The 115343-nt window shown below is 42.5% G+C and carries 83 protein-coding genes and 1 pseudogene (2 of these 84 cut by a window edge); 32 read left to right on the forward strand and 52 right to left on the reverse strand.

The window, feature by feature from the left end; translation table 11 throughout:
* Positions 1 to 207, forward strand: partial view of a right-handed parallel beta-helix repeat-containing protein gene (locus AAG747_RS16295; protein ID WP_346822264.1) — the 3' end only. It extends 1884 nt beyond the left edge of the window; the window shows 207 of its 2091 coding nt (coding positions 1885–2091); its start codon lies beyond the left edge, outside the window; the stop codon is at positions 205 to 207.
* Positions 208 to 526: 319 nt separating this feature from the next.
* On the opposite strand, the gene AAG747_RS16300 is transcribed toward AAG747_RS16295, so the two are convergent.
* From AAG747_RS16300 to AAG747_RS16325, 6 genes are all read right to left on the reverse strand, one after another.
* Complete coding sequence (locus tag AAG747_RS16300; RefSeq protein ID WP_346822265.1) at positions 527 to 871, reverse strand: hypothetical protein; 345 nt, start codon at positions 869 to 871, stop codon at positions 527 to 529.
* Positions 872 to 1082: 211 nt separating this feature from the next.
* The gene (locus AAG747_RS16305; RefSeq protein WP_346822266.1) at positions 1083 to 2357 is read right to left on the reverse strand and encodes an NAD(P)/FAD-dependent oxidoreductase; all 1275 of its coding nucleotides are present in this window, start codon (positions 2355 to 2357) and stop codon (positions 1083 to 1085) included.
* Between the two features lie 227 nt (positions 2358 to 2584).
* Positions 2585 to 3589 (reverse strand): 4-hydroxyproline epimerase, encoded by a 1005-nt coding sequence (locus tag AAG747_RS16310; protein WP_346822267.1) that lies wholly within the window; start codon positions 3587 to 3589, stop codon positions 2585 to 2587.
* 74 nt (positions 3590 to 3663) lie between these two features.
* A complete protein-coding gene (gene lhpI / locus AAG747_RS16315; protein ID WP_346822268.1) occupies positions 3664 to 4614 on the reverse strand; it encodes a bifunctional Delta(1)-pyrroline-2-carboxylate/Delta(1)-piperideine-2-carboxylate reductase in 951 nt (316 codons plus the stop codon).
* 149 nt (positions 4615 to 4763) lie between these two features.
* The gene (locus AAG747_RS16320; protein WP_346822269.1) at positions 4764 to 6362 is read right to left on the reverse strand and encodes an aldehyde dehydrogenase (NADP(+)); all 1599 of its coding nucleotides are present in this window, start codon (positions 6360 to 6362) and stop codon (positions 4764 to 4766) included.
* A gap of 52 nt (positions 6363 to 6414) precedes the next feature.
* Positions 6415 to 7320 (reverse strand): dihydrodipicolinate synthase family protein, encoded by a 906-nt coding sequence (locus AAG747_RS16325; protein ID WP_346822270.1) that lies wholly within the window; start codon positions 7318 to 7320, stop codon positions 6415 to 6417.
* A gap of 399 nt (positions 7321 to 7719) precedes the next feature.
* Here AAG747_RS16325 and AAG747_RS16330 point away from each other — a divergent pair, with 399 nt between their 5' ends.
* Positions 7720 to 8586 (forward strand): AraC family transcriptional regulator, encoded by an 867-nt coding sequence (locus tag AAG747_RS16330; protein WP_346822271.1) that lies wholly within the window; start codon positions 7720 to 7722, stop codon positions 8584 to 8586.
* Positions 8587 to 8619: 33 nt separating this feature from the next.
* Here AAG747_RS16330 and AAG747_RS16335 read toward each other — a convergent pair whose 3' ends face one another.
* The 3 genes from AAG747_RS16335 to AAG747_RS16345 form a co-directional block, all read right to left on the reverse strand.
* Positions 8620 to 9633 carry a hypothetical protein gene (locus AAG747_RS16335; RefSeq protein ID WP_346822272.1) on the reverse strand — a complete coding sequence of 338 codons (1014 nt, stop codon included), beginning with the start codon at positions 9631 to 9633 and terminating at the stop codon, positions 8620 to 8622.
* A gap of 133 nt (positions 9634 to 9766) precedes the next feature.
* Positions 9767 to 10534, reverse strand: coding sequence for a hypothetical protein (locus AAG747_RS16340; protein WP_346822273.1), 768 nt, complete (start codon positions 10532 to 10534; stop codon positions 9767 to 9769).
* Positions 10524 to 11108 (reverse strand): RNA polymerase sigma factor, encoded by a 585-nt coding sequence (locus AAG747_RS16345; protein ID WP_346822274.1) that lies wholly within the window; start codon positions 11106 to 11108, stop codon positions 10524 to 10526. Before AAG747_RS16345 ends, AAG747_RS16340 begins: the two co-directional genes overlap by 11 nt.
* A 467-nt stretch (positions 11109 to 11575) precedes the next feature.
* Between AAG747_RS16345 and AAG747_RS16350 the strand changes: the two genes are divergently transcribed.
* The 6 genes from AAG747_RS16350 (at position 11576) to AAG747_RS16375 (ending at position 19177) form a co-directional block, all read left to right on the forward strand.
* Complete coding sequence (locus tag AAG747_RS16350) at positions 11576 to 12358, forward strand: SDR family NAD(P)-dependent oxidoreductase (protein ID WP_346822275.1); 783 nt, start codon at positions 11576 to 11578, stop codon at positions 12356 to 12358.
* A gap of 86 nt (positions 12359 to 12444) precedes the next feature.
* Positions 12445 to 13305 carry a fumarylacetoacetate hydrolase family protein gene (locus AAG747_RS16355; RefSeq protein WP_346822276.1) on the forward strand — a complete coding sequence of 287 codons (861 nt, stop codon included), beginning with the start codon at positions 12445 to 12447 and terminating at the stop codon, positions 13303 to 13305.
* An 88-nt stretch (positions 13306 to 13393) separates the two neighbouring features.
* Entirely contained in the window at positions 13394 to 13735 is a 342-nt protein-coding gene (locus AAG747_RS16360) for an L-rhamnose mutarotase (RefSeq protein ID WP_346822277.1), read from the forward strand.
* 160 nt (positions 13736 to 13895) lie between these two features.
* Positions 13896 to 14678 carry an L-fucose dehydrogenase gene (locus AAG747_RS16365; protein WP_346822278.1) on the forward strand — a complete coding sequence of 261 codons (783 nt, stop codon included), beginning with the start codon at positions 13896 to 13898 and terminating at the stop codon, positions 14676 to 14678.
* Positions 14679 to 15387: 709 nt separating this feature from the next.
* Complete coding sequence (gene gyrA, locus AAG747_RS16370; RefSeq protein ID WP_346822279.1) at positions 15388 to 17886, forward strand: DNA gyrase subunit A; 2499 nt, start codon at positions 15388 to 15390, stop codon at positions 17884 to 17886.
* A 94-nt stretch (positions 17887 to 17980) separates the two neighbouring features.
* The gene (locus tag AAG747_RS16375) at positions 17981 to 19177 is read left to right on the forward strand and encodes a tetratricopeptide repeat protein (protein ID WP_346822280.1); all 1197 of its coding nucleotides are present in this window, start codon (positions 17981 to 17983) and stop codon (positions 19175 to 19177) included.
* 61 nt (positions 19178 to 19238) lie between these two features.
* Here the strand turns inward: AAG747_RS16375 and murI are convergent, their stop codons facing one another.
* Complete coding sequence (gene murI / locus AAG747_RS16380; protein ID WP_346822281.1) at positions 19239 to 20033, reverse strand: glutamate racemase; 795 nt, start codon at positions 20031 to 20033, stop codon at positions 19239 to 19241.
* A 340-nt stretch (positions 20034 to 20373) separates the two neighbouring features.
* Between murI and AAG747_RS16385 the strand changes: the two genes are divergently transcribed.
* Together AAG747_RS16385 and AAG747_RS16390 are read left to right on the forward strand one after the other, a co-directional pair.
* A complete protein-coding gene (locus AAG747_RS16385) occupies positions 20374 to 20820 on the forward strand; it encodes a heme-binding domain-containing protein (protein ID WP_346822282.1) in 447 nt (148 codons plus the stop codon).
* Between the two features lie 244 nt (positions 20821 to 21064).
* Positions 21065 to 21373 carry a hypothetical protein gene (locus tag AAG747_RS16390; RefSeq protein ID WP_346822283.1) on the forward strand — a complete coding sequence of 103 codons (309 nt, stop codon included), beginning with the start codon at positions 21065 to 21067 and terminating at the stop codon, positions 21371 to 21373.
* Between the two features lie 226 nt (positions 21374 to 21599).
* Here the strand turns inward: AAG747_RS16390 and AAG747_RS16395 are convergent, their stop codons facing one another.
* From AAG747_RS16395 to AAG747_RS16410, 4 genes are all read right to left on the reverse strand, one after another.
* Positions 21600 to 23453, reverse strand: coding sequence for a rhomboid family intramembrane serine protease (locus tag AAG747_RS16395; protein ID WP_346822284.1), 1854 nt, complete (start codon positions 23451 to 23453; stop codon positions 21600 to 21602).
* Between the two features lie 216 nt (positions 23454 to 23669).
* On the reverse strand, positions 23670 to 25058 hold the full coding sequence (locus AAG747_RS16400) for an NAD(P)(+) transhydrogenase (Re/Si-specific) subunit beta (protein ID WP_346822285.1): 1389 nt from the start codon (positions 25056 to 25058) through the stop codon (positions 23670 to 23672).
* A 170-nt stretch (positions 25059 to 25228) separates the two neighbouring features.
* Positions 25229 to 25534, reverse strand: a complete 306-nt coding sequence (locus tag AAG747_RS16405; protein ID WP_346822286.1) for an NAD(P) transhydrogenase subunit alpha part 2 — start codon at positions 25532 to 25534, stop codon at positions 25229 to 25231.
* Positions 25535 to 25601: 67 nt separating this feature from the next.
* Positions 25602 to 26744 (reverse strand): Re/Si-specific NAD(P)(+) transhydrogenase subunit alpha, encoded by a 1143-nt coding sequence (locus AAG747_RS16410; RefSeq protein ID WP_346822287.1) that lies wholly within the window; start codon positions 26742 to 26744, stop codon positions 25602 to 25604.
* 881 nt (positions 26745 to 27625) lie between these two features.
* On the opposite strand from AAG747_RS16410, the gene AAG747_RS16415 reads away from it, so the two are divergent.
* Positions 27626 to 29812: a bifunctional alpha,alpha-trehalose-phosphate synthase (UDP-forming)/trehalose-phosphatase gene (locus AAG747_RS16415; RefSeq protein WP_346822288.1), complete on the forward strand. Its 2187-nt coding sequence runs from the start codon at positions 27626 to 27628 to the stop codon at positions 29810 to 29812.
* Between the two features lie 94 nt (positions 29813 to 29906).
* Here AAG747_RS16415 and AAG747_RS16420 read toward each other — a convergent pair whose 3' ends face one another.
* Entirely contained in the window at positions 29907 to 30371 is a 465-nt protein-coding gene (locus tag AAG747_RS16420) for a DUF5606 family protein (RefSeq protein ID WP_346822289.1), read from the reverse strand.
* Positions 30372 to 30769: 398 nt separating this feature from the next.
* Between AAG747_RS16420 and AAG747_RS16425 the strand changes: the two genes are divergently transcribed.
* A complete protein-coding gene (locus tag AAG747_RS16425; RefSeq protein WP_346822290.1) occupies positions 30770 to 31903 on the forward strand; it encodes a BamA/TamA family outer membrane protein in 1134 nt (377 codons plus the stop codon).
* A 44-nt stretch (positions 31904 to 31947) separates the two neighbouring features.
* Here the strand turns inward: AAG747_RS16425 and AAG747_RS16430 are convergent, their stop codons facing one another.
* Positions 31948 to 34449: a bifunctional glycoside hydrolase family 9 protein/polysaccharide deacetylase gene (locus AAG747_RS16430; RefSeq protein WP_346822291.1), complete on the reverse strand. Its 2502-nt coding sequence runs from the start codon at positions 34447 to 34449 to the stop codon at positions 31948 to 31950.
* A gap of 295 nt (positions 34450 to 34744) precedes the next feature.
* Complete coding sequence (locus AAG747_RS16435; RefSeq protein ID WP_346822292.1) at positions 34745 to 36055, reverse strand: C69 family dipeptidase; 1311 nt, start codon at positions 36053 to 36055, stop codon at positions 34745 to 34747.
* Between the two features lie 345 nt (positions 36056 to 36400).
* Here AAG747_RS16435 and AAG747_RS16440 point away from each other — a divergent pair, with 345 nt between their 5' ends.
* The 10 genes and pseudogenes from AAG747_RS16440 to AAG747_RS16485 all read left to right on the forward strand — a co-directional run bounded on the left by AAG747_RS16440 (position 36401) and on the right by AAG747_RS16485 (position 54341).
* Positions 36401 to 37492 carry a DUF1573 domain-containing protein gene (locus AAG747_RS16440; RefSeq protein WP_346822293.1) on the forward strand — a complete coding sequence of 364 codons (1092 nt, stop codon included), beginning with the start codon at positions 36401 to 36403 and terminating at the stop codon, positions 37490 to 37492.
* 435 nt (positions 37493 to 37927) lie between these two features.
* The gene (locus AAG747_RS16445; protein WP_346822294.1) at positions 37928 to 39850 is read left to right on the forward strand and encodes a hypothetical protein; all 1923 of its coding nucleotides are present in this window, start codon (positions 37928 to 37930) and stop codon (positions 39848 to 39850) included.
* Between the two features lie 47 nt (positions 39851 to 39897).
* A complete protein-coding gene (locus AAG747_RS16450; protein ID WP_346822295.1) occupies positions 39898 to 41013 on the forward strand; it encodes a FliH/SctL family protein in 1116 nt (371 codons plus the stop codon).
* 302 nt (positions 41014 to 41315) lie between these two features.
* Positions 41316 to 44615 carry an RHS repeat domain-containing protein gene (locus AAG747_RS16455; RefSeq protein ID WP_346822296.1) on the forward strand — a complete coding sequence of 1100 codons (3300 nt, stop codon included), beginning with the start codon at positions 41316 to 41318 and terminating at the stop codon, positions 44613 to 44615.
* 69 nt (positions 44616 to 44684) lie between these two features.
* Positions 44685 to 50690 carry a DUF6443 domain-containing protein gene (locus AAG747_RS16460; RefSeq protein WP_346822297.1) on the forward strand — a complete coding sequence of 2002 codons (6006 nt, stop codon included), beginning with the start codon at positions 44685 to 44687 and terminating at the stop codon, positions 50688 to 50690.
* A gap of 2 nt (positions 50691 to 50692) precedes the next feature.
* The gene (locus tag AAG747_RS16465) at positions 50693 to 51196 is read left to right on the forward strand and encodes a hypothetical protein (protein ID WP_346822298.1); all 504 of its coding nucleotides are present in this window, start codon (positions 50693 to 50695) and stop codon (positions 51194 to 51196) included.
* A gap of 491 nt (positions 51197 to 51687) precedes the next feature.
* Positions 51688 to 52494 (forward strand): annotated as a pseudogene (locus AAG747_RS16470) (RHS repeat-associated core domain-containing protein); the annotation flags it as partial.
* Positions 52495 to 52501: 7 nt separating this feature from the next.
* Positions 52502 to 53314 carry a toxin-antitoxin system YwqK family antitoxin gene (locus tag AAG747_RS16475; protein WP_346822299.1) on the forward strand — a complete coding sequence of 271 codons (813 nt, stop codon included), beginning with the start codon at positions 52502 to 52504 and terminating at the stop codon, positions 53312 to 53314.
* Between the two features lie 317 nt (positions 53315 to 53631).
* A complete protein-coding gene (locus AAG747_RS16480) occupies positions 53632 to 54132 on the forward strand; it encodes a hypothetical protein (RefSeq protein WP_346822300.1) in 501 nt (166 codons plus the stop codon).
* Positions 54133 to 54137: 5 nt separating this feature from the next.
* A complete protein-coding gene (locus AAG747_RS16485; protein ID WP_346822301.1) occupies positions 54138 to 54341 on the forward strand; it encodes a hypothetical protein in 204 nt (67 codons plus the stop codon).
* 473 nt (positions 54342 to 54814) lie between these two features.
* On the opposite strand, the gene hemE is transcribed toward AAG747_RS16485, so the two are convergent.
* The 11 genes from hemE to AAG747_RS16540 form a co-directional block, all read right to left on the reverse strand.
* Positions 54815 to 55870, reverse strand: a complete 1056-nt coding sequence (hemE, locus tag AAG747_RS16490) for a uroporphyrinogen decarboxylase (RefSeq protein WP_346822302.1) — start codon at positions 55868 to 55870, stop codon at positions 54815 to 54817.
* Positions 55871 to 57147: 1277 nt separating this feature from the next.
* Complete coding sequence (locus AAG747_RS16495; protein ID WP_346822303.1) at positions 57148 to 58461, reverse strand: TRAP transporter large permease; 1314 nt, start codon at positions 58459 to 58461, stop codon at positions 57148 to 57150.
* Between the two features lie 59 nt (positions 58462 to 58520).
* The gene (locus tag AAG747_RS16500; RefSeq protein ID WP_346822304.1) at positions 58521 to 59039 is read right to left on the reverse strand and encodes a TRAP transporter small permease subunit; all 519 of its coding nucleotides are present in this window, start codon (positions 59037 to 59039) and stop codon (positions 58521 to 58523) included.
* A gap of 372 nt (positions 59040 to 59411) precedes the next feature.
* Complete coding sequence (locus AAG747_RS16505) at positions 59412 to 60809, reverse strand: GAF domain-containing protein (protein WP_346822305.1); 1398 nt, start codon at positions 60807 to 60809, stop codon at positions 59412 to 59414.
* A 112-nt stretch (positions 60810 to 60921) separates the two neighbouring features.
* Positions 60922 to 62037, reverse strand: a complete 1116-nt coding sequence (locus tag AAG747_RS16510; RefSeq protein WP_346822306.1) for an ABC transporter permease — start codon at positions 62035 to 62037, stop codon at positions 60922 to 60924.
* A gap of 40 nt (positions 62038 to 62077) precedes the next feature.
* The gene (locus AAG747_RS16515) at positions 62078 to 63193 is read right to left on the reverse strand and encodes an ABC transporter permease (protein ID WP_346822307.1); all 1116 of its coding nucleotides are present in this window, start codon (positions 63191 to 63193) and stop codon (positions 62078 to 62080) included.
* A 70-nt stretch (positions 63194 to 63263) separates the two neighbouring features.
* Positions 63264 to 63995, reverse strand: a complete 732-nt coding sequence (locus tag AAG747_RS16520; RefSeq protein ID WP_346822308.1) for an ABC transporter ATP-binding protein — start codon at positions 63993 to 63995, stop codon at positions 63264 to 63266.
* Between the two features lie 3 nt (positions 63996 to 63998).
* Positions 63999 to 64916: an ABC transporter ATP-binding protein gene (locus AAG747_RS16525; protein ID WP_346822309.1), complete on the reverse strand. Its 918-nt coding sequence runs from the start codon at positions 64914 to 64916 to the stop codon at positions 63999 to 64001.
* Positions 64917 to 64969: 53 nt separating this feature from the next.
* Positions 64970 to 65872: an HlyD family secretion protein gene (locus tag AAG747_RS16530; protein WP_346822310.1), complete on the reverse strand. Its 903-nt coding sequence runs from the start codon at positions 65870 to 65872 to the stop codon at positions 64970 to 64972.
* 80 nt (positions 65873 to 65952) lie between these two features.
* Entirely contained in the window at positions 65953 to 67230 is a 1278-nt protein-coding gene (locus tag AAG747_RS16535; protein WP_346822311.1) for a TolC family protein, read from the reverse strand.
* 55 nt (positions 67231 to 67285) lie between these two features.
* Complete coding sequence (locus AAG747_RS16540; protein WP_346822312.1) at positions 67286 to 67882, reverse strand: TetR/AcrR family transcriptional regulator; 597 nt, start codon at positions 67880 to 67882, stop codon at positions 67286 to 67288.
* 187 nt (positions 67883 to 68069) lie between these two features.
* Here AAG747_RS16540 and AAG747_RS16545 point away from each other — a divergent pair, with 187 nt between their 5' ends.
* Complete coding sequence (locus AAG747_RS16545) at positions 68070 to 69083, forward strand: PEP/pyruvate-binding domain-containing protein (RefSeq protein ID WP_346822313.1); 1014 nt, start codon at positions 68070 to 68072, stop codon at positions 69081 to 69083.
* Positions 69084 to 69238: 155 nt separating this feature from the next.
* Here the strand turns inward: AAG747_RS16545 and AAG747_RS16550 are convergent, their stop codons facing one another.
* The 4 genes from AAG747_RS16550 to dnaG form a co-directional block, all read right to left on the reverse strand.
* Positions 69239 to 72016 (reverse strand): phosphoenolpyruvate carboxylase, encoded by a 2778-nt coding sequence (locus AAG747_RS16550; RefSeq protein ID WP_346822314.1) that lies wholly within the window; start codon positions 72014 to 72016, stop codon positions 69239 to 69241.
* A gap of 579 nt (positions 72017 to 72595) precedes the next feature.
* A complete protein-coding gene (locus tag AAG747_RS16555) occupies positions 72596 to 72790 on the reverse strand; it encodes a hypothetical protein (protein ID WP_346822315.1) in 195 nt (64 codons plus the stop codon).
* A 334-nt stretch (positions 72791 to 73124) separates the two neighbouring features.
* Positions 73125 to 74168, reverse strand: coding sequence for a potassium channel family protein (locus tag AAG747_RS16560; RefSeq protein ID WP_346822316.1), 1044 nt, complete (start codon positions 74166 to 74168; stop codon positions 73125 to 73127).
* Positions 74165 to 76108, reverse strand: a complete 1944-nt coding sequence (gene dnaG / locus AAG747_RS16565; protein ID WP_346822317.1) for a DNA primase — start codon at positions 76106 to 76108, stop codon at positions 74165 to 74167. Before dnaG ends, AAG747_RS16560 begins: the two co-directional genes overlap by 4 nt.
* A 367-nt stretch (positions 76109 to 76475) precedes the next feature.
* On the opposite strand from dnaG, the gene AAG747_RS16570 reads away from it, so the two are divergent.
* Positions 76476 to 77558: an Mrp/NBP35 family ATP-binding protein gene (locus AAG747_RS16570; RefSeq protein WP_346822318.1), complete on the forward strand. Its 1083-nt coding sequence runs from the start codon at positions 76476 to 76478 to the stop codon at positions 77556 to 77558.
* A 123-nt stretch (positions 77559 to 77681) separates the two neighbouring features.
* Positions 77682 to 77981 (forward strand): NifU family protein, encoded by a 300-nt coding sequence (locus tag AAG747_RS16575; RefSeq protein WP_346822319.1) that lies wholly within the window; start codon positions 77682 to 77684, stop codon positions 77979 to 77981.
* Positions 77982 to 78140: 159 nt separating this feature from the next.
* Here the strand turns inward: AAG747_RS16575 and AAG747_RS16580 are convergent, their stop codons facing one another.
* The gene (locus tag AAG747_RS16580) at positions 78141 to 78833 is read right to left on the reverse strand and encodes a head GIN domain-containing protein (RefSeq protein ID WP_346822320.1); all 693 of its coding nucleotides are present in this window, start codon (positions 78831 to 78833) and stop codon (positions 78141 to 78143) included.
* Between the two features lie 394 nt (positions 78834 to 79227).
* Between AAG747_RS16580 and AAG747_RS16585 the strand changes: the two genes are divergently transcribed.
* The gene (locus AAG747_RS16585; RefSeq protein ID WP_346822321.1) at positions 79228 to 79854 is read left to right on the forward strand and encodes a DUF547 domain-containing protein; all 627 of its coding nucleotides are present in this window, start codon (positions 79228 to 79230) and stop codon (positions 79852 to 79854) included.
* Positions 79855 to 80018: 164 nt separating this feature from the next.
* Here the strand turns inward: AAG747_RS16585 and AAG747_RS16590 are convergent, their stop codons facing one another.
* The 3 genes from AAG747_RS16590 to AAG747_RS16600 are packed head-to-tail and all read right to left on the reverse strand — an operon-like array spanning position 80019 to position 83259.
* Positions 80019 to 80207 (reverse strand): hypothetical protein, encoded by a 189-nt coding sequence (locus AAG747_RS16590; protein WP_346822322.1) that lies wholly within the window; start codon positions 80205 to 80207, stop codon positions 80019 to 80021.
* A gap of 59 nt (positions 80208 to 80266) precedes the next feature.
* Positions 80267 to 80971 (reverse strand): hypothetical protein, encoded by a 705-nt coding sequence (locus tag AAG747_RS16595; RefSeq protein ID WP_346822323.1) that lies wholly within the window; start codon positions 80969 to 80971, stop codon positions 80267 to 80269.
* Between the two features lie 5 nt (positions 80972 to 80976).
* The gene (locus AAG747_RS16600) at positions 80977 to 83259 is read right to left on the reverse strand and encodes a molybdopterin oxidoreductase family protein (protein ID WP_346822324.1); all 2283 of its coding nucleotides are present in this window, start codon (positions 83257 to 83259) and stop codon (positions 80977 to 80979) included.
* A 375-nt stretch (positions 83260 to 83634) separates the two neighbouring features.
* Between AAG747_RS16600 and AAG747_RS16605 the strand changes: the two genes are divergently transcribed.
* The gene (locus tag AAG747_RS16605) at positions 83635 to 84936 is read left to right on the forward strand and encodes an alginate export family protein (RefSeq protein ID WP_346822325.1); all 1302 of its coding nucleotides are present in this window, start codon (positions 83635 to 83637) and stop codon (positions 84934 to 84936) included.
* An 86-nt stretch (positions 84937 to 85022) separates the two neighbouring features.
* Here AAG747_RS16605 and AAG747_RS16610 read toward each other — a convergent pair whose 3' ends face one another.
* Positions 85023 to 86057: an endonuclease/exonuclease/phosphatase family protein gene (locus AAG747_RS16610; RefSeq protein ID WP_346822326.1), complete on the reverse strand. Its 1035-nt coding sequence runs from the start codon at positions 86055 to 86057 to the stop codon at positions 85023 to 85025.
* A gap of 291 nt (positions 86058 to 86348) precedes the next feature.
* Here AAG747_RS16610 and AAG747_RS16615 point away from each other — a divergent pair, with 291 nt between their 5' ends.
* Positions 86349 to 87293 carry an ADP-ribosylglycohydrolase family protein gene (locus tag AAG747_RS16615; RefSeq protein WP_346822327.1) on the forward strand — a complete coding sequence of 315 codons (945 nt, stop codon included), beginning with the start codon at positions 86349 to 86351 and terminating at the stop codon, positions 87291 to 87293.
* 71 nt (positions 87294 to 87364) lie between these two features.
* On the opposite strand, the gene AAG747_RS16620 is transcribed toward AAG747_RS16615, so the two are convergent.
* From AAG747_RS16620 to AAG747_RS16645, 6 genes are all read right to left on the reverse strand, one after another.
* Positions 87365 to 88153, reverse strand: coding sequence for a DUF3050 domain-containing protein (locus AAG747_RS16620; RefSeq protein ID WP_346822328.1), 789 nt, complete (start codon positions 88151 to 88153; stop codon positions 87365 to 87367).
* A 135-nt stretch (positions 88154 to 88288) separates the two neighbouring features.
* Positions 88289 to 88717: an N-acetyltransferase gene (locus tag AAG747_RS16625; RefSeq protein ID WP_346822329.1), complete on the reverse strand. Its 429-nt coding sequence runs from the start codon at positions 88715 to 88717 to the stop codon at positions 88289 to 88291.
* A 172-nt stretch (positions 88718 to 88889) separates the two neighbouring features.
* Entirely contained in the window at positions 88890 to 89555 is a 666-nt protein-coding gene (locus AAG747_RS16630; protein WP_346822330.1) for a hypothetical protein, read from the reverse strand.
* A 104-nt stretch (positions 89556 to 89659) separates the two neighbouring features.
* The gene (locus tag AAG747_RS16635) at positions 89660 to 90877 is read right to left on the reverse strand and encodes a DUF1501 domain-containing protein (RefSeq protein ID WP_346822331.1); all 1218 of its coding nucleotides are present in this window, start codon (positions 90875 to 90877) and stop codon (positions 89660 to 89662) included.
* Positions 90878 to 90914: 37 nt separating this feature from the next.
* Positions 90915 to 92330, reverse strand: a complete 1416-nt coding sequence (locus AAG747_RS16640; RefSeq protein WP_346822332.1) for a DUF1800 domain-containing protein — start codon at positions 92328 to 92330, stop codon at positions 90915 to 90917.
* Positions 92331 to 92454: 124 nt separating this feature from the next.
* Positions 92455 to 92799, reverse strand: coding sequence for a DUF983 domain-containing protein (locus AAG747_RS16645; protein ID WP_346822333.1), 345 nt, complete (start codon positions 92797 to 92799; stop codon positions 92455 to 92457).
* A 131-nt stretch (positions 92800 to 92930) separates the two neighbouring features.
* On the opposite strand from AAG747_RS16645, the gene AAG747_RS16650 reads away from it, so the two are divergent.
* The 4 genes from AAG747_RS16650 (at position 92931) to AAG747_RS16665 (ending at position 98200) form a co-directional block, all read left to right on the forward strand.
* On the forward strand, positions 92931 to 93803 hold the full coding sequence (locus tag AAG747_RS16650) for a helix-turn-helix domain-containing protein (RefSeq protein ID WP_346822334.1): 873 nt from the start codon (positions 92931 to 92933) through the stop codon (positions 93801 to 93803).
* A gap of 46 nt (positions 93804 to 93849) precedes the next feature.
* Positions 93850 to 94239, forward strand: coding sequence for a hypothetical protein (locus AAG747_RS16655; RefSeq protein WP_346822335.1), 390 nt, complete (start codon positions 93850 to 93852; stop codon positions 94237 to 94239).
* A 90-nt stretch (positions 94240 to 94329) separates the two neighbouring features.
* Complete coding sequence (locus AAG747_RS16660) at positions 94330 to 95763, forward strand: CapA family protein (RefSeq protein ID WP_346822336.1); 1434 nt, start codon at positions 94330 to 94332, stop codon at positions 95761 to 95763.
* Positions 95753 to 98200, forward strand: a complete 2448-nt coding sequence (locus AAG747_RS16665; protein WP_346822337.1) for a DUF3160 domain-containing protein — start codon at positions 95753 to 95755, stop codon at positions 98198 to 98200. Before AAG747_RS16660 ends, AAG747_RS16665 begins: the two co-directional genes overlap by 11 nt.
* 51 nt (positions 98201 to 98251) lie before the next feature.
* Here the strand turns inward: AAG747_RS16665 and AAG747_RS16670 are convergent, their stop codons facing one another.
* The 9 genes from AAG747_RS16670 to AAG747_RS16710 form a co-directional block, all read right to left on the reverse strand.
* A complete protein-coding gene (locus tag AAG747_RS16670) occupies positions 98252 to 99685 on the reverse strand; it encodes an alpha-L-fucosidase (RefSeq protein WP_346822338.1) in 1434 nt (477 codons plus the stop codon).
* 98 nt (positions 99686 to 99783) lie between these two features.
* Positions 99784 to 101376: a RagB/SusD family nutrient uptake outer membrane protein gene (locus AAG747_RS16675; protein WP_346822339.1), complete on the reverse strand. Its 1593-nt coding sequence runs from the start codon at positions 101374 to 101376 to the stop codon at positions 99784 to 99786.
* A gap of 108 nt (positions 101377 to 101484) precedes the next feature.
* The gene (locus AAG747_RS16680) at positions 101485 to 104760 is read right to left on the reverse strand and encodes a SusC/RagA family TonB-linked outer membrane protein (protein ID WP_346822340.1); all 3276 of its coding nucleotides are present in this window, start codon (positions 104758 to 104760) and stop codon (positions 101485 to 101487) included.
* 274 nt (positions 104761 to 105034) lie between these two features.
* Entirely contained in the window at positions 105035 to 106075 is a 1041-nt protein-coding gene (locus AAG747_RS16685; RefSeq protein WP_346822341.1) for a FecR family protein, read from the reverse strand.
* A gap of 445 nt (positions 106076 to 106520) precedes the next feature.
* On the reverse strand, positions 106521 to 107108 hold the full coding sequence (locus AAG747_RS16690; protein WP_346822342.1) for an RNA polymerase sigma factor: 588 nt from the start codon (positions 107106 to 107108) through the stop codon (positions 106521 to 106523).
* A gap of 342 nt (positions 107109 to 107450) precedes the next feature.
* Positions 107451 to 109985: a glycoside hydrolase family 2 TIM barrel-domain containing protein gene (locus AAG747_RS16695; RefSeq protein WP_346822343.1), complete on the reverse strand. Its 2535-nt coding sequence runs from the start codon at positions 109983 to 109985 to the stop codon at positions 107451 to 107453.
* A gap of 84 nt (positions 109986 to 110069) precedes the next feature.
* Positions 110070 to 111644 (reverse strand): RagB/SusD family nutrient uptake outer membrane protein, encoded by a 1575-nt coding sequence (locus AAG747_RS16700; protein ID WP_346822344.1) that lies wholly within the window; start codon positions 111642 to 111644, stop codon positions 110070 to 110072.
* Between the two features lie 12 nt (positions 111645 to 111656).
* Positions 111657 to 114995, reverse strand: coding sequence for a SusC/RagA family TonB-linked outer membrane protein (locus tag AAG747_RS16705; protein ID WP_346822345.1), 3339 nt, complete (start codon positions 114993 to 114995; stop codon positions 111657 to 111659).
* A gap of 270 nt (positions 114996 to 115265) precedes the next feature.
* On the reverse strand, positions 115266 to 115343 hold the 3' portion of the coding sequence (locus AAG747_RS16710) for a FecR family protein (RefSeq protein ID WP_346822346.1). It continues 936 nt past the right edge of the window; the window shows 78 of its 1014 coding nt (coding positions 937–1014); its start codon lies off the right edge, out of view; it ends in the stop codon at positions 115266 to 115268.

Genomic DNA, 115343 nt, shown 5'->3' on the forward strand with positions numbered 1-115343 from the left:
GCCGATCCGGGCTTTGAGAATGCAGCAAGCCGGGACTTCCGTTTTGCTTCCGAACAAATGATTCGTCAAATTGGTTTTAAACCGTTCGACCTGGAAAAAGTGGGCGTTTTAGGGGATAATAATTGGAAAATGAAAGCCCGCTTGCCCGAAGAAAAACGGAAAGCCTTTCAAGAGTTAAGCAAGAAAAAGAAAAATCCGGGACACTGAGCCGGCCAGACCTTCCAGGTTTTCAAAACCTGGAAGGTCTCACTTCAAATGTAAAAGTCCCTTACTATAAATAAGTTTTTGTGGATGAGGGAGACATTGATATGCTGCGGATTTTGAAAATCCTGAAAAAGAAAAACTATCAGGGGTATTGATCCCCGGCCATACGCCTCAAATGGCTTATGCCCTGGGGTATATGAAAGCGGCTCTTTCCTTTATTGATAGGGGTAATTGCTAGAAAAAAAACAAGGCCTCAAAGGCCTTGTTTTTCATAAATGAGATTGAGTCGGAAGTTAGCAAGTTTTTAATGAAAATGTCCTCTTTAGGACCGGTGATGGCTGATCCTTGAAGGTTGGCTATTACCAGGGGAATCCAGAAATAAATAGGTGCCTTTTTGTTTGCCATTCTGTACTACTTTGCCAACAAAATTTGACCCGTGTAAGCGTCCGACCTGGGAGGAAACCAGTTCACCCAGATCTACCGTTTCTGTGTTGGTTTCTTTAGGTCTGAAGCTTAACAACCACTTAGCGGATAAGATGAAAAATAACAGGACGAATACAATGGAAACCGGGCCCTGCCATATATCTCCGTTCTCTACCGTGCGGAGTACTGTCAAACTTGTAAATGCAACTACTAAAAAACAAGCTAATCCGACTATCGTTTTCATGGGTTTTGAGTTTTACTTTGTCAATAAGTAATGTTTGATACTTCAAAGTAAAGCCGGCAGTCCGTAAGCTATGTATGGTGTGATTTTTTTTGTAAGAAAAAGATAATTTGGTTTAATAATCAGTCAGTTATGTATTTGAAATCATAGGTGGTTTGGCTCAATGTAAAAGGTAGGATCATTGACTCATTGGACAATGACCATAGACTAAATGTTACTTTCCAAACCGATCCACTTTCAACAAATCCAAAGGTAAGGAAGGTGTTTGGCGCAATGCGATTTCCGAAACCAACTTTCCGGTAACCGCTCCCAAGCTCATTCCCATCATAGCATGACCACTGGCTACAATCAGGTTGGAGATATGTTTACTCCTTCCGATATAAGGAAGCCCATCCGGTGAACATGGGCGAAGGCCACTCCACGGTTTTATGGAGTCCAATTTCTCAATCGTTACTTCCGGGTAATAGTGAGGGATACTTTGTTTTATGGTATTCAAGCGTTTGTGGTTGATGGTGGCGGTGAAGGTGCCTAATTCCATGGTACCGGCAAATCGTACTTCACCCTCCATGGGGGTAATGGCTATTTTGGCCTCTGTGAGGATAGAAGGAATGGTAAGAGGGAGTACTGAATTATCTGTTTCAAAACTATACCCTTTGCCCGCTTGTACAGGAATCGTTAACGAAAGTTTTTGGGCAAGCTTTCCGGTCCATGAGCCGGTGGCCAGAATCACTTCATCGGCTTGAATGTGTTCTTTCTTGTCCGTCAGAATGCTTTTTAATTGGTTGCCGGAACGTTGAAAATCCTGCACGGTGGTATGGTACAGGATATCGACCCCGTTTTCCAACAAGTAATTCCGGAGCGCTTTCATCATTCTTTGCGGGGTAAAATGTGCATCCCCCGGATAATAAGAGGCTCCCAGAGCATCGATAGCAAGTTGGGGTTCCAGCTCGTGTAGTTCCTCGACATTTAGCATCCGGGCTTCTATCCCTATGTTATTGGCTTGTTCGGCCGTTTTACGTTCTTCTTCCAGGTATTTTTCCGTTTTACACACCATTAGCAAACCCTTTTCACTCAGGCTTACATCCAGGTTTTCTTCGGCAATCATTTCCCTGTATAACGATTTACTCAGCTGGTTCAAGTCCCTGAGCAAAGGTGCGGACTGTTGTACATGTTGAGTTGTAGCGGACTTGTGAAAATTCCACATCCAGGCCAGCAGTTTTCTGTCTAACCGGGGGTGTACGTAAAGAGGGCTGCGAGCATTGAACATCCATTTAATTCCTTGAGCGATGACCCCTGGGGCTGCCAAGGGAATAAAATGGCTGGGCACAAGGAGCCCAGCATTTCCGTATGAACAGGCAGAAGTATTTTCTGCAGAGTTTTTTTCGATAATGATAACTTCCCTACCTTGTTTTTTCAAATAATAGGCACAACACAAACCGACGATGCCTCCGCCTATGATGATTGTTTTAGGATGGTTGCTTGCATTCATTGAAATGAAAATTTAGCAATAATGAGGAAAGGGGAGATGCAAGCAAAACTTACATACTCAATACATACATTTTGAAAACAACCGCACCTTCCCCTTGTGTACCTCACTATTTTAACTACTAGAAAAGAATGGTTAGTTAAGTGTTGAACTACTGATAATCCTATGACCCGGAATGACTTTTTGCCGCCAAGGTTTTTTGGCAGTTGCTAATCAATCGTTTCGGAATCTTAGATTACCTGGAATCCATGTGCATAAGGATCGTCTTCTTCGTCTACAATGATTTGATTATATCCTGTAATTTTGGCCCATCCTTCAATGCTGGGGATGATGCCTTGTTTTCCTCCGATTTCTACAATATCTTCTACCCGGCCGGTAAACTGACTTCCGATATAACTCTCATGAACAAAACAATCGCCTTTTTTCAGTTTCCCTTTTGCGGCCCATTGTGCCATACGGGCTGAGGTACCCGTGCCACAGGGAGAGCGGTCAATGGCTTTGTCGCCATAGAAAACCGCATTGCGGGCATCCGCTTCTTCCGAAAGTGTATCCCCTGTCCATAAAAGATGACTAAGGCCACGGATGGTATCATTTTCAGGATGGATAAAAGTATACTGTTGATTGATGCGTTCGCGAATGACAGGACTCCACCGGATGAGATCATGAGCTTTGTATGCTTGAATTCCCTGGAAGTTTTTCTGGGGGTCAACAATTGCATAAAAATTTCCGCCATAAGCCACGTCAACTTTGAGGACTCCTAACTCAGGGCACGCTACTTCAAGATTTTCCGCAGCCAAATAAGAAGCTACATTGGTGAGCTTTACCGAAATTACTTTTTTCCCTTCTTGACGATAGTTAACCAATACCAGACCTGCGGGTGTTTCCATGCGTACAATACCTGGTTTTTTAGGCTGGATCAGTCCCTCTTCAATGGCGATAGTAATGGTTCCGATAGAACCATGTCCACACATGGGCAGACAGCCACTGGTTTCGATAAACAACACCGCCACATCGTTTTCCGGGTCAGAAGGGGGGTATAAGATACTGCCGGACATCATATCGTGCCCCCGGGGTTCAAACATCAGTGCTTTACGTATCCAGTCATACTCATTGAGAAAATGCTGTCTTTTTTCACTCATGGAATTCCCGGATAAGGAAGGGCCGCCCCCTGCTACCAACCGTACCGGATTGCCACAGGTATGAGCGTCTATACAGAAGAATGACTTTCTTGCCATAGTTTATGTTATTTGTCTTTTTTCATTTTCTTTTTGATCTGGCCGCCCTGCATAGCGTCATTTCATTTCCCACATTACTGTTTTAATGATTGGATCAAAAGCTGGGCAGCCGTCAGGTCTTCTAATGCATGTCCCACCGATTTGAATACGGTGATGGCCTTGGCCTCTTTTCGTCCGTTGATTTTTCCACGGCACAAGTCAAACAAATCGCCTTGGATACCTTTCTTTTGAAGGATTCCGGTGCTGAGTGGAATGGCGATATCTCCTGTTTCTTTCATGGCCCCTTCCCAGTTATCGATATAGACAGTTCCCCGGAGCATTACCTGATCATCGGCTTCTCGCATATCCGGTTTATAAGAGCCTACCAGGTCGATATGTTGCCCTTCTTTTAGATGTATACCATGAATCAGTGGTGTTTTGCTCAATGTAGCCGTTGAAATGATATCCGCCTCAGGCAATACCTTTTCATATTTTTCAATAGGAAGTACCTCTGCGGCTACACCTTTGAGGGATTCAGCCATTGCTTGGGCTTTAGCCAAGGAACGACCGTAAACAAATACTTTGGAAATGGGCCGGACCGAGGCATGAGCTTTGACCAGTTCCGGAGCCAACGAACCTGTCCCCAACATTAACAAGGTTTGGCTGTCTTCCTTGGACAAAAAGCTCGATGCCAAAGCCGAAGCGGCAGCGGTGCGTTTATTGGTTAAGGCTTTTCCTTCAATGATCGCTTGAGGAGTGCCTTTATGTGCATCAAATAATAAATACAAACCATGGATGGAGGGCAGGTTGTATTTGCTATTATTCGGTGAGATTGTCACGATTTTTACCCCCAGTTCTTTTCCCTCTTGCCAGGCGGGCATCAGCAATAGTGAGGAGTCCAGCCCCTCTTGTGGATTATCAAAGTCATGATGATGCCGTAAGGGTACGGTGATCTCCGAAGCAAAGGCCGCTTTTAGCTTGGCAATCAGCTCCGGAAAAGATAAACTTTGATTGATTTGTTGTGCATCTATATATGGTATGGTCATTATTGAAGCTGGTTAATTAGGTGTAAAGACACCACTTCTCGAAGAAATAATGTCTTTTATATAATTGAATCGTCCATCGTGAAGAAATACCGGATGGCCTACTTGATATATGTTCATAAATTTCAGTCATCCGGTGAGCAGAAGCTCTTCTAAATATTCTCTTTACTCCATTCCCCGTTTACCAGGCGCCAGATATCTTGTGTATTCTGATTGCGCAAAGCTTCCGGTAAGATTGCTTCCGGAGTGTTTTGAAAACTCAATGGCCGGGCAAAACGCTTGATGGCAGAAGTTCCTACAGAGGTAAACCGGCTGTCAGTGGTGGCAGGGTACGGTCCTCCGTGATGCATGGAAGGACAAACTTCTACACCGGTAGGCACGCCATTAAAGATTAACCTTCCGGTTTTTTCTTCCAGTGTGGTTACCAATGTTTGTTGCGTTTCTCCCAACTCTTCTGCTTCCGCCATTACCGTTACGGTTAACTGTCCTTGCAAGGCATCGGCTACCTGTTGCATTTCTGTGGTATCGTTACATTGAATCAGTAAGGTATAAGGGCCGAATACTTCTTCGTGCAAGGTGGGATTATTTAAAAAGACCTTGGCTTCCGTAGACGCAATGACCGGCTGTGCTTCACTTTTTTGAGGGTTTGAAGTCCCCGATGCACTGGCTATTACGTCTATCCCGTTTTGATGTAATGCTTTTTCCAAGTGGGCCTGATAATTTTTCTGAATTTGAGGAGTCAGCATTGAACTGGGGGCAATATCATGCAAGGTCTGACTGAAAGAGGCAATAAAGGTGTTCAAATGAGCGCCTTTCACCCCTATAAGTAGACCTGGGTTGGTACAAAACTGTCCGGTTCCCAATGTGACGGATTGAGCATATTGTTGTCCCATCGTTTCAGCTCGTTTGGCTAAGGCCTCTTCCAATAAGAAGACCGGGTTAATGCTGCCCATTTCGGCAAAGACCGGAATGGGTTCGGGACGTTGGTTTGCCAAGTCAAATAAGGCTTTGCCTCCTGCCAAAGAACCGGTGAAGGCAACGGCCTTGGTAAGGGGGTGGGTGACTAATAATTTCCCAACCGTATAACCCGAATCATGAACCATGGAGAAGGTTCCTTCCGGCATTTCACAAATTTCTACGGCTTTGAGAATGGCTTTTGCCACTAATTCTGCCGTACCCGGATGGGCATTATGGGCTTTCACTACCACGGGATTTCCGGCAGCCAAAGCCGAAGCCGTGTCACCGCCTGCCGTGGAAAATGCCAAGGGAAAATTGCTGGCGCCAAATACCACTACCGGCCCTATGGGAACCAATATTTTACGGATATCCGGTTTGGGCAAAGGCTGTCGCTCCGGTTGGGCGGTGTCTATGTTGGCTTCTACCCAAGAGCCTTCTCTTACCAGGTTGGCAAACATACGAAGCTGATTGCAAGTACGGCCTCTTTCGCCAATGAGCCGGCCGGTTGGCAAGGCCGTTTCCTGATGGGCACGTTCGATCAGAGGTTCTCCCAAAGCTTCAATCTGATGAGCGATTTCCTCCAGGAAGCGAGCCTTTTGTGCCGGTAATATTTTTTTTAACTGTAAAAAGGCTTTTTGGGCCTTGGTCATGGCCAAGTCGGTTTCTTCTAGGGTTGCACTGAAGAATTCCGTTGGCAAAGCTTGCCCGGTTTGGGGATTCACAGCCTGAAAGCGGGCTTCCCCGCTTTTACAGACTACTGTCCCTATATAGTTAAAACCATCTATGTGAGTCATAGAAGTTGAGAATTTAAGGGTGAAAGGTTGAGATGATCGCTTTGTTTGAAAATTACACCGTGGGTAATTCGGGGCGTATGGCTAATGCATCCTGAATAATTTTCAAAATGCGCTCTTTTTCTTCTCCGATCAAAGGCAAACGGGGAGCCCGTACATGCTCGGTACCCATACCCACTTGAGCTTCGGCAAGTTTGATATATTGTATCAACTTGGGATGGATATCCAACTCTAATAAAGGCATAAACCAACGGTAGATTTTTAAGGCTTCTTCTGTACGTCCTGCTTTCATCAAGCGGTAAATGGCTACGGTCTCTCTCGGAAAAGCACAAACCAGGCCGGCTACCCATCCGTCTGCTCCGGCTGCCAAGCTCTCCAGGGCCAATGTATCCACCCCACATAAGATTTTCATGCGATCGCCAAAAGTGTTTTTATATCGGGTGATATTGGTTATGTCCCGGGTGGATTCTTTTACCGCCTGAACGTTATCCAATTTCAATAACTCATCGAACATGGCCAAAGTAACCTTGATTCCATAGTCTACCGGGTTATTATAGATCATGACGGGTAAAGAAGACGCTTGAGCGATAGTTTTAAAGTATTCCACTGTTTCCCGGTCATCGGCTTTGTAGCGCATAGGAGGTAAGAGCATCAAACCCTCGGCCCCGATTTCCTCTGCTCGTTGGGCAATGGCTACGGCTTCCCGGGTGGATTGCTCGGCAATATTCAACAATACGGGAATTTTCCCTTTGCACAGACGAATGGTTTCTTCCGTCACCAAAAAACGCTCTTCTTTGGTCAATGTACTGGTTTCTCCAAGCGAACCGGCCACGATGATTCCATCGATACCCGCTTCTATTTGCTGTTGAATATTAGCTGCATATGCCTGCATATCCAGTTGACCATCTTGCGTGAATTTAGTAGTAATGGCCGGATACACTCCATTCCAAGTAATCTTCATTGTGTTCTCATTTAAAATTTTATACTGAAAAAAAATTAGAGAAAGGCATAGGATGGCTAACATGCCATTACCGCTACGCAAACCCCAGGTAGGAGGTAAATGACAGGAAAAACGAGTGTTGCCTTTATGTCAAAGTATACAGGGAATAGTGTAGTACTTATCCATCAAAAGCCGCTTGCATTTATTCCTCCATCCCATGCCTGATGTCCTCCGTTGACATTTATTAGCCGGAGGGTAAATTGTAAAAGACTGGACCTTCTCAATCGTACTCCTTACGATTTCTTGAATGCAAGTTAGTGAGGATCATTAGGTTTTTCTGTCACTATTTTTTCGATTATTAGTACTATTTTGCTTAATTAGCAATAAAACCTGATTTTTACTAAGTTAAATAGTACTAAGTTGAAGCCTTTATACTTCAAAATCCCTAAAACGGACCAAGAGTCATTCCGGGTGCAGGTGGACCATTTGCCACATATGTACGATAAACTGCATTATCATGAAGAGCTACAGATTATCTACATCGTCAGAAGCCGGGGGACGCGCTTCATCGGAGGAGATATTTCCAAGTTTAAAGGGGGGGATATCTTTGTAGTGGGTTCCAATATGCCTCATCTTTTTAAAAATGATGAAAAGTATTATCAAGAGGACTCGCAATTTAAGGCAGTGTCCATTTCTATTTTTCTAAATAAAAAAGCTTTTGAGAGTGATTTTTTCAGCTTGCCGGAAATGCTGCCGATCAAGGAGTTTTTTAAAAATGCCGACCGTGGAATTGAAATCGTGGGCGAAACCCGGAAAGTTCTGCAAGTAAAAATGCGGGAGTTGACCAAAGCCGAGGGTTTTGAGAAATTTATTAGGGTCTTGATGATTTTGAATGTAATCAGTCAATCCAAAGAACAGGTATTTATTTCTTCTATGAAATACCTACGTACCTTGAAAGATAGCGATGGGGAAAAATTAAATGCCGTATTTGAATACATCATGAAAAACTTCACGGAATCGATCAACCTTCATGAAGTAGCAGAGGTGGCCAATATGAGTGTTTCGGCGTTTTGCCGGTATTTTAAATCGCGTACGCGTAAAACGGTGATTCAATTTATCAATGAAATCCGGATTGGTTATGCCTGTACCTTATTGACTGAAGAAGATATGTCTGTCAACGAGGCTTGTTTTTGTTGTGGTTTTAATAATGTATCCAATTTCAATCGCCAATTCAAAAGTATTACCAATCTTACACCTTCTCAATACCTGAAAAAATTCAAAAATTAAAAGAGGGGATTTCTCCCCTCCCTTTACGGTGTTTTATAAGGTAATGCCAAAACTAAAGGCATTTAATTCCGGACCGCGGCTCTCATTAAAGAGCTCATTCAGGTCATAATTGACAAAGAGGTCAAAGTCTTTGTAGCCTAGTTGAACGCGTACCCCATAGCGCCAGTTATTCAAATGGAAATTGGATTTGTCACGGTCTTTTTTCTTATCCCCATTTTCTTTATATACAAATTTGTTATGGCTGCCCAGGCGGTATCCGGCATACCCTCCCACTCCAATTCTAAACCCATAAGGGTGGTTTTTATCAAAAATTGAGATTTCCGATTTATTACAAACTCTTTTCGCTCCCTTTTTTCCGAATTCCATTAAAGGCACCAAGGAAAGGTTGAAATACGAAGCCGTCAATTTGCTCTTGATAGGGTCAATATCGGCATTGTCCACAGGAACAAACTCTACTTCCGTTGCCCCTTTTTGGATTTGAAACTGTGCATCTTCCAACTTGAAATTGTACCAACTGACACCCCCTCCCCACTCCAGGTATAATCTGCCAAATAAGGGAGTTTTGTTGACCGAGTTAATTCCTACATACCAAGAGCCCCAAGGTTTGACCGAATAAGGTTGATTATCGGCATCCGGAAACTTTCCGTTTTGGAGATAGTTGTTCATACCTATATCAAAATTAAGGGAATGCCGGGTGCCTCCGGATCGGCCTTCTTTCGAAGAACCTTCGGTCAGGGTAGAGTCCGTAATATCAACGGATTTCTCTTGTACAGTTAATAGAGAAGAATCTTTTAAGAATTTATTGCCGGATTCTACCTGCATGTTTTGGCTGTCGGTTTCGTGAAATTTTTGGTAGATATCTTCGGCAATTGCATTCAGATCATAGGCTTTTAGGGCATCCAGATCGGCCTTTTTGTAAATCAAAAAGATCATTTTACTGTCCAGCCCAAAATTGATGATCACCGTATCGGCAGGGTGGTTTTGGGCAAGTACCTTCAGGCTGTTTCCAAAAAAGAATAACAAAATGAAAGTGCTTACTATTTTCATAAAGAAAAGATTTTTCATGTTGTATAAAATTAATTTGACACTAGTAAGAAGTTAACAGCAATTACTGGCTGTCAACGCTATTTTTATGAAAGTATGCCAGGAGTTCACTGGCCAGTTGTAGTTCCGGAAACGTTTAAGGGGTCTCTTTTTTTTCCTTTTTCTGAGAGTTAAGCTTAAAAAGCTCATCCTTGGCATCTCTGATCGCTCCCAAGCCTCCCGATTCGGTGAGTTCTTTGGCAAATGCGATGATTTTGCCTAAAGAAGACTTACCGTCTGATTGCTGTGCAGCCATGGCATTGGGATTTTTTACCGGTGGCAATATATAGACAATCTTCACCGAGCCTTTTACGGGCTCTTTACTTTCCTGTTTGACCATGGCTTTTTCCAGGATTTCTTTCACTTGTATACTACCGGTATCAACAGCCAAAGTAGGCGTAGGTACCGTAAGAAGTCCTTCCTTTTGAACCGCGAGAGGAAAGGTTTCGGAAGTGTGTGTGTTAGTCTGTATTTCTTTTCTCTTCTCCTGTATGTTTGAACCGGCTACCTGTAGGTTTTTTGTATTTTCCTTTTTTACAAGCATTTTAGGGGCAAGTTCCTCAGAGATAGTTTGATAGCTTGTATCTTCCGCTAGGAGGGGTTGAGTCAAGAGAGCTTTGGAAGTGTCCGCCGGAATATGTTCATGTGTTGAAATCACCGTTGCTGTTTTTGAAGAAGACATCCACCACCCGGCCACCAAAAGTACAAGGAAACTGGCTGCCACACTCCACCAAAAAGCCCCTTTGCGTTTCTTCTTTCTGGCCTGGAGTTGTGCTTCAAGTATATGCCTGGCTCCTGCGCTGGGTGCAACCTGATGGTTGGCTAGCTTCTGTTGAAACAGCGCATCTAAACGTTTATCTTCCATGGTTGATTGATGTTCGGTGAATGCTCATTTCACTTTTGCGTAAAAATTTTTGTAATAAAGCCCTTGCCCGGCTCAACTGTGATTTGGAAGTGTTTTCACTTATCCCCAATTGTTCGGCAATTTCTTTGTGTGAATACCCCTCAATAGCATACAGGTTAAATACCGTACGGTAGCCCATGGGCAATTGCCCCACCATTTTCATTAAATCTTCGGCTTCCAAATGATCACTCAGTTGTTGGTAGTTCGGTGCATAATCGGCTTGCTCGATGTCTACCTCCAGGTACATATGCTTGTTTTTTCGCAAATACATAAGGGATTCATTGACCATGATTCTACGAAGCCATCCCTCAAAACTTCCTTCAAACTTAAACTGCCCCAATTTGTCAAAGGCTTTCATAAAGCCATTAATCATGACCTCCTCCGCTTCTCCCGGCTCTTTGATGTATCGGAGGCAAACGGCATACATCACAGGGCTGTATTTTTCATACAAGGCTGCCTGTGCGCTGGCATTTTGCTTCCGGCACTTTTTAATCAGGTCGGTTTCGGTGGTTGATTTTTGAATTTTCAGCTTCATGACTTTGGGCTACTCGACTTCAAGATGCACAGAAATACGGGTAGGTTGCATGGTGTGCTAATTTTTTTTTACTTGCTATTAAATAGAACAGAATCAGTTGTATTGTTCATCGGGAGGTGCTTATTCTCTTTGTACGGCTTTCCTTGAGGCAAAGGGAATTTCTATGAAAATTGGCAAACGTTTGCACCCAAAAAACTCTCTAGAATCCACTTTTAAAAAGCAAATTATTTGTAAACTGCATCCCATATACGGAAAAAGGTTATCTGTAAACGGGGATCGGGCAAGAGGAATCAGTGAGGCGAGAAAGGGGAAGGTAGGGGTACTTTGTTTATCATATAGCCAAAGGGTTGTTTGTAAGGAGAAGAAGAATTTTTTTAGTTGGTGCATCTGTCAGCATTCCTCTCAAACCTTCAACTCCCTCAATCCTTCAAGTTTGAAATTAACACCGACCACTAATTGCTAAAAATATGAACTTATTCAGTCTTGAAAACAAGGTGGCCGTAGTAACCGGAGGCGGTAGCGGCATCGGACAAAACATTTCACAAGTTTTTGCGCAACAAGGAGCGCATGTATTTGTGCTGGATGTAAATGATGAGGGTGGCAAACAAACCTGCGCCAACATTGAAGAAAAAGGAGGAAAAGCTACTTATGTACCTTGTAATGTGGCTTCTCAAGATCATGTAAAAGAGGTGTTTGACAAAATCTATTCGGAGGCTGGCAAACTGGATATTCTGGTGAATAATGCAGGGATTGCTCATGTGGGAAATCTGGAAAACACCAGTGAAGAAGATTTTGACCGGGTCTATAATGTGAATGTCAAGGGCGTGTATAATTGCCTGTATGCCGGAGTGGCTAAAATGAAGCAACAGGGAGGGGGAGTTATTTTGAACCTGGCTTCCATTGCTTCCTGTGTGGGTATCTCTGACCGTTTTGCTTACTCCATGAGTAAAGGAGCGGTACTGACCATGACATATTCTGTAGCCAAGGATTATATCTCAGAGAATATCCGTTGCAATTGCATTGCTCCGGGAAGGGTGCATACGCCTTTTGTGGATGGATTTATCTCTAAAAACTATCCGGGTAAGGAAGCGGAAATGTTTGAAAAGCTGTCCAAAACCCAACCCATTGGGCGGATGGGCAAACCCGATGAAATTGCCTATCTGGCACTTTTCCTGTGTTCGGAAGAATCCGGCTTCATTACAGGAACTAACTATCCGATAGACGGAGGGTTTATTACGCTTAACTCATAAGCTTTTAGCAGTCAGGATCTACCCGGTTTTTGCTGTAGCGAAAGTGTAAATGTTTTATAATTAGTAAAAAAACACTTGTAAATACAATGAAATTAATTCGATTTGGACAGGAAGGGCAAGAAAAGCCCGGTTTGATTTTGGAAAATGGAAAGCGCATCGATGCCAGTGCGTTTGGCGAAGATTACGGAGAAAGGTTTTTTGAAACGGACGGTTTGAACCGTTTGCAAAAGTGGGCGGAGGAGAATGCCGCTACGGCTCCGGAAATCCCGGAGGATGTGCGTTTGGGAGCGCCTTTGCAGCGGCCAAGTAAGATCATATGTATTGGTTTGAACTACTCGGATCATGCCAAAGAAAGCGGCATGGACTTGCCGAAAGAGCCTGTGGTTTTCTTTAAGGCAACTTCTTCTGTAGTAGGTCCTAACGATGATTTGATCATTCCGAAAGGAAGTGCCAAAACAGACTGGGAAGTAGAATTGGCAGTAGTGATTGGCAAAAAAGCCTCTTATGTGAGCAAAGAAGACGCAATGGACTACGTAGCAGGGTATGCTTTGCACAATGACTATAGCGAAAGAGCTTTCCAATTGGAGCGTTCCGGACAATGGGTGAAAGGGAAAAGCTGTGATACGTTTGCTCCTATTGGCCCGTTCATCGCTACCAAAGAGGAAATTGCCGATCCGCATAACCTGAACCTTTGGCTGAAAGTCAATGGAGAAACCATGCAGGATGGAAGTTCCAAAAACCTGATTTTTGATATCCCTCATGTAATCAGTTACTTGAGTCAATTCATGTCTTTACTGCCAGGTGATGTAATCTCTACCGGGACCCCGGCTGGTGTAGGGTTGGGATTTGATCCGCCGGTGTATTTGAAACCGGGCGATGTGGTAGAGTTAGGCATTGACGGACTTGGTTCTTCCAAACAAGAAGTAAAAGCGTATCCTGGAGAATAACCCGGGAGTTTGCGATCGGCAGGTTAACCTGCCGATCGCATATTACCTTCTTCCAGACGCTTGGAAAACCTTATATAATAAGCAAGACATGAAAGAATATGCCAAAAGCATCAATCTGAAAGACGATCCGGACTTGATTGCAAAGTATTTGGAATACCACGACAACATCTGGCCGGAAGTGGTGGAGTCGTTCAAAGCTGTGGGAGTCATCGATATCAAGATTTTTAAAATTGGGCGGCAGCTCTTTATGTATATGGTGACGGAAGATCATTTCGATCCGGAAAAAGATTTTGAACGCTACCTTCAAATGAACCCTAAAAACCCGGAATGGGAAGATTTGATGGCCACTTTTCAAGAGCCATTACCCGGAGCCAAAGAAGGGGAGCACTGGGCTGCATTGGAAAAGATTTTTGAATTAAATAAAGAATAAACCGGAAGGTAGGCTTCTTAGCAGAAGTAGCCTTTTGTAGTAAGATAGATTGGTAAAAAGGAAATCAGAGGAAAAAGGACTTGGGCAAATGCAATGACCTTCTTTTTTATCGCATTCCAAGAACGAACGCATCAAGGCATTTACCATAATTACTTTAATCATGGATTTACATATAAAAAATAAAGTATATATCATCACCGGAAGTACCCGGGGAATAGGGGAAGCCATTGCTTATACATTTGCCGAAGAGGGGGCCATCCCGGTACTAGTCGGCAGAAATGAAGCACGGGGACAACAGGTATTGGACAAGATCAAAGAAATCGGGGTAGATACCATCTTTGTCAAAGCGGACCTTTCAACGGTGGAGGGTTGTAAAGGTGTGATCGACCAAACATTGGAAAAATTGGGCAAAATTGACGGTTTGGTGAATAATGCAGGGTACAACGATGGGACAGGCCTGGATGCGGGGCCGGAAAAGTTTATGGCTTCTTTGCAACTGAATATCTTCCATTATTATACCTTGGCGCATTTTGCCAAAGCGGCATTGATCGAGACCAAAGGTACCATTATTAATGTAGGCTCGAAAGTAGCTGTGACCGGGCAAGGTGGAACTTCCGGGTATGCTGCGTCAAAAGGAGGTACTCAGGCATTGACCCGCGAATGGGCGGTAGAACTGCTGCCATACAATATCCGGGTAAATGAAGTAATTCCGGCTGAAACCTGGACCCCCCTGTACGAAGAGTATGTGAACCGCTTTGACGATCCGGAAGAAAAGAAACAAGCCATTGCGCAGCGTATCCCTCTGGGGCAACGTTTTACAACCAGTGAAGAAATTGCCGATATGGTGGTGTTTTTGGCCTCTGACCGGGCTTCGCATATCACCGGGCAACATCTCTATGTAGACGGAGGGTATACCCACCTCGACAGAGTAATTGGAACTTGATAGAAGGTAGTGAGTGTTCCAAGATTGATGTTATTCTATCCTAGCCGGGCATAATAATCTATTGCCAACATTCATAGACATAAAGATACGATTAACTAGCTATTTCAAACATTTAAAGCCTGGTTGACAAGCCGGGCTTTTTGTTTGCCTCCCGTGTAGCTTTTTTTCATAAGGCCATTTTCTAGAGATAGAAGCGTTTGGGAAAGGCGAATTTCCTTGGTGAATAAGTAGAACCGAAAAGGTAAATTGAAAAAAAGGCCGGTTGACCTACCGGTTTTTTATTCGTTTTTAGCCTTTTTACAGATCGTAGATCTATCAAACAGGAGGGAGGCTATCCTTCAGAAGGATATACGTGAAATAATCCCTCATACTCCCCTAAAAATGAACAATTTTATATAAATTGCACCCCAATTTGTAGTCCGCTTAAATACGCTGGAATTCTAGGTATGAGAAATAATTCTGGCAAAGTGGTACAAAGCAGTGCGCCACGCCAAATTAAGCGGATTAGAGAGTATTCCCCTAAAAGGCTGGCAACTATAGAAAATTAGGCATAACCTATATATATGAGCATGTTTAAACATAATCCTTTGCAAAGCAAAGGCGGAATACCGCCACAAAATTTAAACATACTCTAAACTACGGCTACTTGCCCCAGAAGAAGGCAAGGCAGTAGAGTCATAAAATTCCAGTACAATAAACAAACAATTGAATGGCAGAAGGAGAAAAGATTATCTCGATTAATATCGAAGATGAAATGCGGGGTGCGTACATCGACTATTCGATGTCCGTCATCATCTCTCGGGCCATACCCGATGTGAGAGATGGGTTAAAACCGGTTCACCGTAGAGTCCTTTACGGAATGAGTGAACTGGGTATGAGTTACAACCGCCCGTATAAAAAATCCGCCAGAATTGTCGGTGAAGTTTTAGGTAAGTATCACCCACATGGCGACTCATCCGTGTACGATTCGATGGTGCGGATGGCACAACCTTGGTCTTTGCGCTACATGTTGGTAGACGGCCAGGGAAACTTTGGATCGATTGACGGAGACTCTCCGGCAGCGATGCGTTATACCGAGGCCCGTCTCAAAGAGGTTGCGGGCGAAATGCTGGGGGACTTAAACAAAGACACGGTAGATTTCCAACCCAACTTTGACGACTCCTTAAAGGAGCCTACCGTACTGCCCAGTAAACTACCCAGCCTTTTGGTGAACGGTACTACGGGGATTGCGGTGGGGATGGCTACCAGCATGCCACCGCATAACCTGAGGGAAGTGATCAACGGAATCAATGCCTACATTGAGAACCGTGAGATTACCATCATGGAGTTGATGGAGCATGTGAAAGGTCCTGATTTCCCTACCGGGGGAATTATTTACGGGTATGAAGGGGTGAAAAAAGCCTTTGAAACCGGAAGGGGCAGAATTGTGATGCGTGCTGTCGCCCAGATTGAAACGACCAAAACCGGCCGGGAGCAAATCATCGTGACCGAAATTCCTTATATGGTCAACAAAGCGATGATGATCGAGAAGACGGCGGCCATGGTCAATGAAAAGAAAATTGAAGGCATCAGTGATATCCGGGATGAATCGGACCGTAGAGGTATCCGGATTGTATACGAACTGAAAAAAGATGCCGTAGGCGAGGTAGTACTGAACACTCTTTTTAAACATACCCAACTTCAAACGTCTTTCAATGTCAACAACATCGCGTTGGTGAAAGGCCGCCCAGCTTTGCTTAACTTGAAAGACTTGATCAAAGCGTATGTGGAGCATCGTCACGAAGTGGTGGTGAGACGCACCCGCTACGATTTGAAAGAAGCGGAAAAGCGCCTGCATATTTTGGAGGGGTACTTGATCGCGCTGGATAATCTGGATGATGTGATCGCTTTGATCCGGGGATCGAAAGACCCGGAGATTGCCCGGGAAGGCTTGATGACAAACTTTGGACTGACCGAAATCCAAGCCAAAGCCATTCTGGACATGCGTTTGCAGCGTTTGACAGGCCTGGAAATTGACAAGATCCAGGCAGAGCACAAAGAGGTGACGATCTTAGTTGAGAAATTAAAAGAAATATTGGGCAGTGAAGAACTCCGGATGAACATCATCAAAGAGGAATTGGCTGCACTGAAAGAAAAATACGGAGATGAAAGAAGGTCGGTAATCGAAATGAATGCCGATGAGTTGGACATCGAAGATATGATTCCTGACGAAGAGATGGTGATCACCATTTCTCACCAAGGATATATCAAACGGACCCCTCTTAAAGAATACCGTCAACAAGGGCGGGGTGGTGTAGGCTCCAAAGGGGTAGTTACCAAAGAAGATGATTTTACGGAGCACTTGTTTATTGCGACCAATCATAATTACTTGTTGATTTTTACCAAAACGGGTAAAGTATATTGGTTGAAAGTGTACCAAGTACCGGAAGGGAGCAAAACGTCCAAAGGAAGGCCTTTGCAAAACTTGATTCAGATAGACCGGGATGACCGGGTACAAGCAGTTATCAATACCAAAAACCTCAAAGACGAAGAGTATGTGAACAACAACTATCTGGTGTTCTGTACTCAGAAAGGTTTGATTAAGAAAACACCTCTGGAAGCATATTCCCGTCCTCGTCAGAATGGAATCAATGCTATCAATATCAACGAAGGAGACCGTCTGTTGAATGTGCAATTGACCAATGGAGAGAGCGAAATCATTGCTGCATTGTATTCCGGAAGGGCAATCCGTTTCCACGAAAGCAAAGTGCGTTCAATGGGTCGAGTATCTACCGGAGTGAGAGGTATTACCTTGGCCAACGAAGAAGACCGGGTAGTGGGAATGGTATGTGCCAATGATCCGAATGCCAGCTTGTTGGTGGTTTCTGAAAAAGGCTTTGGAAAACGTTCTTCTATCGATGGCTACCGGGTGACTAACCGGGGTGGTAAAGGGGTGAAAACCTTGAACATTACGGAAAAAACCGGTGGATTGGTAGGAATTAAAATCGTAGAAGACAACAGCGACCTGATGATTATTACCCGTTTGGGGATTATTATCCGTATGGCAGTCAATGGCCTGCGGGTGATGGGGCGTGCTACTCAAGGGGTGAAATTGATCCGCTTGAATGAAAATGATGAGATTTCTTCTGTAGAAACCGTAGAAATCGAAGAGAATGGGAATGAAGAAACCCAAGGTGAAAATGGACCGGTAGAAGAAAATGTGGAATAAGGATTGTAAAAAGGTAAAATTTGTCCTGGGGTTTTATTAAAATAATTCCATTTTTAAATTTGTTATATTCATTCAATTTTAAAATATTTTACTAATGAGAAAACTAATTCTGACATTCATCATATCGCTTGGAGTTTTGGGTGCAGCGATGGCTCAAGATGTGAAGGGATCTGTTGCTAAAGCAGAGGCTTATCTGGGCAAAGGTGAATTGAAACTGGCTAAGGCGGAGATTGACGCTGCTGTGAAAAAAGAGGTGGATAAACTGGAAAGTAAAGGGAAAGATCCTATTCCAAAGGCCAAAACTTTATTCATCAAAGGAAAAGTATATCAGGCAATTGCTCTCTCCAAAGAAGAGGCAGACAAAAGCTTGGCGGAAAAGCCTTTGAAAACAGCGATCGAAACGTATAACGTAATCCTGAAAAATGAAAAAGAAGGAAGCGTATACTATGGGTATGCTAACTTGCAAAAAGACCAAATGTATGGTGAAGTTTTCAACAAAGGTGTTGAATTTTACAACAATAATGACATGGAAGGTGCTTTGGAATTTTTCCAAAAAGCCAGTGTGATTAAGCCTCAGGATACTTCTGTAGCGAGTAACGTAGCCATGATTGCCTATGAGTTAGGTGATAGAAAAGTGGTGGAAGAATATGCCGACAAGTTGATCAAAATGGATTACAAAAAGCCTTACTTGTTCAACATCTTGGCCAACTATGCTTTGGAAGAAGAAGACTATGACAAAGCTCTGGAAGTGATCAAAGCCGGTAAAGCTGCCAACCCTGAAAACATGGATTTGTTGGTACAGGAAATTAACATTTATATCAAAACGGAAAAAACCGATGAGGCCATCGCAAACATCAAAGATGCCTTGGAGAAAGATCCGAAAAATAAGCCGTTGTTGTTCAACATGGGTATCTTATACGACCGGAAAGGAGAAGTAGCCAAAGCAGAGGAGTATTATAAAAAGACCTTGGAGATTGATCCTGAGTACTACGATGCTCACTATAGCTTAGGAGCGTTGTATTACAACGAAGCTGTACAGATCTACAAAAAGATCAACGAGCTGGAGTTGGATAGCCGTGGCCGCTACAAGGACAGAGAAACCGGAGATACTTTGGAAGCGAAAGTGAAAGAATGGTACACAAAGTCTATCCCTTATTTCGAAAAAGCGACTGAGTTGAACGCTAGCGAAAAGCAAATCTTCGAGCTTTTGTCCAGAATGTACAATGTGTTGGAAATGAAAGACAAGTACGATGCGGTTCAGAAGAAATTAGAAGCGATGCCCGAAAATTAATCGGTATATAGATATTCGATACTGTTACAAATCCCGGAGTGAAAGCTTCGGGATTTGTACTTTATACGCTTTTTACCAAAATTCCCTCCATGTCAAGAGACAAATGTTCTTGCATAAAAGCTTGGAGGTGTAGTACTTCTCCCGAAGTATAAAAGAGAAACTGCGGTTTGTGTGGCGATTGACACTGCATGTTTTCCGAGAGCAAAACTTTTTGTACCTGGCGCGCCACTGCCGGAGCCGGATTGACAATTTTTACCTCTTTTGAAATTACACCTTGTAAAGCGCCTTCCAAAAAAGGGTAGTGTGTACAGCCCAACACCAAGTGGTCAATCGGGTAGCCTAATAAAGGCTGTAAAAGTTGACTTAAGTGGGAAATAGCCTCAGGGGTATTGTGTTGTCCGGCTTCTACCAGTTCCACCAAGCCGTGTCCGATTTGGGTATGCACATGCGTTGCCGATGCATGTTTGGTTTTGGTAGTGTTGAAATGGTTGCCTTTAAAGGTGTTTTCCGTGGCTAAAACCCCAATATGCCCGGTTTGAGAGTGCAAAGCTGCCGGTTTGATAGCCGGTTCCATCCCGACAAAAGGCAAGGGAAACTCATTCCGTAAAGTGGTAATAGCTGCTGCGGTGGCTGTATTACAGGCTACCACTACCAGCTTGCAGTTTTCTTTGATTAAAAACTGGGTAATACTTCTGCTTAGCTCTATTAAGGAAGCTTGTGTTTTGGAACCATAAGGGCAATATTTACTGTCTGCATAATATACCAGACTTTCCTCAGGTAGCAATTGGGCGATTTCTTTCCAAACAGAAAGCCCTCCCAATCCTGAATCGAAAACTCCTATCGGCCGGTTGTCCATGTTGTATGAGGGTTATTTGTCTCAAAGTACCATTTCAGGAATGCCTCAAAATTAAAACAATTCCGGAGAAGGGCGGGTAAGAGTCTTTGCTATTTTTCATCAAAGTGCCGGAGACTTGACTCCGGTTGAATGGAAGCGGAGGAAAACCGTAAAACGTCTATATTGTCCCGGAGTAACGGATGATGAGAATTCTTAAAAATGCTTATATTTATTTTTTCTTTAAAAGAAACAGGTATACACAACAGGATACAAGTATTTTTTTAACGGAAGCTATTTACATTTTTACCTGATGCCACTTCTCTCTTTTCATTAACAATCACCCGTGAAAAATCAAACAACGATGAACAAAAAAGGAACTACTATATTGGCAATTGTCGCTATTCTGGCGGTGATGATGCAGTTTTTCCCCATTGACAAAACCAACCCGGTACTCGACCCCAGCAAGGACATTACTGCAATTCATCCGGTTCCCAACGATATTAAGTTGCTTTTGCAAGGCTCCTGTTATGATTGCCATTCTAACCAGACCGCATATCCTTGGTATACGAGTGTCGCTCCCGTTTCTTGGTGGATCAAACATCATATTAATGAAGGGCGGGAACACCTGAATTTCTCTACCTGGGCCGATTATTCCACCGAGAGGAAAGAACACAAACTGGAAGAATGTGTGGAAGAACTGAAAGAGGGTGAGATGCCTTTGGAAAGCTATACCTGGATGCATGGAAATGCCAAATTGAGTCCGGAAGACAGACAAAAGTTGGTGGACTGGTTTAGCAATTTGCAATAATCGCTATTCTGTAACATGGTAAGTTATCGTGCCAAGAGGTTGGCTTGAGTCAACCCATCTCTATCGTATAGCGGAGGTGTGTGAAATTCCTGCAATGGATGACTCACTTCCCTACCTGCTTTTTTCTATTTTTTTTAACATTTTTTTGCTCAAAATTTCAAACCGTAAATCCTTTACGGCCTCAGCGGCTTTATTTGTATTAATTAAAATGATGTACGGATGAATTCTTAAATCCCCTTATGCCATGAAAAACACTGAATTTGTTGATATCCAAGCTGTGACAACTGTGTTTTGGAACTTGGATGATTACTATAAAAAATTGATCACTAAATCTGAGATTATGTTTGTTTTGATGAAGCTGAAAGAATATTACAACAAAGCTTTTGAAAACGAAATTAATGAGACGGCATTTCTTGATGAGGTACAATATATTTTGAGGGAAGCAGGTATTTCCAAACTTTCCCTTAGCAAGTTAGCTATAGAGGAAATCTTGCGGGCCGATGCGCTCAGCCGGCCTTATTGGGATATTGATTCTATCGAATACTATCATTGATTGACCGGATTTTTTAAACGCTACTGTTTGACAGATGAAATGTAATGAGGAAAATTCCGATTTCATAGGCATGGTGACTTTACCCCCTTTAGTTTGATTGTTAGCATTTTTTTACCCCAAGAGATCATAACCGCTTGCAGTCATTACCAGTGTCTAGCGATTTCGTAGCTATATTTTCCAATTAATAAAAAGCCCACTGGTCGTTCCGGTGTGGCTTTTTTGTGTGTTAGGGTTGAAGTACCGGAAATGGAACGCTGATCATTGCCTGACTGTGAATGGCCTCCTGTCCGTACAACTTGGCCGGCCGCCAGGCCGGTCCTTCTAGTAGCAAGCGTTGAGCTTCTTGATCACAAGCTTCCCCCAAAGATTTGTAAAAGACGATGTTGGAAATAATACCTTGCTTGCTTACTTCAAAAATCATTGTGACCTCTCCTTGAATGTTTTCTTTTTGGGCTTCTGAAGGGTAGTATTGGTGAGTCCTTACAAACTGGAAAAAAACTTCTCTACCGCCTGTTGGATGAGGGTACTTGCTACTTTCATCGTATTGATACTGATGCCCGTCCGGGCTGTAAGAGATTCCTCTAATCAAATCACCTTGTTCATAATATTCCTTGAAATAAGGTTGTCCGTTTTCATAATACCCCAACCAAACCCCTTGAGGAAGTCCGTTTACATAATGCCCTTTTCGCTGAATGACCCCATTAGGATAGCGTTCTTCATACATTCCATTGCCTTGCCGGATCACAGGATTTCCGAGGCTGTCCCAGGTTTGTAATACATAGGTCTGTCCTTGGTAATTGTACTTGCTTTTCAGTTGGCCATTCGGGTGAAAGTATTCCCACTTTCCGGTTTTGATTTCCCTGTCGTACACTCCGGCCGCATCGTACCCTCCTTGTGGATTGTAATACAAAAAGACCCCGTCTTTAAGCCCATCAGTATAGTAGCCCTTCATTTGTACGGTGCCATCCAGGTAATAGTCCCTTACTTTTCCTTGCCACCTTCCCAAAGAATCTTGAGTGCCCACTCGGTAATACACCGCATCCCAGGCTTCGGTTTCCTGCCAGGCACTGTCATAGTATAGCTTTACAGGAAGAAGTAAAGGTGCTTGTGAAGTAGTGGGCTGTACCGGTGGTGAAGCCGGGGAAGGAGACTGTTCATAATTTAATACGAAGTGGAGCTTGGGAAGTGTGTCAAGTACTTGTTGTACAATTTCCATACTGTCCCAATAGATATACGATTCCTTTTCAATGCTATTCAAGCGGAATTCAATGTCCTTCTGTTTCAAACTACAATATTGAGAAAGGACATATTTGTCTTCTGCTAATTTGTCTGGTAAGTGATTTTGCTTTTGAAGCTCCTTTTGTGTGCCCGTCCACAGAGTTTGAATCTCTTTTAAGGATTCGATGTATGCTTTATCATTGGAATAATCTTGACGACTGATGCGGAGTGCTTCTTGTTCGTTTTTTAGAAATAATTGAAAAGCCTGATAATACCTGAATTGACTTCTGGGAAGGATCAGAAAAACAATTAACAACAGGATACTTAGAGCGGGTAAAAGTTGTAGCTTTTTTTTGAAGATTTTAAAAGGGCGGTATTGATACAAACCGATCAGCAATCCCATTAATAAACCTCCGGCATGGGATGCATGGTCGAGAGGCATGATTAAATCGATGGCGATGCTGATCGCCAGAATCATTAACAGGAAAAGCAATCCCTCCAGCCAGTCTCCCTTGATGGCTATGGCATAAGCAATGCTGATGCCCAACAGACCGTAAATAGCTCCGGATGCTCCGCAAGAGATGGTCATGGTATTCCACCCGGTACTGACAATTCCTCCGGCCAAACCACACAAGAGGTAGGCTGCCAGAAAAGGCCCGCTTCCCATAAGCTTCTCCACTTCCCTTCCCAATGCAAACAATGCCAGCATATTTGCCCCGAGGTGAACAACACCAAAGTGTACAAACAGGTGTGTGAACATTCTCCACCACTCAGTCCCCAAGGTATAAGGATTAAAATTGGCTCCCCAATGCAGTAACTCCAAGGCTTGAGGCATCAGGTAGTCCACGTCCGCGAACCACATGCCTAGAAACACCAGCAAATTGAGGACAATCAACAAATACGTAACCGGGTATCGCAATAGAGCTTTCAGGTGTGAGTCGTTTTAGGTTTTACCATCTTAATAAGGGGATGAGTATAGAAAAGAAATTGCTAAGCGCCAAGTTTTGAACACAAAAAACCCAGTATCCGGGTAGGATGCTGGGTTTTTTGGTGAAGTATAATTTTTCGCTTTCTTAATTTAAACTTGTGAAACTTCATCGATGAGCTTATTGATCGATGATTTGGCATCTCCAAAGAGCATTTTGGTTTTGTCTCCGAAAAACAATTGGTTCTGAATTCCCGCGTATCCGGCACTCATTCCACGTTTCAATACCGTTACGTTTTTGGCCGTTTCCACATCCAGAATAGGCATTCCGAATATCGGGCTGGCCGGATCTTCTTTTGCGGCAGGATTGACCACATCGTTTGCTCCGATAACCAAAACCATGTCTGTCGATTGCATTTCTTTATTGGCATCTTCCAGCTCCAACAGTTTGTCGTAGTGCACATCGGCTTCGGCCAGCAATACATTCATATGCCCGGGCATTCTCCCTGCCACCGGGTGAATGGCGTAACGAACATTCACACCCTCGTTTTCCAGCATTTGTTCTAACTCATGGATCGTGTGTTGTGCCTGGGCTACGGCTAGCCCGTATCCCGGAACAATCAATACTTTGGAGGCATATTTTAACTGAATAGCCAAATCGGAAGGAGTAGCCTCTTTTACGATTTCTTCCCTGCTGGAACCTACGGCTTTGGCACTACTACCAAATCCTCCGATCACTACATTAATCAAAGAGCGGTTCATAGCTTTACACATCAGTATGGTCAGGATGGTACCGGAAGCTCCTACCAGGATTCCTCCTACTACCATCACCTTGTTGTCGTAAATTAACCCGGCACCTGCGGCTCCCAAACCCGTAAAGGAGTTGAGCAAAGAGATTACCACCGGCATATCTCCGCCACCGATCGGTGTCACAAAAGTAACCCCATACACCAATGACAAGGCCAATAGAATTAGGGTAAGGTTAAAATCAACAACCGGCAAAGTCATTAAATAACCACTGTAGGCGATGATCACCAGAAGTAAGCCGGTGTTAATGAATTGAGGAGCGGGTAAAACCAAGGTATCCCGTAAGAAACCGTCCAGTTTACCATAGGCGATAATACTTCCCGTAAAGGAAATACTTCCGATGAACAAGGCAAAAATCGTAGTGAGTCCTTGTGCATTGCCCAGGCTGGCTTCGGGCCCCATATTGTTTAATTCTACAATCGCAATCAACATGGAACAGGCTCCTCCCAGTCCGTTGAAAAGGGATACCATTTCCGGCATTTTGGTCATCAGCACTTTTTTGGCAGCGACAAAACCGATGGCTGAACCGACCAACATCCCGGCTACCACCCATAGGTAATTGTTGGAGGCTCCTTCCAACGGGGTAAATAAGGTAACGATAATGGCCAAACCCATTCCGGCTGCGGCAATTAAATTTCCTTTGCGGGCAGTTTCCGGATGACCCAGTTTTTTCAAGCCTATAATGAACAGAATGATACTGATCAGATAGATATATTCAATGCTTAAATTCCACACGGTAATCTTGAATTTAAAGTGAAAAAATAATTAGAGGTGTTTCCCGGGATGTTATGCGGCACTTATAAAGAGTTGAAAACAAATTTTCAATGGAAGTAGAAGCGCCCGCTTACAACCCGGAGTTTTTACACAAAGGGTCAACTCGACCTCTTGGTGTCGTACTGCCGGATTTAAGATTTTTTCTTTTTCTTAAACATATCCAGCATCCGGTCGGTCACCGCATAACCACCGACAACATTGATCATGGCCAAAGAAATGCCCAAAAATCCCAGAATAAGTACCAGGTAATCGTCCGGTTGGGCTTGGCGAATCAATAAAATTGCTCCAATAATGACCACACCACTAATGGCATTGGCCCCGGACATCAGAGGGGTGTGGAGCACCGTGGGAACCTTTGAAATGACTTCCATTCCTGTGAATACCGCAAAGGTGAGAATGTAGATCATCAAGAGGTTATTTTGTAAAAATTCTAGCATGAGTATAGCAGATTTGAATTTTTTTTCGGAAAAAAAATTATGACATAGGTACCAACTATCGACAGGCTTAGTTGGAGTTTTCTACCTCTAAAGGTTTGTGATTAGCCGCAAAAGGGTTTTCATATCTCACAGTACCGTCATGGGCAATACAAGAGGATTTGATAATCTCGTTGTCAAAGTCCAATTCCAGTTTTCCTTCCTTCAAAAAGACCTTCAGGTAGTTATGAATATTTTTGGCATAAAGCTGACTGGCGTTCATAGGCAATTCGGCTGCCAAGTTAGAGTTCCCAATGATGGTAACACCTTTGTGTTCGATGACTGCTTCATTTTTAGTCAATTCACAGTTACCACCGGTAGAGGCCGCCAGATCCACAATAACCGACCCGGGATTCATGGCTTCCACCATATCCTTTTTGATCAGGATAGGAGCGCGTTTCCCCCGGAGTTGGGCGGTCGTAATGACTACATCGGATTTTTCAATCTTTTCTTTAATCAGGGCCTGTTGTTTCTTTTTATACTCCTCAGACTGCTCCACGGCATAGCCTCCGGCAGCTTTGTCATCGGTTGCTCCTTCTACTTCCACAAACTTTGCCCCTAAACTTTGGACTTCCTCTTTGGCTGCGGCCCGGGTGTCAAAGGCTTCGATGACGGCCCCTAAGCGCTTGGCAGTGGCAATGGCTTGCAGCCCGGCTACTCCCGCTCCCAATACCAATACTTTGGCGGGCGGAATGGTGCCGGCAGCCGTGGTGAGCATAGGGAAATAACGGGGAAGGTGTTTAGCAGCTTCAATGACGGATAGATACCCGGCAATGGAGGCCATGGAGGATAAAATATCCATGGATTGGGCAATAGTGGACCGTGGAATCATGTCCAGACTAAGTGCTGTGATCCCTGCTTCGGCAACGGGGCTAAGATCTACCCCTTCGGTAAACGGGGCAAAGGAACTGATGTATACTTTTCCCTGTAATTGGGAAAGCTCCTTTCCGTTGACCGGGTGGATGGAGATCACTAACTCCGTATCTTTCAGGATTTGCTCCCGTTCCACCAGTTTTGCTCCGGCAGTGGCATAGTCTTGATCACTAAAAAAGGCTTGTGCGCCTGCATTTTTTTCGACCCAAAGTTCATTACCCTCCGCAATCAGCTTTTGGGCTACCTCTGGATTAATCGCAACACGGTGATCATGCTGTTCATTCAGAATACCTATTCGCATAGCTATAATTGATTTAATAATTTCTCGCTTTTGTCCTGTTTTTTCCTCGATGAATGCTTCTCTTAATTTACAACATTAATCCTATATGAATCAATCATCAGGAACGCAATTGAGATGCTTTTTTGTCCAGTTGGTGTAAAGGAGTGTGTGTAGTGTTGTTATTTGAAGGTCGTGAAAGCCAGCTTGCACCGGTTTACTGCAAATCAACGAATCGTTGACAAATTTTCAAAATATTTATTTGTTTTTTAATAATCATTCAAAATAAATAGAGAAATTTATAAAATTAAAAAAATGCAATTTGAGCAATTACATAAAAAAGAAGTGCGTCCCAAATAATGATAGAAAAACTGGCCGGGGTGAGACAGCAAAAGAGTGTGAGGAGTGAGAGCTTTTTTCTTTCCTGAATGACGAAGGTGCTTAATTCTCAAAAGATTGTATACTTTGCATTTCTTGAATTTCCCTTCGGTTTACTTTCGATTCTCCTGAAATTTTTGTATTTATTTATAGCTCGTTTCACTTATATTCCTGGTGAAAGAAAGGGTATATGACCTCAGAAGGAGGTTCTGATCGACTTCTCCGTTTTTTTCAGACCATTCTCTCGCAAATTTGTTAAATTTATATGAATCCTTGAGTGACCGAACCGGTGAACAAACTGATGAAAAATAAGGAAGTGAGTATCAGGATCGTTTCCCGGAGGATGATATATGTCCCCTTCCACAGGTATCAGACCATTCTACTTTTTTAATAACAGGGGACTTGTTTTATTCAGGGGTTTTGAATGTGCCAGAATCCTAGTGGTATCCCCCGGTTCAAGTATTTGCTTCCTACCAACTTCATAAGTTGAAATGACTCCCAAAAAACACAATCAAATACATTTGAATATGCCTGAAAAGAAAATCATTATTGTTTCAAACAGACTTCCGGTTACTATTCAGCGGGAAGATGGAAATTTGACTTTCAAACCCAGTGCAGGAGGCCTGGCTACAGGACTAAGCTCGGTGTACCGGCAAGGCAATAACCTTTGGATCGGGTGGCCCGGCCTGTATAGCCAACAAGAAGCGGAAAAGGACCTGATTACTCAAAATTTGCGCAACGACCATATGGCCCCGGTGTTCCTTACGGAAGAGGATGTGCATGAATTTTATGAAGGCTTTAGTAATAAAACGCTCTGGCCTTTATTCCACTATTTTACCGAATATGCGCAATATCAACAAGTGTTGTGGGAAGCTTACGAAAGGGTTAATCGTAAGTTTTGTGCTCAAGTTTTGCAATATGCCGGTCCGGACGATGTGATTTGGGTACACGATTATCAATTGCTTTTGCTTCCGAGCATGATCCGGGAAAAACTTCCCAATGCAACCATTGGTTTCTTTCAGCATATTCCTTTTCCTTCATTTGAGATTTTCCGCTTGTTGCCTTGGAGGAAACAAATTTTGGAAGGCATGCTTGGCTCCGACCTTATTGGCTTCCACACCTATGACGATATGCGGCACTTTCTCAGTTCGGTCAGCCGGATATTGGGCCATAACAACACCATGGGGCTGGTCAAAAAAGAAAACCGCTTGATTCAGGTGGATTCATTTCCAATGGGGATTGATTATGAAAAATTTGCCAGGGGTACCAAAGATCCGCAAACCATTGAGAAATATAAGCGATATGAAAAGCTTCTGTCCGATCAAAAAGTAATCATTTCTATTGACCGACTGGATTATTCCAAAGGGATTAAACAGCGCTTGAAGGCGATGGATATCTTTTTTACCCGGTACCCCGAATATATCGGCAAAGTATCTCTGGTGCTGATTGTCGTGCCGTCCAGGGTAAAAGTAGACCAGTACCAAGCCTTGAAAGAAGAAATTGACACCATGGTGGGTTGGTTGAATGGGAAATATAGCCGGATGGACTGGACTCCGATTCACTACTTTTACCGGTCGTTTTCTTTTCATGGATTATCGGCTTTGTATTCTTCGGCAGAAGTCGCTTTGATTACCCCTTTGCGAGACGGGATGAATCTGGTATGTAAAGAGTTTATAGCCAGTAAATTGGATAAAAAAGGTGTTTTGATTTTAAGTGAGATGGCGGGTTCGGCCAAAGAGCTTTCCGAAGCCATCTTGGTCAACCCTAACGATATTCAGCAAATTGTAGATGCTATGTACCAGGCACTCACGATGCCGGAGGAAGAACAGATTGCACGCAATGAAGAAATGCAAAACAAACTGAAACGCTATAATATCCATCGTTGGGTGGAAATGTTTATGGAGCAATTGGAGATTGTAAAGCAGAAGCAAACGGAATTAGAATTGCGATTTATCCATAAAAATAATCATCAAAAATTGTTGGACCGTTACTCCGCAGGCAAAAAGAGAATATTGTTTCTCGATTACGATGGCACCTTGCGCTCCTTTGTGAAAAGGCCGGAAGATGCCAAGCCGGATGCGGAGTTGTATCAACTATTGGAACAACTTGCAAGCAATCCTAAAAACCGGGTGGTGATTATTTCCGGGCGGGATCGCCATACGCTGGAAAACTGGCTGGGGCATTTGCCTGTGGATCTGATTGCCGAACATGGCGTTTGGCTACGGGGACAAGGGCAAGAATGGCATTTGATTGAAAATTTACATCAGGAATGGAAAGAAAAAATCCGTCATATTCTGGAACAGTATGTAGACAGGACTCCCGGTTCGTTTATTGAAGATAAAGATTACTCCTTGGTTTGGCATTACCGGAAAGCGGATGTGGAGTTTGGAGCATTGCGTTCCAGGGAGTTGCTCAGTAATATGAATTACCTGATTGGTAATATGAACTTACAAACCATGGAGGGGAATAAAGTGATTGAAATTAAAAACCGGGATGTAAACAAGGGAAAAGCAGCCCGGAAGTGGTTGGGAGAAACCGCCTGGGATTTCGTCATGGCCATTGGCGATGATGTGACAGATGAAGATACATTTATTGAGATGCCGGAAGGTGCTTATACCATCAAAGTGGGCTTTACTTCATCCAATGCCAAGTACAACATAAAATCTACTCAGGAAGTCAGGCATTTGTTAAAAGCAATGGCAGAGCAATCCTAAAGTCAAGCAATCGAATAGTGGTTTGCATAAAAAAATACATCCCCCAATGTGTTCATAATACATTGGGGGATGCTATACACATTGGAAAAAAGAATTACTTTTTAGCAGCTTCTTCTTTTTCACTCACTTCTTCTTGTGTTTCTTCTTTCTCTTCTTCTTCCGGTTCAGGATCTAATACTTCGGGTACATACTCAACAAGGATGTTAAACCAGTTCACCAGTTTTTTCAAATCCGAAGTGTATACCCGTTCTTGATCGTACTCAGGCAGAATCTCTTCGATAAAAGCTCTCAATGCATCTGCATCGGTAGTACTTACCTCTACGTTGTCTCCATGCTTTTCACGGATGCTCAATAGAACCTGTTTTAAAGGTACCGACTCTTCCTCAGTGGTAGTGTATACAGAAATTTCCTGTAGAATAGATACTCGCTGACTAGCATTTACAACAGACTTCAGCTTTTTTTTATCCAATGACTCTACGATAACTCCTGACTTAGTAGGTTTTAAGATCTTAAAAAGTCCCGGTTTACCAGCTACTGCTGCAATATCTTTCAGTGTCATACAACTTTATTAGTTAGGTGTTAAAAGCAACTACAAAATTAAGAAAGTGAATAGGGATATAGAAAAGAGAAGCGGTTAAAATTTAAATTGCCTTGAAAAACCCTTATGACAGAATACAAAAACAATAGTTAACCCTTTCTCGGTTTTGCATATCCACAGCCCCTTCAAAAGGTCTGAACAACCCGATTTCTTTTAAAGAAGCCTCAAATTCGTAAATGGGGGCAATAATACTATTTTCTTCTTTACAAAACAGCTACTGAGCCGGAATAATATACATGTTAATTCTCTAAAAAGCTGAAGTATTGAAATCAATCGCTTTATTCACAGCTACTTATGATTTTTGTGAAAATTTAGATTATCTTCGGATTTTTTCTGCCCAATAACCAGATAATTCATATATGACAATACAGAAAAGTATCCTTTTTTTAAGCTTTTGCCTGCTTCCTTGGTATGGCTTTTCTCAAGGTACATCGGAAAATACTACCGATACACTTTCCTCGTCCCCAGTTTATAAGAAAGTCAATATGGCTTTTTATCCGGCCATAAGTTATACTCCCGAAACGAGCTTGCAACTTGGGGCGATTGGTTTTTTTGTGTTTAATAAACCTCCTACGGACTCCGGCTCACGGTTTAACCGGCCTTCTTCTTTTTCCCCGGTGGTGATTTATTCCCTTAAAAACCAATTTGAAATCTATACCGATTGGGATATTTGGAACCGGAAGGGCTGGAATTATACTATCAAAGCGGGTTTTCGCAATTTTCCCAATGTGTTTTATGGGCTTGGAAATCGTACCTTTTCCAAAGATAAAGAAGAGTATACGGAAGAGCGTTTGAAAATTGAAGCGGATTTGGTAAAACCGCTTACGGAGCAACTTTTTGTAGGCCTGAACCTCAATCTTGAACACAATCATTTGTATGGTTTTGCTCAGGATGGGCAGATTGAATCCACTTCGTTAATAGGCAAAGAAGGAGGGTTGATTTGGGGAATCGGACCGGTATTACGGCTGGACACCCGTGACGATGTGTTATATCCTACCAAAGGAAGTCGACTGGATGTTAAAATTCTGTATTATCCCAAAGAGTTGGGTAGTTCCTACCGTTTTGCAACGTATGTCGTGGATTTCCGGAAGTATTTGACCATCCAAAATGAGAAAAATGTATTGGCTTTTCAAGGGGTACTAAACGCCAGTAGTGGAAATGATATTCCTTTTTACAAATTATGGTGGATCGGAGGAGGGTATCGATTACGCGGTATTGAAAATGTAAACCGCTATTTGGATAAACAAGCAATGTATGTACAAGCCGAATACCGTAGAAAGTTGTTCTGGCGATTAGGTGGGGTTGTATTTACCGGAGCTGGAGAGGTGAGTGACCGCCTGAATGGTTTTCGGCTTTCGGAATGGAAATACGTATATGGGATGGGTTTGCGGTTTCAACCTATTAAGGGACAAAACATGAACATCCGCTTCGATTATGGCATGGGTAAAGGCGACCAGTCAGGGTTTTATGTTTTAGTAAGGGAAGCTTTTTAAACCTTCCAGGTTTTGAAAACCTGAAAGGTTTTTTCGGCTCCGGATTAGTTTTTTAAGAGTTCGTCCACTCGTTTAAAAGCATATCCCCTGGCTTTTAACTCTCCAATCAGTGCATTCAATTTGCGATGAAATTTATCAGTCCTTTCCGGGGCGGTTCCGATATGCAAAAGCATTTGAAAGCCATTCAGTCCCTTTTCATGTTGGACTTCATAGTCTAGAATACTTTGGTAAATCTGTTCGCCGGATACATAACGGTTGCCCATTTCCGGGACTGTGTAGTCGGCATTTGAACGGGTTCCAGGGGAAAAATTGATCACTTGAATACCCTCTTCTTTTGCCCAGTGACTGATTTGACGGTTGTACCATTCGTAAGGAGGTAAAAAGTACTTAGCTACTTGTGGCTTGATTCCAAAAGACTTCATGGCTTCATAATTATCGTTTAAATCCTGAAGAAACTCCTGTTTGTTTACCAACAGGCTGTCCCGGTTTTCCCAAGAGCAATAGAGCAAGTGTTTATCGGAATGAGCACCCAGGTAATGGCCATTTTGAACGAGTGTTTGAATGGTAGGGTGAAAGGCCGGCTTTCTATAAAAATCCCCGGTAAAAAAGAAGGAGGCTTTGACTTCTTGCTTTTCTAAAACGGAAATGATTTCTTGAGCCCCGTCAGCAAAGACATGTCCGGAAAATAACAAGGCAATAGAAGGTTCCTGGGTATCTCCACGTATAATTCCCCCATGGTCCAGTGTAAAGTTTTTTTGTGGTTTGGCGAGTGCCGACAGTAGATAAATTAGGCTAGCGGTTCCATCCATCGTAGGCTCATTGGTGGAATAGTCTCCAAAATCATCGTGATAGACGGATAAGTCAGATTGAAACGCAGCGTATTCATCCTCTTCCACAAGATGTATACCTTTGAGGCTTTGAAAAATCCGGGTATATACAGGTCCATCGACCAAACCACCGTCTAAGCGATATTGATGCAGAAAGGCAAGTGACGAGTGAGGCGTTTTCGGAGAAACACCCTTTTCCGGTAAGCCAATGATCATACTGGTCCCCCAAGGGTTACAGCCAAACAACCAATCGATACTGGCAGTTTCCAAGGGTAAATACGATTGGTCTCCACTCAGTTGCCTGTACAAGTAACATTGTGTGGCAAAAGCCGCCACCAGATTGTTGGAGCACCAAATAAACGGAGTTCCTTGCAAAAAAGCATTGTTTTTAGCCCTTTGCCAAACCGTTTCAATTCCTTTTTTGTAATAGGCAATGAGTTCCTTTTTGTATTGCCCTGTTGTTTGTTGAGCCAATCGGTAATGACCTACATTCAAAAAGGGGTACCATTGGTAATGGCGGGCCGTATCGTTTTCTATCCAAGGAGTAACAGGTTCTTGACGGGCAAAATCCAAGGCTTCTTTTTGATAATTTTTTTGCCGGGTCAAGGTATACAGTTCACTGGCTGCGAGCTCCATATCGTCTACCCAATTGTCCTCTTCATAAAAGTAGGGGGCTTTTCCCGGAGCTGTTTGACAAGGGCCCGGTTTGCCTTTTCCCAGTTGGTATGCGGATAACGCTCTTTCGTATAGCTTTCGGGCATATTCAGGATCTTTAAATTGAAAAATCTGATGTCCTAAAGCCAATGCAGAACTGAATTTTCCTGCTGTAGAAGCCACTCCGGTTGTACGGTTTTTATTTCCGAAAACACCTTGAACTTCTCCGGTACAAAAATAAACAGGCCTTCCTTCCGGGAAGTCATAGACCACCGAATCTTTATTGGGAAGGCGATAGCCTGCATGATCGCGGTCATCGGCAATTTGATTAAACATCCAATCTTCTTTAGGATGCATTTTTACAAGCCAATCCAATCCCCACTTGGCCTCATCCAAGACATCCGGCAAGCCGTTTTTACCCGGTAGCCCATTGGCCAAATACTCATCGGCAAATGCTTGTGGATTTTCCTGGTATGCTAAGAGCATTTGATACGTAGCGTTAGCGGAAGTAGCGACATATTGGAGGTAATCCGAAGCATCGTGCCAACCCCCGGTCACATCAATAGGAGTCCCGTCAGCCACCGGAGCATAGAGGGTATAGCCATCTCGGGTATGGCAGGAATCTTGTAAAAAGGGGTTGTATCCACAGCGTTGCTGACGCATATACCGGAGCATAAAATCTGCAGTACCCTGATACACTGTTTCATGTATGGTAAAAACCGGGGATTGGGTTTTTCCGATTTGCAACCGGTACTTTCCGGCTTGGTTAAACTCACTGAAATCGATCCGGTAGGTATGGCTGAAAGGGCCATATGCCCCTTTTTCCTCTCGTTTGTGGGTGGTAAACACTACTTTTCCACTCTCGACATCGATTAACTGAGCTTGTTGGAAAGCAACAGAGCTTTTGCCTGCCACTACTGCTACTTTCAATGCATCCGTCGGATAACCGATTTGATTCACTCTAATCCAGTATTCCGAAGGGTGAAAAGAGCAGGAGAAAAGAACGGGCAATACTAAGAGGTAGAATATACCTGTAAGTGTTTTCTTAAGGATGGTATGCATCATCGGAATAGGAGTTATATGAACCTGTAGGAAATTAAACCTTCCAGGTTTTTAAAACCTGGAAGGTTTAGGATTGACAAGAGTGAATTGTCTTGTGGTTGAAATTAAGAAAAAACAAAGGAATAAGTAGTTGATGCAGAGGGGTTTTTGTGATAACTATTGTGTTTATCATAGAATTCAGTGAGCAATTATCACAGTATTCAGTGAAGAGAAAAATCTAGCAGAAATCTTTTTAAATTGGAGATGCCTGAAAACCCTTCCGGGGTTATGAGAAGTCCGAAAGGGTTTTGAGGGGTCTTTAAATGAGGGATACTACTTTTTTGTTGAGCGAGTCCAAATAATAATTATACAAGGGGGAAAATTGCCCGTTTTTTAATTTACTCTTTCGGAAATGATATTGCCATTCCATCAGCTTCTTAGTGTGCTTATGCAAACAACTTTTGGATAACTCGGTGAACGCTTCTTCTTTCGTATTTTTATTTTGTAAAAGTATCTGGTCTTTTTCTAACCATTCTTTTTGGATTTGTTGGCGTTCTTTTTCAAAAAGCGCTTTGGCACTTTTATAATTTTTGGAAACCTCCCTGAAAAATATTTCTGCTTGCCACCATAGCGACTCGTCTTTGAAAGGTCCGGGTACTTGAGTTAGGCCTTCATATAGGTTGTTTCCTGGAATGTACACTGGTTTGTACAAAGAAAGGCAAGGGTTGGAAGTTCCGGTATACCAAGTGGTGGCAATTTGGGACGTTCTCAACTCTACTACCATACTGGCGTTGGTCTGATAAGGGTTCATGCGGCCCGTAGCATGGCGACAAGCACATTTATAATTGGCTTTTGAAGGGTTAAATTTCCCTTGGTCCAAATGGTGAGTGCTAAGCAAAGTGATGGCATTTCGTATATCGAACTGACCGTCAGCTTTTTGTGCTTGCTTTTGAAGTAGTTGTTCTCTGATAGTGTTTTTGGATTTAGGTCCGAAAGCTTTCGCAAAATTAAATGTATCTCCTTTCTTGATATACTTGTGTTTCTGGGCAAACTCTACCAGGTTTTTACTACTATAATCGAAGTTTTTTTCAATCGTAAAGGTATTACTTAAGGCATGGAAGCCATGGATGGTCAAGGCGGCCCATTCTTTCTCTACTGTTTCCAATAAAAAAGCATCTTTTCTATCGGCTATCAGAAATGTATTTTGTGCCTTGTTATTACTTCCTGTTTGCTTAAATTCGGCTATTAAACCTGTAATGACTTCCATCGCTGTCTGTGCGGTAGTACTGCGTTCCAAGGCTAAACGGACCAAATCCGGGCCGGTTAATCCCGTACTTTTGGAGCCTCGCTTTACTTTACTTTCCACTTCCTGGCAGGCGATAGCCACTTGATGCTCATTGATGCCCATTTCTCCACCCCAATGTTGAGAATTTCGACTCAGCAATATTTCGAAGGTTCGTTGAGCTTGTGGAATTTGGATATGGGTGCATGTGAGATAGTTTTCCGGAGCATGCAAGGCCGGAATACGTACCAATGCTTGACCTTCATTGGCCAAGCCGTCCATATTTTTTCCTAAAATTATGGTTTGGTGACGGGTATACGTAGGGGTTGCAATAAAAATGCTGCACATGATAGTAAAAAGTTGGATTATTCAGTAAAAAAATAGTAGTAATATGCCTTTTTTATGGAAGTATTTGCTGATTTCTATTAATCAAACCCAATGCCACAGAGCTTTTCCAATTTAGACTGTTGATCTACTTTTTTTCAGACGCCGAAGGTAGGATATTTTGTTAAAAAAATTAAAAATATGAGAGCAAATGGGGAGTATTGTTGAAAAAGGGGGACTTTTGTAGGTATTTTTGATAAATCGTTGGCTTCTTCTCAAGTATATGATCCAACTTTGTGTTGTTTGTAAAGACGTTGTTGAAGAAGTAAATCGGTTTTCGGATATATTTTACCAAAAAGAGCAATCATTATGATGAAGAATCTATTGCTAAGTTTAACAATAGTTGTTGCTACCATACTCAACCTGCAAGCTCAGGGAAAAATAGTGTTTGACAAAATGAGTCATGACTTTGGGGAGATGAAAGAGGTGGGAGGACCTGTGACAGTGAGGTTTAATTTTACCAATAAGGGAGGTGGGGCACTGAGTCTTACCGAAGTACGCCCTTCTTGCGGATGTACGACTCCTGCCTGGAGTAAAGCTCCGGTGTATTCGGGAAAGACCGGCTATGTGGAAGCGACTTACAATCCCAAAGGACGACCTGGAAAATTTAATAAATCCATTACGGTGAAGACTACGGGGGAACCACAAATAGTAGTATTAAAGATCTCAGGAAATGTCATTCCACGTGACAAAGGGCCACACGATTTTTATCCTATGCAGATAGGAAGTTTGCGGTTCAAAACCACCCATCTGGTGTATGGTGAAGTGATGCATAATGGCAGCGAAGAAGCTTCTACGGTTGTTTATAATGATGGAGACAAACCTGTTTCTATCAATTTGGAAGGTTCCGAAATTCCTTCACATTTGAAGGTGTCAACTTCCAAATCTACGTTAGCTCCAAAAGATACCTTGTTGCTTTCCGTTACATACGATGCTTCGAGAAGAGGGGAGTGGGGATATAACTTTGAACATTTTGTTTTAAAAACCAATGATTTGGTAAAACCCGGCAAACGGATCAATCTCAGCGCAACCATCAAAGAAAACTTTGACAACTTGCCTGCGGATGCCAAACGTCCTTCGCTCCGGGTTGACAAAAAGACTCATGACTTCGGTAATATTCAGCAAAATATGCAGGTAAGTACTCATTTTACCATTACCAATGACGGAGAAGCGCCATTGTTGATCCGAAAGGTCAAAGCTTCCTGTGGGTGTACAGTGCCTAAATTACAAAAGACCGAATTGGCTCCGGGAGAATCTACGGATATCCAAGTATCCTTTAGCAGTGCCAACCGGAATGGAAAGCAACGGAAAAGTATCACCTTGGTCTGCAATGATCCCCAACAAGATATAACTACCCTTTGGATCTATTCTAATGTGGTAAATACAGAAGTGAAAGAATAAAAACAGTATTACACGATAGATGGCCCTGAGGTTCTTTTAATCTCAGGGCTTTTTATATCGAAAATTTCAAGTGAATTAATAGATGAAGCTGGGTGGATAGATTAACAAGGTGCGAAGTGCCCAAAATAAATATTAGCTTTGTCGGAATGAAATTAGTTATTATTCGGCAAGTCAATCCTTACTCTTTCTCTTTCCTTTTCTATGTAGTTCTAATTCAATAAGTCACAATGAGGTGGAGCTCCAGAATACATAGGTAAAATAAAGTAGCTTTTTCAATATAGGTATTGTTATCTATAAAATTGTTTTGCTTCTTTGCGTTGTATTTCTACTAACTTATGGTTATTCGTTTTTTGAGTATTAACCAAAAATCCAACTAACTCATTGATTCCCAAAAAGTACATAGCATTTCTATCCCTTTGTTTTTGCGTATTCGCAATGACTCCCTCTTCTCTTGTCTGGGCACAACAGCAAGACAGTACCTCTTTTCAAAAACACTGGAGTCTTTCAGGTGGAGTTTCTTTTCTGAATGAACAACCCCAAGTGCGGGAAGGACACCTGGGACTGACCTATCGCCCCTGGGCCTTTATGGAAATGGGTGCAGCCGCTGTGCTGCGTTATCACCAAAAGCCCCGTTGGACAGGCTTGGGCAGCCGGGGTGTATTGCGTGTTCTACCCAATGAAAAATTGCCCTTTCTACAATTGGAAGCCAGTACCTTTTTCACTCTTCCGGATTCCTTCCCTCCAACCAATGCCGCTTACCTGGGCTTGGGTTATCGCATGCCGTTGGGCAAGCGTTTGGACTTGCAGGTATTAGCCTTGAAAAACCTGGGAGAGGTGAAAGCGGAAGTTCCTCAATTGTCTTCCTGGACCGTGCGCTCTTCCCTGCGGTTTCGTTTGGGAAAGTTGGACAGAAGTGGATCGCTTAACAAAGTCCAATCCAAAAGCCCATCCGGTGATAGCAAAGCGGATACAACCCGTTGGAGTTTTGGCGGCAGCGGCTCTGTTTCAGCTGAAGGACAGGCAGCCGTGGCCATCTCTCCGGTCATCGAATACCGTTTAAACAAACACAGCAGCCTGGGTTTGGGCCCCAGTTTCCAATACCACAAGGCCGACAAAGAAACGGAAGAAACGGTGAATTACGGATTGCGTTTTTACGGCAAGTACCGTTTCTCAGAAAATTCTCCTTTCTTACAAATAGAATACGAGGGCATAAGCCGGCAGGACAGCCTGCAACAACGAAGGTTCGTTTCGACGATGCTAGCAGGTGCCGGGTATCGCTTTGCCTTGGGCGAACTGGCCGGCTTGGAACTGAGCCTGTTGCGGGACACCCGTCCACAGGCCACCGGACGGAAGAGTCCTTGGGTGTTTCGTGTGGGGTACCATACCTCTTTGGGAGCGAGCAAAAACAAAAGCTGGATGGACAAGCTCAAAGAAAAACCGTTTGACATCGGTAAGATTCGCCCGCCCCGCTTTCTCAAGCAGTTGGGTTGGGAAGGAGGCTTGGGGGTGCAACTGGGCAAGCCACCCCGGATAGAAGCTTCTCCTATGCTCACCTGGTCACCCGACAGTACCTTGACCCTGGGGGTAGGGCCCAGTTTTCAGGCTTCTAAAGAGACGTTTCAAAGCGATAGTTTACAACTGGAATACGGCCTGAGGGCCTTTGCCCGCTTTTACCTTTTGGGCAAAGCGCCTTATGTACAGGTGGAATACGAAGCCTTGCGCAATGCCTCCAAACACTGGCAATCGGGTTTGTTGGCCGGGGGAGGCTACGAATTGAAACTCAGTAAAGCCTTTGCCTTGACGGCCACGGTTTTGTACCGGTTAAGCGGAGACCGGAGCGGTAGCCCCTGGGTGATTCGCACCGGGTACAAAGGCAAAATGCCTGTCAAAGACAAGTTGATTCCGGGCTTTCATCCGCCCGAGCCCCCTTCTCTTTTGAACCAGGCCTTGCAACGTCTGGAAGGAACCCTGGGCATGGTACTGGGCGAGCAGTTGAGTCTGAACCTATCCCCGGCCCTGGCATTTAAACTGGGCAAAGTGTGGACATTGGGAGCCGGTCCCTCTTTCCTGTATGCGAAAAATCACAAAAACGGCCGGGAACACAAAGTTTACGGAGGGCGCGCCTACCTACGGTACCGCCCGGAAAACCATCTGCCCTTTTTGCAAGTGGAAGGCGAAAGCCTGCGCACCCAAGAAGGCGGTTGGAACAATGCCTTGTTGGCCGGAGCAGGAGTGGCCTTTCCGGTCTTTTATAAAGGACGGTTCAGCTTCGGCTTGTTCCGCGACCTGACCTGGAGTGGCCCCACCGCCATCAGAGCAGAGCCCTGGATTGTAAGACTGGGATTGGTGGTGGAGTAAACAGATAATTTAAAAAAGAAATAAACACTAAATCAATAATTCCAACTATGAAAAAACAATTATGGGTTTTACTGCTTTTAGCAGCCGGTTACGCACAAGCGCAAGACAACACTCCTGATCCCTGGATCGAAGAAGGCAGTGGTAATACCACCACCAATGGTAAGGTAGGTATAGGTACCAATGTATTCGATAAAGAGGATTATAAGTTGTATATCGATGGAGGTCTGCATTTGAAAAGCCAACTGAGCATTGGAACGTTAGGAATCAGTATGCACACCCTCAAATACCCAATGGGAATCAGTATGGATATAGGCGTTACCGGAGGCTGGAGACGGGAATACAGCTTTAGCAAAGCCGGAGGAGGAAAGCTCTTTGCCTTTGGGGCCTATGGAAATGGTGAAAACTTGAGTTATGGCTATATCGGAAGCAATCCGGAGGGGAATTTGGCTGATCCCTGGATGAAATTTATTCCGAATGGTTGGGTAGGGATTGGGGTTGAATGGCCTAGGGCATTTTTAGATGTGAAACAAGATTTAGTCATTTCTTCCAATGTGGATGCCCAATATTGTAGGTTTCGAGCCAATGACGATGGTACTGTCTTTATTATGCCGAAAAAAGGTTGGACTTATATTAATGGCCAAGAGAAAAACAACCGTCTATTTGTTATGAATTATGAAGAAACGGGGAATAATTATGGAGAGTTAAGGGGAGATGGCCTTTACTTAGCGTATCAAGGAGCGCCAAAAGTGAGTATTACCTCTACGGGTGATTCTTATTTCAATGCGGGTAAAGTAGGGATAGGAACGAGTTTGCTATCAGGAGACTATAACCTTTTTGTAACCAAGGGTATCCGTACTGAAAAGGTAAAAGTAGATGTGGCAGAAGGTGCATGGAAAGATTATGTATTTGAAGCAGAATACCCCCTTCCCACCTTACAAGAAGTAGAAGAGCATATCCTTCAACACAAGCATTTGAAAGACATCCCTTCGGCCAAAGAAGTGGAACAAAACGGTATTGATGTAGCCGAGATGGATGCCAAGCTCCTCCAAAAAGTAGAAGAACTGACGTTGTATATGATCGAAATGAACAAACAATTGACAAAACTTCAGAAGGAGAATCAATCCTTAAAAGAACAAGTGGAAGAGTTGAAAGATAAAATTTAGATACTATTCTTGTCTGTTTTTATATACCAAGTCATTATCGTTACTTGGTAATGACTTGGTATATAAATTTTATTAGATATTAATTTATTGTACTGCTTTTCTTGAGTGCCTATTTATGGTTATCATATCTATAAAAGCAATTGTGTAATTATTTCAGAGACCCTTGAATCGTTTCAATTACAGGATATTAGGGTGGTGGCTTTTTAGGTAGGTGCCATTACTGTGTAACGTTATTATTTATAAAAATTAACGAAAGAAATTAAAGACCAACAAAAGAGAGAACTTTAATAATATATATAAATATGCAAATCAGACCTTTGTTCATTTTTTACCTGCTGTTACTTTACAGTTTAACAGTACCTTCAACCTTGATGAAGGCTCAGGGTACCGATTTTACGCCATATATTCCTTTGTCACCTAATGCTGCAGAGTTTAATAAATATGGCACTCACCCAGTCAGTTTGGTTTCTGGGACACCACAAATCAATATCCCAATATATGAATTGAAGGTAGGGAGTATAAATCTACCTATCAGTCTAAGTTATCATGCTTCAGGGGTAAAAGTTACGCAGTATGCAAGTTGGGTAGGCCTAGGGTGGTCTTTAAATGCTGGAGGGGTAATTTCCAGGACTGTGCGGGGAATGCCAGACGAAGAGCCTTTTGGTTGGATGAACTCATCGGTAACAATAAGTGAATTGGAACAACTGTATGATTGGGGGCAATTAAATAGTTATGTTAACAATTTAATGGATAGTCATCCAGACTTCTTTTCATACAATTTACCTACGAAATCAGGGAAGTTTATTTATGGAAAAGGATCTGGAGGTTTTATCACAGTTCCTTACGAAGCCATTGAAATTATAAGAAAAAGTGAGAACAATACCTATTTGATTACTGATGATGAGGGAACAAAATACCAATTTGAACAAAAGGGGGCATTTGCGAGCGACCCGGATAACTCATCTATGGATATTTATGTTCAGTCTTGGTACTTGACAAAAATGATTTCAGCAGATAACACCGACTCCATTCAATTTGTTTATGAAACTACCTCCCCCCCTTCTTCAGCAGAGCCCGGACAGTTATCAGACACTTTCTCTAGGGTGTATATGGACACTATAATTGATCGTGACTTTAGATTGTCTCCAGACCCTATAGAAAAAACTACCACTCCGATATATCATCAGTACGTGGAATTAAAAGAGATAATATTCAATCAGGGAAAAATAAGCTTCATGGCAAATACGTTGCGAAAAGATTATAAAGGGGCGGCATTGGACACTATCATCGTGTATAAGAAAGAGAATACCACTTATACCCCTGTAAAAAAGTTTTCATTTGAATATGGGTATTTTTCAACACCAAATCCACTTAACCAATTTGATTATCGGTTAAAATTACATTCTTGTAGTGAAGAAAGTTTAACAGAGGAAAGTGTCAAAAAAACGCATCGATTTGAATACAATTCTATGCCCTTGCCTTCTACAAACTCCTATGCTCAAGACTATTGGGGGTATTACAATGGCAAAGACAACGGTGATTTACTGCCTGATGTTTTTCCTAAAGTTGACGGTGTTGGTTTTTTCACTACTGAAAACGTAGGAAGTGGGGACCGGACATCATCGGACACCCATATAATGGTTGGTATGTTGGAAAAAATCATCTACCCTACAGGAGGAAGTAGCATATTTACTTTTGAACCCAATAAATATGAGTCGAGTATTACTGAGCCTCCCAGATCATTTCAAGTAGCATTTTTATCTGTATATGGAATAGGAAAAAAACAAGTAAGTGAGGAAACAAAACGCTTTACCTATCCAAGTAAGGCCAGTCCACTTAGCGGAACTTTACGAATTACTTTTTCTCCTCATACAAATCCAGGGGCCGTTATTATTGATGCACAAGAAGTACATTTAACGGATTTAACGACCGGAGAAAAAACTATCTGGACGCATACAGGTGATTTTACGAAAGAACTAAAACTGGAAGTTAGTTATAAATTTCAACCTGGGCGTACATATGAAATAACCGGAATGGTAGAGGATGACCCTGCGACTAAGATTTATATAGATATTATTGGGAAGATGAAGAACGCACAACAGTTTGTAACTAGAAGTGGGGGAGGTATTCGTGTTAAAGAAATAGCCAATTACAACTTTGATGGCAAATTGAGTAGTAAGGAAGTTTACCAATATAATCCTTTGAAAAATGGAGTTGGGAAGGTTGTTCAAAATGATAATGATTTTCATAACAATTTTATTAGGCGTACTTATTTTTTTAGACACATTGATTGTAAAAAAAATCCATTACCTGATGATTGTTCATGTCTAGCTCAGACTGATCAAATTGTTTATACTTCCAGTAGCGTTTATCCCCAGGTTTCTTTCAAAGGTGCAGATGTTTTGTACGATCTTGTTACTAAAATTGAATATGATGAAAATAATGTACCGAATGGAAAAACCATTTATTCTTTTGATACATATACGGGAGTAGAGAAATTTTATAACCCCGGTGTACCAGGAGGTTGGTCTATACTCCAAGATATGACGGGGAGAACGGGGCAGTTATCCAGTGAAAGGGCCTATAAATACAATTATAAGTTGGATAGGTTCACGTTGATAAAAGAAGCAAAGTATACATATAGCAAGTTCAATACTGGGTATGAAGAGGGGGTTAATTTTTGGAAAAAAGTCAAATACGCAGTAGATGCCCCTTGTGTATTTCATGACCCATATGGTGACTTCGGTCGCTTTACGTATCATATGAAATTAGGAGGTTGGCGGAACACTAAAACCACAGTGAAAAATTACGATGCAGACGGAACGGTAAATGTCACGAAAACTATAAATACTTTTCAAAACCACAAACACCTTCAACCTACTGAAATTCGCTTTACCAATAGCACCGGTGATGAAGTAGTTACTACCAATCAATATGCTGATGACTTGTCTGAAAATGAATTGGGGAGAGACTTGTTAAAAGCGAGAAATATGCAATCTCAAGTATTAAGACAAGTGAAATCAATTAATACTAAACCTATGTCCAAAACCGAAGTTTTCTATGGGGCTCCGTATGATAATACCAGTACTTCGGAGGTTGAGGGGGCTGTAGTACCACTTTCGGTACTTCAATACCCTGATGGTACTTCTGTTTCAAAACAAGTAGATTATCAATATAACCAACAAGGAAAGGTCGTTCAAGTTACGCAAGTATTGGAAAAGGACGCAGCTGGAAATATTGTGAAATCGGGACCGTATACCACCTATATTTGGGGGTATGGATATACATATCCGGTATTTAAAATTGAAAACGCCCGGTATGTTGACATTTTGAGTGAACTTACTGCCAATGAATTAAGTAATTTGGAAAATGCTCCCACTCAAACACAAGTTGAAATCATCCACCAAAAGTTAAAAGAGGTATTTCCAACAGCAATGGTATATGGGTATACTTATGAGCCATTGGTGGGGATAAGCTCTCAGATAGATCCCAATGGGAAAACTACTCATTATAAGTACGACGGGTTGGGTCGCTTAGAGCAAATAATTGATCATGAAAATAATGTACTTCAAAGAAATGAATACCATTATAAAGGGCAGTAACCACTATTGTACAACACCCAATAGTATTGATAAGATAATAAATGCTCCATTTTAAGTATCTCAAATAACATGTCGTTAAAAAAAAATTTCTTTGTATTTTTATTGACTACATTTTACACTCAAACTATTTACGGACAGTGTAATTATGTATATCTTGGTAGCTCTGGTAGTGAATTAATTACAGAGTATACGATAAATAGTACTAACTCTTTGGATGAGTTGGCATTTAATTGGTATCGTGACTCGATGCAGTCCAGCCCTTTTAAATCTGTTTCTACTCATCCTATGGATGGGATAGGGGTACCTATTACTAAAAATGGGGTGTCTATTCATTGGACAAGTATGGGCAATGGGTCGTATAGGTGTAAAACTTCTTTTCCTGTTAACTCAGGTACATATTATGCCAAAGTAACGGAAATGAAATTTACAGGCATTTGTTCTGCAAATTCAACAGCACATACGGTTGGTGGTGATTCCTCTCCTAACCCTCCAAGTACCCCATCAGTGGACTGGGCGTATTATTGTAGTGGATGTACTCCTACTGCTAAGGCTTATGTGCATTTAAGTGGTGCGAATACATCCAAAGGAGAGGTTTACAAAATTTACATAAGGAGTGGTAATACATTGGTCGCCAGTTCTACTTCCGGAGAGATAGTTATTGATGAGTTTTGTGGAACATATCAATACTATGTGATTATTCAAGGAAATAGCTCACAAAGTGCAGAAAAGGTTATAAGTTTTGAAAATAAAAAACCTCCTTTGCCTACCTTTGTACAGGAAGAATCTCATATAAACCTTTGCACAGGACCTATTGTACTTAAGGTTAAAGGCGCTCCTTCAGGAGGAAGTTATCAATGGTATGATGAAAATGACAATCCGATTGACGGAGCTGTAAATGCTGAATATCGGCCTAATGTAACAAGTGCTACGAAATTTTATGTCCGGACTTTTTATGGCGATTTTGAAAACAAATGTTCCAGTGATCCAATAGCTATTTCACTTACTGATTACCTCTCCCATCCTTCTTTATCTAAGGACCTTTGGGAAGTCTGTGAGGGAAAGGCATTAAGATTAACCGCTTCTGGAGCATCAGAAGGAAATAGGTATAGGTGGTATATTAATGACGTACTTGTAAGCGAAGAAGCTGAATGGGACTATATAGCACAAACTAATGACGCGGTAAATAACAAAATCACATTTGAGGCAGAAGTCGTTTCGGGTAATGGGTTGTGTAAAAGCACAAGGTCAAAATTGGAAGTGCAGTTGGTAGAAAATCCACCGATGCCTACTGTTTCTTCTAATCCAGTTTTGGCTTGCCCGGGCTCTTCGGTAAATTTATCTGTTTATTCTCCTTCTGCAGTAGAATATGCATGGTATAAAGGCAATACATTAATTCACAAAAGTGTTGATGGGAGTTACACTACAGATATTTTGAATGAAAATACAATAATTTCAGTGACAGCCATCGGAACAGGAGGATGTGAAAGTGCTGCCTCACAAATAGTTATTGAAGTTGAACCTTCAGGTGTTCAGAATATAGATAATCCTGAAATTACTTATAATGCTGATACACAGGAGTACTCCCTTCGACATACTAATTCTGATCCGGATTACGATTTCTTTTGGATCTATTATGACCCCCGTAGTGGGCTTGAACCTGATTTTGAAACTTCTTACTCTTCTGAATATGTTTTTACTACTAAGACTCCTGGGTATTATTACATACGGGCCAGATCTAAGTATGGAAAACAATGTTGGTGGGCTTTAAGTGATCCCGTTATTATTCATGATCATACAACTCTTCCGGGTTATACCGCCAAGAAAGAAGACTTCAATTATATTAGAACATATACTTTTAAAAAGCCCACTTCCAATCCCGAGAATTTCAAAAACGAAACAGGAGAACATATTATCAATGATGTTGATAAGCTTTACAAATTTCAACGCCCTGAAGACTTGCTAGTGAATACGCAGTATGCAGATGGGCTAGGAAGAACTATACAAACTGTACAACAATTAGGAGGAGTGGAAAAAGAGGGTAAAATTTTCGATGTCATACAGCCTATAGCATATGACCTGCTTGGAAGGCAGACTAAAGACTTTTTGCCATACTTGATTGATAATGGAGTGAATGCTGGGGATATAAGGCTTGACCCTTTCCGGGAACAAGCAGATTATTATCAAACTACCTCTGGGATTGCTCACTCACAGTTTCCATATACTTTCAAACATTTTGAAGCCTCTCCGCATAATACAGTATTATATACATCATCTCCCGGAGAAAGTTGGGTTCCGACATTAGGGATGACCTCAGAAGACCACTCTTTGAAATTTATTCAAAGAAATAATACCCCGGAAGATGCGGTACGGCTCTGGACGATCCATGCTACCAGGGGCTTGCCGGAGACCTTAGCGGAATACGCGAACACAGCTACCGATCGCAATGGAGACGGTCAACCGGATGGGGAAGGGGAACTTTTTGTCAATGAGGTGACCGATGAGCACGGAAACATAGTTTTGGAGTGCAAAGACAAACTGGGCCGGGTGGTGTTGAAAAAGATACAGGAAGGAAAAGATGCTCAAGGTCAGCCTGTTTTCCTGAGTACGTATTACATCTATGACGACTTTGGCAATCTGCGCTATGTCTTGCCTCCTTTGGCGGTGCAGCAAATGGAAACCGACAATTACCACCAACATCCGGATTTTTCTTCCATTTTAAAAAATCTCTGTTTTACTTATCGCTACGATCATCGACACCGGATGGTGGAAAAGCAGGTGCCGGGGGCTGAAAAAGTAGAGATGGTGTACGACCGGCTGGACCGTTTGGTGTTCACCCGAGACGGGCAACAGCGGGCTACCGGGCAATGGACCTTTACCCTGTACGATGTCTTTAGCCGTTTGGTGGCTACCGGGGTGATGAACACCGGTTTCAACCGGGAAGCTTTGCAGAACTGGTCGGATACGAACCTGCCAAAGAATCTGACACGCAACGGACAGCCAGTGGATCTGAACACTTCCGGAGCATCGGTGGAAAAGACCGTGGTGAAATATCAGTACGAAGGTACAGATATACAGGCCAGCGAATCTATCGAATTACTGCCTGACTTTACTTTTTATGCTGGGGTGGAGGCTCCTTCCTTTGAAGCAGAGATTGTGCAACCACAATTCAACTCCCTGGAGTCGGCCGGCTATGCCAGTACAGGTACCGCTTTGCCGACTACCGATTTTGATTTGTTGACCCTGAGCTATTACGATGATTATTCCTTTACCGGCAAAGCTTTTGATGCCCACAGCCAATCGGGCTTGACTGCGGCCAAAAACCAGGTGGGGGCCACCAGCCTGGCATTGCCCGCAGTGACTGATCGGGTCAGGGGCATGGCCACCGGCTCGCTGGTGCGGGTCTTGGGTTCGGATAACTGGCTGAGCACGGTGAGTTATTACGATGCCAAAGGCCGGGTGATCCAAACCCAAGGAGACAACCACCTGGGCGGTACCGATATTTTATCGACCCTTTACGATTTTACCGGGCAGGTGATCGCCACCCACCAGGCGCATCAGACGGCTTCCGGCACCCTGGCCATCTCCCAGGCCTTTCGCTACGACCATGCCGGAAGGATACTGGAAACCCATCACCAAGTGGGAGCCAATGCCTGGGAATTACTGGCGGAAAACTCTTACAACGAGCTGGGGCAAGTCGAGCAAAAGACCCTGGCCAAGGGGGAGCTGTTCCAGCAGCAGCTGGACTATGCCTACAACATCCGGGGCTGGCTCAAAAAAGTAAATAACCCCCAGGACTTGCAGGATATGAACAGCCCGGTCAAGGACTACTTCGGCTTTGAACTCTTCTACGAAGACCATGCAAGTAATCCGCAGTACAACGGTAACATCGCCCGGATGAGCTGGCAGAGCGACCGGGACCCGGTGCAGCGCCAGTACGACTACCGTTACGATGCCCTGAACCGTTTAAAGCAAGCGGACTTTAGCAGTGCCAAAACGGTAGAAAACGGGCGCTTTGATGTGGCCCTATCCTACGATGCCAACGGGAATATTTTAAGTCTTGACCGGCAGGGCTTAAAAAGCTTTAACACGGCCCAGGACAACCAAAAAGTCTTCGGGGCGATTGATGCCTTGAGCTATACCCATGAGCCCTTGAGCAACCGTCTGGCCAAAGTGGAGGATGCGGTAACGGAGAAAGATGCGGCCGGCAGTTTTTTCAACGGGGTTAGCACGGCTCAGGAATACCATTACGATGCCAACGGCAATTTGATCCAAGACGACAACAAAGGGATTACCGCCATTCAGTACAACCATTTGAACCTGCCGGAGCGAATTGCCTTCGGGGCGGACAAGTATTTAAAGTACACTTACGATGCGGCCGGGATCAAGCTGCGCAAAGAAGTTTACGAAGAAGGCACCTTGGTGAAAACCACGGATTACGTAGGGGAATTTGTCTATGAGCAGAATATTTTGCAATTTATCCATATGGCAGAAGGGCGGGTATTGACAAAAGCCGCTTTGAGCGAAACGGCCCCGGCCTATGTGTACGAGTACCACTACAAGGATCATTTGGGGAACCTGCGGGTGGCTTTCCGGGAAGGGACCCCGGTGGATTACGAAGCCACCCTGACCGATGCGGTGACCGTGCAACAAGAAGCCACGTTCTTTGACAATCTGGAGAGCACCTGGGAGGCGGGCAGCGGAAGAGGTACCAGTGGGGCGGCCAAGCTGAATGCAGCCACGGGTAAAACGGTTGGCCCGATGGTGCAGCAGCTGGAAGTGACGGCCGGTGACAAGCTCTCAGCTGAGGCCTGGTACCGCTACGAAAACGCTTCCCCTGTGAGCCAGACCCTGTACAACGGAGTGCCCTTGTTAGGCAACGGAAGGGACAACATCACCGCTCCCACGATGACCTTCGGAATCTCCCCGATCGGGACCGCGGCCAATGGCAGCTTGCCGGTAGCCTACCTACGGATGGTGGTATACGATGCAGAAGGCAACGAGCAACCCACTCAAAACCAAGTGCGCTATGTAACAGCCAGCACCAACGGCTGGTACAAACTGAGCCTACCGGAGATCACCCTGACCAAAAACGGTTTTGTGAAGATCTTCGTGGCCAATGAAAGTGATGTAAACGTCTGGTTCGACGATCTGAAAATTACCCACACTCCGGAAGTGATAGTGCAAGAAAACCACTACTATCCCTTCGGCCTCAACCTGGCTGGACTGGAAAAACAGGGGTCGCCTGACCATAAATTCCAGTACAACGGCAAAGAAAAACAGGAGGAGTTTGGGCTGAATTGGATGGATTATGAAGCAAGAACTATGGATGCTCAATTAGGTAGGTTTCATCAAATTGATCCCCATGCTGAAAATTACCACTCATGGACACCTTATAACTATGTAGCGAATAACCCTATATTAATGATTGATCCTGATGGAAAAGATTGGGTTATAACATTAGAAACACGTGATGAAGGTTCAGTACACATTAACCTAACTTTTACTGGAAAAGTAATTAATGAAACTGGTGATGATAATATAGACATGGAATCTGTTAAAAACAGAATTGTTCATGGAATGCAAGAAGCATTTACAGGTTCAGATGATAATGTTAGTTGGAGTATTAAAGTAGATTTAAAAGTAGCTAAATCTATGGATGAAGTATCCGAAACTGATCATTTATTCCATATAACTGGAGATAATGGTCCCGTTACGGAAAAAGCACCAGGTCTCAATGAGCATGGTACATTAGATATGTTTATACATAAAAGTGTAATTGAGCAACAACCTAATACAACTAATGAGTCACATCCTTCTTATAATACTGGTTTATCTGAGAAAGGAAAACCTACATTGGAAAGAACAGCTGCTCATGAAGCTGGTCATTCAGCTTGGTTACTACACCCCACTAAGCATGTAATTGAACAAGGAGATTTACATATAGAAAGAGCTTCATTTACTAAAAATTTGATGTTTCAAGCTCAAAGGAGAGGTAATGCAGGTATGGAATTAATTAAAGAACAATTAATGATTATGTATAAAAGACGTAGCATATTAAATCAAAACAGAAGGTAATAATGATAAGTAAACAATTCATTGTAATTCCTCTATTATTTTGTTTTTTAAATTTAAAAGCACAAAATTTTGTGAAAATTGATTTTCAAGATGAATTTCAAGGAGAGATAGTAACTTTATATGTAAATGGACTTAAAATATGTGATAAACAAAAAATATATACTAACTCTGTAACGGGTGAAACGGGATTTAGTATTTTATTTACCAAAGTCGATTCAAATACATATTACATTACTCAGTTTTATCCTTTTGATTCCAAAATGCCTTATTCTAAAAATAAAATTTATAAAGAAATCAATCATATCAGTACTCATGAAACACTTAGTGTAAAAGATTTAGAACAAAAAAAGTTATGGGAAATTAAAGTAGAAATAGAAGGTAGACTATTATTAAAAAAGCAGATTGATATTTCACAAGGTGGGTATTTAGGTATTACTACTTTCAATGATAAATTAGAAGAAGGGCTTTTTATAATTCAATCAACTACTGCTTTTTACTACTACTAATCTAGGAGTAGCATTGATTTCCTACACCCTTCTATTTTTCCTGTGCCACCACAAGGAGCTTTTGCAAAGCATAGGATTGAGGGGGGGACGTATTTCCAGTGGTTCTATTTTATCTTTTTCCCGAATAGATAGGGCGGTGGTATCTTGGTTATAAGGAGTTCGTGCGTTGCTCGTTTGGGCTTCATTCCCAAAAAAGCAAGGTAGTACAGTTTCACTGTCTCCACCTTGCTTTTTTATCCATTTGCCTCACTGTGCTGCTCTTCACGGCTGTTCTCTTTTCTTTTTTCGTGGACGGCTTAGTCAATTGAATAAAAAAGCAGTGGAGAAAAAAGAAAACCATAGCCCAGTATAGGCTTGCCTGCGGGTCGTCAACAGACCGATCTTCGTAGCTCAGCTACACACAACTAGTCGCCTTTCGGCCTCAACCTGGCGGGGATTGAGAAGAAAGGAGCTCCGGATCATAAGTTTCAGACTACGCGTCCCGGTACAACGGCAAAGAAAAACAGGAAGAGTTTGGACTGAATTGGATGGATTATGGGGCTAGGATGTATGATGCGGCTTTGGGGAGGTGGCATGTAATAGACCCTGCATCAGAATTAGGGAAGCGTTTTTCTCCCTATAACTATGCCTTCAATAATCCGGTTAAATTTATCGACCCAGATGGAAATTGGCCTTGGGAAAGTAAGGTGGTAAGAAATGCCCGGAAAGACGTAAGAGAGGCAAAAAGAGCTTTTAAAAAGAATAACAATGATGAAAACTTTGACCGTCTGAAGGAAGCTAAAGATGCTTTAGCTGTTGCGAAAAAGCCTGGAGAAGGACTGAGATCAACAGCATATGGATCAAAAGCCAGGGTTGTTCCAAAAGAATCTCCATCAACTGAACCATTTGAATTGAATAAGAGTGATAAGGTAACAAAAACTGATCGGACTTTTACAAAGACTTATCCTCTTCCTGAGGGGGCGACTGATATAAGTATAGAGATGACGTATTCCACGGGGTCTATTGATAAAATTATACAAATTTTTGGTGAAAACGGGGGAAATAGTACCCTAATTAGCACAACTGATGGAAAAATATCTACAGTTGGGAAAGATGAGGGAGGTTATGGGGCTACATTAAGTGGAACAACAAATAAAGCTGAGGCAATTACCATAATATTTGATGGAGATTCACAACAAAAGGATAGGCAAGGGGAATTTGGACAATATAGCATTACTATAAGAGGACAAAAAGCTGCCAGTCCAGGTCGTAAGGGAAAAAAATATCTACAGTTAGAGATTTACAGAAAAAAGAAATAAGTATACTATGAAATATTTTATTTGTTATTTGTTTTTTAGTGTAAGTGTAATATTTTCAAATGTATTGTTTGCTCAAAATCAGATAGTTGAAGGGTATGAGGAAGGGGGTGAAAGGAGCTTTGTTGCCCATTACAAAGATGGTTATTTAGATGGGCATTATGTTGAGTTTTACAAAAAGAAAAAAAACTTTGAAGGCTATTTTAAGCAGGGAAAGCAGGATGGTTTGTGGGTGTTTTACCATACCAATGGGAAAGTGCTTATGGAGGCAAATTACAAGGATGGGAAACTTGACGGGGTTTCAAAAGAATTTAGTAAAAAAGGAAACCTCATTGTCGAAATATCTTACAGAGATCACCTCAGGCATGGGACCTGTAAATATTATACTGATAAAAAAAGATCTCCTTGGTGTATCATTAATTATGAAAATGGCCTGTTGAGTGGGGAAGCGATTAGTATGTCTAGTCATTTGACATTCATTACTACCTATTCGGAAGATAAAAAAAATGGGGTCAGTGGTTTTATAGATCCGGAGGGTACTTTTAAAAAAGTAACGGAGTACAAAGATGGAAAAGCTATTGATAACTATAAGATATATAAATCTCTGAATTTAATCGAAGAGTATGTATTAAATCAAAATACGGGCAAGTATGAAACCAAACGCGTCTACAAGGAGGGTCAGGTAGTGGAAGAAATACAATTGGTAGATTTAGATACTTCATTTATGAATAAAGCCAGATTCCCGGAAAAGCAACCTGATCGGAATCTAAAAGTATACCTTGAAAATAACCTTCTAAATTTTTTGGCACCAGTTAAACGTTAAGGACTTTTTAAGGTGCTCGCGAGAGAGAGGAAAAATGCCTTTGGCCCAGTAAAGCGGTATAGAGTTTTTCTGTACCGCTTAGTTTTATGTTGGAAGAAGCTTCCATAGGTAGTAGGTTATACCTATCCCTTTGACCTCAATCTGGCCAGAATTGAAAAATTAGGAACTTCAGAGGACAAGTTTCAGACTACGCGTCCCGATACAACGGCAAGGAAAAACAGGAGGAATTTGGGCTGAATTGGTCTTCCTTTAAATGGAGGAATGCGGATGTACAAATTGGACGTTTTCATTCTGTTGATCCACTAGCAGAGGATTATGTGTATAATAGCCCTTATGCGTTTAGTGAGAATAGAGTAATCGATGGAGTTGAGTTAGAAGGATTGGAATATTTTAGTGTTCATTATAAAATTTATGTTGATCAAAAAGGTAAACCGCATAGATCTTTAGAGCGAGTAGTTTCTCATAGAAATACAGAAAAAGGTTATGGTCGTAAAGGTCCAGGAATTAAATATATTATTACCCATCAGCGACATTCTGCTGATGGAGAAACTTATAGTTTTAAGGCAGTTCAATTTGTAAAAAATAGACATGGTATTTATACAGGGGGAAATAATCCTAAAAAATACTGGAAAGATCCTGATTCAAAAGGTAATTATGCAGATGATTACTCTTTACCACCAATCGATATTTTAGATGCTGCAGCAAAACAACATGATTTAGATTATGACGAAGTAAAAGCAGCCGGTGCGATGGATGCTCTCTTTAATAAAAAACTTTGGGCGCAGATATTGACCTTGTACAACGAGCAAATAGTGTGATAGATATGTATGATAATGAAGAGGTAGATCCTTATACTAATAAAGCCATATCTGAAGAAACCTACAAAAATGCAAAAGATGTAAGAGATTTTTTCTCTATAATTGCTAGAGATAAAGCATCTACAGGGTCAAGCTTTATTACTATAGAAGACTTAGATAAAAGATGGGAAGTAATGCAACAATTAAAAGAGAAAATAGAGATTAATTAACGCCTATGAAAATTATAATAAATAAAAAAAAAATTATTTATTAGGGTTTGTACTTTTAATTTATTTTTCATTACCAATAATTGATGAATATTTCTTTGGTTTAGACTTTTTAAATTTTAGAAATTTAATTCTGTTTATGCCTGCAAGAATGCCATATATTGGTTTACAGTTATTTTTTCCATACAGTATTTGGGTTTTTATAGGGCAGTTTATAGTTTACACCATAGTATGGTTTATATCTTATATTCTAATTAGTAGTTGTGAATAAGACCGTAACTTAGAGACAATTGGGCTATTTGTTTTATAGTACTCTTAACGGATACTGAAAAGACCCTAAAGACAAAGAGTATTTGTTGAAACTTATAAAGCTTTTTTACAAACTGCTGGAAAACAACTAAAACAAAACCCTCTTGGCATACTTATTATTGAGAAGCCAAGAGGGTTTATCTATTTTTAAACCTAACGGGCAATTGTTAACGGTTCTCTTCAACACACCTGGCACTATACTCTTTCACCGTATTGACAAAGACTTTGACTTTTTCCGGGTTGATGTCGGGATAAACGCCATGGCCGAGGTTGGCAATGTGTTTTTGAAAGCCAAATTGGTCCAACATGCTTTGGGTGGCTTTTACAATCTCTGCATCCGGGGCATAGAGGGCACAAGGATCCAGGTTGCCTTGCAGGGTTTTGTCCGGGCCGATGAGTTGACGGGATTCCCGGATGTCCATGTTCCAATCCAAACCGATAGTACGGCAGTCCAGTTTGCCCATAGCTTCTCTGGCAAAGAAGGCACCTTTGGCAAATACGGTAATGGGCACTTCGTCTATGGCATCGCAAATTTGCGCAATGTATTTCATCGAGAATTCCTCGTAATGGGCCGGAGGTAAGATTCCTGCCCAAGAGTCAAATACCTGTACCAAGTCGGCACCGGCAGCAATCTGGGCTTTCAAATATTGAATGGTGCTATCGGTGATCTTTTGTAATAAGGAGTGGGCAAGCTCCGGAGCTTGGTACAACATCCTTCGGGCTTTGGAAAAGGTTTTGGAACCGCTGCCTTCCACCATATAGCAAAACAGGGTAAAAGGGGCTCCGGCAAAACCGATCAAAGGGACCCGGCCGTTCAGTTCCTTTTTGGTAAGTTTTATGGCTTCGATTACATAACCCAGGTCGGAAGCGACATCGGCTACTTTTAACTTTTGAATGTCTTTTTCACTACTGACGGTTTCCGGAAAATACGGCCCTCTTTTTTCTACCATCTCGTAAGGTAATCCCATGGCTTCGGGTATGACCAGGATGTCGGAAAAGATGATGGCTGCGTCTACGTCCAGGTGGTCTACGGGCTGGATGGTGACTTCTGCGGCCAATTCCGGAGTGCTGACCAATTCGATAAAACCGCTGAGTTTGGCTCGTACGGCCCGGTACTCAGGCAAAATACGGCCGGCTTGGCGCATTAGCCATACGGGTACACGTTCTACTCTTTCACCACGGGCAGCTCTTAAAATCAGGTCGTTTTTCAATGTATTTGTCATGGGATGTTGGTCAATCGTGATGGAGAAAGAGGCCGGGCTCTCTCATCCAATTTATTTCCGGGAGCAAAGTTAATGGATGTTAGGATAAAAGCCTTGAAGAGTTTTGTGTAGGAAGGTGATTGAAAATAAAAACGATTGCTTTTTTTACAGAAAGGACAATTTAGGAACCACATAGATACAATAGATCACATAGAAATTGAAAGGGCTGAGATGGTAGTTTCTATTGTTTTCTATGTTTCTACTGTGGTGATTTAAAAAAATATTGAACCACATAGATACAATAGTTTACATAGAAATTGAAGGGACTGAGATGGTAGTTTCTATTGTTCTCTATGTTTCTACTGTGGTGTTTAAAAAATATTGAACCACATATAGATACAATAGTTCACATAGAAATTGAAGGAGCGTAGATGGTAGTTTCTATTGTTCTCTATGTTTCTACTGTGGTTTTAATAAAAATATTGAACCACATAGATACAATAGTTTACATAGAAATTGAAAGGGCTGAGATGGTAGTTTCTATTGTTCTCTATGTTTCTACTGTGGTGATTTAAAAAAATATTGAACCACATAGATACAATAGTTCACATAGAAATTGAAGGGACTGAGATGGTAGTTTCTATTGTTTTCTATGTTTCTACTGTGGTTTTAATAAAAATATTGAACCACATAGATACAATAGTTCACATAGAAATTGAAGGAGCGTAGATGGTAGTTCCTATTGTTCTCTATGTTTCTACTGTGGTGTTTAAAAAATATTGAACCACATAGATACAATAGATTACATAGAAATTGAAGGAGCTGAGATGGTAGTTTCTATTGTTCTCTATGTTTCTACTGTGGTGATTTAAAAAAATATTGAACCACATAGGTCACAATAGTTTACATAGAAATTGAAGGAGCTGAGATGGTAGTTTCTGTTGTTTTCTATGTTTCTACTGTGGTTTTAATAAAAATATTGAACCACATAGATACAATAGTTCACATAGAAATTGAAGGAGCTGAGATGGTAGTTTCTATTGTTCTCTATGTTTCTACTGTGGTGTTTAAAAAATATTGAACCACATAGATACAATAGATTACATAGAAATTGAAGGAGCTGAGATGGTAGTTTCTGTTGTTTCCTATGTTTCTACTGTGGTTTTAATAAAAATATTGAACCACATAGATACAATAGATCACATAGAAATTGAAGGAGCATAGATGGTAGTTTCTATTGTTTTCTATGTTTCTACTGTGGTGATTTAAAAAATATTGAACCATATAAGGCACAATTCTTAACTACCTTTTCCCAAAGAAGGCAACCAGGTGACTAATTCGGGAAATAATACCAAGAGACCGATCATAATTAACTGGATGAGGATAAAGGGAATAATGCCCCGGTACAGGTGTTTGGTTTTGACTTCAGGCGGAGCAACTCCTTTGAGATAAAACAAGGAAAAACCAAAAGGAGGTGTCAGAAAGGAAGTTTGCAGGTTGAGCGATACCAATATGGCAACCCATAGTAAATTCATTTCATACACTGCGAAAATAGGAGTTACCACAGGCATAAAAATGAAAATGATTTCGATAAAATCGATAAAAAAACCGGCAATAAAAATTCCGATCATCACCAAGGCTAAAAAGGCATAAGGGCTTAATGCGGCACTTTCAATAAAGTCTACCAAAATCCTATCACCTTCTACACCCCGGAAGACCAAACCAAAGGCTGTTGCCCCTACTAGGATGATAAAGACCATACAGGTGAGAAAAGTAGTCTCTTTCATCACCTCTTTGAGTACAGTGATGGTCAATTTGCCTTCGGTGAGGGTGAGGATAGTGGCCATAAAGGCGCCTACTCCGGCTGCTTCGGTGGGAGATGCAATTCCGGCAAAAATGGAACCCAATACTGCCAATACCAGTAACATGGGCAAGACAAACGTTTTGATAAGGGTAGGGAGGAAGTTTCCCTGTTTGAATTCCCTGATCTCTTCTTCGGGTACCGGAGGAGCATATTCCGGTTTAAGCATTGCCACGACCAAAACGAATCCGATATAGGCAATGACCAAAAGAAGTCCCGGAACCACTGCCCCGATAAACAAATCTCCTACGGAAATATTCATTACACTGCCCAATAGTACTAATACCACACTGGGAGGAATGATTTGCCCCAAAGTTCCGGCTGAGGCGATGGTGCCGGTTGCCAATTCTGCTTTGTATTTTCGTTTTAGCATGGTGGGCAGGCTAAGCAAACCCATCGTGACTACCGTTGCGCCTACTATACCTGTAGAAGCAGCCAACAAGGCCCCCACTACAATTACCGCGATGGCCAGTCCTCCTCGCAACCTTCCGAAAAGAATGGCCATGGTGTTTAGCAAGCGTTCGGCAATTCCCGACTTTTCCAACATCACTCCCATATACACAAACAAGGGCACGGCTATCAGGACGAAGTTGTTCATGGTGCCGTAAATACGCAAGGGCAATAAGTTGAAAAACTCCAGTCCGAAGACGAAATACCCGAAGACGATGGATACGCCTGCCAGAGTGAAAGCTACCGGATAGCCTAAGAGAAGTAAAGTAAAAAGGACAACAAAGAGTAGAAGAAGGGTCATTGGCGTGTCGTAGGTTTTGTAGTGGATTTGGTTTAGTGGCTGTGAATAAACTATTGAAGTTATGTTTTCTTTTCTCCCAGAAGGGTCAGTATGGATTTGGCCATGGACGAAGTGCCTTGTAAGAGTAGGAAGAAAAAGCCAATAATGATCACACTTTTGATAGCATAGCGGAAAGGCAAACCTCCCGGGTCGGTAGATTTTTCATTCATATTATAAGAAACTTCCACATAGGGGATGCCTCCTTTGATCACAATCAAACAAAAGGGAATCAGGAACAGCACCGTGCCCGTCAAATTGACCCAGGCTTTCTGTTTTTCAGAGAAATTCGCATAGAACACATCCACCCGTACATGGCGATCGTGTTTTAAGGTATAGCCTGCACCCATCAAAAAGATGATGGCAAATAGATGCCATTCGAGTTCGAAGGTGGCCGGATTGGAGTAATTGAACAAATAGCGGTTGATCACATCGTATACAATTAATATCATCAAGAAGGTGGTCAGCCAGCCCGCCATTTTTCCTAACCATTCATTGATATGGTCAACCCCTTTACTATAGGAGTGTAAAACAGTTTTCATTGAGACAAGTAACAGTTTGGACGTTTACAGTCAACGGGCCTAAAGATAAAAAACAAATTGACTTTGTCTTAGAAGTTGCTTGGGTTTTATGCTTCAGAGGTATGCTGTGCTTTTTTACTTCCACTCTTCAACGATATTTCCGGAAAAATGAGACGTAATTTAACGTGAAAAGCCACTTTATTAATTTCTAAAAAAATCAAACTGATTCTATGCGGAAGGCTGTATAGAACAAAATAAAAAAGCCACTCCCTTTTTCAGGAATGGCTTTCATTGCATAGGTAAAGTTTGATTCTGTTACAAGTTTATTGTGAAAGTTGACTTAAATGCTGTTTTTGTTGTGCGAGCTATTGTTTGTAATATTTCTTTTGAAGGTTAACTTGTTAAATGGTTTTGTTCTTTGCGAGTAGCATTTAGCTTCTCTTCCAGGTCTTCAATGTGCTTGACATACTGTCTTTCTTTGCGGTACATTTCTTCTTGGGTCGCTTGCATTTCTTCCATGTTCTGTCGCATTTCCTCTTCCTGAGAGCGAAGCATCTCGGCTTGTTGCTGGGAGGTTTCCAATAGTTTCTTCGTCTGTGAGGTAATGCGGTAACTACTAATGACCGAAGCGATATTTTCCCCTACCTTTTCCAGAAAGGTAATCTCATGTTCCTGAAGGACTTTAAAGGAAGCGATTTCCAGAATGGCTTCGATCTTTTCGTTGAAAAAGAAAGGGATAATCACAATACAACGGGGATTGCTATGCCCCAGTCCGGAAGTAATATCGAGGTACTCTTCCGGTACATCGGTTAAAAATAGTTTATCTTTTTCCAGGTAGGATTGGCCAATCAAGCCTTCACCTACCTCTATCCGTTTTTTGATAAATTTTTTGCGGTTGTACGCATAACAAGCCACTAATTCCATATGTTCGTCATGGTCTTGCTTATTGACCAGGAAAAGCCCTCCCTGATTAGCACCCATAAAGCGGATGATATATGCTAATAATTTATCATACAAGATGGAAATATCTTCATCTGAGCGAAGCAAGTTAATGCTTTGGGCCAGGCCTTTATTGATCCATTCACGTTGTTGGGAATCGATCCGGGCGTTCTCCAGTTCTTTGTAAGACTTTTCCATTTCCGATTTGGCTTCTTCCATGGCCCGAGTTCTTTCTTCCAACTCCTCCAAGTTTACTTTGAGCTTTTTCTCGGAATCTACCATCGATTTTTGCAATAAGGAAGTCATCACAATGGCTACCAAAACGCCAAAGGAAATTCCAAAGGTATCCAATTGCAGGGATTGGAGTTCTGTATACAAAGATTCTGTTTCTTTGGAAGGAACAAAAAGCAGACTGATGTATCGAAAAGTGACAATTTGAAGAATATTGAATATGAGTGAACCCAGTTGTAAAGTGCGCTCCGAAAAATGAAAAATGATAAAAGGTAAAGGTAACGAGGACGTAGTCAATAAGATGAGTGATGACAAAGCCGGTTTCTCAGGAGGGGTGATCATTGCCGCTACTATGACCACCAACGAAATAGGAACAGTACTGATAAAGACCCGGGAAAGATTGTATAGATTTAAGAAATTGAAAAATACAGGAAGAATACAAAGGGCCATGCATAGTAGGGCAGCGTACAGGACGGTATTCTCAGAATGATTGGTATAGGAGAAGAACGCGTACACCAGGGAATTGAACGTCAGTATAAGCGCAATTTGATTGGTTAACCGGATTTTAGGAGCGAGTTCTTCCGCCAAGTCTGCGGAGACACCTATATTGAAGAATTTCATATGCTAGTGAGATTAAAAAAAGTCTTCTCTTAAAAAAAATTTAGGTAGCCTTCATCCATATGATTGAATTCATATTTGTAACTAGACTTTTTGAAGATTATTATTCATTTTTTTAAACAGTCTTGCGGTATTGCCAAATAGCCCAACCGTTAAAGACAATGGCAAATCCGGAAATAACCGTAAAATGAAAGCGGATTTCTTCAAAACCGGCTCCTTTTAACATGATCATCCGGGTGACTTCAATAAAGTAACGTACCGGGTTAAGATAGGTAACGACCTGGGCCCATGGCGGCATATTTTCTACGGCCGTAAAGAGTCCGCTCAACAATATAAAGATCACCAGGAAAAACCAGGAGATGAACATGGCTTGTTGTTGGGTGTCCGTAGTGGTAGAAATAAGCAAACCAAAGCCGAGTACTACCAGCAAATACACCGCTGCAAAACCAAACAGTGCCCATAAGCTGCCGATCATAGGTGTTTGATAGATTAATTTGGCCAATAGTAATCCCACAGCCAACATTGCCAAGCCGATGATCCAAAAAGGCAGTAACTTGCCAATGATGAATTGGTACTTTTTAATAGGGGTGACATTGAGCTGCTCAATGGTACCGATTTCTTTTTCCCGCACGATATTCATACTGGACAAAAATGCCCCGATCATTGTCACCAACAAGACCAGAATTCCCGGTACCATAAAGGTCAGATAATCCATTTCTTCATTGTACCAGTTGGCATATTGAACACTGAATTGCTTTACCGCACTGAGACTTCCGCTAGGATTTTCTTGTAAAAGTTCTTTCCTGAAATCCGCCAATACGGCTTGTGCATAGCCATTGGCCAGACCTCCTTTCATGCCGTCAATGGCATTGATTACCACCTGTACATCGCTGTTATGCTCTTGGGAGAGCTCTTTTTCAAATCCCTTTGGAATGACCAATACCAAATCCGCTTGTTCGGTAAGTAACGCTTCTTCTCCGGCGGGAATATGAGAAGAGTTTCCGACTGTGCGAAAATACGGAGAGGCTTCAAATTTGCCGGAAACCCTGCGGGAAAAGGAACTGTGGTCTTGGTCGACCAGCCACAAGCGCAAATTTTGAATTTCAAAGGTGGCTGCATTTGCCAGTACTAACAACTGCACAAAAGGCATGACAAACAAAATAGGCAACATGCCTTTGTTTCTGAAGATTTGTTTAAATTCTTTTTCCAATAGAAAGAAGATCGTTCTCATAATCGGTTGAGCAATGATGTTCCGGTAAAGGTTAGTAAGTTTAGGCCAAACGGGTTTTGAAATTCTTAATGCTGAGGAGGATAAAAAAAGCCGTAAAGCCCAGTAAAATCAAGCTTTCTTTCCAAAGCAATTCCATGCCGGCTCCCTTGAGCATAATCCCTTTGACAATGATGATAAACCACTTGGCCGGGATGATATTGGACAGAAGTTGCAAGAAAAAAGGCATGTTTTCAATGGGAAAGATAAACCCGGATAAAATGATCACGGGCAGCATTAAACCCATCAGCGAAACCATTAAGGCGACTTGTTGTGATTGCGTTTTGGTAGAAATAAAAATGCCCAGGGAAAGGGCTGTGAGAATGAACAGCAAACTTTCACCTAGCAAAAGGACCAGGCTCCCTTTGATGGGAACCCCGAAAACAAATTTGCCTAAGAACAAAATCATCAATGCATTGATAAAAGAAAGGAAAATGTAAGGAATTACTTTGGCAATGATGATCAGGCCGGGTTTCATGGGTGAAGCGAGCAAAACTTCCATCGTACCCAGTTCCTTTTCCCGGGTGATGGTAATGGACGTCATCATGGCGGATACCAGCATCAGAATAATCGTAATCAAGCCGGGAACAAACATATACACCCCTTTCAGTTCCGGGTTGTAACGCATTTGTACTTCGGGCACCAACTGATAAGGCTGGGAGGTAGTTTGGTTCTTTTCCTGCTGGAAGGAACGAATAATCGAGGAAGTATAATTCATTAAAGAAGTACCCGTGTTGGGGTCGGAGGCATCGGCGATTAACTGTATTACGGCACGGTGTTCTTTTTCTAGCTTGCGATCCAAGTCATGGGGAAACACAATGACCTGCTTGACCTCTCCGCGTTTGAAGACTTCCTCTATTTGCCGGGGGTGTTGAAGAGTTGCTTGCAAATGAAAATAACCGGAAGACATGATTTTTTGAGAGAGCTCTTCCGATACGGGGTCTTTGGCCATATCTAAGATGGCAATCCGGGCTTCTTGGATTTCATTGGTAATGGCAAAACCAAAAAGTAAAATTTGGACAATGGGCATTCCAAATAAAATGACCATCGTGCGTTTGTCCCGGAAGATATGGATAAATTCCTTTTTGATGAAGCCTTTCAGGCGTTTTAGGTTTGTCATGGCAAATGAACATTGACTGTTTATAAGTTCTGGGAATCAAAACCTTCCAGGTTTTAGAAACCTGGAAGGTTTACCCCCTGGCTAATTTTAAAAATACCTCATCCATGGAGCCGGCATCAAATTGCTTTTTCAAGGATTTGGGGCTGTCCAAGGCTTTTATTTTTCCATCGACCATCATGGAAATTCGATGGCAATATTCCGCTTCGTCCATATAGTGAGTGGTGACAAAGATGGTCGTGCCCTGGTAAGCCGTTTCCGTTATCAAATCCCAAAACTGTCTTCGGGTAACCGGGTCCACTCCCCCTGTAGGCTCATCCAAAAAGATGATTTCAGGCCGGTGAATCATAGCGATGGCGAAAGCCAGCTTTTGTTTCCAACCCAATGGTAGGGCTTTCAACAAGGTGTTTTTTTCGGAAGTCAAACCCATTTTTTCTAACATATCGTCCGTTTGCTTCCGGATCATAGAGGTGGAAAGACCGTAAATTCCTCCGTAAAACCGGAAATTTTCCCGGATACTCAGATCATCGTACAAGGAAAATTTTTGACTCATATACCCGATATGCCGTTTGATTTTCTCCGTTTGTTTGTAAATATCAAACCCGGCCACGGTAGCCTTGCCGGCACTGGGACTCAACAAACCGGTGAGCATGCGCATTGCTGTCGTTTTCCCGGCTCCGTTTGCTCCTAAAAAACCAAAAATTTCTCCGGGACTCACTTCAAAACTGATCCGGTTGACAGCAGTGAAGTTGCCAAAAACCTTGGTGAGTTGTTCTGCCTGTATGATGGGACGAGTGTTTGACATGGCTTAGTCACTTTGTTTCATTAATTCCATAAAGCAATCTTCTATGCTGGGCACAATGGGGTTTACCTGATGGTCAGTGTGCCCTTTAGCTCGAAGGTATTCATTCAGTTGAAGGGCAATGTCCTCTTCCCGTTCATCCGTGTAATGGATATCCTCTCCGAATGAAAAGACTGAGGATGCATAAGGGTAAGCCCTTAAATCTTGCAATAACTGATAGTTATCTTTGCCATTGACAGCGTATAAGCGTGCCGGAAATTGACGGGTAATCCCTTCAGGGCTGTCGGTTTGTAGAATTTGTCCGGACTGAATCAAGGCTACCCGTTGGCAGAGCTTGGCTTCATCCATATAAGGAGTAGACACTAATAGCGTAATGCCTTCCTTTTGTAAGCCTTTGAGCATTTGCCAGAATTCTTTTCGTGATACGGGATCTACTCCTGTAGTGGGCTCGTCCAGTAGCATAACTTCCGGGCGGTGGATCAGCGCACAGCATAGAGCAAGCTTTTGCTTCATTCCTCCCGAAAGTTTGCCTGCCAGCCGTTTGTTGAAAGGCTCCAGTTGCACATAAATATCTTTGATCAAGCCATAGTTTTCCCGGATGGTAGTGCCGAACAACGTGGCGAAAAGCTCCAGGTTTTCCCGGACGGTAAGGTCTTGGTACAGGGAGAATTTGCCGGGCATATACCCCAATCGTTTTCGGATTTGTAAGTAATCCCGGACCACGTCTTTTTGCCCCATACGGGCAGTACCGGAGTCGGGCAAGAGCAAAGTCGCCAGAATGCGGATCAGGCTGGTTTTCCCGGCTCCATCCGGCCCAATTAACCCAAAAAGTTCCCCCTCTTGCACCTCTAAGCGGACTTCCCTCAATGCCCTGGCTCCTTGATAAGATTTGCTTATTTGCTCTATCTGGATGTAAGTGTTCATGGTTCAAGATTGAATGATAGCTGGATAGGCTGATTAGGATAAAGTACATTGTGTTACTGTCCGGTGCCTTGAAATCTTACTTCTCCCGGCATGCCGATTTTTATACTTCCTCGGTTGGTTACTTTCACCTTGATCGCGTATACCAGGTTGACGCGCTCTTCTTTGGTCTGAATAATTTTAGGGGTGAATTCTGCTTCATCGGCAATCCAGGCTACGGTTCCTTCCATGCGCTCAAAGTCTTGTGCATTTTTGTCCACTAGCACCTCTACTTTTTGTCCGGTTTGTACTTCCGTTAACTGACTTCCGCTAATGTATGCCCGTAAGGTCATTTCTTGTAAATCGGCCATTTTGAACAAAGGTCTTCCGGGCATTGCCACCTCTCCGTGCTCGGCATATTTGACCAAAACTTTTCCCTGAATGGGGGCCTTGACCAGGCACTTTTGAATTTGATCATTCAGAATGTCAATTTGCTTTTGAAGGGGTAAGATTTCGGCAAGCAATCCCCGGTTTTGCGTGGAAAGAGAGGCCTCCAAAGCTTTCTTTTGCTTTTCTACCACATCAATTTCCCCTTTGATATCGTCTAATTGTTTGGTGGCGGCGGCATCGTCTTTGAGCAGTGCTTCCAGGCGCTTTCTCTCCCGGGTAAGGTTTTTATTTCGTTCCAGATATACCTCCAGTTGCGTACCAATGGATTGTGTCTTTTGGCGCAAGGCTGTTATGGAAGCTTTTAACTTTTCTTTTTGCAAATACAATTGAGTCGTATCGATTAAACCCACGGTAGTGTTGGCGGTCAATGATTGCCCTTCTTCTACTTGTAAGTAGAGAATTTTACCCTGTCCTTCGGCGGATACGGTAATCTCGGTAGCTTCAAAATTTCCATAGGCATCGGATTTTTCCTGTTCGGGATTACATGCCAGTGCCAGCAATATGCCCAAGCAATACAAGCTGTTTTTCATAGCAGTTTTAATTTGTTCTTTTCAGTAAGAGAAGTTGATAACTCTTTGGTTTTTGACCGGTATGAATTTTTGGTTCATGCTTAAAATTTTCCCTGTTTTGTCAATTGGTTGACAAGGGTTTGTACTTGTTGAATTTCGTGAATTTGAAGTTGTAATTGGAATGCTGTTTGCCGGTTTAGTTCTGTGATATACCCTGTAGAGGTAATCACTCCGTTGGCCAGTTGAGAAGCAGAGGTGTTCACCTGTTCTTTTTGCAGGCTTATCATTTGTTTTTCCGACAGAATCAGGGCCTTAAGCTTCTGAAGTTCTTCATGCTCTTGGGTCAGTGAGATGGTTAATTGTTTGTCAAAGTTCTCTTGTTCACTAAGTACAATCTGTTGTTGCAGGCTCAAGCTTTCCTGTTCTCTGTTCCAACGACCGTAAGAAACCGGTTGCCATGTTAAGCGAAGACCTACCAGGTAATAAGGTTCAAACTCCGTTTCGAAAAAATTCAAAGGATTCGGTTGACCAATGCCCAGTGTGCCGAATACATGCAAATCGGGCATCTTTTGTAAAGTCATTCTTTTCTTTTTACTTTCCAAATACTGTTGTTGCAAAGCAAACAGTTGGTATTCCGGGCGCAAGCTATTGGGCTTGATTTCCGTAGAGGACAGGGCAACTTCCGGCAATGTGAGGGTCGCCTCCGGTACTTTCGGGTCTTCCGTCCATTTGGCCAGCATTTTTAACATGGACTGTTTTTCGTAGCTGATTTGAGTAATTTGTTGTTTTACCTTTAAAATTTCAATTTCCAGTCCGTTGGCGTTGCTTTTAAGCAATACCCCATTGGCTACTTTGGAACGGATAGAAGCCAGGCGGTTTTCCAGTTCTTTCAATACGGAAGCGCGAAGCAGCTTTTCATTTTCTTGGAGGATCAAAGCGGAAAAATACAAGCGGTTAATCACCTCTTTGATTTGGTACAGGTTGACCTGTACTTGTTGCTGTTGAGTTTGAATGTTTAGTTCCTGAGTGACTATTTCGGATTTTAATTTTCCTCCGTCAAAGAGCTTTTGCTGCAAAGACAGTTCTCCCCGGTATTGATCTTTGGGGACTTCGATTCCTTCCATCATGGGTATTCCGGGATTGAACGTCACGGCATCGGATTGGTAAGTAGCCTGTAGGATTACTTGCCATTGCGGGAGGTTTTGTAAACGCAGGTTGCTCACCTGTAAAGCTTTGAGGCTTTCCAGCCAGGTCAGTTGCTGTTGCTCCGGACTTTTTAAAATCGCTTGTTCATGGCAGTAGTGGAGGCTTAGGGTATCTGCCTGACTATGTGCCGATAGCAACAAAATAAAGCCAATAATCAGAATAGAATGTTTCATTAACTTAAAAATTTAACCATTTAGTTAACTCCGGGTTAAAAAAAATCCACAAGTGCTATGCTTGTGGAAGTACAATTTTTACGATGGATTTTTTTCGTTGGTGAATCATCTCATGATAAGCATCTTGGTCCATGTTTAAGATGGTTTTGGCCAGAGGTTGTGCAAGTATGGGAAAAGCACATAGCGAAATAATATTGATTAATAGTTCTTGAGGCTTAACATACCGCATCCTGCCTTGTTCCACTTCCTCTTTTATCTGTGTTTCCAGCATTTCCCAATCGAAATGTACATTACTCTGTGCTAACCGGATGAGAAAATCAGGGTTTTGATTCAATTCATTTATCACAAACAGAGGTAAATCAGGATTTTCAAGCAATGTTTGGGTGTATTTTTCTACAAAAAACGCCACTTTAGATGTCAATGGCTGGTGTGTATTGATTACTTCAGTTAATTGTAGGAATACATTGCCCAGTATCTGTTGAAAGATTTTTTCAAAGAGCTTTTTCTTATTTCTAAAATAATAATGTAACAGCGCTTTGTTAATCCCTGACTCATCGGCAATTTCTTGCATCCGGGCACCCGCAAACCCCTTTTTCAGGAATACTTTCCGGGCGGCAATAAATATCTTTTCTTCTGTCGTTAATTCGCTCATTTAACTATTTAGTTAAACTGTTTAGTCAAAAGTAAGTGCTGACTTTGAAATATCAAAAAAATATACGCGGAATTTTTAGGAGAATAGGAAGTGTTCTTCAAGAAAGAGATTTTAAAAGTCGGCAAAAAATAGTAATTTATATACTAATCGTTCAAGGACCTGAAAATTTCATGATAAGCCACAAACCATGGAAAAACTAATTCTCAACTTTCCTAATATTGATAAGGTAAATGCGATGAGTATCGGGAGTCAAGAGCGGGTCAAGGGATTGCTTCTCAAAGCATTGGGGAAGAGTTCAATTCGCATCATTCCTGGGTTTACTACAACTGCCTATTTTTTCTGGAGTTTCCTGCATACCAATAATATCCGGGGTAAATTAGCAGGAATCCTCAGTCAGTTAAACCGTACTACGCTAAGCAATATAAACGAAGTAAGCCAAAAAGCACGTGAACTGATCGCTACTTCGGAGATTCCTATCAACCTTAAAAAAATACTAGTCCGGTATTACCAATTACTCAGTTCCGGTAGCGGACATCATGAAGTAATGGTTCGGAGCCAATCGTTGATGATGGGAGCGACTAGTAACTTTATGACTTTGGAAACCTTTTATGGCGTGAAGGATGAAGAAGATCTTTGTAAAGTGGTTCACGGTTCGTTCATCGATCTTTATTCGGTTGAAAGTATCCAAAAAGCGCTGTCCTGCTTTATTGATGTGATGAATATTACGGCCACTTCCAGTGTGCATTTGATGCACTTTCAGGGAAACTCATCCAGTGGAGTGCTTTCTTACACTCCGGCCCATCAACAGGTTGTACTCCGGGGAACTTGGGGGATCTATGAAGAGAATGCTTCGGAAGAAGCCGATGTGTATGAATTTAATGTGATTCCGGATAGTGAAAGTCAACTACAGAAAAGCTTAGGGAAAAAGACTTGGACAAAAGGAAAGTTTTCGGATCAAAAGTCTGTTTCGTTTGCCATTGAACGTATTCCGACTCCGGATTACAAACGCTGTCAGTTTGTGCTAAAAGATATAGAAGTAAAGCAATTGGCCAATTGGTTGTTTAATATTGAAAACTACCTTCATTTGCCAGTGTCCCTGTATTGGTATAAATCCGGCCCAAACGGCTTGTTATACATCACGGATATTACCGTAAAAAGTCCCAACTCGGTATCGGAGTCCGTGGTGGAGGCCGTGTCATAAAACCTGAATATAACTGTTTTTCCAAGCAGTCATTAATAGGTAGTAAGTCAGTTTTATGGTAAAAAAAAATGAAACCCCTGAAAGCATTTACTACTTTTCAGGGGTTTTTGCTGACCATGCGGTTTGCGCGTATCTCCGTAAGTTAAAAGACTTGATCAACCGGTATTCCGCAAGGCACTGGCAATACCATTGATGGTTAACAACAGACGCATCGTTATTTTTTTGGTTTCTTCCGAATCAGCATTATGCTTTTTCAGTTTTCGCCATTTTTTCAAGAGAGCCACTTGGTTTTTATGCAAGTCGTTCAAGGCTTCGGCTCTTAGAACATTGGAATAATGATGTTGTCTTCTCCGGTCGTTAAAAGGCAGCTCGAAGAGAATATCGATCATTTTCCGGGTTTTGGCCAATTCATCCTGAATAAGGCCGAAAATATGTTCTCTTACTTTAGGGTCGGTTACCAAGGAAGCGTATTGTTTCATAATCTCCTCATCCGTAGCAGCCAAACTGGTGTCTACATTGGTAAACACATACGTTAACAGAGAGTCTTTCATGATCCCTTTTTTGAATTTTTCGAACTCTTTGGGCTTTTCTTTCTGGAAGTTTTCCAAAGTAGAACCGACTCCATACCAACTGGTCAGGTTAAAACGGGATTGGTTCCAACTAAATACCCAAGGAATGGCCCGGAGGTCAGACAGGCTTTTTTTACCGCTTCTGCGAGAAGGCCGTGAGCCAATTTTACTTTCTTCAATGGCATCAATTGGAGTAGCTTCTCTAAAGAAATCGATAAAGTGAGGGTCGTGCAACAAGTTCATATAATGCTTGCGACTTTCTTCGGCCAGGTATTTCAGGGTTTGGTCAAAGTTGTTTTTCTTCTTCTCCGTGTATTTATGGAGAATAGAACTACCGGCGGTACCGGCTACAAACAACTCCATATTATACGCTGCATTCAACTTGTTGGCGTATTTCTGAGAGATTGTTTCTCCTTGTTCCGTTTGCCGGATATCTCCGTTGACCGAAGAGTGAGGCAATGTTTTTAAGAACCAACGGACCGGCCCCGCTCCTCTACTGATGGAACCTCCTTTGCCGTGGAAGAAGCGAAGTTTTACCCCTTTCTTCCGGCCAATTTCAGCCAGTTCGGACTGAGCATGGTATAGGTGCCATTGGCTGGCCAAGATGCCCCCGTCTTTATTACTATCGCTATACCCAACCATAACCATTTGCACCGGCATCTTTTCACCGTTGATTTTGCGCTGGTATTCCAAACTGCGTTGGGTGAAAGGGTGGTCGAGAAACTCATTGATAATTTTCGGACTTTTTTGCAAGTCTTCTATCGTTTCGAAAAGTGGAACTACCGGAAGTTTACTTACTAAGCCCTCGGGTGTGTTTTCAATCAATCCCGCTTCTCTGGCCAAAAGATAGACCGCCAAAAGGTCGGAGGTTTCACGGGTCATACTGACAATCAAGCCTCCCAGCCCAAAGGTACCATAGAGTTCGGCATGGTTGGCTAAGACTTGGTAGCAGCTAATGGCAGCATTGGCATTGTGCTCCAAATCGCGGAGCATGTTGCGGGGAATAAAAGGCCGTGGAGATTTTAATTCTTCGTTCAGGAAGTGTAGTCTTTGTTTTTCATTCCAGCCTAAGAAAGCATCTCCGTCCAGCGCGGCGGCCTTCATAATTTGGGCAATGGCCTGATCGTGGAAGGCGCTATTTTGCCTTACGTCCAAATGCGCCAGATGGAAGCCAAACGTTTCGATGATCCGGATAGCTTCATGGATATCGGAATAAGCGATGTTTTCAGCTCCGTATTGAATCAGTGCTCTTTGTAAAATTTTTAAGTCGTCCACCAATTCGCGGGCAATGATATAGCGGCCGGGAAGTTCTTTTAACTCTACCGCATGGCCTCTTTTTACATCCAGTGGCAACATGGTCAGCATTAAGTTGACAAACTGCCGGAATACTTCTCCTTCATTGCGATGCATGGCTTCGTTTCCTTCCTCATGCAGTGTTTCCAACATTCTGTGAGTCCGGTCCCGCATTTCGCTGGTCGTGTCTTCAATAGAAGCGGAGAAACTCAACAATTTGATCAGTTTGACCAATTGTCTTCTGACGATGACAAAGGCATTCATCCGCAGCGTTTCCAAGGTCTGTCGGGTAACATCACTGGTTACCAAGGGGTGTCCGTCACGGTCACCGCCTACCCAGTTGCCAAAGCGGATTTTAGGAAGGACTTCCGCATCGCGGATTTTTTTGGGGTCCAAACCTTGGTCTTCCCAAGCCTGTACAAGCCTGCGGTCGAGCAGAGGAATCACTTCAGGGAATACATTGGTCATATAGTGCAACACATTGCGCAACTCGGAGGCGAGATCTGGCTTTTCCAGGTAAATTTCTCCGGTTCTCCACAAGCGGTCCAGCACCAGTTTGATTTCCCTTTCGGTTTCTTTCTGTTCTATATCTGTATACATTTTATTTTCCCGCTTTACCAGCAATAAATAAAGCATACGATGGTGCTCCAATACCGTAGAGCGTTTGGCTTCTGTAGGATGGGCGGTGAGGACAGGCTCTACCCGGATGTCAGACAAAGAGTCTACAATTTGATCTTCGGTGATCCCTTGCTCCTTTAAACTTTTTAAACTTTCGGCCCAAAGCCCTCCTATACTGGACAAGGAATTATCATTTTCAATCCTTCTTCGATTTTGTACCGCTCCGTTTTCTTCCACCATATTTAATAGCTGAAAAGCTATCGAATACAACTGCACATGTTCTTCGGTATAAAACTTCGGACTGAAATTGACTCTATTGTTAATCCAAGGAATAAACTCCGCCAAATCATCTTCTCCGTTTTCAATCAACACTTCTTTCAAGCAGTTCAGAAGGAACTCCAGGTCATGGTAGGGTTTACCTAATTCTTTTTTCGTGATTTCTAATACGTTCATACGAAATCTTTTTGTTGGTCAAATGATATATACGAGCAAAGCTTCTATAGCTTCTTTAAGAAGCTATTAAACTTACGAATTTTTAAATTAGAGTAGGGTTAATTTTTGTTGTAATGGCAGCCGGTCATACGCTTTTTCCTTACAACTGTCCCAGTAGTTATTATGCGCTTAAGTACCACGGTTGATGTGGGTAGGCATACTTCTCCCTGAGGAAAATTATGTGTTGTCGGTCTTGCTTTGGTTAGGTAGGCAATCAGCAGAATGTATTCTCTGACTCTTACAAAGAAAAGCCTCAAAAGGAGAAATATCAAATTTCATCCAAGATTACAAGGTTTTCCAAATCAGGCCATTTGTGAAAAAGTACACCCAGTTAGCTTATTGAAACACTTACAGGCGTAAAAAAAACCGGTTGAAGCTCAACCGGTCTTAAATTTAACTAATACAACTATTTAAACTACTTGCATCATATATGAGAAAACTACGACTATAAATCCATTGATAAATAGACCAGATTTATTTTTCTATACTGGTAATGTTAACGAAAACAAATTAAAAATGTTAAGAAAGTCTTAAAAAAAATTACTTGGCTTCCCTTATCTTATCTTCGTTTTGATGAAATGCTTGATGCGTCCCGGTCTTTATCTCTTGTTGAGTGTGCAGGGGCTCTTCCTTTGGCGGGTCTGAAATGGCCTCAAAAGCCATTGCCGCTAATAAAGCCATTGCGAGGATAAAAGCTTCGATCAAGTCTTTGGTTACTTTGATTTTAGTTTTCATAGTGATTACAGATAGTGAAGATACCTGCCGGAGTGCCAACGATGTGCCATTCCATGTAATGGTTTTAAAACCAGTAAGTTATGTTTTTGTAGCGAAATGGAAGGAGGCATTCGAATGTTCGAATGCGGACAAGAAATGATAAAAATGTACACTTTGTACAAGGCAGAACCAATGCTTGGTAAGCAAAAGTGTAACGGACCGAAATAAGGAATGCTCTTGCTTGCTTGTGGATACAGGAGAAAACGAATCACCCTTCAATTTTCCATCCAATCCTTCAATCCCCCAATCCTCCATTACTTTAATCCTTCAGTCCTTCAATCCCCCAATCTTTAATTTACTCCCCGGAAGGTGAAATATCTTTTCCGCAATAGTGGATAAACTTGTTGATTTGATCTTCGCGACCCAGCACTATGAGTACATCTCCTTCGGTAAACATGGTATCGGCTTTAGGGTTGATGATAAAGCCGTCCCGGCTGTGTTTGATACCCACTACGTTTACCCCTGTGCGGCTTCTGATATCCAGTTCGCGCAGGCTTTTGTTGCGAAGTTCTTGTTTGAGTTCGTTAAAACGCAACTCTTCCAACCGTAGGCGGGTTTTGTCTACGCCATTGAGCATTTCCAGGAATTCTACCACTTCAGGACGGGTGACGAGGTTGGCCATATGCAAGCCTCCAATGGCATCGGGCTGGACAACATGATGGGCCCCGGCCCGAAACAGCTTGTTCACCGCAGTCTCTTCCGTGGCTCTGGCAACAATCTGAATATCGGGGTTTAATTCCCGGGCGGTTAAAGTAACGAACACGTTATCCGCATCCTTTGGCAAAGCCGTAATAATGGTTTTGGCCCGTTGGATACCCGCTTCAATCAACACCTCATCCGAGGTAGCATCGCCTTCTATATAGAATACATTGGATACTTCTCCATACTTGAGATATACCTTTTCAATGTCCCTTTCGATAATGGTAAAAGGTACTTGGTTGCGAAGCAGTTGCTCACAAGTTTTGCTTCCGTTTTTTCCGAATCCGCAAACGATCGTATGGTCTTTCATTTTGTAGGCCCCTCGATTGGTAATGTAAGTTTGAAATACTGAACGTAGCTCCCCCTCGAAAATATACTTGGTCACTACCGAAGCAAAGTAAGCGAAAACACTGAAATTAAAGATAATGTAGATGGAAATAAAAATACGTCCTTCCGGTCCTACCCGGTTGAGTTCGTTCATGCCCACGGTAGAAATCGTGATGACCGTCATATAAAAAGCATCCCAAAACGTATAGGCTTCCAATTGCATAAACCCAATGATGCCTACCAAAAGGCTAAGAAGCAAAACGGATATGGCAATAAAGAGCTGGTTTAATTGTCGAGTGAGGGTTGCTTTCATGAGATGACCATTCCTAGTTCTTTGGCAATAGAGGTTTTGTCTTTTAAAAATTCCATATACAGTTTCATATTTTCATCCCGCTTTTCGTCAGAAGTAGCGGCTGCAATCTTTTGAATATAGGTATTACAAAGCTTTTCACTCAACCGGTATTTTAAACGGAGAATGTTAGTGTAAAGCACCTTCGACAAATCTTCGTCTTGTTTGGGAATAACGATATTCAAGCGTTCCCAATGCTGACTGATTTCTTCTTTGGTCACCAATAGGTCTACAATCAAGGTTTTGTGTTCGGGCTTGCAAATTTGCAGCATGCGTTGGTCGTCTACCTGTTTGCCTGCATCCACTTCTTTTTTATAGAGCTTGAAAATTTCAAAATAAGTAGGCGAATGAAATTCAATACCCTGGATTTCTTCCATCAGATAATCGCAAATCCGTATTTCCTCGTCCACCGTTAAGTGGCCATAGTTCACGAGCAAGCGAAGGTATTCCCTTTCTTGTACATTGAGCTTTTCGTCATAAACGGCCGGGGCTTCTTCTACCAGAGCGGAGTCCTGGTTTGGCGTTACCGGGGCATCCTGAAACTCGCCGGGAAGGGCTTGACGTTCTTCCTTCCATTGAGCCCTTTTTTGCTGCTTTCGTTGCTCGCTAAGGGCAATTTTTTTACCCTCTTCGATGAGAATATTCTCTTCGATATTGAGCAAGTTGCTACACTCTTTATAAAAGACCGATTGACGGATAGGGTCCGGTATTTTGGCAATACTTTCAACGATGCTCCGGATGATGCCCGCTCTTTTGATGGGGTCATTGCCCGCTTCTTTCAGGTGTAGTTGGGTTTTGAACAGGATAAAATCCTGAGAATGCTCTTGGAGGTAGTCTTTAAAAGCCGCTCCACCCAGCTTCTGACAGTAGCTGTCTGGGTCTTCTCCTTCCGGAAAAATCACGACCCGCACGTTCATTCCCCGTTCCAGGATCAGATCCACTCCCCGGAGAGAAGCATTGATACCGGCCGTATCTCCATCGTAGAGGATGGTGACATTTTGCGAGTAGCGTTTGATTAAACCAATCTGGTTGCTGGTCAGGGAAGTCCCGGAAGAGGCCACCACATTTTCAATACCTGCCTGGTACAAGGAAAGTACATCCGTATAGCCTTCTACCAGGTACGAATTGTCTTCGTTGCGGATGCTTTGCTTGGCCTGGAAAATGCCATAAAGGATATCACTTTTATGATAAACTTCTGTTTCCGGGGAGTTGAGGTATTTGGGTTTATCGTCTTTTTTGAGGGTACGGGCCCCAAAGGCAATGACCCGGCCCGAAATATTGTGAATGGGAAAGGTGACCCGCCCCCGGAACCGGTCGTATTCTTTGTTTTCTTTGCAGATGATGAGCCCGGCTTTTTCCAACAGGTCTTTCTGATAGCCTTTGGCCACACCGGCTTTTAATAATGCGTCCCATTGATTCAGGCTGTATCCCAAGTCGAATTTTTGAATGACTTCCTGCGTAAACCCTCTTTCCCGGAAATAGCTCAAACCGATGGATTGCCCTTCCTCCTCCTCACTTAGATTATGTTTGAAAAAATCTTTTGCATAATTCAGGACAATCAACAGACTTTCTTTTTCACTTTGTACGGATATTTCTTCCGGGCTTAATTCCTCTTCCTCGATCTCGATTTGGTACTTCTTGGCCAGGTAGCGGATGGCTTCTATAAAGCCCAAACCTTCCATTTCCATGACAAAGGAAATAGCATCCCCGCCTTTTCCGGTGCTAAAACACTTGTAAATCCCCTTGGCCGGAGAGACGGAAAAGGAAGGGGTCTTTTCATCGGTAAAGGGAGATAAAGCCCACCAATTATGTCCTTTCTTTTTCAGTGGTAGAAAATCCTCCACCACTTCCAAAATATCGGCTCGTTCCTGTACGCGTCTGATTGTATCGGTACTGATTTTCATACTGACTGAAGCATCGTGATTTTACTCAAAATTATGCTATTTTTAGATAAGGAAGAAAATTTTACCTCTTGGATAGAGCCGGAAAAAAGATTGAACGTTTTCTATCAAAGTTATATACAAAGGGGAAGAGTTGCTCATATGCCGCAAAACAGGCCGCTATCGAAGGCTCCCTGATTATTTCGTATCAATTTTGTTATTTTATATAGTATTATTACTTCTTTTGCAATAGAGAACAAGTTACAGGACGCTCAAGCATACAGGTAATGTGTAAACAGCCTATTGTCGAACACATCAATTTCAGAGATATAAAGATCCAAGCCAGCTTTTACACCTTGCCTTTTTTAACAACATTATTAAATACAAGTAGATGACATTTTCAGAGTCTGACATCATAAAAGCCCTTTCAACGGTAGAGGATCCGGATTTGAAGAAAGATTTGGTGAGTTTGAATATGATCCGGGATGTGGATATCGAGGGAAATACGGTCCGGTTTACTGTGGTATTGACCACACCCGCATGCCCTTTGAAAGAAATGCTGCGCAAGCAATGTATCGAAGCGGTGAAAAAACAAGTGGGGGAAGATGTGGACGTGGATGTGAATATTACAGCGGATGTGACCACCGTCCGGAATCAATCTCCCGTATTGCCCAATGTAAAAAATATTATTGCCATTGCTTCGGGAAAAGGCGGAGTAGGAAAATCTACGGTTACGTCTAATTTGGCTTTGGCCCTGGCCGAATCCGGCTCCAAAGTGGGGATCATTGATGCGGATATTTTCGGGCCTTCCATTCCGGTGATGTTTAACACGGAAAGCGCCAAGCCCGGTGTGGTGAAAATGGAAGGAAAGAACATGATCATTCCTATTGAGCAATACGGCATCAAATTACTGTCGATTGGCTACCTGGCTCCGGCTGAAGATGCGGTCGTCTGGAGAGGGCCTATGGCCAGCTCTGCATTAAAACAATTTCTGACGGATACACACTGGGGTGAGTTAGATTACCTGTTAATAGATTTGCCTCCAGGCACCAGCGATATTCATTTGACTTTGGTACAAACCGTTCCGTTGACCGGTGCCGTCATTGTGACAACTCCCCAAAAAGTAGCACTGGCAGATGCTACCAAAGGGATTTCTATGTTCAGACAACAACAAATCAATGTGCCAGTATTGGGAGTTGTGGAAAATATGGCGTATTTTACACCCGAAGAGTTACCCGATAACAAGTATTACCTTTTCGGGCAGGATGGTGGAAAGCTGTTGGCTCGTAGGTACGAGATTCCCTTTTTAGGGGAAATTCCGATTGTGCAAAGCATCCGGGAAAGTGGAGACAAAGGAGAGCCGGCCATCATGCATCATGAAGCGTCAAGCCTTGCTTTCCGGCAAATTGCGCAAGAATTGGCCCGGAATGTGGCCATCCGGAATGCTAACTTGGAAACGGCCAGCTTAGGATAAATTAATAGAGAAATTGACCAGTGGCAGAAGTCCATGGATAGTTTTTCTCTGAAAAGGGAATGGAATTCGCAAAATTTTGTTTCCAAACGAAAGAAATTAATCATTTTTAATACTACTACTTTCATGAGTAACACAGTCATACCTGAAGACATGGTAAAGGAGGTGGAAAAAGCCTTGGACACAATCCGCCCTTACCTGGAGGCTGACGGAGGTAATGTGCAGATTAAAGAAATCACCGAAGAGAAAGTGGTGGTTTTGGAACTGCTCGGCTCTTGTGGCTCTTGCCCAATGTCTACCATGACCTTTAAGGCCGGAGTAGAACAGGCAATTTTGAATGCCGTGCCGGAGATTAAAGGGGTAGAGGCCGTGAACATTACCCTTCCGGATGATCCCAATGCGAAACTGCCGGAGAATCTGAGATAGTCATTTTATTGATACAATCTTGGAACAGAATGGGCTAAGAGAAATGTGAACGAACTGTTTGATCACATTCCCCTTAGCTCATTTGTATTTTTAACAGAGGTCTATATAAAGAACAATCGTACAGGAACAGGTAGGACCCTGACAAATTCTGTCAATGCTTTAATCTAATTTTTGGACCTTCCCCGACCCGGACACATTCATCTGTACATTGGTCGGGTTACCTTTGTACCGGACTTTCCCCGAACCGGAAATACTTGCCTGTAAATCTCCGTTGATTTCCATTTCTACATATCCCGAACCGGACAATTTAATAGAGGCATCCCCTACTTTCAGATCCGAACCGTACACTTTGGCCGAACCGCTGGAGTTAAGGTTCACTCGCTTGGCGTTACCTTCCAAATTGGCCTGATTACTTCCCGAAAAGTTAGCTTTCAATTCGCCTACACTTAATTGAAGTTGGTACTTACCGGACCCTGATCCGTTTAAAGCCAGTGTGGAACCTTTCAGGGTACTTTTTGTCGTCACTTTACAAGCTCCTGATAAGGAAATAGCACTTAAATTTTTGCTGTAGGTGATGTACAAAGTACCGTCTACATTCCGGCTTCCGGGTTTTACTTTTACTCTTAAGGTTCCGTTTTTGACTTCTGTGATGATTTTTGAGATATCCTCAGAGGAGGCTTCGATTTTGATGGAAGGAGAGTTGCCTTCTTGTAAATACACAGTGAACGCACCGCCTATACTGACGCCCTCAAAGGAAGATAACTTTCTGGTTTCGGTGCTTTGAGCATAGGTGGAAGTAATAAGAAGGAACAAAAAAGCGCTTGTTGTGATAAGGTTGTTTATGAATTTCATTTTTTTGAGAATTTAGATGCTTCTTTTAGAAAGCTACAGTATTTCCAAAGTAAATCCAAAATATTTAAAATACTTGTTATCAGTTGTTTATGTGAATGATGATCCGAGTGTTTTTGTCCGAAAATGAACATAAATGTTGTGGATTGAACATATAAGATAAGTGAATACATTTCTTTGTCTGGGTTATGACAGTTCCATACCTTGAAAATGCACAATTTCGTAAAGATCAAGGTAAAGCTGGATCGAAACACTATCGCCAAATGGCAGACAAAACTCAACCGAATGTTAAGAGATTATGAAACAGTTGTTATTTGTTGGATTATTTATAGCGACCCTCTGTAAAAATGCTGAAGCGGACACTTACTCTAGCTTCTTAGAGAAAACAGATGCTTTCATGGAGCAACATGTAGAACAAGGATTGGTGGCTTATCAAGCTCTTCTAACTGATAGAACGGAATTGGACGAACTGATCAACTTGGTGGCCACCGTTTCAGTGGATCATTTATCTCAAACCCAGAAAAAAGCTTTTTATATAAATTCATATAACTTGTTGGTAATAAAGGGTATTGTAAATAAATACCCGGTAGAATCGCCTTTGAAAATCGAAGGTTTTTTTGACAAGGTGGAATATCGTGTGGCTGGGGAAGTAATGACGTTGAATGACTTGGAAAATCATAAACTAAGGGAGGGGATACAGGATGCTCGTATCCATTTTGTATTAGTATGTGCGGCTCATGGTTGCCCTCGCCTGGTGAATTTTGCTTATCGTCCCGAACATCTGGCCGCACAATTGGAGCAACAGACCCGTCAGGCTCTGAACGATAGGAATTTTATCCGGGTGGACAAACGGCAAAAGCAAGTGTTGATTTCGGAAATATTTAAATGGTATGAAAAGGATTTTATCAAGGAAAGTGGTTCGGTGCGGAAGTTTCTGAATCTATACAGAACCGAGAAAATACCTTCGGGGTTTCGTTTGGAATATTATCCGTACGATTGGAGCTTAAATGAACAAAAGTCATAATAAGTTCAAGATTTGATAAACCCGCTAGAAAGGCCGTTTCTACAAGAGCCCTTATCTTTGTTTTCATATTTGACCGCTCGTAGATTGAGTACAAAAAAATCTGTTCGTCTAATTTGGGGGAGCTTTCTATTCAGTAGCAAAGTTCCTTTTTTTGTGCCCTGTTTTTACAAAACTTCTTTGTCTTTCAAATCTTTTTTCACTTCCAGTAAAAAGCTGATCATCGCAAAAATGAACAAAGGATGAGCTACAAATACAAACAAAGTCATCATAAAAGGAGTAGGGTAAAAGATGTATACGATGCTGATTAATACTCCCAGTAAAATAAATATCAATTCGGTTTTTAAGCTTCTCATATATGTTGGTAGATATGGGTCTGTGAATGCGATCCTCGTAATGTCTGAGCGTTTTGAAATTAATTGTTTGGCAGGGACTCGACAAATTTCTTGAGCTCTTCCGTATTGCCCTCGCTGTGTTGGGACGATGCAGGTCCTGACATCAAGTCTTTATAATGGGGGTGACCGGGAGTGCGAAATTGCCGGGAAGGGTGTGCTCTTCCATGGCAATTCATACAGCTGATTGAATTGTCTGCAAATTGGGAAGAGAGAGGCCGGTGCATTTCTACGGATTCAAAAGCCTTGGTTTGTTGATGGCAACTCAGGCAATTGGCATTTTGAAATTCGCCCCTGTATTGAATCGGTTCCACATAGGTACGGGTAATATAACGCATCAAGTGCCGGTAGCCATCCAGTTTGGCTTTCAACGTCCCGTTTAATCCATAGTCTTTGTGGCAGCCATAACATTGATCTTTGGGAATCCAGTTATGTTGATAATGCCGGGCGGCCAGGGTAGTACTGGTGTCGTTCAGCATATCGTTGGCAAAGGGTTTCATCACATGGCACTGCATGCAGGCCTTTACTTTTTTGCTGGTTTCAAATACATGATAATTGCCAAGAAAAGCAATGAGAATGGGTAAAACAATCAATGCAGGAAAAGCCAGGCGTTTGACCACGGTATTGACCTTCCCTCCTTTGAGGGCAATAGCCAAGAGTAGTATCAGGTCGGCAACGACTAAGACTACGCCAAGCACTTGGACTAATTGGACAGTTTCGGTGAACATGGTTTCTAAATTTCGGTAGAAAACTCGGTATATTTTTTTGCGGAAACGGCGGTGACTTTGTATTCCGGCTCTTTGGAGACAGGGTCGTAATTATCTGCCACGATCAGATTGATCAGAAACTTGTTATCAAAGAAAGCTGCGAAAATGACTCCGGGCGTCTCATTTTCCGAAATCTTTACCTTCCCTTTCATGGAACCGTATTGGCTGCTGACTTCTAACAAATCCTCTTCCGCGACTTGTAGTTTTTTAGCATCAGAGGGATGTAATACAAATACTCCCCGGCCACTTCCTTCGGACAAGGCGGGGATCTTGTCAGTCATAGTACCTGTATGCCATTGTTCTACCACCCGGCCGGTAGTCAGGTAATACGGAAATTCTTCGGATAATTGCTGTTGTGTAGGAATATAGGGCCGTAAGAATACGACTGCCCGGTGGTCCGGCTTGCCATAAAACTGAATTTCTCTACCTTCTTGTACAAATGGGTCTCCCTGGATATATCTTCGGACGGTGCCCGGGTGGTTTTCATCCGGACAAGGCCATTGGATGCCCCGTTCTTTTTGCAAGCGCTCACGGGTAATGCCTTTGAAGTTATATTTGCTGGCAGCCGACAGGTTTCTATATTCTTCCCAACATTCCGCAGGAGTGGAATATTGAATCAAATTACCATATCCTAACCTTTTGGCAAAGTCTACCAAAATATCGAAATCACTTCTTGCTTGTCCGGGTGGGTCCATGAGTTTTTCTATCAACTGGTATCTTCTTTCGGATTGCCCGTATACTCCCTCCTTTTCAAGGTACAATGCGGCAGGAAGAACCACATCGGCTAATTTTGTGGTTTCCGTATCCTCAAAAACATCTGCCACTACCAAAAAGCATTTTTCCATCGCTTTTTTTGCTTCGGCAAGATTGGGCATGGACTGGGCCGGATTGGTGCACATCACCAAGGCGGCTTTCACTTTTTCTTCGCCCATGGCTTTGAATAAGTTAACCGCATCGTATCCGGGTTTAGGGCTGATGCTTCCGGCCGGAACCCCCCAAAGTTGCTCCATTTCCTGACGGTGATGGGCATTGGCCACCATACGGCCATGCGGTAGTATATGTGAGAGGGAACCCGTGTCCCGCACGCCTCCACAGGCATTGCTTTGTCCGGTAAGGGAAAGGGGGGTAGCCCCCGGCCGGCAGATTTGCCCGGTAATCAGATGCAGACTATTGAGGGTATTGTTGAGAAAGACTCCTTGTGTTCGTTGGTTTACACCCATAGTCCACATGGACATAGTAGCTTGGGAGGTGGCAAACCAGTGGGCTACTTCTTCGATTTGCCGGGGTGGAATGCCTAGTTTTCTCGCTACTTTTTCAGGAGCATAATCTTCCAAAAAGCGTATATAGGTAGCAAAATCTACTTCTCTTTGTCCATTGTGAAAGTTAATATGTTCCTTGACAAAGGTCTTATTATACCAGCCCTCCTTCACGATTACATAAGCCATGGCATTTAAAAGCAATAAATCGGTGCCGGGATATACCGGTAGAAAAATATCGGAATGCTCGGCCGTTTTGGTTTTCCGGGGATCCACTACAATGATTTTCGTTTGAGGATGAGATTTTTTCCGGATCATCATCCGTTCCCATAGCGGTGGGTGACATTCGTACATATTTGCTCCCATCAAAAAGAAACAATCGGCGTGGTCGATGTCCGCATAAGCGCCCGGAGGTTCGTCTTTGCCGAAGGTTTGCGTATACCCTACCGCTGCCGATGCCATACACAACCGGGGATTGCCGTCCACGTTGTTAGTACCGATTCCGGCTTTGAACAGTTTGTTGGCCGTGTAGCTTTCTTCAATGTACAATTGTCCCGATCCGTAGAAAGCCACACTATCCGGACCATAAAGCTCTATGTTCTCTTTAAACTTACTGGCAATTAAGTCCATCGCAGCTTCCCAAGTGGTTTCTACCAGGCGCCCTTCCGTGCGGATTTTCGGCACGGTTAGTCTGCCTTCCAATTGAGTTAAGTCTGCCAGGGTAGAACCTTTGATACAAATGACTCCTTTATTGTGAGCGGCCGTATCGCCTTTGACCCGTACGACTTTACCTTTCGTTAATCCGAGTTTCACACCACAGCCTGTACCACAGTAACGGCACACGGACTTATGCCAACTTTCCACCGGACCTTCGTCTACTATCAATTCAGTGACTCCCCAACCACTCAGGGCCATTCCGGTAACGGCAATAGCTCCGGTAGAGAGCTTGATGAACTCCCTGCGTTGGAGATTCTTGGCTTCTTTTCTACTCATGGTTTTCTTCGATTAGGTTTTAAGCTGTTACTCCGTGAATACTTGAGACTTTATACCAGCACTTGAGTAATTGTTGATACATATTTTTTCTTGTAAAGATGTTGCCTGTTTCATTGATAAGATGGATGTTGGATAATGAACAGCCGTTCCGTATCTTTAAACAATCTTACATTTCATTACTCCCTCCTTCATCGTCAGTTTTCACCGAACTAATTATTGGTTTTTAGGGCTAAATGACCAGGGTAAATTGTATATCCCTAATAATAGAAGTTCAAAAATGAAGAACTATGACCTGGGTCATTTTACCAATATAAATTTTAAAAAACCTTTGTTATGCCCAAGTATCTTTTCTCTTTTTTTAACTTATAAAAAGTTATGAGTAAAATTTACAAATTCAAAATCTTGCTCTGTATCAGTGGGTTCCTGTTCGGATTCACTACTGTTTCCCAGGCTCAATTTTCGCTAACCGGAGAGATCAGACCCCGGGCCGAATTTCGAAATGGCTTTAAAACCTTACGTCCTGAAAAAGCCGATCCGGCATTTTTTGTGGAGCAACGTTCGAGGTTGTATGTGGCCTTCAAGCAGGAAAAGTTTCACTTGCAATTTAATTTACAGGATGTGCGGTTGTGGGGAAATACCAGTCAGGTGTATAAAACAGACGAACACAGCCTGACCAATGTGCATGAGGCTTACGGAGAGTACTTTTTCAGCCCCAAATGGTCGATTAAAGTAGGACGGCAGGAAATCGACTATGACAATGCCCGTATCATGGGGAACTTGGGATGGGCACAACAAAGCCGGAGCCATGATGCAGCTCTTTTGAAATTTGAAAATGTTGAGAAAGGTTTGCGTCTTCATATGGGAGGGGCTTTTAATCAAGGGGATATTTTTGAGCCCGGACGATTGAGTGGAACCTATTATGAAGGAATCAATAATTATAAAACCATACAATATATCTGGTTAAATAAGGAAAGTGATACCGGGGCTTTTTCTATACTGGCATTAAACAGTGGCTATCAAACAACGGATACTACCGTACAGTTTATGCAAACGCTTGGGGGAGCGGCCCACCGGAAATTCGGACAAGTAAAACTGGAAGGGGAGTTTTACTACCAACTTGGAAAAAATGCCGACAAACGGAATGTGGAGGCTTTTATGCTTTCCCTCAGCGGAAGTTTCCCGGTGGGGGCTTTGTTGCTTACTTTGGGAGCTGACTACCTCTCTGGAACCAAGGCCGGAGATAAGGACCAGAATGCTTTTACTCCGCTTTATGGCACAAACCACAAATTCTACGGCTTTATGGATTATTTCTATGTGGGAAATAACCATGCGCAAGCGGGTAATACTGCAGGCCTGTTTGATCCCTTTGTGAAAACCAAAGTGAAGATAGGAAAGGGAGTGCTCCATATTCACGGGCATTATTTTATGTCGGCGGTGGAGGTATTGGATGTGACCGACCCGGGAAAGAATTTATCCAGGGGTTTGGGAGCCGAAGTGGATTTGGTGTACCAATTAAAACTAATGGATGCCGTCACTTGGCATTTGGGGTATTCGCAGCTGTTTGCTACCGAATCGATGAAAGCTTTGAAAAACAATGCAGGAGCATATGACAAACTCAACCAATGGGCCTGGACGATGATTACATTTAAACCGCAGTTGTTTTCAACGGCAAAATAGGAGTTCCTGATAGGAGAAAATTACATAAACAAGTCCCATTCTTTTTACCGGATGGGACTTGCTGTTTTTATTGGGATAGGGCAACTCTATTGTTGTAACTCAAAAGTAGCCAGTAGTGCTTTGTGGTCGGTAGGCCATACGTTCAATGGAAGTAGAAACGGGTCTTGGGTTTGTTCCTCTTCCCGCTTTCCGTATACTACCGAACCCTTAGGCCCCAGAATTTGCATGTCTTTCAATTTCAATCCTGCAAAAGGTTGGTAAAAGACAAAGTCAATCCGGTCGCGGTCATCGGCATCCGGAGACCAGGCCAGTTTTTTGATGTCCACATGCGGGCAATCAGCCGGGAAGGTAAATCCGGGGTGGCTGACCGGGTTCGGATACAATTCGCGGTAAGCATCCACATATCCTCCTTCTTCCAGTAAGCTTGTAACGGTCCAAGGTATTACGAGCCCTTGGTGATCAAATAAGTCTTTGGTGGCTTCCGTCCAATCCAGATGCGAAGGCTCATTAAAATCTCCCCCTAACAAAACAATGCTTCCTCTTTCAATTTCCTGTTGTGCATCCTTTACAAATAACCGGATGGCATCGTCCCGTTGAGAAGCCATGTTGTCAGCCAATATCGTATCCAGGTCTGTTACCACCGAATCCAGTTTGTCCCAGGTTGTACCGGAATACCCCCTAGGCAAGTACAAAGCACAATTCCTGTAATCCAAATGCGCTGTATATACAGCTACTTTTTGACCGTTCATATCTGCTACCGCTTTGTAAATACTTCCATGATCGTCTTTTTCCGGAAATACCGTAACGCTATCCTCGATGGGATACTTGCTCAAAATTCCCGAATCATAGCTGTAAAAAGAGTAATAGATCTTCCCCTTTTCTTTCAGTGATTGGACAATCCGGTCGCAAAAACGGGTATCTTTATAATTCCGGACTTCGCTCAGTGTGATGAAGTCTGCATCCGTACGGATAATTTCCTCAACGATGGCTTCATAGCCGTCTTTTACCACAGTGCCTTCTTGCCAAATATTAAATTGCAAGACTTTAAATTGTACGGGTTGTGTGCAAGAGACTACAAAAAGAGCCAGCAAGAATGCCGCGTTTCTCAATAAATCTTTCATCTTTTTAACTTGTTTGTTGTCGATAACAAATCACTCTATTGGCCTGAGTATAAGGTGTGAAGTTATAGCAAATTTCGGTAAAATGCCTCGTGCCAGGGCTTTTATCTAGTAGAGAGTTTAATGGCTAGAAGAAATTGAAAATACAGAAATTGTCAGTGTCAGTTTCTGAAATAAATAGTTAGCTTATGGAATACAACTCCTTTAAATGATGATTACTTTTGGCTGGTAGAAATAGCTTTTCCTTGTTTTAGAAGGAGAAGTAGTAATTGATTCTCAATGAATTCTTATTGTATGAATAAAGTAAAGGATGCCTTGTTGGGACTGGCAGTGGGCGATGCTTTGGGAGTGCCTGTGGAGTTTATGAGCCGGGCAGTGTTGCAAAGCGATCCGGTAACCGGGATGCGGGAGTATGGTAGCCATCACCAACCGGCGGGAACCTGGTCTGATGATAGCTCATTGACTTTTTGTTTGGCGGACAGTTTAATTTCAGGATATGACCTGAAGGATATCGCCGGTAAATTTATCCAATGGAGAGACCAGGCCTATTGGACGGCTCATGAGCGTGTCTTCGATATCGGTATGACGACCCAATCGTCAATCAACCGCTTAAAAAGAGGTATTCGGCCGGATTTGGCTGGAGGAATGTATGAAGATGAGAATGGAAATGGTTCTCTGATGCGAATATTGCCGTTAGCATTTTATCTAAAAAATCAACCGGATGAAGAGAGGCAGTTTGAACTTATCCGAGAAGTATCGTCCCTTACACATGCACACATCCGTTCTGTAATTGCCTGTAAAATTTTTATGGATTACGCATTAGCTTTATTAGCCGGAAATTCTAAAGTAAAAGCTTATGAACTGACTTGTGAGAAAGCAAAGGCCTTTGTTGAACGGAGGGGAATTGTAGCGAAGGAAGTCAGCATTTTTTCGAAAGTACTGGATGGAAAATTAGCTGACAAACCGATACAAGAAATCAGTGGCAGTGGCTATGTTGTACATACCTTGGAAGCCAGCCTTTGGTGCTTGTTGACCACTTCTTCCTATAAGGAAGCGGTGTTGAAAGCTGTAAACCTGGGAGATGATACGGATACTACTGGTGCCGTTACGGGAGGTTTGGCCGGTATTTTATACGGATTGGACCAAATTCCTTTGGCTTGGCGGGAAGCCTTGGCCAAGAAAGAGGAGATTATAGCCTTGGCAAATAAACTCAATAAAGCTACAGACAAGGAAGTTTAGCAATGAGGGCACTATGAACCATAGTTAAACAGCCTCCCGGAATGGATCCGGGAGGCTGTTTAACTATGGAGTTATTCTGCAACAAGGGTGTTTTGCTCTCGAATAACGTTGACTATATAATCCCATAACGATTTGCGTTGTTGCAAGGCCCGAAGGCTGGCTTCGGTAGCTTCTTCCCACTTTTTGTCATCGTCTCCACATATCTCTTCGATCATCTGCATGGCCATTGGTCCGTGTTCATCGCTGTCTAATTCTACATGTCTTTCCAGGTAATAGAGCAGTTTGGAAAGGTTAACGGATATATCCTGGTTCAAGTCCTTGATAATGGAAGTGAACAGGTCCGGAATCAAATCTTCACGGCCAAAAGCAAATACTGCGGCAATACAATGCAACTTGTCCGAAGCAATAATTTCGAACGTAAAATTGATAAAATCGGCTATTTCCCGGGCTAGGCCTACTGCTTTCAAACTGCTTTCCAAGCTGCTTCCTTGTTCGATGGCATGGATGAACTGTTCCACCTTTTTGGTCTCAGCTCCGGTTTCCCGCATGGCTTCCAGGTATAGCTCAAAATGACTGGCCGGCCGGCCATCCATGGAGATATCCGTTTCTTCACCCAGTACGATTTCGTTGATCAGTTTCCGGGTCATCGGATTGCCTTTCGGAATCCAAGGAACAGTAGTACAAGTCAATTTTATTTGTAAGGCCTTTAACAAAGACATGAAATCCCATACGGCATATACATGTGCTTCCATAAACCGGTTGACATCCTCTACTTGATGAATATGTTTGTAAAGGGCATGTTCCAATACTTCCTTTCGGATGGAATCAATGTTGTCTAAAAGAGTTTGTATTCTATCCATTGTTTATTGTTTTGCGGCCACAAAGATATAGCAGCTTGAGAAGCTTTAAGGCAGGATCGGGGAAAAGATGCATTTTGCCCGGCGAGAAGTGGCTATTGAGCCGCTTCTCGCAAAAGATAGTCTCCTTGTCGTAAATCACGCTTTTTCCCAAGTCATGACCAATTCCGGATGGCCTGTCATCGGGTCTGTTTGTTCGGAAGTAACTACAAAGCCTTGTTTTAGATAAAATGCTTTGGCAGCCGTATTTTCTTTAAAAACCTTTAAGGTGAGTTTTTCTCTAAGGGACCGTGCTTGGGTGAGCAAGGCTTTGCCAATCCCTTTTTTCTGTTGGGAAGGATCGATAAATATAGCCGCAAGTTCTCCTTTGTTCAACGATACAAAGCCCAGTATTTTTTCATTTTCTTCGTACACCCAGGTTTCCGAATGGGGTATGTACAGGTTTTTCATGGGTTCCACCTGGCTTTCCCAGAAGTGTTTGGGAATAAAATGATGGGCAATAAAGGAGGCTTCCAGCCAAATGCTGAGCACCTCATTGATGTCCCGGTTTTCCAATTTCCGAATCATTGTCTATCTGTATGCTTGTGGTTCTTAAAAAGGGAAAATTACGAAAAAAATCCAGGAGATCGTGGGCGAACAAGTGGAGAAATGTTTAACCTTTAGACACTTCCTGGTTAGCCCAATAAAAAAGCGCCTGGAAAGAATTTTCCCAGGCGCTTTTTTTCGAATGTATTGATGGCTATTCTTTTTCAATTTTATACTCTTCCAATTCCACGGTTCCGGAGGCAGGAGATTCTACTTTAATTAATCCCACTCCTTTGGCGTAGTATTGTTTATCCGTACTCATAGGTATCGTCTGTCCGGCAGCTTCATAAGAGGATTTCATTTGTAGGACGATTACATCTTCAAAAGTTGTTTCCTTAACAGTCTTGGAAATTCCTTTTTCTAAAATTTCAAAAGCATAGGTAACTTTAAGAGTCATGCCATTACTGTTCGCATCAAAGGTATGTTCCCATTGATGGCCGACTTCAGCATTGTCTTTTAAAAGGATCATCTTAAAGTTTTCTATTTTTGTAGGTGATTGACTCATCGCAGCCAAATCCGCAAATCCCCAATATTCCCCGTTTTCAAATCGCAAATAGGAAGGAGTAGTATGATCATTAGAATTCCGTAAGAATTCTCTATACATTTTTCCATCAATTTCTTTTACATTATTTGTGGAAGTTAACGTATAGTCTGGTATTGAGGTGGCATCATATTTCCAATAGCTCCCTGCTGAATTTGGGAGGTAATTGTCAGAAGAAACAACTAAAGGTTGAGGCCCATCGTCATCGTCAGAGCAAGAGACTAATAAGGTACTGATAAGAGTCAGGAATAACAAAGAATGATAAATTGTACTTTTCATAGTATAGGGTTATTGTTTTTGTTAATATGGCGCGAATATACTAATACCAATTAAAAGGCAAAATATGAATCGCTGTATTTTTGAACTTTGTTACCCAATTACTATTATAAAAAATTCAAAGGCTGAAAAGCCCTTCCTAAGACCTGTTTTCCCGGCAAATCCAGCCATTTTTCCAAAATGCTTGCATATACTTCCCGGAAATCAATGGAGTAGATTAGGTCGCCATGATCCAACTGGGTAAGATTGGGGGCCGGGTTGTAAACACCGGCTTGTTTTAATGATTTTCCAATGACAAACAAATTATTGGCCGTGCCGTGGTCAGTTCCTTTACTGGCATTTTCCTCTACTCTCCGGCCAAATTCCGAAAAGGTCAAAATCAATACCTCTTCAAAGGTTCCTCCTTGTTGCAAGTCTTTTACAAAAGCTTCTATTCCCGATGCGTAGCTTTCCAGCATGCGTTTTTGTCTTATATCTTGGTTGACATGCGTGTCAAAGCCCGAAAGGGAAGTATAATATACTTTGGTGCTGGCTCCGGCATTGATCAGTTGAGCAATGGTTTGCAGGTTTTTGGCAAAGGCACTTTGAGGATAGTCTTGTGAAGACTTGGCTTTTTTAACCTTTTCTTGCAGGTATTCAGCCGAAGAAACCGTTTCGCTCAGCGTTTTATAGAGGTAATGCAGGTTCGTATTATCGTGTGGAGGCTTTTCCTTATAATGAGTCGTCAATGTTTGAATATGTTCTTGTTGTACCATCCTGGAGAGTTTTTTAGGATCGTGCATCGCCAATCCCTTTACTTGTTTGCCTTTTAGCGCCAGGCTCAAGGTGTCGTCCACGTCTATGGCTTGGTGGGGATGGCCTTGGCAACAGGCATCCAGATAACGCCCCAACCAGCCGGTATTCCAATATTCCGAAGCACTGCTGCCGGTTTGCCAAATATCCATGGAGCGAAAGTGCGAACGGTCTGGATTGGGGTACCCTACCTCATTGAGGATGGAAAGCCAACCCTGATCATACAGTCGTTTTAAGGGAAGAAGTGAAGGATGTAGCCCTTGTTCACCGTTTAAATTTAAGACTTTTTCTTTGGGGAGCGCGATGTTCGGTCTGCTACGGTAATAAATATCATTGCGATATGGGATTACGGTATTGAGCCCGTCATTTCCACCGGACAGTTGAACGACCACCAGTATTTTTTCCCGCTCATGAGGAGCAGGGGAAAGTTGTTGCCTTTCGAAGGCTTTCAAAAAGCCGGGAATCAGCGAGGCGCCTGCAGTGGCAAGTGCGCTGTTTTTGAGGAAGCGTCTGCGGTTTGTATAGGTTTTCATGAGAAAAATAGCAATATCTGAAAATTGAACTGATAAACTATGAAAGTTGATATTCTGGCAGTGACATGAATGAAACAAACATAAGCTTGGCCTTTTCTTCTTCCGAAGAAGCATTCGTTTCAACGTAGGCATTGAGGAGTTGAAGTGTTTTTTCATCAGGGAGGTGTCCAAGCAAAAACTCGCTGGTTTGGTAGAGCCGTTTTTCTGATGTATTCGAAGAGGAGAAAGAAGTGATTTCTTTCCAGTTTACCGCAAGCCGGGCTTGTTGGAATTTACGTTTCAACTTTAAGCCGTTCATATCCCCATCCTCTTTGGAAGTGACTTGCAAAGGCCGTTGATTTAAGAAAAAGCCCGCCAAGCTCAAGCGAAGGGTAAGGCTGGAACTATCAATCCAGGCTTGGCCTTCCGGCCATCCTCCCACATTGGGAGGGTAAAATAGTAATTGCCCAAGTACTTTCTGTAGAAAAAGTGTTATTTCTTCCGGCTCGAATGTTTGATTCAGGTGTCTTTGTAAACCAACCAAAAGGGCTACCGGTGATTTGATAAAATTGCCTCTGTTGCTTGTATCGTAAAACCAATCTGCCGAAAAAACCGCTTTGAGTAACCGGGTTATATCGTATTCACTTTCGTAAAATGCTTTTGCTAATGATTGCACATGCTCCGGCTCCGGAACATGGTTGACAAAGTGCTTGTAAATTTTTTCCGTAATGAATCGAGCGGTATTCCGGTTTTCCAATATTATTTGTAAAATATCCTCTCCACCGAAGTTCCCTCGCTTTCCCATAAAATCCTTTTTTCCAAAATCGTGGTGGCGCTTACGGAACACAAATTTACCTTCCTGATCAAATGTCCATCCGGTAAAGGCACGGGCTGCATTTTTAATATCCTCTTCCGAATAATGGCCCCTCCCTATAGTAAATAATTCGAGGAGTTCCCGGGCAAAATTTTCATTGGGATGGGCCTTGCGGTTCTGCCGGTTGTTTAAAAACTGCAACATGGCCGGGTCTTTGGCAACAGCCAGCAAAAGATGTCCAAAGTTGCCCAAAGCATATTTGCGCAAGGTGTTATTTTGCATTTGTACCAGATGGGCATTGTTACTCCGGCAAGCGAAATGGTTGTGCCAAAACAGCGTCATCTTTTCCCGGAGCCTCCCCTGACCTCCGGCCATCCGTTGTATCCATTGCAGGTTCAATTCTTTGATTTTCTCTTTCGATTGTTTTTTCCGTTGGTTTCGCAGGGCTTTGTTGTTCGTTTTTTGTACCAATAGCCGGATGTCGTCTTGTTGAAGTACTTCCAGGGGGCAAAAATCCTTGGCATCTTTTAAGAGGAAGTTGAGCAATTTGGAGGGTTTCCAATTCCGCATGCGGGCAAATTCCCGGGCGGATAGGCCAAATCCTGCCCGTTGGGCAAGGTGGGTGATATAGGGTACTTGGGTTTTTGTTTCTGGCTTCATAGCGATGGTTTTTTCTCTTAGATGAAATTCACCTTGTAAGGTTTAAACGCCATGGCCAAAAAAAATCCCTTCACGGTTTTTCAACACATGAAGGGACAGATAACAGTTTGTTAAGGCTGTTAAATTAACTAAACATATAGATCCAGATGATCCTTGACATTCGAAAATTAAATGGAAATAATAGTAAAATCATTACCCCGATAATAATCAACAGATTAATATCAAATGCTTCAAACTCATAAAGCATACTACTGAGTAGATAGACAATAATGCATTCGGCCACGGCAATGCCATAACTCACATACATTGCCCCCATAAAGAAGCCTGGTTCTTTGGAATAGTGGTTTCCACATTTGGTGCATTTGTCATGCATTTTTTTAAAACGGAAACTAAACAAGCTTTTGTTAGGAAAAATTGCATCCCCTTGGCAATTGGGGCAACGTCCGGTTAATATATCGACTATTTTCATAACTCTGTGACTTGTAATTTTAAGCAAAAGTAGAGGGTATAGTCGTGCTAATTGGGGCATAAAATGACAAAAATTAGTACTTTTAGGACAAAATATGAAGAACAAAAAAAGAGAACCCAAGCGATAAGAGATTGAAAAAGCCACCCATATATTGCATAGAACAGTTTCAGGATTTTCAACTGGACCGTAGTTTTTATGCCAATAATTTTACAAAACACTTGGAAGCGCATCATTTTATCAGCAAACCCCACAAGCATGACTTTTATATGGTGGTATTGTTTACCCAAGGCTATGGCAAACATCAAATTGACTTTACGGAATATGCCATAATGCCGGGTAGTATTTTTTTATTAAAACCCGGACAGGTACACAATTGGCGCTTTTCCCGGAATATTGAAGGGTATATTTTTTTTCATACCAAAGAGTTTTACGAATTGACCTACAGCCATAAAAAAACTGCGGATTACCCTTTTTTCTATTTAAACCAAAACACACCTGCCATCTATAGTAAGTCGGCTAAAATCAAAGGCCTGTTTGAGGAAATCTTGGAAGAACATAGGGGAGAAGGTCTGTTTAAACAGCAAAAGCTTTGTTCGCTCATCGATGTATTGTACATCGAGTTATCCCGGATGTATTACCCCCAGCAAGCAGAAGCCGATTCCAAAAATCATTATTTCAATCAATTAATGGAATTTGAGCAATTGATTGAATTGCATTTTTCACAACAGAAATTACCTAAAACGTATGCTGAAAAAATGTGTATTACGACCAAACAGCTGAATCGTATCAGCCAAGCCACCTTGCACAAGCCGGCCTCGGAGGTCATTGCTCAACGGATTATTTTAGAAGCGAAAAGGCTATTGGTACAAGGAAATCTGAGTATGGCTGAAGTAGCCTTGGAACTCGGCTATGAAGACCCTGCCTATTTTTCCCGTTTCTTTAAACGGAAATGTGGTTTGACACCAAAGGCCTTTCAACAAGAAGTGTTGGCAAAATGGATTTAATAAGAATTTGAAGTTGTGGTTTCAACATTCATAATTATCGAAACAAATGGGAAAATACGAAAATACCGAATGGTATTTAAAAGAAAGTAAAGCCTATATTGATCAATACGGAGAGGTACCTCCCCCTTGGATGTACTACCCGAATGCTCATCCTTATAGTATCGGGTGGAGAATGGGAGGAGGGGAAAGTTTTATCATGGTATTGCATGAGTGGCTGGAGCAACAAAAATTTACCGAGGAGGAACGCATTGCTTATATGAGAAAGTATCCGCCACCGCCACGATGGTTGGAGTGGGCTGCTAGTTTTATTTGGAACTTGGATACGGTGGATCATCCCGATTTGGATTTTACCCCTTATTTTGAAAAACTGGAAATGTTGGGGTTTGAAGGAGTTTCCGATTTTGAGAAAGATTTTAATAATGACCAATGGGAATAAGGTTCGATTGCGCTGCTGTGTTGTTATGTAAAACGTATAGAAACAGGACGGGGGCTTGTCCATTATACCATCTCATAGATAAAGTAATTGATGAAAAGAAACATTGTAGTTTTCATTTCCGTAATTTTTTTGATGTCTTGTCAGAAGGATCCTACAGAAATGAGCTTGGTATTTACCGGAGACGTGATTTTGGACAGGGGAGTGGACGATGAAATACGCTTGCATGGCGACAGCCTTTTGGTGAATGCTTTAAAAAAGGTTGGCAAAAAGGACTATTTGATTGTGAACTATGAGGGTACTTTTACTACATTGGATTCCGGTCAAAACCCCAAGTTTAATTTCAAAACGGACGCAGAGAAGGCCTCTTTATTGTATCAGGGAGGGGTGACCCATGCCGCCATAGCCAATAACCATGTGTATGATTATGGCAAGGAAGGTTTTGAACATACCCTAGCTGCTTTGCACAAAAACGACTTAATCCCTTTGGGCGAAACCTGTATCCCTAACGTGCTGGAAAAAGACGGGTATAAATGTGCAATTTTGTCGGCTTCTTTGACATCGAACAATGCGTCTTTGTGTATTTCCAATGTAGCGAAGCTAAAGGAAAGTGTGCTTGCCTTTGAACGGGAAAATACGGGAGTCCCTTTGGTGTTGTATCTGCATTGGGGTTTGGAATTGCAACCAACTCCCGAACCGTGGCAAAGGGAATTGGCAAAGGAGTTGATCAATATGGGAGTGGATGCCATTATCGGGCATCATCCGCATGTGGTCCAGTCCGTGGAATTTATCCGTGATAAACCGGTCTTTTACAGTATCGGAAATTATATAGCCGATGCTTATTTACCCCATACGGATCGGGCATTTACCGTGGAACTGATCGTGAAGGACACCATTGAACAGGTGAAGGTCAGACCCATCCGGATTGAGCGCTATTTTCCAAACAATATCAGTGAAAAGGAACAGATTGCTCATATTCAAAAGAGTTTGTCCTTTTCTACTGGTATTTGTGCGCTACGGCAGCCGGATGGCTGGTGGTTGAAACCTACTCGACAGGTGAACTTTAAAGAAGCAACCCAACTTTGGGTGTTTGCTGCGAAAAGCAGGACAGCTATGATTAAAAAGCTAAAGGCAGGTCCGCATGTATTAGCTTTTTATACCTCGAAGGATACTTCCAATATGATGAGATTGCATGGAACTCTGTCCGAATTACAAATATCGGATATCAACAATGACGGTGATACGGACATTTTGTTGGGAATCAGTAAAAAAGTTAACTTTGATCCGGTAGTGAAAAAGAGGATAAATGTATTTACTTATCAAAACCATACACTTAAACCTTTGTGGTTAGGAACCAAATTCATTCATGATGTGGAAACATTTGATGTACAAAATGTTGAAGGATTTAATTTCCTCACTACTGTAGAAGTTGATCCGGATGGAAAGCGGCACCAAAGGGTATATGAATGGAACGATTTCGGATTTGCACTAACCACACTAAACCTATCAGAAACCGATGAAAAATAAGCCCTTGCTTTTTTGTGCACTATTGTGTGTACTCTTGACAGCTTCCTGTAGTGATGACGGGAAGAATCAAGCTTCTGAAAAAGAGGAAAGCGTCAGTGAAAAAGAATCACTTGAAAATCAGCAAACTTCAACGTTCTCTTCCAGAGTGAATGAAAAAGAAGATGAGAAAGGAACGCTCAAAATCGTTTACGGTGAAGATAAAGAAAAGCTAAAGACTTACTACGAACTGCCCCATATCAAGGAGTTTTATGACTGGAATAACTTGGAATATACACCCTCGAATGATTTTAGTTATCCCAGTGATTTAACTTCACTATCTTATGAGGAGTTACGCTTGTTGAGAAACGAAATATTTGCCCGGAACGGCTATTTGTTTTCCGATGGTTTTTTAAGAGGTTATTTTAACCGGTTCGATTGGTACATGCCTATTTTTGATGTGGAGGATTTTGAAATTTCCTTGAATCAGAAAGAGAGGGATTTAGTAAATAAGATCCTGGCCGAAGAGAAAAAACGGAAAGAACGGAAAACGGTTTCTCAAGGAGATTTGCAGCTGTATAATGCAGATTTAATTGCCAATAAACAACAATTTGAAGTTATTCCCAAGGGAGTTGAAGAAGATTTCCATAAACAGAATTTTAGCCTTGTGGCTACCAACCGCGCCATGCCTTTTTATGCCTATGATGAAAATGCCTATCAGTATATTCCTCATTACATTACTACGGATTTGTACTTGTTTATTTTGCACAAGTATTTCTCCCGGTCTCTGGAAAAGTTGGATGAAAACTATATGTATGGCCAGTTGAAAACCCTTCTGGAAAATGCATCTCAAAAAATTAATACATTATCGGGACCTGCCTCGGAACATCAAGCCACTTTGGAGTGGGCTCAGATGTATACAAGCTTGGCATTATATGCACTTGGCGATGCTAAGGTAACCGCACCGGAAGCATATACTGCTATTTTTCAGGAAGAGAAAAAGAAGATTGATGCACTGAAGGGAAACCCTTCATTTATTGAAAATTCATTTGTAAGCTATCAGGAATTAAAACCGCGGGGGCATTATACCAAAAGTGACAACTTAAAGAAGTACTTCAAAGGCTTTAAATGGTTGAGCTTAAACGGGATCGACCTGGACAATAAAGAGCAACTCAAAGGCTTGCTTGTCTTTGCCCATACGATTAAGAACGATGAAAAATTATTCAAGCAATATCAGCAGTATGTCTCTGTCATTGAAAGGCTTGCCGGGCAGGAGGATAACCTTTCCCTTTCCGATATCATGCGCTTACTCAAAGATCAATCACTGGAAGAAATCCTCAATGAGGACTTTGTTGCTTCGGTGAAAGATGAATTAAACCGTTTGAATAAGGAGAAAATCAAAACAGTTTTTGGCAAGACTGTGAAAGCCGAAGTGAAAAATGCCCGATATGTTTATTTCTTGTCCAGTACGTATTCCATTAGTGGGGAGATTTTTTCAAAGCTGGTGCACGTGGATCAGCTGAAGTCCAAAAGGCCTTTTCCCAAGGGGTTGGATGTGCCGGCTGTATTTGGCAATCAAACGGCTCAGAATATTCTTGTCAATGAGTACAAGGATCATGAAGCCTGGCCCGAATACTTGCCCAAGTTAAATCAGCTCCAAGATCACTTCAAAAATTTTGAAAATTGGGACCACAATTACGGGTTTAAAGGAGTACAGACAGCATTGGCAGCAAGCGCGGAACATGGAAACTATCCTGACTTTATGAAAACCGATGCGTACAACCGGAAAGAACTATCTACCACCTTGGCATCCTGGACTCATATCAAACACGATTTGATCTTATACCAGGAAAAACCTCATGCAGCCGAAGCCGGGCAGGGTGGAGGTCCCGAACCACCGGAACATTATAGTTATGTGGAGCCCAACCTGGAGTTTTGGGATACGGCCCTCGAATTAGTAGAGTGGTTGGAAACTTTGGCAAAGTACGAAACCAGTTTTGAGTCTGAGCTAAGCCAAATTAAAGAATTAGGAGAGAACTTAAGGACCGTTGCCTACAAACAAATTGAAGGAAAAACGATTACCAAAGAAGAGTACGATGAATTGCATTATGTGGGGGGGACAGTGGAGTATATTCTGTTGAGTTTATTGGAAACCGATCACCTTCCGGACCGGGAGCGTTCCATGGCCTTGATTGCCGATGTGTATGCTTACAATGGCACTAACTTAAATGTGGCCGTAGGGCATGCGGACGATATTTATACCATCGTACCGATCAAGGGAGAATATTATATTGCCAGAGGTTCTGTCTTTTCTTATTATGAATTTACCGGAAGAATTTATAATGACGAGGAATGGAAGCAACGGATTGCTGACCAGGATGTGCCGGAAAGACCTAAATGGATAGGGTCCATCCTTAAAGAGGGAAAGCCTTTGAAAGGGACTATGCAATACCGGTATTAAATCTTTTTTAACCCTTGAAGAGCGTGAAACTCTTCAAGGGTTTTATTTCTATTAAGTTTTGGCTTTTTGATAAAGTCCGTTGTCTGTTTTCTCGGAAGTGAGTTGGATGTTAATCACAAAAGGCTGTTTTGTTTTTACCTTGCCAAGGTGAATAAAATATTCGTTTTTGCCGATTTCTTCCAGTGTTAGTTTCGATAAAGGCTTGCCCATGTATTCATAGTGCTGAATGAATAAGTTTTTGGGCAATTGAATACGCAGAGCTTTGTTTACCGGAATATTACAGACCACCATGTTTACGGTTTTGCTACCAGGTTCGCGGGTAAAATACCCCCAGTCTTGCTTCTCCAATCCGGCATAGGCACAGTTGTAAATCGCATTGCCGTATTGCTCCATCCAATTCCCGATTTCTTTCACCAGTAATTGTTCCTCTTCGCGGATCGAACCGTCTTCTTTAGGCCCGAAATTTAACAGGAAATTGCCACTTAAAGCAGTACAGCGTACCATCATTTCGATCAGTTCCGTTGGGGTTTTGACATGTCCTTCCCAATTTTTATGATATCCCCATTGGTTTTCGGGTACGGTCATACAAGCTTCCCAGTCATTGTGCAATACACTGGTATCCGTGGGGAGTTTCCGTTCCCAGCCGGAAGCATAGTCGCCCATCATCTGCCCGTTAGAATCGAAGTGACGGCTACCCCATTCATCGGCCCGCATCCGGCTGTTGATGATCAGCCCCGGCTTGAGTTGTTTCATATGTTTTTCCAGCTCGTAACTGAACTGTCCACTGGCCTTCCAGGAAGCGTCCCAAGTACCGTCAAACCAAAAGCCTTTTACGGATGGATACCTTTCGATCAACTCACTTAATTGGTTTTTAGTGAATGTTTTAAAGCGTTCAAAGGCTTGTTTGTCCTCTTCGGATTTAAGGGCATAGCGCCAGTCAGGGTGGTACCAGTCGAGCACAGAATAATAAAAATACACATCGATGCCCGCTTTGTTATATGCTTCTACAAAAGGCTTGAGTAAGTCTTTTTGGTAAGGCGTGTTGCTTATATCAAAATCGGTGTACTGACTGGGCCAAAGACAAAAGCCCTCGTGGTGTTTGGTAGTAAGGACTACATAGCGTGCACCCATTTGTTTGGCCATGGAGGCCCATTCTTCCGGATCGTATTGTTCCGGGTTAAATTCTTCTGCCAGTTTTGCCCATTCGTTCATCGGAACTTTGGCCCAGGATTTTAGCCATTCGGCAGCGCCTTTGTAGTATTTGCCCTTCCAATAGCCGGCCGGAATGGCATAAAGCCCCCAGTGAATAAATTGGCCGAAGCGATTGTCCCGCCACTTTTCCATAGCAGGATCGGTTCTTTTCTCTGGAGATACCGGGCCGTATTGAACTTCTTTTTTTTCTTGTGCGTAGAGAGTGTGGGCACCCAAAGAAAGGGTGATCCAACTTATAATAAGGTTTAGAATATATTTTTTTGTCATCATCATTTATAGCGTTATAAAAACCTATCAGGCTTTCGAAAACCTGATAGGTTTAGCCAAGAGAAAATTCCGGCTATTAGAAATCATCTACCCAGGTCAGTGTTTTACTCATATCCTTCATTTTGCTCCAACACAGCTTCTGAGTTGGCATCAATAGCGGTTTGGGGGATCGGCCATAACACATGGTAATCCCGGATGGTATGGACAGATAAAGGATTGTATTGTTTAACTCTTTCTAATAATTTACCCACGCGGTTCAACGTAATCCGTCTAGGCACTTCACCAAACAGTTCACGAGCCCTTTCATCCAGAATGAAATCCAAGCTGACCTGCCCAGCAGTGATGGGGGAAGCATTGGCACGGTTACGGACTGTATTGATGGCATTGGCTGCTTTGTCTAATTCACCTTGTGCCAAATGTGCTTCAGCCAATAACAGATAGGTTTCTGCCAAGCGGAATTTTACCCGGTCCTTGTCATTGTTCAGGTAGCTGGGATCATCGTCTGATTTGCCAAAGTAAAATTTAGTAGTAGAAGGATATAAAGTGCCGCTTTTTTTCCATTCTTCCGTCATTTCCACCTTTTCACCGTAATTTTCATGCTCCGGGTTATTGTACCAATACTCTTTTCTGATATTGTGTTTGGAAGCCCGGATGTCGTCTTCTTCATAAGCATCGATCCACCAATCTAAGGGAATCAGTCGGCCAAGGCTTCTCCCCCCCAGGGAGTCACAAAGGGTCATTCCGTTGATTTGGGAATAATAAGGCCCCCAGGCCCTGCGCGACCAATCGGTAAAGCGTTCGGCACCTCCTCCGTTCACATTGTATTCTTGTTGAATCACCCAAATACTTTCTAAGTTACCGGATGTCCGGTTTTGGTTATGCTCTTTAAACAAATCGGAAAATACATCTCCTTCCTCTTGTAAATGATTACCAAAGCGGGTTTGCATGAGTTGAAATACCCCACTGTTGATTAAGTCCGAGGCACTTTGTTCTGCCAAGTCAGGTTGGTTCGCCTTTAAATAGGTTTCCGCCAGTAAATGCTGTGCGGCCCCTTTGACCAGCTTTCCATCGATCCCTGCTGTTTCGGGAAGGTACTCCACGGCAAATTTTAAATCTTCGATCATAAAATGAACCACTTCCGATACCGGATTTCTTTCAAAGTCCAGACGGAACGGCCGGTATACTTGGTCTACCAAAGGTACATCCCCGTATAAGTAGATCAATTCGCGGTAAGCGTATGCCCTGATAAATCTGGCTTCTGCTTTTATCCGGTTTTTGTCGGAGGGTGATTTCCAATTTACCTCTTCGTTATCGGCTGCTTCTATAATCAAATTGGCATTGGCAATAGTGGTATACGCCCAGTTCCAGTACGCATTAACGATGGTGGTTGAACTATAGATGTTGTCTGCATAATCTTCAAAAGGAGTGATATGCGGATGCCGGTTTCCTGTTACAGACAGATCTGTTCCGGCAAACATGGGGGCATAGGTCAAGCCACCTGCATACCAGCCCCATTCGTCCCGTACCTGAACGTACAGACCGGTAAGGGCTGTTTCAAATCCTTGGGTTGATACAAACGTATTGTCGGGTGCCAGTGTACTTTTGGGGTCCTCATCCAGTAAACTTTCATTACAAGCCTGGTTCATTGACAAGCTGGCAAATAGTAATAAGAATTGATATATTTTTTTGATTTTCATACCTCTTTAATTTTAAAGTGATCTTTACATCATGGGGTCGCTTAATAAGTACCCGTATGGTGAAAGAGTAAGTGGTCTGTGAACCCTCACTCTTTCATCATGTGGGGTTTATAAACTTAAATTTACCCCAAGGATAAAAGTACGGGCATTGGGATATGCTCCGTAAGAATTGCTTGACTCGGGGTCATATCCAATCCAATCCGTAAAGGTGTGCAAATTCCGTCCGCTCAAGTAGAGTTTTAGGTTACTGAGTCCTAATCTGTCCAAGGTAGCTGCCGGAAAGCGGTAGGCCAATGATATGTCTCTTATGCGGACATAACTGGCATCTTGGTAGTACATATGGCCCAGAGAGTTTTCATTGTACCCCGGAGATACAAACTCATTGCTTGGGCGCTCAGGTGTCCAGTAAGGGATGTCAAGGTAGTTGGTATTTTTCTCAGGCAACCACTCTCCCGGATCCAACAGGTTATTTTGGCGGGTGATTCCTTGTACGGTATTGATGAATATTGAGAGGGAGAAGTTTTTATATGAAAAGGTATTGGTAATTCCTCCGATCCATTTGGGCAATCTTGACCCGATGATTTCCCGGTCTTCCTTGGTGATTTTACCATCTTCGTTCACATCTTTGATTTTAGCGTCTCCGGGCTTGGCCGAAGGTTGAGCGGAATTGGCAATATCATCTCCTTCTTGCCATACACCGATCATGCGGTAGTCATAGTATACCCGTAAAGGTTCACCGATAAACCACTTGTTGGCCAAATCATCTTTACCGTCACCCCGGAGTGCTACGATCTCATCCCGGTTCAATGAAAAGTTCAGATTAGTGGTCCATTGAAAGTTTCCGTTGTCGATGTTTACACTTTTTACATTGAATTCAATCCCCCAGTTTTGCGTCTCTCCCACATTGTAATACATCGAGCGGTATCCATTCATCACCGGCACTTGCCGGGACATCAGGAGATCAGTCGTATTACTCTTATAAAAGTCAATAGTACCGGACAATCGATTGTCTAATAATTCATAATCAATTCCGATATTTAGGGAGTTGGTACCCTCCCAACGCAGGTTCGGATTTCCAACGGTATTCAACACTACGCCATTGGCCATCTCTCCCTGATCACCATATACATAATACCGGTTGGCAAACCCGTCTTTGGTTTTATAGGGGTCAATGGCTTGGTTTCCGTTTCGTCCATAAGAAAGGCGCAATTTCAAGTAGTCAATGACGGATATATTTTTAATGAAGTTTTCTTCACTCAGTGTCCAACCCAAAGCGACAGAAGGGAAAAAACCGTATTTGTTATTTTCTCCAAAGCCTGAAAAACCGTCTTTCCGGCCGGTCACTGTGATGAAATATTTATCAAGCAAAGAGTAATTGACCCGGAACATATAAGAAATCATGCCCTTTTCAGTCAAAATCGTATTTCCTTTGAGTTGTTCGGCACCTTCCATATCGTGATACAGATTGTCATCATTTACAAAGCCTTTTCCTTCCATGGTCGCTACTTTTTTATCCCATCCTTGGCTACTGTATAAGGCTGTTACATTCAAGCGGTGTACCCCAAAAGTCTTTTGGTATTTCAGAATATTTTCAAGGGTCCATTCTTTGGTCAGGGTATTTTCTACATTGGCCAAGCCGCTGGGTTGGCGACCGGTCAAGGTTTCCTTGCCATAGTAATTTCCCATGTCATAAGCATTGAAATTGTATCCGGTGTTGATGCGATAGGATAAACCCGGAATAAACGGAAGCTGAATATCGGCAAAGAAGTTGGTAAATGCCTCTTGTGAAAAGCGATCCTGGTAGGCTCCGTCATCGGCAAAGGGATTCGAATAATACTGTTGAGGCTCCTGCGGATAGAACGTATACTTGCCGTTTTCGTCTTTTAACTTGCCATAAGGACTGATTTTGATCGCATTGGTGATACTGGGACGCAAGCCGCCATAATCTTTTTTGGAGAGTTGAATACTCAAGCCCAGTTTGAACCAATCGGTAATGGTTTGGTCGAGGTTCGTCCGGATAGAATAGCGTTTGAAGCTACTGTTTTCGACCACACCTTTTTGGTCGAGATAAGCAAACGAAGTATAATACTGCGTTTTATCCGAGCCACCACTGACACTGATTTGATGTTCTTGTTGAGGAGCCGCTCTGAATACCAAATCTTGCCAATCATTTTCATGACCGTTTTGATAGTTTTCTAATTCGCTATTCATCAAAATGTTTTCGGGGTCCAGGTCGCTACTGCCATTGTACCGTTTAAAATCCTGGATAAACTTCACATAGCCCGGACCGTCTAACAAGTCCAGTTTGTTTTCGACCATTTGTACTCCGTAGTATCCTCTGTAGTTGATCTTGGCTTTCCCTTTTTCACCCCGTTTGGTGGTGATGAGAATGACTCCGTTAGAACCTCGTGATCCGTAAATGGCTGCTGCGGAGGCGTCTTTCAATACACTGACCGATTCGATATCATTCGGATTAAAATCGTTCATATTCCCGCTATAAGGAATACCGTCTACAATCATAAGCGGTTCGTTGTCGGCTGTGAGGGAGTTCGCTCCCCGGAGCAAAACCGATGGCGAAGCACCCGGTTCGGAGTTGGTATTGGTGATGTTCAAGCCGGGAATAGCACTTTGAAGACTTTGTAACACATTGGTGTTGGGGCGGTCTTCCAGTTCTTTGGTGTTAATAGCTACCACAGAGCCGGTCATATCCGACTTTTTTTGTGAACCATATCCTACTACTACAACCTCTTCCAATTGAGACACATCCGGGCTTAAACTGACGTTCAGTACTGTTTGGTTGCCCAGGGTGATTTCTTGGCTCTTATAACCTATATAGCTGAATATCAAAGTGCTACCTTCCGGAGCCGTAATTTTGTATTCTCCATCCAGGTTAGTAGTAGAGCCAATGGCCGTCCCTGCCACCAGAATACTGACACCCGGCAGGGGAGTGCCGTCTTCTTGAGCCGTTACTTTCCCGGAAATCGTTACATCTTGAGCCATAGGAGTGTCCATTACCTCTTCCACATTTTTGGAAAAAATACCCTTGCTGCTCACAAAAATGCTGTTGTTGACTCGCTTAAACTTCAGGTTGGAATTTCTGGAGATTTTCCGCAATAAGTTGCCCAAAGACGCTTGTTGATCGGGACTACTCAGCGTGGTAGCATTCAGTTTTTCTTGCAAGTCTACATAGTACTTTTCGTAAGCAAACTTGAAGTTGGTTTTCTTGCTGATAGAATCAAACACTTCTTTGAGGGTCGCATCTTGCAAGTTGATGGATAAATAGATCTCATCAATGCTTACTTTTTGTGCTTTTCCATCTTTTGCCAACAGTAAAGAGCCTAATAATGTCTGTAGGAAAATTCCATATAACGCATATTTAGACATGAGTATAATTTGCCTTAGTAAATTCAAATTCATATTTTTATTTGTTTTTGTAATACATCAAGAACAGTAGGCTCTTAAGTTCAACCTGGCGACCAAACCCGTTGACTTAAGGGCTTTTGTATATCCCGTTTTTTTGACCTGTCGTAAGTCAATTTACATTGTAGGGATATGCAAAAAAATGAAAGATGTCAGGGACCGTATGCACAATCCTTTTATCTCGTTGAGAATGAATTTTAGCATATGTTTTTTTGCATAGGCAAGTTTTTTTAAATGATTAATGAATGATTACTTTACTTCCTTGAATCTCATAAGAGAATTTCATCAAAAAGCTCAATCCTTGTAGTACCGTGTCAAGGCTTTGGTTGTCAAATTCTGCGGTGAGCGCTTTCGTTTTGGGTACTTGTGTGTATTGGATTTCTACATTGTACCAGTTCTTAAGGGTTTCCACTACTTCTAAAAAAGTAGCCTCTCTGAATTGAAGAATCCCCTCTTTCCACCCCAGTAATTGCTCCGTTTCAAACGTTCTTTTTTTTAATTGAAGCGTGCTCCGGTTTACTTCTGCTAACTCATTGGGAATGAGCCGTAATTTTTGATCCGTTTGTAAATCCATCACTTCCACATGGCCACTGACCAAAGCAACTTCTACATTGTTATGAAAGCTCGAACTACGGATGTTAAATGAAGTACCCAATACCTTGGTGGATACATTGTTGGCATGCACGATAAAGGGTCTGGTGCTGTCCTGTTCCACATCAAAAAAGGCTTCCCCTTCCAGGTACACTTTCCGGATATCCTTGGCAAATACTTTTGGAAACCTGATCTTGCTCCCCGAGTTAAGTTTTATTTTGGAACCATCTGTAAGAGTAATGGTGCTTTTTTGCCCTTTCGGAGCAAACTTTTCGATCCATTCTACAGGCTGGTTGGCTTCCGCTGTTTGTTGATGACGGATATATTGTTGCGATAACAACCAGAAGGCCGTCAAGCCTAACAAAGCAATGATACTGGCAGCTATTCTGTGTTTTACAAGTTGTGCAAGAAACAACTTGACCACATTGGTTTTAGCCGGTTTTTCAACTTGTGTCCGGTTAATTGTATGGCGGAAGCGCTGGTATTCGCGTGCATATTCCTCTTCCGCTAATGTAGGGTAAATTTCTGTCAAATACGTTTCTGCCTCTTGGACAAGTGTTGCCTTTTCAGGGTGCTCACTCAACCATTGTTTCCAAAAGCGTTGATCCTGTTCATTACTTTTCAGAAAATAGTTGATAAAAGACCTGTCTGTGATAAAATCCTTGACCTGATAATTTTCAAAATCCATCTGTCTCGCATCTTTATTTATAGGACTTCAAGAATTGAGAATGGTACCCAAAATTTTTTGATATTTTTTAATAAAATTTATATATATCTGTAAATCAATTGGTTGTTGATTGTTTTTTGAGTGGGATTATCCTGCCGGACAATTTGAAAAGCCGGAGCAACAGGACACCCAATACTGTCAACTTAAGGAAGAAGCCTTTGAAAATAGTTGCTTGCATTTATGTACGAACACTATTCCTCTTGGACAGAAGTATAGAGCGTGATAGAGATGTTCAATGAATATTTTTTAATGAAGTGATTTAAACGTATAGTTTTTGACCGAACATGGAATCAAAACCGACTCATCAAGGCACTTATTGAAGAGAATAGCCAAAGCTATTGTTGAAAAAAAGTAACACTGAGGGGGTGTTTTTGAAACATTTTTCAGGGAAAAGAAAAAGGTTAATTCACTTCAATAAATAAAAAAATAATCCTGTAATCAGGACACCGCTTTTTAGCCTTTGCAGGGCCCGGTACATTACATTTTTGATGCTTTGGTATTGGAGTTGGGTTTGTTCCTCAATTTCCTGATACGAATACCCTTCGTAAAAAAACAGGTAGATGATTTCCCTTTCCCGTTTGGAAAGACCTTTCAGGGCACGGTTGAGCTTTTGAGAATTTTCATCTTTTTGCTCTTGAGAAATCACCTGGGTTTCGGAAGAAAAAACTACCTGGTATTTGTATTGATCAAAATCAGGCAAGGGTTCATGATGGCCGTACGTCTTTTTTTGGCTGATGATCGTATTGTACAGCGCTCGTAGTAAATACCCTCTTACATTATGTACTTTTTTGAGGTGGGCATGTTTTTTCCAAAGTTTAATAAAAAGCTCTTGAATACTGTCTTTCACCAATTCCCCATCCGGGATGCATTTATACCCAAAGCTATATAAAAGCTGATAATGCTGTTGATACATCTGGTCCAAAGCATCGACACTTCCCTTCCGCAGACTGTTCCACAAATTTTCATCAACCGCTTTCGAAGAAGTATCGCTCATAGTCACTACAGGATTTAGAAGCTTGGATTGGTAAGATAATGCTCAATATCCCAAATATAATATATTTCAGGAAAGTATAATTTCCGTACGGTTTTCTCAATGAAGAGGTTTACACGTATAGTTTTTGACCGAACATGGAATCAAAACCGGCTTATCAAGGCATTTTTTGAAGAGAATAGCCAAAGCTATTGTTGAAAAAAGGAACACAGAGGAGGCGTTTTTGAAACATTTTTTAGGAAAAAGAAAAAGGTTAATTCACTCACAAATCCTGCAAAAAGAAAACCCTCGAAGAGTTATAAACTTTTCAAGGGTTTGAAACCAGAAACAGATCCGTTTCGATGATTATTTTTTCGGAATTCTGTAATGGGTTTCTGCGGTATTTAATTGTGCCGAAGCGGCTTTGATCACAAGGGATTGAGCATTTTCGGAGGTGCGTAATAAAAGTGTGGCGATGCCCGCCTCCGCATGCACTTTAGCAGGGCCGACAATATGTGCATCTCCTTCAATTTCAAATTCGACCAGAGCGCTGGATGTAGGTACGGGATTTCCTTGTTTGTCTACAATAGAAGCGTATACAAATACGAGATCATTTTCTTCCAAAGGCTTCCCACTGATGTCGATATCAAGTTGTATACCGGTCGCTTGTGTAGGGGTGTGGACTAGGTATTCTGTTGCTTTTTTTCCTTGAATATATCCTACAGCACTTAAAGTACCGGCTTCCCAAGTGACGTCCGTAAAGGTAAAAGGCGGGTGGGTCAAATGTTGGGCATTGCCTCCGTCAAAAGGATTTCCGCCTTGGGTCCGTTCGCCATAAATGGTATCCGGTCCCTGATCGGGTTTGTGTTTGCCCAGAGATTTTCCATTCAGAAACAGTTCTACTTCCTCACAATTGGAATACACGATGACTTTACCAGGCGAAGTTCTTTCTGTCCAGTAATTCGCAATGTACGCCATAGGCCCACCTTCAAAGGTTGTGTCTTCGGGAGCGCGCTGACTCTTAAAAAATTGGTAGGTGAATTTCGGCAAGCGGAAAATATCGGATACACCACTGGCTTCTATATCATCGCAACAGCCCCGGTTGTAATCGTACATGACCCAAGTGGCATCTCCGATGGTCCAAGGGTATTGGCTTCGGTGTTTGTTGTGGGACCATTGGAAATTCCAGGCAGCTTGTAATAGAGCTTCTTCTCCTTCCGCCCGTTCTTTGCGGGTAGTACTGTAATGTCCGCCAAATTCATAATCACCGTATTCGCGGATAAAACCGGGCTTTTCACTGTCATTGGGACGGGTATGGTTTTCTTTCCAGTCATTGTATAGAATATCCCAACCGTAATAGCCGTACATATCCCCTGCCGTAAACATTTGTGGCCCTGGATATTCCTGATGGGCAATGGCCTGGGCTTCGTCTTTCCACCAAGCAGGGGGCCAGGCTTCATTTAAGATGGTTTCCCATAAGATCACACTGGGATGATTGCGGTCTCTTCTCACCATATCCCGGATGTTTTGATACGTTCTTTGCACAAACACACTGTCTTTGTTAAAGAACTGCCATCCCGGTATCGGATTGATGGCCAGTAAGCCTAACTCATCACAGGCGGCCAATACGGAAGGGTCTTGCGGATAATGACCCAAACGAACGGTGTTGAAACCGGCTTTCTTGATTTTATACAGGTCGCGGTATTGTGCATTGTCTGACAAGGCATTGCCTACATAGGGATATTCCATATGCCGGTTCGTCCCAACCAATCGTATTTTTTTGCCATTGAGTTGGAATCCTTCGTCCCTGGAGTAGGCCAGCCAACGAATACCAATCCGGGTGTTTCGTTGGTCTACTTCTTGGCCGTTGAGTATGACGGAAGTTTGTAAGGTATAAAGAGAAGGATCGTCCGGAGACCATAGTTGTGGCGTGGTTACTTCCATACTTTGTTCAAAGTGAATGGCTTCTCCCGTTGTTATTTCAGCAGGTTGTGTCGAAAGTTGTTTGCCCACCACTTTTCCTTGTGGATCAAGTAAGGTAGAGATGACAGAACATTGTTCTGATTGCTTACTGTCATTCCGTACGTGAGTTTTGATATGTATCGTGGCTTTTTGTTCGGATACTTCCGAATACTGTACAAATACACCTCCTCCGGCTACTTCATTGGCTGCAACGGCATCGGTAATATGAACCGGCTGGGTTTTGATCAGATGCACATCTCTGTAAAGACCGTGGAAATAGTTGAAATCCAAGCGTTCCAGAGGTTTGCCGGGAGGGATTAAGGGATGATCCCGGTTATCCAAGCGAACGAGCACTGTGTTGGGCGAATCAAAATTAACTGCCGGACTTATGTCCACCGTAAAGGGTAAGTACCCTCCGGCATGATGAGCTAGGTGCTGGCCATTGACCCAAACATCGGCTAATTGCATGGCTCCTTCAAATTCCAGAAAGATTTTCCGGGACTTATCCTCCGGATTTAATGTAAATTCTTTTTGATAATAACAGATTCCTTCCCACTGTTTTTTGACCACCTTAGGTTCTACAAATGCAGCGTGAGGCAAGGTTACATTTTCCCAGGGTTGTTGAGGCAGTACCTGTAATTCATTTTGAATGATTTGTTTGAGAGAGTCCCCTTGTTCTTTGGTTGGAAGATTATCCAAATGCTCCACGTTGAATTGAGAGTCCCAACTTGCATCGGTTTGTACACCGTTTTTTGTGGAGGTAGAAAGGTTTTCCTCGGTAGAGTCGGTATTCAGACGGACAAATTCCCAATGTTGATTGAAATTAATGATGTCTCTGGTAGTTTGTGTGTCCGTTTGCTTCGGAGCACAGGCCTTAATCAATAGCATAGAGATGCCTGCAAAGACCCAAAACAGGCTTTTTCCAGTTGTTCGATTCATAATAAGTGCGAAAGTGCGTCTAAAAAAATGCCGTCCACTACGTTGAAATAGCAGACGGCAATATTTTGGTAGGATATGTGACTCCTAGTAATTAGGATTTTGCTTCAACTTAGGATTCTTTGTTGCATCTATATCCGCTTGAGGAACAGGCCACAGATAGTTTTTGGTTGGATCAAACTTCCGGTCTTCCACTTTAATATGATCATCAGAAGTGAAGGTTACCTCTCCTGTGGTTGGGTTTACTGTACCGTTTCTTACTCCCATCACCGGTTTGTTCATCACGGTTTCGGCTGTTTTCCAACGCACAATGTCAAACCAACGGAAACCTTCCATGGCCAATTCTACTCTTCTTTCTCTACGGATCAGTTGGCGTAAACTGGCTTGACCGCTGTAGGTCGCTTGATCTACATCTGGCATACCGGCACGTGTGCGGATTGCGTTCAAAGCATCGTATACACTTTGGTCAATTTGTCCTGCCTCTACTTTGGCTTCGGCATAGATCAACAAGACTTCCGCATAACGCATCAAAATCACATTCATCCCATTGTTCCAGATATTGGCAAAACTGGATAAGGGATAGATGTATTTTTTAGAATTGTAACCGGTTTTGGACGTGTTATTTCCTAAGTAATGATCAGGAGAAGAAGGGTCCAAAGGGTTGAAAAACCGCTTTTCCCATTCTGCACCAGGGTAGAGTACCGTGGCGTCTAACCTAGGATCCCTGTTTTTATACGGCTGATCAACATCGTACAAAGCAGATTCTTCAATGGTTTTACCATCCAAACATTCGTAAGCATCTACTAAGCTTTGAATAGGCGTTACCGAACTCCAGCCACCGTCTCCGTTGGGAGCAAAAGATCCTTGAATCCAACTGGCGTAGTCGTCTTGAATGTATTGTACATCAAAAATTACTTCCTGATTGTTTTCATTCTCTTCGGTAAACAAGCCAACATAGTCCGGAAACAAGTCGTAAACTCCTAAGTCCATTACTTGTTTAGCTGTATTGGCAGCTTCTGAAAACTTGCCTTCGTAAAGCTCGATACGGGCTTTCAAACTTAATGCAGCTCCGCGGGTAGCCCGGCCTACGTTGTCGCCAGAATAGTCCAAAGGTAAATCAGCGGCAATCTCTCCCAATTCTTTTAACAAAAACTCTACTACAGTGGCTCTGGGGGCTCTCTCAACATCTGAATCCTTTAAGTCCAATACGGTAGTAACCAAAGGAACATCCCCGTAAAGTTGGGTCATCCAAAAGTAACTGTAAGCCCGCATGAACCGGGTTTCTCCTTTCAACCTTTTTTTAAGGGTTTCATCCATTGAAATTTTTTCGATGTTTTCCAATATCGAATTACATCTCCGGATGATTGTGAAATCAAATCGGTCTACATTATCTGTTGGTGAAAAAGACCCATTGCCAATGGCCGTGTAGCCATCCCAGGTAAATTGGTTGTAGGCATTGTCCGAAGCACAATCCATATATAAAGAATGGTAAGCATCGTCATCCAGCTTGGCATAGCAAGCATTTACAGCCACCAGAGCATCGTTTTCATTTGTCCAAAATGAGCCGTTAGAAAGTTTATCCAGAGGATCCCTGTCCAGAAAGTCATCGCTACAGGCCGTTAAGCCAAAAAATATACTGATATATAAAAGGATTTTCTTCATTATCTTTCAAGTTTAGAATTTCACATTGACCCCTAAAGAGTGAGTTTTTACTTGTGGATAATAGTTTCCACGTGAGCCCGCAGGTGCTTCCGGGTCAAAACCTTTGTAAAAACTGGTGATGGTCATCAAGTTTTGTCCGCTGTAGTACACTCTTAAGCTCGATAAGCCTAAAGATTTTACGACCTCCTCAGAGAAAGTATATCCCAATTGTAAGTTCTTCAACCGCACATAAGAAGCGTCTTTTACCCAGAAAGAAGAAGTGTTACTTGGGTTGTTTTGAATACTGGTGCTGGTCAATACTCTTGGGAAATCTCCGTCCGGGTTTTCAGGAGTCCAACGGTCTCTGAATAAAGTAGAAGGGCTAGAGGTATAGCCTTCCATTTCTCCAATGGCTTCTCCCCATAAGTATCCTTTTACATCTGCGGCTCCTTGGAAGAATGCCGTCAGATCAAAACCTTTGTAAGCAAGTCCCAGGTTAAGTCCGAAAATCACTTTAGGGTCCCAGCTGCCTAAATATACCCGGTCAGCTCCATCAATTTTACCATCTCCGTTTTGATCTTTGTATTTGATATCACCGGGAGCGATCGGGGCACCCCCTGTTTGTGTTGCATGGGCATCTACTTCGTCTTGGGATTGAAAGATTCCAATGGCTTCGTATCCATAGTAAGAATTAACAGGCAGACCTAAATCTCTTACTTTATAGCCATCGATGATGGGCTCAATACCTCTCAAATTGGTCACTTCGTTTTCGATGAAAGATATATTTGCTGCAATTCTATAATCTATCTCATTGAAACTGTCTTTGTAGCCTGCTTGAAATTCCCATCCGGTGTTCTTGATCTCTCCGGCATTTTGTGTAGGAGGTTTCAAAGCAAACATGGGTGATACGGGTAATTCCATCAAGATATCGTGGGTGTATTTGTAGAAGTAGTCGGCCGAGAAGGTCAACTTTCCTTTTAACAAGGCCATATCTACCCCAATATCATAGGTTTCGGTAGATTCCCAAGTGACGTTTGAATTAGCCGCAAAGATTTCGGCAGCACCGTTGGCGATCTTGCCTCCGAAGTTATAATTCACCGGATAACCGCCTTCATTTTTGGTAGAGAACGTATAGGCATAAGGGTAGTAAGATAAGGCTCCCTGGTTACCCAACATACCCCAAGAAGCTCGTAACTTGAGGTCTGTGAAAAGGTCTTGCCCTTTCATAAACATTTCCTCTGAAATCCGCCATCCGGCTGAGAATGATGGAAAAGCTCCCCAGCGGTTATTTTTCGGAAAACGGGAAGAAGCATCGTATCTCAAGTTGGCTTCCAAAAGGTATTTGCCATCAAAATCGTAATTGACCCTACCGAAGAATGACCGCATAGCCAACTCATTGCCCGAACCTTCTGTTTGTTGGCCTTCCTTGCTACCCGCATCAATTTCACCTAACTGGTTGTTCAGGAAGTTTTTCCGCAATGCCTGTGTCTTATCAAAACGGTAATACTCTTGTTCCGCCCCAACCAATACTTTGAAGTAATGTTTGTTGAGCGTTTTTTCATATTCGGCGATTCCCCTCATGGTCAATTGCGTGCTGTTGGCCCGGTAGTCCCGTTGTTCGTTCGGCCCTTGATAGAGGGTAGGTTGTTTGGTGTCAAAATCATAGTATTGGATGTCTTTGATAAAGCGCTCTCCAATATCCTGAAATCCTTTATAGGCAAAATTACCTCTTACACTTAATCCCTCTGCCAGTTTGTAAGTCGCATTAAAAATAGCCAGCGTTCTGTGGTAACTTGAATTATTGGTAGCACCGAGGTCCATCCAGGCAAGAGGGTTTCCGTCACCGGCATATCCGTAAGTTCCGTCCGAATGTTTGTAAGGAATCCAAGGAGAAATCCGGTTGATTTGTCGGAATATTTGCCCCAAATCACCAGTAAAAGGTTGTGTCGGTTCTTTTACTTTGGAAAGGCTAAACGAAAGGTTCATGCCTACATCCAGCCGCTCACCTACTTTACTGTTAAAATTTGTACGGAAATTATAGCGGTCGTTAGATGAGTTTTTAATTACCCCTTCTTGTCCGAAATAACCGAACGAAAACATGTATTTTGTTTGCTCTGTTCCACCGTTAAGGTTAACATTATGATTTTGTTGAAACCCTGAGCCCTGATAAAATAAGTCTAACCAATCGGTATTCGGATAATGATCAGGGTCGCTACCGTCTCGGAATTTTTGGATTTCTTGGTCAGTCCACAAAGGTGATTTTCCTTCATTAGCCAGTGCTTCGTTGTACAATTCGGCATATTCCGCAGAAGATAATTTTTCCGGCAGACGGGTAGGATTTTGCCAACCGATATAGGCGGAGTAAGAAAGTTGCATGGGTTGTGCTTTCCCTTTTTTAGTGGTAATCAAGATTACCCCGTTGGCGGCTCTGGATCCATAGATTGCTGCGGAAGCGGCATCTTTCAAGACTGAAATGCTTTCGATATCATTCGGATCGATATCGTTCATAGAAGATTCGATTCCGTCTACCAACACCATAGGTCCGGCAGAGTTACCGATAGTCCCAACACCCCGTACCCGGATGGTTCCGGCATCTTTACCTGGCTGTCCGCTGTTTTGTACGATGGTCATCCCCGGTACGGCTCCTTGCAATGCCGAAGAAATATTGGATACCGGACGAGAGGCCAACTCTTCTGATGACACAGTTGCAACCGACCCGGTTAAGTTTACTTTCTTTTGTGTGCCATAACCCACCACCACGACTTCTTCCAGTTGAGATACATCGGATTGCAGGACAATGTTGATGGTCGATTGGTTGTTGATGGCCACTTCTTGCGTTTGAAAACCGATAAAGCTAAAAATCAAGCTACTTCCTTCCGGAACGGTCAGTTTATAATTGCCATCCAAGTCCGTAGAAGTACCGGTACCGGTTCCTTTTACCAGAATGGTGACACCGGGTAGTGGTTGGCCATCTTCATTGGATGTCACAGTTCCTGAAACCACTACTTCTTGTTGTACTTCTTCCGTTAGTTCTTGTACCTGGCGCTTTCCGATAAAGATGGTTTTTCCTACCTTTTTAAATTTCAGGTTGGTGTAGCGCGAGATGGCTACCAAACATTCATTGACCGAAGCGTTTTCAATGTCTGCTTCCAGAAGGATCTGAGCCCGGTTGGCAATTAGTTGGTCCTTCCCAAAAATTTCATATCCACTTTTGTTCGAAATGATCTGTAAGGCTTGCATTACAGATGTTCCTTTCCTGAGGGTAATATTCTCCTCCGCCCGGGATTGAGCGATGGTTTGATTAAATAAAAGTGATATTCCCCAAAATAGAAAGGTTACCTGTAGGCCCCGTTTAAAAAAAAGGTACCCCATGTGTATTAGGTAATAAACTGAATACTTCATATTTTTATACTTAGAAATTACACAATAAAATTTCGCTTAGAGCTGCTGCACGGGGTCGCGCTTAGTGCAACAGCTCTTTTTTATAGTAGAATAATTAGCATAGCTATTCCTCCAATTCAGATGTGTATGGAGGTAGGGTTTAACTGGTATTAAATCGCTTCATAGGCATAAATTTTCATTTTTTAATGTGATCTGTTCCTTAAAAAAAATCCTTGGAAAAGCATGTTGAGAGCGGCTTTTCTAAGGGAAGATGGTTACGGTTTTATTTTTAATAGAAAATTGAAAATCAGCACTGTAGCTAATGCCCTCTAAGATGTA

This window comes from Rapidithrix thailandica (genome assembly GCF_039710355.1).
Lineage (GTDB): Bacteria > Bacteroidota > Bacteroidia > Cytophagales > Flammeovirgaceae > Rapidithrix > Rapidithrix thailandica.

Coding starts and splice junctions, on each gene's coding strand:
- AAG747_RS16300 (WP_346822265.1), bottom strand. CDS start 871: ATGAAAACGATAGTCGGATTAGCTTGTTTTTTAGTAGTTGCATTTACA.
- AAG747_RS16305 (WP_346822266.1), bottom strand. CDS start 2,357: ATGAATGCAAGCAACCATCCTAAAACAATCATCATAGGCGGAGGCATC.
- AAG747_RS16310 (WP_346822267.1), bottom strand. CDS start 3,589: ATGGCAAGAAAGTCATTCTTCTGTATAGACGCTCATACCTGTGGCAAT.
- lhpI (WP_346822268.1), bottom strand. CDS start 4,614: ATGACCATACCATATATAGATGCACAACAAATCAATCAAAGTTTATCT.
- AAG747_RS16320 (WP_346822269.1), bottom strand. CDS start 6,362: ATGACTCACATAGATGGTTTTAACTATATAGGGACAGTAGTCTGTAAA.
- AAG747_RS16325 (WP_346822270.1), bottom strand. CDS start 7,320: ATGAAGATTACTTGGAATGGAGTGTATCCGGCCATTACTACTAAATTC.
- AAG747_RS16335 (WP_346822272.1), bottom strand. CDS start 9,633: ATGAAAATAGTAAGCACTTTCATTTTGTTATTCTTTTTTGGAAACAGC.
- AAG747_RS16340 (WP_346822273.1), bottom strand. CDS start 10,534: ATGGAAGATAAACGTTTAGATGCGCTGTTTCAACAGAAGCTAGCCAAC.
- AAG747_RS16345 (WP_346822274.1), bottom strand. CDS start 11,108: ATGAAGCTGAAAATTCAAAAATCAACCACCGAAACCGACCTGATTAAA.
- AAG747_RS16350 (WP_346822275.1), top strand. CDS start 11,576: ATGAACTTATTCAGTCTTGAAAACAAGGTGGCCGTAGTAACCGGAGGC.
- AAG747_RS16355 (WP_346822276.1), top strand. CDS start 12,445: ATGAAATTAATTCGATTTGGACAGGAAGGGCAAGAAAAGCCCGGTTTG.
- AAG747_RS16360 (WP_346822277.1), top strand. CDS start 13,394: ATGAAAGAATATGCCAAAAGCATCAATCTGAAAGACGATCCGGACTTG.
- AAG747_RS16365 (WP_346822278.1), top strand. CDS start 13,896: ATGGATTTACATATAAAAAATAAAGTATATATCATCACCGGAAGTACC.
- gyrA (WP_346822279.1), top strand. CDS start 15,388: ATGGCAGAAGGAGAAAAGATTATCTCGATTAATATCGAAGATGAAATG.
- AAG747_RS16375 (WP_346822280.1), top strand. CDS start 17,981: ATGAGAAAACTAATTCTGACATTCATCATATCGCTTGGAGTTTTGGGT.
- murI (WP_346822281.1), bottom strand. CDS start 20,033: ATGGACAACCGGCCGATAGGAGTTTTCGATTCAGGATTGGGAGGGCTT.
- AAG747_RS16385 (WP_346822282.1), top strand. CDS start 20,374: ATGAACAAAAAAGGAACTACTATATTGGCAATTGTCGCTATTCTGGCG.
- AAG747_RS16390 (WP_346822283.1), top strand. CDS start 21,065: ATGAAAAACACTGAATTTGTTGATATCCAAGCTGTGACAACTGTGTTT.
- AAG747_RS16395 (WP_346822284.1), bottom strand. CDS start 23,453: ATGTGGTTCGCGGACGTGGACTACCTGATGCCTCAAGCCTTGGAGTTA.
- AAG747_RS16405 (WP_346822286.1), bottom strand. CDS start 25,534: ATGCTAGAATTTTTACAAAATAACCTCTTGATGATCTACATTCTCACC.
- AAG747_RS16410 (WP_346822287.1), bottom strand. CDS start 26,744: ATGCGAATAGGTATTCTGAATGAACAGCATGATCACCGTGTTGCGATT.
- AAG747_RS16415 (WP_346822288.1), top strand. CDS start 27,626: ATGCCTGAAAAGAAAATCATTATTGTTTCAAACAGACTTCCGGTTACT.
- AAG747_RS16420 (WP_346822289.1), bottom strand. CDS start 30,371: ATGACACTGAAAGATATTGCAGCAGTAGCTGGTAAACCGGGACTTTTT.
- AAG747_RS16425 (WP_346822290.1), top strand. CDS start 30,770: ATGACAATACAGAAAAGTATCCTTTTTTTAAGCTTTTGCCTGCTTCCT.
- AAG747_RS16430 (WP_346822291.1), bottom strand. CDS start 34,449: ATGATGCATACCATCCTTAAGAAAACACTTACAGGTATATTCTACCTC.
- AAG747_RS16435 (WP_346822292.1), bottom strand. CDS start 36,055: ATGTGCAGCATTTTTATTGCAACCCCTACGTATACCCGTCACCAAACC.
- AAG747_RS16440 (WP_346822293.1), top strand. CDS start 36,401: ATGATGAAGAATCTATTGCTAAGTTTAACAATAGTTGTTGCTACCATA.
- AAG747_RS16445 (WP_346822294.1), top strand. CDS start 37,928: ATGACTCCCTCTTCTCTTGTCTGGGCACAACAGCAAGACAGTACCTCT.
- AAG747_RS16450 (WP_346822295.1), top strand. CDS start 39,898: ATGAAAAAACAATTATGGGTTTTACTGCTTTTAGCAGCCGGTTACGCA.
- AAG747_RS16455 (WP_346822296.1), top strand. CDS start 41,316: ATGCAAATCAGACCTTTGTTCATTTTTTACCTGCTGTTACTTTACAGT.
- AAG747_RS16460 (WP_346822297.1), top strand. CDS start 44,685: ATGTCGTTAAAAAAAAATTTCTTTGTATTTTTATTGACTACATTTTAC.
- AAG747_RS16465 (WP_346822298.1), top strand. CDS start 50,693: ATGATAAGTAAACAATTCATTGTAATTCCTCTATTATTTTGTTTTTTA.
- AAG747_RS16475 (WP_346822299.1), top strand. CDS start 52,502: ATGAAATATTTTATTTGTTATTTGTTTTTTAGTGTAAGTGTAATATTT.
- AAG747_RS16485 (WP_346822301.1), top strand. CDS start 54,138: ATGTATGATAATGAAGAGGTAGATCCTTATACTAATAAAGCCATATCT.
- hemE (WP_346822302.1), bottom strand. CDS start 55,870: ATGACAAATACATTGAAAAACGACCTGATTTTAAGAGCTGCCCGTGGT.
- AAG747_RS16495 (WP_346822303.1), bottom strand. CDS start 58,461: ATGACCCTTCTTCTACTCTTTGTTGTCCTTTTTACTTTACTTCTCTTA.
- AAG747_RS16500 (WP_346822304.1), bottom strand. CDS start 59,039: ATGAAAACTGTTTTACACTCCTATAGTAAAGGGGTTGACCATATCAAT.
- AAG747_RS16505 (WP_346822305.1), bottom strand. CDS start 60,809: ATGAAATTCTTCAATATAGGTGTCTCCGCAGACTTGGCGGAAGAACTC.
- AAG747_RS16510 (WP_346822306.1), bottom strand. CDS start 62,037: ATGAGAACGATCTTCTTTCTATTGGAAAAAGAATTTAAACAAATCTTC.
- AAG747_RS16515 (WP_346822307.1), bottom strand. CDS start 63,193: ATGACAAACCTAAAACGCCTGAAAGGCTTCATCAAAAAGGAATTTATC.
- AAG747_RS16520 (WP_346822308.1), bottom strand. CDS start 63,995: ATGTCAAACACTCGTCCCATCATACAGGCAGAACAACTCACCAAGGTT.
- AAG747_RS16525 (WP_346822309.1), bottom strand. CDS start 64,916: ATGAACACTTACATCCAGATAGAGCAAATAAGCAAATCTTATCAAGGA.
- AAG747_RS16530 (WP_346822310.1), bottom strand. CDS start 65,872: ATGAAAAACAGCTTGTATTGCTTGGGCATATTGCTGGCACTGGCATGT.
- AAG747_RS16535 (WP_346822311.1), bottom strand. CDS start 67,230: ATGAAACATTCTATTCTGATTATTGGCTTTATTTTGTTGCTATCGGCA.
- AAG747_RS16540 (WP_346822312.1), bottom strand. CDS start 67,882: ATGAGCGAATTAACGACAGAAGAAAAGATATTTATTGCCGCCCGGAAA.
- AAG747_RS16545 (WP_346822313.1), top strand. CDS start 68,070: ATGGAAAAACTAATTCTCAACTTTCCTAATATTGATAAGGTAAATGCG.
- AAG747_RS16550 (WP_346822314.1), bottom strand. CDS start 72,016: ATGAACGTATTAGAAATCACGAAAAAAGAATTAGGTAAACCCTACCAT.
- AAG747_RS16555 (WP_346822315.1), bottom strand. CDS start 72,790: ATGAAAACTAAAATCAAAGTAACCAAAGACTTGATCGAAGCTTTTATC.
- AAG747_RS16560 (WP_346822316.1), bottom strand. CDS start 74,168: ATGAAAGCAACCCTCACTCGACAATTAAACCAGCTCTTTATTGCCATA.
- dnaG (WP_346822317.1), bottom strand. CDS start 76,108: ATGAAAATCAGTACCGATACAATCAGACGCGTACAGGAACGAGCCGAT.
- AAG747_RS16570 (WP_346822318.1), top strand. CDS start 76,476: ATGACATTTTCAGAGTCTGACATCATAAAAGCCCTTTCAACGGTAGAG.
- AAG747_RS16575 (WP_346822319.1), top strand. CDS start 77,682: ATGAGTAACACAGTCATACCTGAAGACATGGTAAAGGAGGTGGAAAAA.
- AAG747_RS16580 (WP_346822320.1), bottom strand. CDS start 78,833: ATGAAATTCATAAACAACCTTATCACAACAAGCGCTTTTTTGTTCCTT.
- AAG747_RS16585 (WP_346822321.1), top strand. CDS start 79,228: ATGGAGCAACATGTAGAACAAGGATTGGTGGCTTATCAAGCTCTTCTA.
- AAG747_RS16590 (WP_346822322.1), bottom strand. CDS start 80,207: ATGAGAAGCTTAAAAACCGAATTGATATTTATTTTACTGGGAGTATTA.
- AAG747_RS16595 (WP_346822323.1), bottom strand. CDS start 80,971: ATGTTCACCGAAACTGTCCAATTAGTCCAAGTGCTTGGCGTAGTCTTA.
- AAG747_RS16600 (WP_346822324.1), bottom strand. CDS start 83,259: ATGAGTAGAAAAGAAGCCAAGAATCTCCAACGCAGGGAGTTCATCAAG.
- AAG747_RS16605 (WP_346822325.1), top strand. CDS start 83,635: ATGAGTAAAATTTACAAATTCAAAATCTTGCTCTGTATCAGTGGGTTC.
- AAG747_RS16610 (WP_346822326.1), bottom strand. CDS start 86,057: ATGAAAGATTTATTGAGAAACGCGGCATTCTTGCTGGCTCTTTTTGTA.
- AAG747_RS16615 (WP_346822327.1), top strand. CDS start 86,349: ATGAATAAAGTAAAGGATGCCTTGTTGGGACTGGCAGTGGGCGATGCT.
- AAG747_RS16620 (WP_346822328.1), bottom strand. CDS start 88,153: ATGGATAGAATACAAACTCTTTTAGACAACATTGATTCCATCCGAAAG.
- AAG747_RS16625 (WP_346822329.1), bottom strand. CDS start 88,717: ATGATTCGGAAATTGGAAAACCGGGACATCAATGAGGTGCTCAGCATT.
- AAG747_RS16630 (WP_346822330.1), bottom strand. CDS start 89,555: ATGAAAAGTACAATTTATCATTCTTTGTTATTCCTGACTCTTATCAGT.
- AAG747_RS16635 (WP_346822331.1), bottom strand. CDS start 90,877: ATGAAAACCTATACAAACCGCAGACGCTTCCTCAAAAACAGCGCACTT.
- AAG747_RS16640 (WP_346822332.1), bottom strand. CDS start 92,330: ATGAAGCCAGAAACAAAAACCCAAGTACCCTATATCACCCACCTTGCC.
- AAG747_RS16645 (WP_346822333.1), bottom strand. CDS start 92,799: ATGAAAATAGTCGATATATTAACCGGACGTTGCCCCAATTGCCAAGGG.
- AAG747_RS16655 (WP_346822335.1), top strand. CDS start 93,850: ATGGGAAAATACGAAAATACCGAATGGTATTTAAAAGAAAGTAAAGCC.
- AAG747_RS16660 (WP_346822336.1), top strand. CDS start 94,330: ATGAAAAGAAACATTGTAGTTTTCATTTCCGTAATTTTTTTGATGTCT.
- AAG747_RS16665 (WP_346822337.1), top strand. CDS start 95,753: ATGAAAAATAAGCCCTTGCTTTTTTGTGCACTATTGTGTGTACTCTTG.
- AAG747_RS16670 (WP_346822338.1), bottom strand. CDS start 99,685: ATGATGATGACAAAAAAATATATTCTAAACCTTATTATAAGTTGGATC.
- AAG747_RS16675 (WP_346822339.1), bottom strand. CDS start 101,376: ATGAAAATCAAAAAAATATATCAATTCTTATTACTATTTGCCAGCTTG.
- AAG747_RS16680 (WP_346822340.1), bottom strand. CDS start 104,760: ATGTCTAAATATGCGTTATATGGAATTTTCCTACAGACATTATTAGGC.
- AAG747_RS16685 (WP_346822341.1), bottom strand. CDS start 106,075: ATGGATTTTGAAAATTATCAGGTCAAGGATTTTATCACAGACAGGTCT.
- AAG747_RS16690 (WP_346822342.1), bottom strand. CDS start 107,108: ATGAGCGATACTTCTTCGAAAGCGGTTGATGAAAATTTGTGGAACAGT.
- AAG747_RS16695 (WP_346822343.1), bottom strand. CDS start 109,985: ATGAATCGAACAACTGGAAAAAGCCTGTTTTGGGTCTTTGCAGGCATC.
- AAG747_RS16700 (WP_346822344.1), bottom strand. CDS start 111,644: ATGAAGAAAATCCTTTTATATATCAGTATATTTTTTGGCTTAACGGCC.
- AAG747_RS16705 (WP_346822345.1), bottom strand. CDS start 114,995: ATGGGGTACCTTTTTTTTAAACGGGGCCTACAGGTAACCTTTCTATTT.